96 protein-coding genes, 1 tRNA gene and 1 pseudogene (2 of these 98 running past the window's edge) are annotated in these 115,343 nt (G+C 51.5%); 53 read left to right on the top strand and 45 right to left on the bottom strand.

Features of this window, described 5'->3' with window-relative positions:
- The 3 genes from dnaG to ONV78_RS05405 form a co-directional block, all read left to right on the top strand.
- A protein-coding gene (dnaG, locus tag ONV78_RS05415; RefSeq protein WP_279501714.1) for a DNA primase crosses the window boundary here: on the top strand, positions 1 to 1,523 show its 3' portion. 283 nt of this gene lie to the left of the window's left edge; 1,523 of the gene's 1,806 nt are visible here — the last part of the coding sequence; its start codon lies off the left edge, out of view; its stop codon occupies positions 1,521 to 1,523.
- Positions 1,524 to 1,646: 123 nt separating this feature from the next.
- Positions 1,647 to 3,566: an RNA polymerase sigma factor RpoD gene (gene rpoD, locus ONV78_RS05410; protein WP_279501712.1), complete on the top strand. Its 1,920-nt coding sequence runs from the start codon at positions 1,647 to 1,649 to the stop codon at positions 3,564 to 3,566.
- Between the two features lie 110 nt (positions 3,567 to 3,676).
- Positions 3,677 to 3,753 (top strand) — tRNA-Ile (locus ONV78_RS05405).
- Between the two features lie 619 nt (positions 3,754 to 4,372).
- Here the strand turns inward: ONV78_RS05405 and ONV78_RS05400 are convergent.
- Together ONV78_RS05400 and ONV78_RS05395 are read right to left on the bottom strand one after the other, a co-directional pair.
- The gene (locus tag ONV78_RS05400; protein ID WP_279501710.1) at positions 4,373 to 5,119 is read right to left on the bottom strand and encodes a hypothetical protein; all 747 of its coding nucleotides are present in this window, start codon (positions 5,117 to 5,119) and stop codon (positions 4,373 to 4,375) included.
- A 75-nt stretch (positions 5,120 to 5,194) separates the two neighbouring features.
- Entirely contained in the window at positions 5,195 to 5,851 is a 657-nt protein-coding gene (locus tag ONV78_RS05395) for a YkgJ family cysteine cluster protein (RefSeq protein WP_279501708.1), read from the bottom strand.
- A gap of 752 nt (positions 5,852 to 6,603) precedes the next feature.
- On the opposite strand from ONV78_RS05395, the gene ONV78_RS05390 reads away from it, so the two are divergent.
- From ONV78_RS05390 to ONV78_RS05380, 3 genes are read left to right on the top strand one after another with little or no spacing between them, the layout of a single operon-like run.
- Positions 6,604 to 8,025, top strand: coding sequence for an SMEK domain-containing protein (locus tag ONV78_RS05390; RefSeq protein WP_279501705.1), 1,422 nt, complete (start codon positions 6,604 to 6,606; stop codon positions 8,023 to 8,025).
- On the top strand, positions 8,015 to 9,463 hold the full coding sequence (locus ONV78_RS05385; RefSeq protein WP_279501703.1) for a hypothetical protein: 1,449 nt from the start codon (positions 8,015 to 8,017) through the stop codon (positions 9,461 to 9,463). The genes ONV78_RS05390 and ONV78_RS05385 overlap by 11 nt, the downstream gene beginning before the upstream one ends.
- Positions 9,464 to 9,523: 60 nt before the next feature.
- Entirely contained in the window at positions 9,524 to 10,132 is a 609-nt protein-coding gene (locus ONV78_RS05380) for a HEPN domain-containing protein (protein ID WP_279501701.1), read from the top strand.
- A 61-nt stretch (positions 10,133 to 10,193) separates the two neighbouring features.
- Here the strand turns inward: ONV78_RS05380 and ONV78_RS05375 are convergent, their stop codons facing one another.
- The 3 genes from ONV78_RS05375 to ONV78_RS05365 form a co-directional block, all read right to left on the bottom strand.
- On the bottom strand, positions 10,194 to 11,303 hold the full coding sequence (locus ONV78_RS05375) for a hypothetical protein (RefSeq protein ID WP_279501699.1): 1,110 nt from the start codon (positions 11,301 to 11,303) through the stop codon (positions 10,194 to 10,196).
- Positions 11,304 to 11,486: 183 nt separating this feature from the next.
- A complete protein-coding gene (locus tag ONV78_RS05370) occupies positions 11,487 to 11,684 on the bottom strand; it encodes a hypothetical protein (RefSeq protein WP_279501698.1) in 198 nt (65 codons plus the stop codon).
- Between the two features lie 34 nt (positions 11,685 to 11,718).
- On the bottom strand, positions 11,719 to 12,384 hold the full coding sequence (locus ONV78_RS05365; RefSeq protein ID WP_279501696.1) for a glutathione S-transferase: 666 nt from the start codon (positions 12,382 to 12,384) through the stop codon (positions 11,719 to 11,721).
- Between the two features lie 165 nt (positions 12,385 to 12,549).
- Here ONV78_RS05365 and ONV78_RS05360 point away from each other — a divergent pair, with 165 nt between their 5' ends.
- The gene (locus ONV78_RS05360) at positions 12,550 to 13,395 is read left to right on the top strand and encodes an AraC family transcriptional regulator (RefSeq protein WP_279501694.1); all 846 of its coding nucleotides are present in this window, start codon (positions 12,550 to 12,552) and stop codon (positions 13,393 to 13,395) included.
- 20 nt (positions 13,396 to 13,415) lie between these two features.
- On the opposite strand, the gene ONV78_RS05355 is transcribed toward ONV78_RS05360, so the two are convergent.
- Positions 13,416 to 14,852 carry a right-handed parallel beta-helix repeat-containing protein gene (locus tag ONV78_RS05355; protein WP_279501692.1) on the bottom strand — a complete coding sequence of 479 codons (1,437 nt, stop codon included), beginning with the start codon at positions 14,850 to 14,852 and terminating at the stop codon, positions 13,416 to 13,418.
- A 211-nt stretch (positions 14,853 to 15,063) separates the two neighbouring features.
- On the opposite strand from ONV78_RS05355, the gene ONV78_RS05350 reads away from it, so the two are divergent.
- The 3 genes from ONV78_RS05350 to ONV78_RS05340 all read left to right on the top strand — a co-directional run bounded on the left by ONV78_RS05350 (position 15,064) and on the right by ONV78_RS05340 (position 19,291).
- Positions 15,064 to 16,338, top strand: a complete 1,275-nt coding sequence (locus ONV78_RS05350) for a Xaa-Pro peptidase family protein (RefSeq protein ID WP_279501690.1) — start codon at positions 15,064 to 15,066, stop codon at positions 16,336 to 16,338.
- Between the two features lie 188 nt (positions 16,339 to 16,526).
- Entirely contained in the window at positions 16,527 to 17,954 is a 1,428-nt protein-coding gene (locus ONV78_RS05345; protein WP_279501688.1) for an aldehyde dehydrogenase family protein, read from the top strand.
- Between the two features lie 35 nt (positions 17,955 to 17,989).
- Positions 17,990 to 19,291 carry an amidohydrolase gene (locus ONV78_RS05340; protein WP_279501686.1) on the top strand — a complete coding sequence of 434 codons (1,302 nt, stop codon included), beginning with the start codon at positions 17,990 to 17,992 and terminating at the stop codon, positions 19,289 to 19,291.
- Between the two features lie 26 nt (positions 19,292 to 19,317).
- On the opposite strand, the gene betT is transcribed toward ONV78_RS05340, so the two are convergent.
- On the bottom strand, positions 19,318 to 21,291 hold the full coding sequence (betT, locus tag ONV78_RS05335) for a choline BCCT transporter BetT (protein WP_279501684.1): 1,974 nt from the start codon (positions 21,289 to 21,291) through the stop codon (positions 19,318 to 19,320).
- Between the two features lie 207 nt (positions 21,292 to 21,498).
- Complete coding sequence (locus ONV78_RS05330) at positions 21,499 to 22,398, bottom strand: LysR family transcriptional regulator (protein ID WP_279501682.1); 900 nt, start codon at positions 22,396 to 22,398, stop codon at positions 21,499 to 21,501.
- A 133-nt stretch (positions 22,399 to 22,531) separates the two neighbouring features.
- Between ONV78_RS05330 and ONV78_RS05325 the strand changes: the two genes are divergently transcribed.
- The 6 genes from ONV78_RS05325 (at position 22,532) to ONV78_RS05300 (ending at position 29,616) form a co-directional block, all read left to right on the top strand.
- Positions 22,532 to 23,320, top strand: a complete 789-nt coding sequence (locus tag ONV78_RS05325; protein WP_279501680.1) for an SDR family oxidoreductase — start codon at positions 22,532 to 22,534, stop codon at positions 23,318 to 23,320.
- 99 nt (positions 23,321 to 23,419) lie between these two features.
- Positions 23,420 to 23,677 (top strand): hypothetical protein, encoded by a 258-nt coding sequence (locus ONV78_RS05320; protein ID WP_279501678.1) that lies wholly within the window; start codon positions 23,420 to 23,422, stop codon positions 23,675 to 23,677.
- Complete coding sequence (locus ONV78_RS05315; RefSeq protein ID WP_279501675.1) at positions 23,670 to 24,239, top strand: DUF924 family protein; 570 nt, start codon at positions 23,670 to 23,672, stop codon at positions 24,237 to 24,239. The genes ONV78_RS05320 and ONV78_RS05315 overlap by 8 nt, the downstream gene beginning before the upstream one ends.
- A 118-nt stretch (positions 24,240 to 24,357) precedes the next feature.
- Entirely contained in the window at positions 24,358 to 24,828 is a 471-nt protein-coding gene (locus tag ONV78_RS05310; protein ID WP_216737496.1) for a hypothetical protein, read from the top strand.
- Between the two features lie 327 nt (positions 24,829 to 25,155).
- Positions 25,156 to 27,828, top strand: coding sequence for a response regulator (locus ONV78_RS05305; RefSeq protein WP_279501673.1), 2,673 nt, complete (start codon positions 25,156 to 25,158; stop codon positions 27,826 to 27,828).
- Positions 27,829 to 27,990: 162 nt separating this feature from the next.
- Entirely contained in the window at positions 27,991 to 29,616 is a 1,626-nt protein-coding gene (locus ONV78_RS05300) for a methyl-accepting chemotaxis protein (RefSeq protein ID WP_279501654.1), read from the top strand.
- Between the two features lie 640 nt (positions 29,617 to 30,256).
- On the opposite strand, the gene ONV78_RS05295 is transcribed toward ONV78_RS05300, so the two are convergent.
- Positions 30,257 to 31,150 (bottom strand): M23 family metallopeptidase, encoded by an 894-nt coding sequence (locus ONV78_RS05295; RefSeq protein ID WP_279501653.1) that lies wholly within the window; start codon positions 31,148 to 31,150, stop codon positions 30,257 to 30,259.
- A 203-nt stretch (positions 31,151 to 31,353) separates the two neighbouring features.
- On the opposite strand from ONV78_RS05295, the gene ONV78_RS05290 reads away from it, so the two are divergent.
- On the top strand, positions 31,354 to 32,145 hold the full coding sequence (locus ONV78_RS05290; protein ID WP_164887397.1) for an RMD1 family protein: 792 nt from the start codon (positions 31,354 to 31,356) through the stop codon (positions 32,143 to 32,145).
- Between the two features lie 34 nt (positions 32,146 to 32,179).
- On the opposite strand, the gene egtD is transcribed toward ONV78_RS05290, so the two are convergent.
- Both egtD and egtB read right to left on the bottom strand, forming a co-directional pair.
- On the bottom strand, positions 32,180 to 33,160 hold the full coding sequence (gene egtD, locus ONV78_RS05285) for an L-histidine N(alpha)-methyltransferase (RefSeq protein WP_279501652.1): 981 nt from the start codon (positions 33,158 to 33,160) through the stop codon (positions 32,180 to 32,182).
- Positions 33,153 to 34,448, bottom strand: coding sequence for an ergothioneine biosynthesis protein EgtB (gene egtB / locus ONV78_RS05280; RefSeq protein WP_279501651.1), 1,296 nt, complete (start codon positions 34,446 to 34,448; stop codon positions 33,153 to 33,155). Before egtB ends, egtD begins: the two co-directional genes overlap by 8 nt.
- Before the next feature lie 420 nt (positions 34,449 to 34,868).
- On the opposite strand from egtB, the gene ONV78_RS05275 reads away from it, so the two are divergent.
- Together ONV78_RS05275 and ONV78_RS05270 are read left to right on the top strand one after the other, a co-directional pair.
- The gene (locus ONV78_RS05275; RefSeq protein WP_216737502.1) at positions 34,869 to 35,063 is read left to right on the top strand and encodes a DUF6316 family protein; all 195 of its coding nucleotides are present in this window, start codon (positions 34,869 to 34,871) and stop codon (positions 35,061 to 35,063) included.
- A 181-nt stretch (positions 35,064 to 35,244) separates the two neighbouring features.
- Complete coding sequence (locus ONV78_RS05270) at positions 35,245 to 35,700, top strand: DUF2489 domain-containing protein (RefSeq protein WP_279501649.1); 456 nt, start codon at positions 35,245 to 35,247, stop codon at positions 35,698 to 35,700.
- 74 nt (positions 35,701 to 35,774) lie between these two features.
- Here the strand turns inward: ONV78_RS05270 and ONV78_RS05265 are convergent, their stop codons facing one another.
- The 4 genes from ONV78_RS05265 to ONV78_RS05250 form a co-directional block, all read right to left on the bottom strand.
- Positions 35,775 to 36,026 (bottom strand): hypothetical protein, encoded by a 252-nt coding sequence (locus ONV78_RS05265; protein ID WP_011400010.1) that lies wholly within the window; start codon positions 36,024 to 36,026, stop codon positions 35,775 to 35,777.
- 229 nt (positions 36,027 to 36,255) lie between these two features.
- On the bottom strand, positions 36,256 to 37,662 hold the full coding sequence (locus ONV78_RS05260; protein ID WP_279501646.1) for an HDOD domain-containing protein: 1,407 nt from the start codon (positions 37,660 to 37,662) through the stop codon (positions 36,256 to 36,258).
- A 160-nt stretch (positions 37,663 to 37,822) separates the two neighbouring features.
- Entirely contained in the window at positions 37,823 to 39,889 is a 2,067-nt protein-coding gene (gene recG / locus ONV78_RS05255; protein ID WP_279501644.1) for an ATP-dependent DNA helicase RecG, read from the bottom strand.
- A 27-nt stretch (positions 39,890 to 39,916) separates the two neighbouring features.
- Positions 39,917 to 40,855, bottom strand: coding sequence for a hydrogen peroxide-inducible genes activator (locus ONV78_RS05250; RefSeq protein ID WP_216737506.1), 939 nt, complete (start codon positions 40,853 to 40,855; stop codon positions 39,917 to 39,919).
- A gap of 314 nt (positions 40,856 to 41,169) precedes the next feature.
- Here ONV78_RS05250 and ONV78_RS05245 point away from each other — a divergent pair, with 314 nt between their 5' ends.
- Entirely contained in the window at positions 41,170 to 42,051 is an 882-nt protein-coding gene (locus ONV78_RS05245) for a sugar nucleotide-binding protein (protein WP_279501642.1), read from the top strand.
- 65 nt (positions 42,052 to 42,116) lie between these two features.
- Here ONV78_RS05245 and ONV78_RS05240 read toward each other — a convergent pair whose 3' ends face one another.
- The 4 genes and pseudogenes from ONV78_RS05240 to gmk all read right to left on the bottom strand — a co-directional run bounded on the left by ONV78_RS05240 (position 42,117) and on the right by gmk (position 45,865).
- Complete coding sequence (locus ONV78_RS05240) at positions 42,117 to 42,503, bottom strand: RidA family protein (protein WP_216737508.1); 387 nt, start codon at positions 42,501 to 42,503, stop codon at positions 42,117 to 42,119.
- Positions 42,504 to 42,687: 184 nt separating this feature from the next.
- Positions 42,688 to 44,817, bottom strand: a complete 2,130-nt coding sequence (locus ONV78_RS05235; protein ID WP_216737509.1) for a RelA/SpoT family protein — start codon at positions 44,815 to 44,817, stop codon at positions 42,688 to 42,690.
- A gap of 120 nt (positions 44,818 to 44,937) precedes the next feature.
- Positions 44,938 to 45,189, bottom strand: a pseudogene (gene rpoZ / locus ONV78_RS05230) (DNA-directed RNA polymerase subunit omega).
- Between the two features lie 49 nt (positions 45,190 to 45,238).
- A complete protein-coding gene (gmk, locus tag ONV78_RS05225) occupies positions 45,239 to 45,865 on the bottom strand; it encodes a guanylate kinase (RefSeq protein WP_216737510.1) in 627 nt (208 codons plus the stop codon).
- Positions 45,866 to 46,093: 228 nt separating this feature from the next.
- Here gmk and ONV78_RS05220 point away from each other — a divergent pair, with 228 nt between their 5' ends.
- The gene (locus ONV78_RS05220; protein WP_279501634.1) at positions 46,094 to 47,053 is read left to right on the top strand and encodes a LysR family transcriptional regulator; all 960 of its coding nucleotides are present in this window, start codon (positions 46,094 to 46,096) and stop codon (positions 47,051 to 47,053) included.
- 178 nt (positions 47,054 to 47,231) lie between these two features.
- On the opposite strand, the gene ONV78_RS05215 is transcribed toward ONV78_RS05220, so the two are convergent.
- The 5 genes from ONV78_RS05215 to eat all read right to left on the bottom strand — a co-directional run bounded on the left by ONV78_RS05215 (position 47,232) and on the right by eat (position 53,591).
- The gene (locus ONV78_RS05215) at positions 47,232 to 47,948 is read right to left on the bottom strand and encodes a GMP synthase (RefSeq protein ID WP_279501633.1); all 717 of its coding nucleotides are present in this window, start codon (positions 47,946 to 47,948) and stop codon (positions 47,232 to 47,234) included.
- 16 nt (positions 47,949 to 47,964) lie between these two features.
- Positions 47,965 to 49,128, bottom strand: coding sequence for an iron-containing alcohol dehydrogenase (locus ONV78_RS05210; RefSeq protein WP_279501631.1), 1,164 nt, complete (start codon positions 49,126 to 49,128; stop codon positions 47,965 to 47,967).
- 59 nt (positions 49,129 to 49,187) lie between these two features.
- Positions 49,188 to 50,576: an aldehyde dehydrogenase family protein gene (locus ONV78_RS05205; RefSeq protein WP_279501629.1), complete on the bottom strand. Its 1,389-nt coding sequence runs from the start codon at positions 50,574 to 50,576 to the stop codon at positions 49,188 to 49,190.
- 64 nt (positions 50,577 to 50,640) lie between these two features.
- Complete coding sequence (locus tag ONV78_RS05200) at positions 50,641 to 52,020, bottom strand: glutamine synthetase (RefSeq protein WP_127973798.1); 1,380 nt, start codon at positions 52,018 to 52,020, stop codon at positions 50,641 to 50,643.
- A 92-nt stretch (positions 52,021 to 52,112) separates the two neighbouring features.
- Positions 52,113 to 53,591: an ethanolamine permease gene (gene eat / locus ONV78_RS05195; protein WP_253938396.1), complete on the bottom strand. Its 1,479-nt coding sequence runs from the start codon at positions 53,589 to 53,591 to the stop codon at positions 52,113 to 52,115.
- A 266-nt stretch (positions 53,592 to 53,857) separates the two neighbouring features.
- Between eat and ONV78_RS05190 the strand changes: the two genes are divergently transcribed.
- On the top strand, positions 53,858 to 54,331 hold the full coding sequence (locus tag ONV78_RS05190) for a hypothetical protein (protein WP_216737516.1): 474 nt from the start codon (positions 53,858 to 53,860) through the stop codon (positions 54,329 to 54,331).
- 12 nt (positions 54,332 to 54,343) lie between these two features.
- Here the strand turns inward: ONV78_RS05190 and zapE are convergent, their stop codons facing one another.
- The 3 genes from zapE to ONV78_RS05175 form a co-directional block, all read right to left on the bottom strand.
- Positions 54,344 to 55,531: a cell division protein ZapE gene (zapE, locus tag ONV78_RS05185; protein WP_279501624.1), complete on the bottom strand. Its 1,188-nt coding sequence runs from the start codon at positions 55,529 to 55,531 to the stop codon at positions 54,344 to 54,346.
- A 165-nt stretch (positions 55,532 to 55,696) separates the two neighbouring features.
- Entirely contained in the window at positions 55,697 to 56,563 is an 867-nt protein-coding gene (locus ONV78_RS05180) for a YicC/YloC family endoribonuclease (protein ID WP_279501622.1), read from the bottom strand.
- A gap of 260 nt (positions 56,564 to 56,823) precedes the next feature.
- On the bottom strand, positions 56,824 to 57,204 hold the full coding sequence (locus ONV78_RS05175; protein ID WP_216737520.1) for a hypothetical protein: 381 nt from the start codon (positions 57,202 to 57,204) through the stop codon (positions 56,824 to 56,826).
- Positions 57,205 to 57,485: 281 nt separating this feature from the next.
- Between ONV78_RS05175 and rph the strand changes: the two genes are divergently transcribed.
- Entirely contained in the window at positions 57,486 to 58,202 is a 717-nt protein-coding gene (gene rph, locus ONV78_RS05170; protein ID WP_279501620.1) for a ribonuclease PH, read from the top strand.
- An 88-nt stretch (positions 58,203 to 58,290) separates the two neighbouring features.
- Here rph and ONV78_RS05165 read toward each other — a convergent pair whose 3' ends face one another.
- Entirely contained in the window at positions 58,291 to 59,064 is a 774-nt protein-coding gene (locus tag ONV78_RS05165) for an exodeoxyribonuclease III (RefSeq protein WP_216737522.1), read from the bottom strand.
- Positions 59,065 to 59,145: 81 nt separating this feature from the next.
- Here ONV78_RS05165 and pyrE point away from each other — a divergent pair, with 81 nt between their 5' ends.
- Positions 59,146 to 59,793 carry an orotate phosphoribosyltransferase gene (pyrE, locus tag ONV78_RS05160; RefSeq protein ID WP_011400040.1) on the top strand — a complete coding sequence of 216 codons (648 nt, stop codon included), beginning with the start codon at positions 59,146 to 59,148 and terminating at the stop codon, positions 59,791 to 59,793.
- Here pyrE and ONV78_RS05155 read toward each other — a convergent pair.
- Positions 59,790 to 60,569, bottom strand: a complete 780-nt coding sequence (locus ONV78_RS05155) for a sulfite exporter TauE/SafE family protein (protein ID WP_253938397.1) — start codon at positions 60,567 to 60,569, stop codon at positions 59,790 to 59,792. The genes pyrE and ONV78_RS05155 overlap by 4 nt on opposite strands.
- Before the next feature lie 143 nt (positions 60,570 to 60,712).
- Here ONV78_RS05155 and ONV78_RS05150 point away from each other — a divergent pair, with 143 nt between their 5' ends.
- Complete coding sequence (locus ONV78_RS05150; protein WP_279501616.1) at positions 60,713 to 61,297, top strand: ABC transporter ATPase; 585 nt, start codon at positions 60,713 to 60,715, stop codon at positions 61,295 to 61,297.
- 67 nt (positions 61,298 to 61,364) lie between these two features.
- Here ONV78_RS05150 and ONV78_RS05145 read toward each other — a convergent pair whose 3' ends face one another.
- On the bottom strand, positions 61,365 to 61,739 hold the full coding sequence (locus ONV78_RS05145) for a hypothetical protein (protein ID WP_216737525.1): 375 nt from the start codon (positions 61,737 to 61,739) through the stop codon (positions 61,365 to 61,367).
- Positions 61,740 to 62,105: 366 nt separating this feature from the next.
- Between ONV78_RS05145 and ONV78_RS05140 the strand changes: the two genes are divergently transcribed.
- From ONV78_RS05140 to ONV78_RS05130, 3 genes are all read left to right on the top strand, one after another.
- Positions 62,106 to 63,392 (top strand): MgtC/SapB family protein, encoded by a 1,287-nt coding sequence (locus ONV78_RS05140; protein ID WP_279501614.1) that lies wholly within the window; start codon positions 62,106 to 62,108, stop codon positions 63,390 to 63,392.
- Positions 63,393 to 63,423: 31 nt separating this feature from the next.
- Positions 63,424 to 64,764 (top strand): tRNA 5-hydroxyuridine modification protein YegQ, encoded by a 1,341-nt coding sequence (yegQ, locus tag ONV78_RS05135; protein WP_279501612.1) that lies wholly within the window; start codon positions 63,424 to 63,426, stop codon positions 64,762 to 64,764.
- Between the two features lie 231 nt (positions 64,765 to 64,995).
- Positions 64,996 to 65,481, top strand: a complete 486-nt coding sequence (locus ONV78_RS05130) for a fibronectin type III domain-containing protein (RefSeq protein ID WP_127973824.1) — start codon at positions 64,996 to 64,998, stop codon at positions 65,479 to 65,481.
- Between the two features lie 42 nt (positions 65,482 to 65,523).
- Here the strand turns inward: ONV78_RS05130 and ONV78_RS05125 are convergent, their stop codons facing one another.
- Positions 65,524 to 66,489 (bottom strand): homoserine kinase, encoded by a 966-nt coding sequence (locus ONV78_RS05125; RefSeq protein ID WP_279501610.1) that lies wholly within the window; start codon positions 66,487 to 66,489, stop codon positions 65,524 to 65,526.
- Between the two features lie 84 nt (positions 66,490 to 66,573).
- Positions 66,574 to 66,852, bottom strand: coding sequence for a DUF2782 domain-containing protein (locus ONV78_RS05120; protein ID WP_216737530.1), 279 nt, complete (start codon positions 66,850 to 66,852; stop codon positions 66,574 to 66,576).
- A gap of 186 nt (positions 66,853 to 67,038) precedes the next feature.
- Here ONV78_RS05120 and polA point away from each other — a divergent pair, with 186 nt between their 5' ends.
- The gene (gene polA, locus ONV78_RS05115) at positions 67,039 to 69,774 is read left to right on the top strand and encodes a DNA polymerase I (RefSeq protein WP_279501607.1); all 2,736 of its coding nucleotides are present in this window, start codon (positions 67,039 to 67,041) and stop codon (positions 69,772 to 69,774) included.
- A gap of 80 nt (positions 69,775 to 69,854) precedes the next feature.
- On the opposite strand, the gene ONV78_RS05110 is transcribed toward polA, so the two are convergent.
- Complete coding sequence (locus tag ONV78_RS05110) at positions 69,855 to 70,982, bottom strand: PilT/PilU family type 4a pilus ATPase (RefSeq protein WP_216737532.1); 1,128 nt, start codon at positions 70,980 to 70,982, stop codon at positions 69,855 to 69,857.
- A gap of 62 nt (positions 70,983 to 71,044) precedes the next feature.
- Entirely contained in the window at positions 71,045 to 72,079 is a 1,035-nt protein-coding gene (locus ONV78_RS05105) for a type IV pilus twitching motility protein PilT (RefSeq protein ID WP_279501604.1), read from the bottom strand.
- Positions 72,080 to 72,236: 157 nt separating this feature from the next.
- Between ONV78_RS05105 and ONV78_RS05100 the strand changes: the two genes are divergently transcribed.
- From ONV78_RS05100 to ONV78_RS05050, 11 genes are all read left to right on the top strand, one after another.
- Positions 72,237 to 72,923 (top strand): YggS family pyridoxal phosphate-dependent enzyme, encoded by a 687-nt coding sequence (locus tag ONV78_RS05100; RefSeq protein WP_279501603.1) that lies wholly within the window; start codon positions 72,237 to 72,239, stop codon positions 72,921 to 72,923.
- Positions 72,924 to 73,025: 102 nt separating this feature from the next.
- Positions 73,026 to 73,856: a pyrroline-5-carboxylate reductase gene (gene proC, locus ONV78_RS05095; protein WP_216737534.1), complete on the top strand. Its 831-nt coding sequence runs from the start codon at positions 73,026 to 73,028 to the stop codon at positions 73,854 to 73,856.
- A gap of 74 nt (positions 73,857 to 73,930) precedes the next feature.
- Positions 73,931 to 74,470 carry a YggT family protein gene (locus ONV78_RS05090; protein ID WP_279501600.1) on the top strand — a complete coding sequence of 180 codons (540 nt, stop codon included), beginning with the start codon at positions 73,931 to 73,933 and terminating at the stop codon, positions 74,468 to 74,470.
- Positions 74,463 to 74,771, top strand: coding sequence for a DUF167 family protein (locus ONV78_RS05085; RefSeq protein ID WP_279501598.1), 309 nt, complete (start codon positions 74,463 to 74,465; stop codon positions 74,769 to 74,771). Before ONV78_RS05090 ends, ONV78_RS05085 begins: the two co-directional genes overlap by 8 nt.
- A 185-nt stretch (positions 74,772 to 74,956) precedes the next feature.
- Positions 74,957 to 76,915, top strand: a complete 1,959-nt coding sequence (locus ONV78_RS05080) for a dynamin family protein (protein ID WP_216737537.1) — start codon at positions 74,957 to 74,959, stop codon at positions 76,913 to 76,915.
- Positions 76,916 to 77,087: 172 nt separating this feature from the next.
- Complete coding sequence (locus ONV78_RS05075; protein WP_216737538.1) at positions 77,088 to 78,245, top strand: homoserine O-acetyltransferase; 1,158 nt, start codon at positions 77,088 to 77,090, stop codon at positions 78,243 to 78,245.
- Positions 78,235 to 78,828: a methionine biosynthesis protein MetW gene (gene metW, locus ONV78_RS05070; RefSeq protein ID WP_216737539.1), complete on the top strand. Its 594-nt coding sequence runs from the start codon at positions 78,235 to 78,237 to the stop codon at positions 78,826 to 78,828. Before ONV78_RS05075 ends, metW begins: the two co-directional genes overlap by 11 nt.
- A 7-nt stretch (positions 78,829 to 78,835) precedes the next feature.
- Positions 78,836 to 79,303, top strand: coding sequence for a DUF4426 domain-containing protein (locus ONV78_RS05065; protein WP_279501595.1), 468 nt, complete (start codon positions 78,836 to 78,838; stop codon positions 79,301 to 79,303).
- A gap of 44 nt (positions 79,304 to 79,347) precedes the next feature.
- Complete coding sequence (locus ONV78_RS05060; RefSeq protein WP_216737541.1) at positions 79,348 to 79,947, top strand: XTP/dITP diphosphatase; 600 nt, start codon at positions 79,348 to 79,350, stop codon at positions 79,945 to 79,947.
- The gene (gene hemW / locus ONV78_RS05055; protein WP_279501594.1) at positions 79,940 to 81,106 is read left to right on the top strand and encodes a radical SAM family heme chaperone HemW; all 1,167 of its coding nucleotides are present in this window, start codon (positions 79,940 to 79,942) and stop codon (positions 81,104 to 81,106) included. The genes ONV78_RS05060 and hemW overlap by 8 nt, the downstream gene beginning before the upstream one ends.
- 59 nt (positions 81,107 to 81,165) lie before the next feature.
- Positions 81,166 to 81,693, top strand: coding sequence for a hypothetical protein (locus ONV78_RS05050; RefSeq protein WP_216737543.1), 528 nt, complete (start codon positions 81,166 to 81,168; stop codon positions 81,691 to 81,693).
- Positions 81,694 to 81,727: 34 nt separating this feature from the next.
- On the opposite strand, the gene trmB is transcribed toward ONV78_RS05050, so the two are convergent.
- The gene (trmB, locus tag ONV78_RS05045; RefSeq protein ID WP_279501592.1) at positions 81,728 to 82,414 is read right to left on the bottom strand and encodes a tRNA (guanosine(46)-N7)-methyltransferase TrmB; all 687 of its coding nucleotides are present in this window, start codon (positions 82,412 to 82,414) and stop codon (positions 81,728 to 81,730) included.
- Positions 82,415 to 82,946: 532 nt separating this feature from the next.
- Between trmB and ONV78_RS05040 the strand changes: the two genes are divergently transcribed.
- Positions 82,947 to 83,798 carry a hypothetical protein gene (locus ONV78_RS05040; RefSeq protein WP_279501591.1) on the top strand — a complete coding sequence of 284 codons (852 nt, stop codon included), beginning with the start codon at positions 82,947 to 82,949 and terminating at the stop codon, positions 83,796 to 83,798.
- A gap of 309 nt (positions 83,799 to 84,107) precedes the next feature.
- Here the strand turns inward: ONV78_RS05040 and ONV78_RS05035 are convergent, their stop codons facing one another.
- The gene (locus ONV78_RS05035) at positions 84,108 to 84,608 is read right to left on the bottom strand and encodes an ATP-binding protein (protein WP_279501589.1); all 501 of its coding nucleotides are present in this window, start codon (positions 84,606 to 84,608) and stop codon (positions 84,108 to 84,110) included.
- An 816-nt stretch (positions 84,609 to 85,424) separates the two neighbouring features.
- Here ONV78_RS05035 and ONV78_RS05030 point away from each other — a divergent pair.
- A complete protein-coding gene (locus ONV78_RS05030) occupies positions 85,425 to 85,730 on the top strand; it encodes a hypothetical protein (protein WP_279501587.1) in 306 nt (101 codons plus the stop codon).
- Positions 85,731 to 85,797: 67 nt separating this feature from the next.
- Positions 85,798 to 87,267 (top strand): dGTP triphosphohydrolase, encoded by a 1,470-nt coding sequence (dgt, locus tag ONV78_RS05025; RefSeq protein WP_279501585.1) that lies wholly within the window; start codon positions 85,798 to 85,800, stop codon positions 87,265 to 87,267.
- 29 nt (positions 87,268 to 87,296) lie between these two features.
- Here dgt and ONV78_RS05020 read toward each other — a convergent pair whose 3' ends face one another.
- The 3 genes from ONV78_RS05020 to ONV78_RS05010 all read right to left on the bottom strand — a co-directional run bounded on the left by ONV78_RS05020 (position 87,297) and on the right by ONV78_RS05010 (position 90,733).
- Positions 87,297 to 88,145 carry a hypothetical protein gene (locus ONV78_RS05020; RefSeq protein ID WP_279501583.1) on the bottom strand — a complete coding sequence of 283 codons (849 nt, stop codon included), beginning with the start codon at positions 88,143 to 88,145 and terminating at the stop codon, positions 87,297 to 87,299.
- Between the two features lie 67 nt (positions 88,146 to 88,212).
- Positions 88,213 to 89,457: a HEAT repeat domain-containing protein gene (locus tag ONV78_RS05015; RefSeq protein WP_279501582.1), complete on the bottom strand. Its 1,245-nt coding sequence runs from the start codon at positions 89,455 to 89,457 to the stop codon at positions 88,213 to 88,215.
- 13 nt (positions 89,458 to 89,470) lie between these two features.
- The gene (locus ONV78_RS05010) at positions 89,471 to 90,733 is read right to left on the bottom strand and encodes a hypothetical protein (protein ID WP_279501580.1); all 1,263 of its coding nucleotides are present in this window, start codon (positions 90,731 to 90,733) and stop codon (positions 89,471 to 89,473) included.
- A gap of 106 nt (positions 90,734 to 90,839) precedes the next feature.
- On the opposite strand from ONV78_RS05010, the gene ONV78_RS05005 reads away from it, so the two are divergent.
- The 3 genes from ONV78_RS05005 (at position 90,840) to ONV78_RS04995 (ending at position 92,700) form a co-directional block, all read left to right on the top strand.
- Positions 90,840 to 91,013, top strand: coding sequence for a hypothetical protein (locus ONV78_RS05005; protein ID WP_279501577.1), 174 nt, complete (start codon positions 90,840 to 90,842; stop codon positions 91,011 to 91,013).
- 432 nt (positions 91,014 to 91,445) lie between these two features.
- The gene (locus tag ONV78_RS05000) at positions 91,446 to 91,733 is read left to right on the top strand and encodes a hypothetical protein (protein ID WP_279501576.1); all 288 of its coding nucleotides are present in this window, start codon (positions 91,446 to 91,448) and stop codon (positions 91,731 to 91,733) included.
- 193 nt (positions 91,734 to 91,926) lie between these two features.
- Complete coding sequence (locus tag ONV78_RS04995) at positions 91,927 to 92,700, top strand: transporter substrate-binding domain-containing protein (protein ID WP_279501575.1); 774 nt, start codon at positions 91,927 to 91,929, stop codon at positions 92,698 to 92,700.
- Here ONV78_RS04995 and ONV78_RS04990 read toward each other — a convergent pair.
- The 3 genes from ONV78_RS04990 to ONV78_RS04980 form a co-directional block, all read right to left on the bottom strand.
- Complete coding sequence (locus ONV78_RS04990; RefSeq protein ID WP_279501573.1) at positions 92,697 to 93,233, bottom strand: hypothetical protein; 537 nt, start codon at positions 93,231 to 93,233, stop codon at positions 92,697 to 92,699. The two genes, ONV78_RS04995 and ONV78_RS04990, sit on opposite strands and share 4 nt — an antisense overlap.
- A gap of 62 nt (positions 93,234 to 93,295) precedes the next feature.
- A complete protein-coding gene (locus ONV78_RS04985) occupies positions 93,296 to 93,565 on the bottom strand; it encodes a hypothetical protein (RefSeq protein ID WP_279501571.1) in 270 nt (89 codons plus the stop codon).
- A gap of 293 nt (positions 93,566 to 93,858) precedes the next feature.
- Positions 93,859 to 94,686 (bottom strand): hypothetical protein, encoded by an 828-nt coding sequence (locus ONV78_RS04980; protein WP_279501570.1) that lies wholly within the window; start codon positions 94,684 to 94,686, stop codon positions 93,859 to 93,861.
- Between the two features lie 283 nt (positions 94,687 to 94,969).
- Between ONV78_RS04980 and radC the strand changes: the two genes are divergently transcribed.
- From radC to ONV78_RS04955, 5 genes are all read left to right on the top strand, one after another.
- On the top strand, positions 94,970 to 95,482 hold the full coding sequence (gene radC, locus ONV78_RS04975; protein WP_279501568.1) for a DNA repair protein RadC: 513 nt from the start codon (positions 94,970 to 94,972) through the stop codon (positions 95,480 to 95,482).
- A 289-nt stretch (positions 95,483 to 95,771) separates the two neighbouring features.
- Positions 95,772 to 96,833 (top strand): YEATS-associated helix-containing protein, encoded by a 1,062-nt coding sequence (locus ONV78_RS04970; RefSeq protein ID WP_279501567.1) that lies wholly within the window; start codon positions 95,772 to 95,774, stop codon positions 96,831 to 96,833.
- Positions 96,834 to 97,727: 894 nt separating this feature from the next.
- Positions 97,728 to 103,391 carry a DUF6531 domain-containing protein gene (locus tag ONV78_RS04965; RefSeq protein ID WP_279501565.1) on the top strand — a complete coding sequence of 1,888 codons (5,664 nt, stop codon included), beginning with the start codon at positions 97,728 to 97,730 and terminating at the stop codon, positions 103,389 to 103,391.
- Between the two features lies 1 nt (position 103,392).
- A complete protein-coding gene (locus tag ONV78_RS04960; RefSeq protein WP_279501563.1) occupies positions 103,393 to 103,782 on the top strand; it encodes a hypothetical protein in 390 nt (129 codons plus the stop codon).
- Positions 103,783 to 103,877: 95 nt separating this feature from the next.
- Positions 103,878 to 105,599 carry an RHS repeat protein gene (locus ONV78_RS04955; protein ID WP_279501562.1) on the top strand — a complete coding sequence of 574 codons (1,722 nt, stop codon included), beginning with the start codon at positions 103,878 to 103,880 and terminating at the stop codon, positions 105,597 to 105,599.
- Between the two features lie 551 nt (positions 105,600 to 106,150).
- On the opposite strand, the gene ONV78_RS04950 is transcribed toward ONV78_RS04955, so the two are convergent.
- Positions 106,151 to 107,104 carry a hypothetical protein gene (locus ONV78_RS04950; RefSeq protein WP_279501561.1) on the bottom strand — a complete coding sequence of 318 codons (954 nt, stop codon included), beginning with the start codon at positions 107,102 to 107,104 and terminating at the stop codon, positions 106,151 to 106,153.
- A gap of 381 nt (positions 107,105 to 107,485) precedes the next feature.
- Here ONV78_RS04950 and ONV78_RS04945 point away from each other — a divergent pair, with 381 nt between their 5' ends.
- Entirely contained in the window at positions 107,486 to 108,967 is a 1,482-nt protein-coding gene (locus ONV78_RS04945) for a hypothetical protein (RefSeq protein WP_279501559.1), read from the top strand.
- 68 nt (positions 108,968 to 109,035) lie between these two features.
- Here the strand turns inward: ONV78_RS04945 and ONV78_RS04940 are convergent, their stop codons facing one another.
- Positions 109,036 to 112,053 carry a type IV secretion system DNA-binding domain-containing protein gene (locus tag ONV78_RS04940; protein ID WP_279501558.1) on the bottom strand — a complete coding sequence of 1,006 codons (3,018 nt, stop codon included), beginning with the start codon at positions 112,051 to 112,053 and terminating at the stop codon, positions 109,036 to 109,038.
- 819 nt (positions 112,054 to 112,872) lie between these two features.
- Positions 112,873 to 114,087: a type IV secretory system conjugative DNA transfer family protein gene (locus tag ONV78_RS04935; protein WP_279501556.1), complete on the bottom strand. Its 1,215-nt coding sequence runs from the start codon at positions 114,085 to 114,087 to the stop codon at positions 112,873 to 112,875.
- 905 nt (positions 114,088 to 114,992) lie between these two features.
- On the opposite strand from ONV78_RS04935, the gene ONV78_RS04930 reads away from it, so the two are divergent.
- Positions 114,993 to 115,343, top strand: partial view of a hypothetical protein gene (locus ONV78_RS04930; protein WP_279501555.1) — the beginning only. The gene runs 768 nt beyond the window's last position; 351 of the gene's 1,119 nt are visible here — the first part of the coding sequence; its start codon is at positions 114,993 to 114,995; the stop codon falls past the right edge of the window.

Below are 115,343 nucleotides of genomic sequence, written 5' to 3'. Positions count from 1 at the left end.
GCGGCGTGGAAGTGCCTCGCGATAGAACGGCGGAGCAGAAAGTAAGTCAAAACAAATCACTGTATGACGCATCCTCTCATGCGGATGCGGCGTTTCGTCAGGCGCTGGGGAGCCATCCACAACGCGGAATCGCTCAGGAGTACCTGAAACGCCGAGGCATTTCTTCCGAAATGGCTGATTTATACGGCATAGGCTTCGCGCCAGCGCAGCGCCAATTTCTTAGCGGCTCCAGCGACCGCAGCCTGATCAAGGCGCTCAGCACGCTCCGCTTGGTGATAGAAAAGGAACAGAATCGTTTCGATATGTTCCAAAACCGCCTCATCTTCCCTATTCGGGATACCCGGGGCAGAACTATCGCCTTCGGCGGCCGCACCCTTGGCAATGACCGCAGTAAATACATCAACAGCCCAGAATCTCCCATATTCCATAAAAGCAATGTGCTGTATGGGTTGTGGGAAGCTCGCAAACAGTCACGCAAGCTTGAACAGCTGGTTGTGGTCGAAGGCTATCTTGACGTTATTTCGCTGGCCCAATTTGGCGTGGTTAATGCTGTCGCCGCAATGGGAACCGCCACCAATGAAGACAATTTAAGTCACCTGCTAAACACCAGTCAGGATATTGTCTTCTGCTTCGATGGCGACAAAGCTGGTTTGGCGGCTGCCGATAAGGCGCTTAATAACTTGCTCCCCATGTTTCAGGATGGCTACAAGGTCAGCTTCTTGATTCTCCCGGAAGGTGAGGACCCTGACACATTTGTCAGAAACGAAGGCGCGGATGCATTCCGTGAGCGCGTTGCCAGCGCCACGCCCCTTTCAGAATATTTTTTCCAGGCCATGAGTCGGGGCCTGGACCTGTCCATTGCGGAAAACAAAGGCATACTATCCACTCAGGCCCGCACAGCGCTAAAAGTCATTAATGCGCCGGTTCTAAAGGATGCTCTATACCAGCGCCTGAATGAACTGACGCGCTCTTCCCGCTGGGGAGACCGCCAAGGCAAAAATGGCGGGGGGGAGTGGAAAAAAAGCGACTGGAAAGGCAAAAAAGGATTTTCGTTTCAGAACCGGGACGAGCCTCGTGAAGAGCCAATCCCTGTACCCAATCGCATTGCCGCCCGCGCCTGCCTTGGTTTGTACGTCAATCCATCCTGGGCGAAGGAAATCTCAAACACGCTGAATTATGAGATTACTCAGGACGACGAAAGGGCTCTAACTTACTTTCTGGAGTGGCTGCTTAAGGAAAATATCGAGACAGCGGAAGATCTGCTTTACCGGTTGGCGGTTGATCCACACCAACAAAGACGCTTCAAAAACCTGTTCAATTCCTTGGAGCATATTTTCGGTGCGGAGGAAATTGAGGCGGGAGCGCAAGAAAGTTTATTAGTGCTCAAAAGAAAATATTTCGACAGGTCTTTTGACAAAATTCACCAGGATCTTTCAAGAGACCCTAAAAACAAGGAGTTACACGAAAAATTCAGAACAATGTCGAGCGAAAAAATGGCGATGATCGCCACACCAAAATCTTAATCTTGTGTGGACTTGAAAATTTTTAAGTCGTCTCCACATAGGGTTTCTAGCGCGCAAACAGTATACAGGCTATAATAGCTGTTTGTTTTTCTCCCATTAAGCCACCGAATTCGTAGGGTGACTATGTCAGGCAATTCCCGAAAATCTCGATTGAAAGAACTCATCGCCCGCGGCAAAGAACAAGGTTACCTAACATACGCAGAAGTTAACGACCATCTGCCAGAGGATATAGCAGATCCGGATCAGGTGGAAGACATTATACGCATGATTAACGACATGGGTATCATGGTCTGCGAAGAAGCTCCAGATGCGGATACCTTGTTGATCACCGATGGTGATTCCACTGATGAGTCTGTAGCAGCGGAAGCTGCGGCGGCGCTTGCCTCTGTCGAAAACGATGTAGGTCGCACTACTGACCCAGTGCGTATGTACATGCGTGAGATGGGTACGGTTGAGCTGCTGACTCGTGAGGGTGAGATCCAGATCGCCAAGCGCATCGAAGAAGGTTTGCGCGATGTTATGGCCACGCTGGTTTACTATCCTGGCACGGTTTCCAACATTCTTGCCGCTTTTGACGCCACACAAGGCGAAGATGGCGGTCGCGTCTCCGACGTCATCACAGGGTTCCTTGACCCCGTTGAAGATGGTGTCATTCCTGAAGCTAACGAAGAAGTAGAGTCCGACGACATCGACGAAGATGAGGATGAGGACGAAGAAGCAGAAGAAAGCTCAGGCAAGGACGACGCTAAAGCCAAAAAAGACCTCGACGAGGACGAAGACGAAGAAAGCGAGGGCGACGACAACAGCGATAGCGACGACGACAATGACAGTGGCCCCGACCCTGAAATTGCGCGCGGCCGTTTTGCTGAATTGCGCGAAGCCTTTAACACTCTGAACGCCGCCATCGACAAACATGGCCGCGCCAGCCGTGAAGCACAGGAGTGCTTTGACGAGGTCAGTCGTATTTTTGCTCCCTTCAAGCTGGCGCAAAAGCAGTTCGACGAAATTATCAATACGATCCGCATCACTAACGACAGTGTCCGTAAGTACGAGCGCGAGATCCTGAATATCTGTACCCGCGACTGCAAAATGCCGCGCAAGAACTTCATCAAGATGTTCCCCGGCAATGAGACCAACCTTGAATGGGTCAAGGGTCTGGCTGCAAGAAGCGAGGAATGGGCTAAAACAGCGCAAACCAAGGAAGAGGAAATCACTCGCCTGCAACGTCGCATTGTCAGCATTCAGAATGACGTTGATCTGCCTGTTGCGGACATCAAGGAAATCCACCGTCGTATCTCCATTGGCGAAGCGAAAGCACGTCGCGCCAAGAAGGAAATGGTGGAAGCCAACTTGCGTCTGGTTATCTCCATCGCCAAAAAGTACACCAACCGTGGACTGCAGTTCCTGGACCTGATTCAGGAAGGCAACATTGGTTTGATGAAAGCGGTAGACAAGTTTGAATACCGCCGCGGATACAAGTTCTCCACTTATGCGACTTGGTGGATTCGTCAGGCGATCACGCGTTCTATCGCTGACCAGGCCCGCACTATCCGTATTCCGGTGCACATGATTGAGACCATCAATAAGCTGAACCGCATTTCCCGTCACATGTTGCAGGAAATGGGCCGTGAAGCCACGCCGGAAGAACTGGCGAAGAAGATGGACATGCCGGAAGACAAAGTACGTAAGGTCCTGAAAATCGCCAAAGAGCCCATCTCCATGGAGACGCCAATCGGTGACGACGAAGATTCGCATTTGGGCGATTTCATCGAAGATTCTCATGCAGAGTCTCCGATTGATTCAGCAACCACTGAAGGCCTGAAAGAATCCACTCGCCGCGTACTGGCTGGTTTGACCGCAAGAGAAGCCAAAGTACTGCGCATGCGTTTCGGTATTGAGATGAATACGGACCACACTCTGGAAGAAGTCGGCAAGCAGTTCGACGTCACCCGTGAGCGTATCCGTCAGATCGAAGCCAAAGCCCTCCGCAAGCTGAGACATCCCAGCCGCTCAGACCATCTGCGTAGCTTCATCGACGATTAATCGAAAGCTAGCAAAATACTGGCGCCAACTATATCTGAAAGGTATAATTGGCGCCCTCTCTTCCCCGGACCTCTTAATTCGGGACTTCTGAGAAATCAGAAACACTATAAGGGCCTATAGCTCAGTTGGTTAGAGCAGCGGACTCATAATCCGTTGGTCCCAGGTTCAAGTCCTGGTGGGCCCACCAATTTTTCTTTTAAAAACAGTGTCTTATAATTCAATCTATTTTCGATAGCGGCGTAATTTCGTGCTGTTTACGCCTAAGTGTCAACAAAGTGTCAACGCGAAAAAAGTTTGAGTTCTCACTGACGACCAAAAGGGGCGGTGAAACTGATGATTTTCTTAAAGGCCTGTTTCCAAGCAGGCTTTATTAAGCGCCCCCTACGACCTATCCAGAGCCTCCCTTCCCTACTATTACTATTTCCGTAAGCATCTTCAGTATCTACCTACTTGTTCCCAGCGCTAACACAGGTTCCCATGAAATCCCTGGCAGGACAGCGCAGTCGTAGCAAACTGAAAATGCGATGACTTTTCACTATCCCGGCAAATAGTAGTCTCTCAACAACACGTAAAAATAGAGGTTAGCGCAAATGCGTCAATAACATTATTGAAAACAACGGGCTATAGTTATGGAGTCGCCCTATGCGGGGACGTATTGAAACTACTTTGTGAAGTTCTTGTATCTGGAGTTGTGGAGTCGCCCTCATTCGGGGGTTGTGTTACTACTACTTACTTAAAACCACCTTTGTGCACTTAATGCTCAGAGCAGCAGCGCAAAATTTCAGCAGGTCTTTCCTTGTTTAGATTCAATGCTTGATGACAATGACTGAAACTGCATCAGTCACCTCAAGATCACTTTTAAACTCAGCCTCATCCCTGATACTGCCAAGATCGTAGACGAGAAAAATTACTGACTTATATTCCTTTGAATAAGACATTATGTCTGCGTTTATTTCATCAACAATCGCCTTGCTTTTGGTTGCCGTCTTCGAGAGCTTAATCTCTAGTGCGAGGCCGAGTTTTTGGAATATAAAGTCTGGAATAACCTCTTTTATTGAAACCTTGACCCTGCCAACTTCTCGGTCGTAATCGACGCCCTTTTGCATCCCTTTGCCGATTAGTAATTGCTCAATAGCATCTTGAACTTCTACCTCCTTATCAGGCTGCCTAAACATGGCCCTCCTGAGGTTTGCCTGGAGAAAGTCTCTGATTTGAAGAGCCTTATCTTCCCTAATACCAATCTTGTTCTCCAAAAGGGCTTTCAATATAGAAAGATTTGAATGAACTGAATCAAAAAAACCTTTTTGCTGTATCGCGATTGTATCAACCATTGAAGGAATCTTGTCTAAATCGTACGTATCTAGCAAAGCCGTACCCGACGTAAAAGAGGCGACCTCTTTCACAAGGTTATTGTATTTCCCCATATATGTTTTGTAGCTGGAGTGCTTCCAAACGTCCGATTCTGAGGTCGATTTCACACTCTGATCCATAGAATCAAGTAGAGCATTGGTGAAAGACAAATATTCCTTCAGCTTATCTTTATTCTCATCCAATCCTTCGATACCTCTAAAAATATAACGCTAATGTTTATCAGCCCACACAGGACAGTAAAAAACCACAACTACTTGTTATAGTTCAATTTTCTCAGGCAAAAGGTCGAACACCTGTTCGCCCTTCCCCCATCGTTCTTCAAGCGAAGGATCATTTAGTGCCAATAGGACCGCGTTTGATAGCTCAGCGGGGTGCATAACCACCTTCTTCTTTTTATATAACTCTATGAACGCCCGTACCAAATCATTCTCAGCATCTACCAACTCGCGATCTTCCAGTGCTGAGTTGTTTTCTCTACAAGCTGAGACCTTTACTGAAAAATATTTGCGGCATTTATGTGGCCTTTCGGAGTAAATCTCACAAGTCCCACTTTCTGAGAGGAATGGGCAAGGTCTACTGTATTCTTTAAACGTTTTCCCTTCGGCATACTGGGCTCCGGCTTCGATGCGTTTTTGAAGGTCATCTCTTGCCTCGGGCTCAATACCTTTGATGTATCTCGCAATTCGGAATGCTTCTGGTGGGAGAATTTCTACTCTCAAGCTGCAGCAATATGCACAGCCTTTTGCACACTCAAAAGAGGGTAGTGATCGATTCTTAAGTCTGGCTGAAGCTAACTCATCAGTAGCAGAGTGGAACTTCTTGATATTATAAATCAGGGCCAGAGAGGTGGCTGTACCTCTAAGTTTTTCACTTGCTGATTTTTTATACTTTCCAATTATCTTTTTGCTATCCATGCCTGGTGCACCTACCTCTATATTTTGACTCTAGCGCCTTGCAAAGGGGCTGGCTGAAGCTAGCGGGTAACTTCTTAGGGATTTGGCCCAGCATCCCTAAGCTGAAGCCAGAAATGGAACTCAGCTTGCCACGCCATAATGTGCCTTCATCAGACGGAGTCGTAGAACTATCGTTGAAGACTTTCGCGTCTTTCAAATGAACATATTGCGTGGATTGACGTTTTTCTATTCCAACATTTTGAAGATAGCTCCTCCAGCCCACTGATTCCATAGCACAAATCCCGGAAAGTCAAACTACTTCATTTACAAAAAAACGCGCCATTTAGTACAACAAAGCTTGCGACTTCCCAGGCATGTGAGAAATAGCATGTATTTATATACAGTTAAAAGTGAAAGGAACCACCTGCCCTCACCACCATCACTTAAACTAGGTGATCTAGTACAGCTTAGTTCGGAATCATTCAATAATTGAAATTTTTGACATTTCCAAAGCCTTTGCCCCTTAGGGCTTAAGGTCTAACTCCAGTTTCACAGACTCGGCATTTGCTCAAACCGAGCAGGCGTGGGGAGGAGTGAGTTTTTGGTCGCACAAGAATGTGTTGCATACATGAAGCTATTGAGAACCATCGCCGTTAAAGGCTCTGATTATTATGCTCAATATTTGAGCTATCCTTATCACAGGACAAGCTGCGACAAGTAAGTTGCCTATCGAAGTTTTGGGGCGTGCTTCACCGTTTAGGGACAGTGTAACCATGAAACAAATAGCGGTTGAGAATGAACTCAGGCAGGTAGTCAGCCGGATGGTGACGGAGGTTGAACTGGCTAGGAGTCAGGGGCGTCTCGATGTTAACTTCATTTCAGAGGATGCATGGATACCGATACTGAAAGAGTTATACCACTGCCCAAATCTCGTAAATCTAAATAAAAAAACCGAAAACTATCCTGGAATTGATCTTGGTGATGAAAGGGATAGAGTAGCATTCCAAATCACGTCAAGCACTGGCATAGATAAAATAAAACATACGCTTGAGCAGTTTAAAAACAGGAATTACAGAAACTCTTTTGATGAGGTTTATGTATTCATAATTACAAAAAAGCAAAATAGTTACTCCCAAGATGCTATTGACAAAGTTGCTGGCGGCTGCGTTGCTTTTGATGTAAATAAACATATTATTGATACAGGGGATATACTCAAAAAAATTACAGGGTTAACTCTTGCCTCTCAACAAAGGATGCTTCAAGAACTGCAGCACATACTGGGTGATATTCAGACCCACTTAAAAATAGAAACATCGTCGGACAATACACCTCATCTTTTTATTTCAAATATGGCTGGCATAGAGTTTCCAGAGAACATATATGTTGCCGAGTTAAGCTTGAATAGAGAGTCAATAATCTCTGAGGCGAAAGCCAATTATGGGTATAAAAAGAAAAGGCCACCGGGCAAGTGGTTGGTGGTAAAACTTGCCTTACAGATGAGTGGGGGTGGACTTAATGGATGGTGTATCCATGAGAATAAAATTTTTAGTTTTTATAACATTGAAGAAATAAGCTCATTTTGCTCAATTATTGATATTGGAACACTTGAAGTCTTACAAATTGAAGATTTAACTAAAAATGAATTTCAAGAATACACCAACATATTTAAGAGTTTACTAAGGGAAACAATTAGAGACCAATTATTGATTCGCAATATTGGCTGGAGCAACGAAGTTCGCCAGTATTACTTTCTACCTGAAAACAAAAATCAAGATATTAGAAAAGTTTCTTGGGTAGGTAAGAAGAGTACAGAAAGAACTGTATATGAAAAAAATTATCAAAGAAAAGATCCATCAAAAATTGCACATCACAAACACTTATCATTTGAGCTGAGCTTTATTCATGTAAGTGGGACTTGGTATGTATTAATTACTCCAAACTGGCTCTATACAGCAAACTTATACAAGAAAAGTAGGTTTCATGATAAGTTACTATCCAAACAAAAACGTCTAGAATATAATCAGTCTGTGCGCAATTTAGTAAGATTTATAGCCTATTTCCTTATAAACAATATCGAGGATAGTTCTCTGATTAAGTTTTCTGAATTACAGGAATTTGAATGTAATTTAGATGAACCTTATGATGCCGTAGAAGCATCTGGCAGTGATACTGAAGGAGATGTTGATGCAGATTAAGATTCTTAAGGAGCCAGAACTAGAGTTTGCGAATGGAACTAATATATGTCCGAAATCAGGAATAGTTAATCTTGGCGTATATGATAAGAATGAAGAGTTAAGACAAAGCGAGTTGAGAGTAGGTATCGTAGGAAGGGGGGAGGGAGTTGACCTACTAGACTTATGGCTTGAAAAGTGTCAACAAGGTATTGATGGCAAAGAGTCTAACTACCCAAACTTATTCCGCGGGTTTACTGGCTTTTCAAATCATCATGGATTTTACGCAAAGTTTATCTACGGCACTTCCTCTACTCGAACCATTCAGAAGTCAGAACTAAATAAAACTATCAATATCGAGTCAAGAGAGAAAAGGGTTAATGCTTGTGTAGATTTATATTATGAACAAGTAAGATTTCTTTCTGAACACAGGTCCGTTGATGTAATTGTTTGCATAATACCAAATGATATTTTTGATGCACTAACGAAAGAAGTTTCTGTGGGCTGTGAGCCAGCTACTGTTGACGCAGAATCCGAAGCTGATGAGGACAACCCTTCAAACCTACTAGAGCATAATTTTAGGCGACTTCTGAAAGCACGAACAATGCATTTTGGAATACCTCTACAGTTGGTACTAGAAAAGTCATTGACTATTGGGAAAGCGAACAAAGGGCAACAGGATGATGCCACGAGAGCATGGAATTTTTGCGCTGCAATTTACTATAAATGCAATAAAACCATTCCGTGGAGACTGGTTGAAGATATACATAAACCGAAAACTTGTTATGTTGGCATAGGATTTTATAAGAGCCGAGATAGAGAAACTGTATCGACAAGCCTTGCTCAAGTTTTTGATGAGTTTGGGCACGGGGTAATATTAAGAGGGGCTCCAGTTCAAATAGATAAGAATGATAGAAGACCTTTCATGAGTGAAAGTCAGGCATATGAGATAATGATTAATGCCCTTAATGAATATGATCATGCAATTATGCAAATGCCAGCAAGAATTGTTATACATAAATCAAGTAATTTTAGAGAAAGCGAAGTAAAAGGTTTTACAAGAGCGATTACTGATAAAAGAATAAGGCGCAAGGATTTTGTTACAATAATGAATTCTAAGGTGAGACTTTATAGTTATGAACAATATCCACCTATGAGAGGAGTCTTGCTTACTCTATCTGAAAAAGTGGCCATTCTTTATACAAAAGGTTTTGTTAGATATTATAAAACTTATCCGGGAATGTATGTGCCCGTTCCACTAGAAATTCGAGCATATGAGAATGACTCCTCACTTGAGGAGCTATGTAAGGAGATCCTTGGACTAACCAAAATGAATTGGAACAACACCCAGTTTGATGGTCGATATCCGATAACAATTGAGTGCTCAAGAAAGGTTGGAGATATAATGAAATATATAGGTTCAAATGAGAAACCGCAAATAAGCTATAGATTTTACATGTAACCTATTTCGAAGAAAAACAACTCTTATTTTCTTCTCATATTTTCACGGCCAAGCAATAGCATGAAAGAAATTATTGATAAGCGCCTTAATGATAATATTGATAGAGTACGCAACATGATTGCTATCTATCAAACTCATCTTCAGGGGAACGGGCGTGGTCGCCGAGGGCATAGGCAGACTGACTTGCTACGAGCAGCCACCGTGTTTCTGCACGCATCTTTGGAGGACTTCTTACGTAGTTTATCATCTTGGAAGTTTCCCGATGCGAATAAAGAAGTAATTAATAGGATTCCATTAATAGGCTCGAATGGCAGATCTCCTTCAAAGTTTTTACTTGGCGAGTTAGTGCCTCACAAAGGAAAAAAAGTAGAAGATTTAATATGTGAATCAATTGAAAATTATCTTGAATACTCAAATTACAACAATAAAGGAGATATTGTTTTTATATTGACTTCATTGGGGCTGGTTTTTGACGAAATGGATTTTGAATTTGATGCGTTGACTAAATTGATGGCCCGCAGACACCTTATTGTGCATAGAGCTGACTTTGATCAAACCGGTGGGAGAGGTAACCACCGTGTTAAAAGTATAAGTGTGCAACAGGTGGAAACCTGGGTTCTAGCTGTTGAGAAGTTTGGGCATGATGTTTTAGATATGTTTGACAATTAAAGAATCAAAAAAATTATATTAATTGTTTCTTATAAGTGATGAAGTAAAAATTCATACAGAACTAATTTTCATAATTTATGATGCCTTTAAGCCTTACAATACTTCTCTTTAACATTTCTGCAGTGCGTGCCTGGCTACCATGTATCTCACAGCTAGACGGTATTCCGCTTCCTCCTCCGGCATGGGTATGGCTCGCAGTCGTAGCCGCCAACTCTTGAACCACCCCAATCAGATCCGCCATCACCTGCAACACATCCACGCCACCGCCGCCCATGGCGATGGCCGGCGCTTGGATGGTCACGGCGGCGTTGGCTTTTAGTTCGATGATTTGCGCCTGAATCTTCCTGGTCGCGCTGGCGATATCCGTATGGCTTCCCTGAACGTTTATAGTTTTGTTGGCGCTGGTCTGCGTGTCGCTGCCGCTGATCGTTGCGGAGCGCGAGCCGCCGACGGTGGCGCTGTCGTCGCCTTGGATCGACGCTTGGCGATCACGGGCGACCGCTTGGTTAAAGTCGGCGGCGGTGGTCAGGTTCAGGTTATCCGCCGCCGATAGGTTGGCGTGCCCGCCGCTCAGCAGCTTTAACGCGCCCAGGGCTTCCACGGTCTTCACGCCGCCGATATGCTCCGCGCTATGTTCGCTGACTTCGGTCTGGCTGTCCTGGTAACGCTCCTGGTTGTCCAAGGCATCCACGCGCCGACGGGCGCTTTTGTCGGTGATGTCTCCGTGCGTCTCGCGTAGCCAGTCGCCTTTGGCGCTGACACGCTGGCGCACCGCTTCGGATTGCTGCCACACCAGGTCACCGGGTTGGATGCCTGGCGCGCCTAAACCCTGCCCCAATACTGTGCGGATAAAGGGCTGATCCGGGAGGCCGTAGGCGAACGCCACCTCTACGATGGTCCCGGGTTCTGGGAAACCGTATTGCCCGCGCTCGATGCCGCCATAGGACGCCGGCAATGGCACGCAGCGATAAAGCGGTAACTCCGGGTCTTCCTCGCCCTGCGGCGTCAGTACGCGCACGTCTACGGCGTAGCGGGGGCGGAAGCGGTCGCAGAGTTCCGGCTTTTGCAGTGGGTCGCTGATCGCCACTACCTTGGCCAGGCACGGCAAATGCAAATTGCCGCTCAGCTCTGGAAACATCCGCAATACTATTTTTTTAATCTCTTCGTCCACGGCGCAGCGCTCCAGGTTAGATTCATATGATTGTCGGCCAGGCTTACCTGGGTGACGTAATGGGTTTGGTTCAGCCAAACGCTCGGGCGGAGTTTCGGCGTCGCCGGTAGGCGGGCGCGGTTGGCCACGCCGAAGCCGTTTAATAAGTGCGTCGGGATCTCCACGGGCTGGGTCGCCCAGTAGCTATGCGCCCAGCTTCCTACATAGACCACGCCGTCGCCCTGCTATGCGCGGAATGGCGTACACCTCGGCCAAGGCGTCCATACAGTGATAACCGCCGCCCCAGGAGTAAAACGCCGGCGCTTTGGTGGTCGCGTAGGGTTCCGGTGGCGTGACGAAGGTCAGCCCGGTGTCCTGGCCCGCCATCAAGGCGGTGCTCAATGCGATTTATCTCAGCCCCATCACCCGCTACTACTTAAAATGCTATTACTGACGGCTTGGCTCCTAGTACTGGAGTTAAATCCGGCTCTGCTTTTTGCATAGCTCGCCGGTATGCTGGCCGTGCGCCAATGCGTTGCAGGTAGGCCAGGATGTTCGGGCATTGTGAAAGGTTGTAGGGTTTAAACAGTCTCATCGTGGTGAGTGAGAAGATAACCATGATATCTGCGGCGGTCAGTGTGTCTCCGGCAAGATAGTCTGATTCGCCCAGTTTCTTTTCCATCATGGACAGCATCAGTTGGAGGCGTTCTTTCGCCATCGTCAGAGGGGCGTTGTTGTCCGAGGCGTCGACGCGCTCCAGTGAAAGCATTCTTAGTAGCAACGCCTGAAATGTCCCATTGGCGAAGTGGAGCCAATACAGGTAGTCGGTGTAACCGGGTGCTCCTGGCCTGATCGTCATGCGGCCACGACCGTATACCGCAACCAAATATTCTATGTTGGCGCCAGACTCGCCGAGCACAAGGTCGCCGTCAGTAATGACCGGCGCGGCGCCTAGAGGGTGCAGTTTTTTATATTCCGGCGGAGCCATTTTGTTGTCCGTCCGGCGCTTATAGCATTTGAGGTCGTAGTCGATTCCAAGTTCTTCGCAAAGCCAGACGATTCTCTCCGACTGAGAGCGCCCCAAGTGATGAACGGTCAGCATTATGATTCCTTCGTTTCCCTTTCTGTCTGTTGAGATAAACCTAATCCAATGATACATAAGAGTATTTGCGCGACCTGCGCCGAGACGTTCATAAGCTGTGCTGATGCGATCAATGCGTCTTAACGCTTGGGCGCAGATTTATAAAGACTCACCCTGAAACGACGAATGAATTCAGAGACTTCAATCAAACGGACAGTTATCTCCAGAGAAGGCGCTGGAATCACGGCGTCTATCCTGACGCGCAATGATTTGTTCATAGGCAAGTTCGTCACCGATTACCCAACGCTGATCTTGGTTAGACGCGGGAAAAAGACTTTGCTCATGGGTGAGCGACGCGTCGTTCTGCTTCCCGGCGACGCTGTCGCCATCGGGGCGGGCGCGGCCTGCGATGTCGAAAATGAAACCGATGACGGTCAGTTTGAGGCTGACTGGATAGTTTGCCCTCGGGCGCTCATTCGCAAAGTGGAACCCGATTTTCCAGGACGCAGAGGCGTACAAGGCATCGTTTCCATGCAAGGGCTGGGAACAGAGTTCACCCTCGCCTTCGAGCGGGGCCTTCGAGCCATCAGGGAGCCGAAGGCAATCCCGCAGCTGGTCGCAGAACATCGTGTCTGCGAACTTTTACACTGGCTGGCGAACACGGGATATGTCTTCAGGTCTGATGAGCGAGCGGACCTTCAACGGAAAGTGCGTCTGCTTATCGGCGCGGAGCCGAACAGGAAGTGGACCTCGCAAGACATTGCCGGATCGCTGGCGATGAGCGAAGCGACGTTTCGACGCAAACTCGCCAAAGAGGGGCAAACATTCAGTGAGATTCTTGTGGATGTCCGGATGTCATTAGCCTTGTCATTGCTGCAGTCAACGGACGCAGCTATCGCCAGTGTCGCCTATCAGGTTGGATACGAGTCGGCTTCGCGTTTCTCGGTGAGATTCAAGCAGCGCTTCGGCTTTTCACCCACAGCTATCCGGGGTGCGGCGGGACAACGGCCAGACAGGGAAGTCATTAAGTAACTCCCCTGTCTCAAGCCTGATCACCAATCGGGTCCAATCTGGTCAGTATTTTTGATGTAAGCGCCGATATTTCCGTCTGGATGCAAAGCAGGAGACTCTGGTTTGAGTCGATAGTCATGGCCGCCTAAATTCTGGAATTTCGGGTCACTGGTGGTTGCGCTGTTGATATCCGGCGTTCCATTGGGAACGTTCAGAGAAAACTTATCAAAGGTCGCCCCCGCCACTTGCCATTCCGCCAGCGAAGCATAGTTGACCGTTTCCGAGCTATAGCGTCCCAACGTGGCGGTGAAGTCCTCCGAATACAGGTTGTAATCGACGGTTTTCAGACCCGGGGGAAACTTCTGGTCGTTGGTGAAAACATCTTCCTGATAGGTCGTAGTGATGTTGGCTCCGCCGAACAGAATGTTGTGGTGAAACTCAAACTCAGTGAAGCCGCGAACATTCAGATTGGCGCCGATAACCGTATTGTTAGACACCTTCAGCCCTTTATTCTGGGTGTTGGAGCCAAACGTCCAGTCGTAAATGAAGGTCTCGACGCCATACACCACATTCTGCCTGATTTCCGTATTCACGTGGGCCCCGGGGGCGGGAACGCTGGTATTAGTGTTGAAATAAAACGCCTTGGAAACGTCATGAATCAAATTGTTTCTGAATACGCCGCCTTTACGTCCTTCGTAGTCCGGAGCTTTATGAAACACACCTGAGTGGGCGTCGTAAAACTCATTGTTATTGATGGTGGTTTCATACATGCGGTAACTCAGCACGCCGGCGGCGTTGCCGTTGTCCACGCCATCGACGCGTATATGGTGAATGCGGTTATTGGCGATGACGCCATAGCCGACCGTATCCATCCGCACGCCAGCCACATTCGTTCCTGCGCCGCCGTTGATGTGATGAATATAATTATTCGCAATGGAGAGATAGAGATTATCCCGGCCGCTGCCGCTCATCACCCAGACGCCTGCGCCACGACACTCACGCATCTCAAAGCCTTTGATGACCACATGCTGACGGCCATACAGGGTAAAACAGGGCGCTTCATAATCCATGTCCACGACAGGCTTCGCGTCGTCTTTTGGGTAACCGGCGAACACGATAGGTTTCCCTTCTTCGCCATCGTTTAGCACTCTCACGCCCCAAAGTTTATCGCTGCCGGCTATCGGCCCCGGTTCTTTGTACTCACCAGAGCGGACATAAACCACCTCTCCCGCAACCGCTGTGGAAGCCGCTTTTTGCAGCGTTTTCCAGGGGCCTGTTCCGCCCTCCGATGTTAGGTGGCCATCGTTAGCGTCATCGCCATCTGGACTGACATACAGCGCTCCAGCAATGATCTCCACCTCGTTGTCGCCAGTATCGCTCCCACCGTTCGAGGCGTCGCCAGTCGCGTCGCTTCCTCCACCGCAGCCGCTCAATGTGAGGCATGCCAGGGCCGTTATGCATAGCGTTTTATTCTTCATCAGACTTTCCCATTCGTACTCCATTAGAGGGCCAGTCTACTGAATCCCCTACCCCCTTCGAATAGTAGATAGGATCTAGGCTGATCGTCCGGTAAGTCTCGGTCCTTAAATTGAATTCTCACCCATTGGCTTCTACAGTGGGGATAAGAGGTATGCCGGAGGAAAGGTTAAGCAGGCGCGAACCTGAGACATAGATTTGGGAGGAGGAGCTATGATGGATAACGTCAGTGGTCGCTATTTTAAGGACGCCGAGTACCAGCGTCGCCGAACGCAGGTGAGAGCCGGGATGTCGACGCGGGGGCTGGACGCCTGTCTGATCGCCAGCCCTGAAAATATTTACTACCTCACCGGCCTGGACCATCAAGGTTACTTCGCCAGCCAACTACTGATTTTACCTTCCAGCGGTCAGCCAATTCTCATCACTCGCGCGATGGAAAAAGCCACCGTGCGGGATCAGGCGCCGGATGTCGTGCACATCGGTTACAGCGACGGCAGCGAGCCGCCGCCTGGCGAGGACGATGTCGCCATCTCTGAAGACACCTGGTCGATGACCATGGGCGCGCCGACCCGTGACGCTACCCGCAAACGTCCAAGCCTCACGCCTACCGCCGCTGCGCGTGAAACAGTAAAAGCCTTGCATGACGCCGGGTTGGGCAAAGGCGTTATCGGCATCGACATGAACAGCACCTTTCTCCCCTACTCCGTCGCCGAAGGGATCATGAATGGCGTTCCAGACGCGGAGTGGCGCCAATTGGACAACCTGGTGGACGACGTTCGCATCGTTCAATCCCCTGCGGAATTAGAACTCACGCGGGAAGCCGCCGCCATCTCCGACTCCATGATGCTCTCCGCCATCGCCGCCGCCGGCCCTGGAGTAAACGCCCGGGAAATCATGGCCGCTATTTACGACGCTATGTTCCGACGTGGCGGCACCTACCCCGGTTTCGTGCCTTTGGTGCGATCCACCCGCACCCTCGCTCACGAACACGGCACCTGGGAGGACATGGCGCTGGAGCGGGGCGACCTGTTGTTTCTGGAAATGGCGGGCTGCGTGCGCCGTTATCATGCGCCTATTGGCCGTTTTGTCTTTGTTGGCGAAGCGCCCTCGGAAGCGCAACGGGTCAATACGATTTGCAGGGAAGCCATGTTAGCCGCCGCCGACGCCATCAAGCCCGGCGTAAGAGCAGGCGATGTATACGAGACCTGGCAGGCGGTGCTGGACCGCAATAATCTGGCTCACTATTCCCGTCACCATTGCGGCTACTCAATCGGTATCGGCTATCCGCCCAGCTGGTCCGGCAGTGGCGTCCCCGTGGGACTGCGCCGCAATTCTGATTTGCAGTTACGCGAAGGCATGACGTTTCACTTGATGAGCTGGCTGCTCAATTCCGGCATTGGCGACGCCTTTTTATCCGATACAGTGGAAGTCACCGCCAATGGCTGCGAGTTTTTAACCACCGTGAACCGGGAAGTGCTTTATCGTTAGCCTGGTAACACAAGGCCCCATAGCGTTCGCCAACATAGACGCCACGCCCGGCGTCTCATAAAAGATCTTTTTCAGCCACTTCCAAACCAGTCAGGAGCTTAGCGCACTCTCATTTTAAAAATCACCCACACAGCTATCCACCGCGTCATCGAAGACCGCGGTCGACCCACACAGCAGGAGGCCTCACTATGAGTCAAATCGACGTCTACAATCCTTTCACCCGCGAGCTGGAATTCTCCCAGCCCTCTCAGACATTCGAGTCCGTCAACTTGCGAATCAATGACGCCCAGGGCGCCTCCTATTACTGGCGCAGATTGAAGCCCGAAGAGCGCGCCGAGCATGTCATGAAAGCATTGGATTATTTCCGCCATCATCGCCCGGATATCGCGCAGGGCGTCACCCGGGAGGTAGGCAAACCTCTGAAAGCGGCTGGAGAAGAGCTGGATTTCATGCTTGAACGCGCCGAATATCTGTGCCGCTTCGCCAAAGACGGCGCCCTGCGCCCAAGTCGTCACCCCGAGTATGACGATCCCAGTTTCGAGGGCCGCATCGAATGCCGCGCCAAGGGCGTCGTCTATATCATTACCCCTTGGAACTATCCCCTGTTCTGCGCCATCAATGGCACGATCTGCGCGTTGTTGAGCGGCAGCGCCGTCGTGCTCAAGCACACCACGACACCCTCCGTCGGCGCGCATTTCGAAAACGCCTTCGGGGTTATGGCCGACATCGAAAATCTGCTCATCAATGTCACCGTGGACTTTGATGTCTCCGCGCGCATCATTGAAGAAGCCGACATCAATCATGTGGTGTTCACCGGTTCAGTGAGAGGCGGCCGCGCCATTCAGCAAAGTGTGGCCAAGCGCACGCTCAACGACGTAGCGGACCCGTTTATCGCCAGTTCCCTGGAGTTGGGCGGCAGCGACGCCGCCTATATCGCTGAAGACGCGGACCTTGATGACGCCGCGTTCTGGGCGGTGAGGATCGGGCGACTGCACAATTCAGGACAATCCTGCTGCGCCGTAAAACGCATTTATGCCCACGCCAGCATCTACGACGCCTTTATGGATAAGGCGCAGGCTATCATGGAAGAACAGAAAAACGGCGACCCCATGGAAGAGGCAACCACCCTGGGCCCTCTGCATGGCGGCGATCCAGCGGTGAACAATTTGCTGGCGATGACACAGGAGGCGCAGCGGGACGGCGCCCGCCTGCTGTGCGGCGGAACTACGGAGCGCATCGGCGTGGTCGACTTCCTCAGACCCACCTTGCTGGCCGACGTAAAACCCGGCATGCGCGTCTTGCAGGAAGAAACCTTTGGCCCGGTTTTACCGGTGATGTCTGTCAGCAATGATGATGAAGCCATTGAACAAGCGCTGAATAGCGCCTATGGTCTGACCTCTTCTATCTTCACGGCGTCCCGACAGCGCGCCGAGCAGTATATTGCCGCCATGGAATCCGGCACGGTTTTCGTCAATCGCTGTAATTTCGTGGACGCGCGACTTGGCTGGATTGGTCAGCGCAGTTCCGGCAACGGCTCTCTGGCGCTGGCGCCGGAAGGATTGCAGGCGTTTAGCGCGCGCAAATCCGTTAATCTGGACCCGAGTAAGTTGCGCTGACGCCACCGACTTTATCTATCGCTAATGAGGACCCTATGAGCGGCTTTCCCGATTTTCCCGATGCAGCGCAGCAGTCAACGTTAAGCGCAATAAGACAGAGTTTTCATCGCGAACCCGAGCTGTCCTGGACCGAGTTTCGCACCAGCGCCCGGCTGTGCGCAGAACTGTCTGAACTTGGCTTCGACGTGCTTTACGGCAAAGCGCTCTATGGCGAACGCAAGCCGCCCAACCCACCCGAAGCGGAGGTCACTCGGCAGGCTTACGCCCGTGCGGAGGCCGCTCTGGGCAGGAACGATCCGCACCTCGCCGCCATGGCGGGCAATCTTACCGGGCTTTGCGCGACACTGGACAGTGGACGCCCTGGTCCGGTGTGGGGATTCCGTTTTGATATCGACGCCCTGCCCATTCAGGAAAGCCGCGATCCCTCCCATCCTCCCGCCGAGAAGGGATTCGCTTCGGACAACCCCGGCGTCATGCACGCCTGTGGCCACGACGGACACCTCACCATCGGACTGGGACTCGCACAGCGCCTTGCCGCCACGCGAGAACAATGGTGCGGACGCGTGCATCTGTTTTTCCAGCCCGCGGAGGAAGTCGGAGGAGGCGGAGTCGTCTTTGCGGACCTGCCGCAGTTGCATGAAGTCGAACGCTTCATGACCCTGCACCTGGGTATCGTCGACGCCTACCAGATCATCTGCGACGCCACCTGGATTTGCGCCAAAATCTATGACGTCCGGTTTCAAGGACGCGCCAGCCACGCTGGCAACGCGCCGCAGGATGGACGCAACGCCTTGTTGGCCGCTTGTCAGGCGGTGCAAGGGTTGTACGCCCTGCCTCGACATAGCGGGGGTTTATCACGCATCAACGTCGGGCGCTTTCATTCCGCCAACGCCCACAATGTCATCGCTGACGATGTGTGTTTCCGATATGAGGTGCGCGGCGCCAACAACGATGTGGCTGATTACATGGCGCAGCAAGCGGAGCAAGTCTTGGCCGGCGCGGCGATGATGAATGGCGTGGAATATGAGAAAACCACCTTCGCCGAATTCTCGGGCTGGCCTAACAGTCCGGAACTGGCGGCGAAAGCGGAGACAATCGCCCGCGATTTGGGACTGCCGGAGGAATTGCTGCAGCGGCCTTATCTGGTTCCCGCCAGCGAAGACGCCGGCTATATGGTGCGGCAAGTGCGGGATCAGGGGGGACTGGCCACCCACCTGATATTGGGATGTCCAGTCGGAGACGGCCACCACAGCTGCGCGTTCGATTTTGACGAGCGCTTATTGCCCTGGGGCGTGGAGATGTTTTATCGCATGGTGGCCGACGGCGAAGTGAAGTAACCTCGCCGTCGGCGCAGAGGCGGCGATTAGCGCAGCAAATGCAGGAAGTGCATGTGCTTGTGGTACTGGTCGATGATGTCGTTGATCACCGCGACTTTGCTCCAGCCCATCACATCATAGTCCTGCCCGCCTTCGCGCAAATGCACTTCGGCGCGGTAGTAGCGCTCCTCTTCAGGGGCGTCCTCAATGGATTCCTCCGGGTGGATGAAGTTCGGCTTCACATGAGAACGACTGCGCACCTCGTAAACGAAGTCCACTTCATTGCCCAGCATCACCGTCAGTCGCACTCGATGGCGCTCCCGGTCCTCTTCCACCTGCGCATCCAGCTCATGTTCCCGCAACTCTTTACAAACCGACTCACAGGCGGGTTTGGCGATAGTTCCCAGGAAACGGCTGACGTTATCTTTGTCCGGGTAATCGACAATGTTGGATAAGCGATCGCGCCAGTTTTCGTCATGCACCATGGGCGCAGCCGGCTGCACATTGAGCTGCAGACTGTCCCGCTTAAAGGCGTCGATGCGCAGGGCTTTAATCAAGCCATAAGTGGCGATCAGCAATACGACGGCGAACGGCAGCGCGCTGGCGATAGTCATGGTCTGTAGCGCCCCAAGACCGCCTGCGGCCAGCAAGACGGCGGCGACAATGCCTTCGCCGCCAGCCCAGTAAACCCGCTGCCACATGGGGGTGTCGTCACGGCCGTTGGAACAGAGCATGTCCACCACCATGGAGCCGGAGTCAGAAGAGGTCACGAAAAACACGATCACCATCACCGTCGCCAGCAGCGACAACACGCCGGAGAACGGGAATTGCTCCAGGAAGGCGAACAAAGCGATAGTGACGTCGCTGGAAACGGTGTCTCCCAACGAAGTCAGGCCATCATTCAGAATCATGTTAATAGCGGTGTTGCCGAAAAAGGTCATCCACATCAGGGTAAAGCCAGTAGGCACGAACAACACGCCCATAGCGAATTCGCGAATCGTCCGCCCTCGCGACACCCGCGCAATGAACAGCCCCACGAAAGGCGCCCAGGACATCCACCAGCCCCAGTACAGAATAGTCCAACCGCCAATCCAGTCGGTTTTCTCATAGGCGAACAGATTAAAGGTGTTACGCACGATATCCGAGGCGTACGCCCCCAGGTTCTGTACGAACGCCTGCAACAGAAACACCGTTGGGCCCGCCAGCAACACAAAAACCAGCAGAAGCACCGCCAGCGCCATGTTCAACTCGGACAGACGGCGAATGCCTTTATCGAGGCCTGTGGTGACAGAAAGTATCGCCAGGAACGTCACAAAAACGATCAAGATAACCTGCGTCGTTAAACCGACAGGTATGTCAAAGAGGTGATTCAAGCCGGAGTTCACCTGCAGTACGCCATAGCCTAAAGAGGTGGCGACGCCGAACAGGGTGCCGATGACGGCGAAAATATCCACCGCATGACCGATAGGGCCGTAAATCTTCTCGCCGATTAACGGATACAGCGCGGAACGCAGCGTCAGCGGCAAACCGTGTCGATAACTGAAAAACGCCAGGATCAGCGCCACGATGGCGTAGATCGCCCAGGCGTGCAGGCCCCAGTGGAAAAAGGTGATTTTCATGGCTTCACGCGCCGCCTGCACCGTACCGCCATCGCCAACCGGCGGCGACAGAAAGTGCATCACCGGCTCCGCCACGCCAAAGAACATCAGGCCGATGCCCATACCGGCGGAGAACAACATGGCGAACCAGGTGATGTAGGAATAATCCGGCGTGGAATGATCCGGGCCCAGTTTGATCTCGCCATAACGAGACAACCCGAGAAAGCAGACAGTGATCAAAATGATCGCCACTGTCAGCACGTAAAACCAACTGGCGTTGGCGACAATAGCCGCCTGCAGCTCAGTGAACAACTCGCTGGCTTTCTCAGGAAAGAGCGCCGCAAAGGCCACCAGCAATACAATCAGTCCAGAGGAGGTAAAAAAGACAGGGGGATTTAAACGCGCTTTCGGGCTCCCATTCATAATGTGTCCTTAAGTCGTCGTGCATTTGATTCGATAAGGTCGCAGGATGCGCATCCGGCGTGCCTTAGAGTTACCTAGCAATCGCAGTGCGTCAGAGTATTCCCAACGACTCCCGCGATCATGTAGACAGGTTGATCAACAACCAATTACGCGTGCCTAAACAGGCGCTTTAGCCTGCCTAGTATACCTCATCGGGCGCGTCGATGCTCAGACGCAGACCACCTTGACCAGTTCGCCCACCCAATCGATGAAGACGCGCACCCGGCGAGACAGTTGCCGCCGATGGGGATACATCGCATAAATCTGCATGGCTTCCGCTCTGGCGTCCGGCAGCACTTCCACCAGTTCCCCGGAGGCCAGCAGATGCCTCACGTCATACGCCGGCGCCTGTAACAGCCCCATCCCCGCCAGGGCGCAGGCCACATAAGTCTCCGCGTTGTTCACCGTCACCCAGCTGCGCATGTCCACATAATGCAGCTCCCCATCCTGCACATATTCCCAGGGCTCAGCGCGTCCGGTATTGGGTGACGCGAATCTGACCGCCCGGTGCGCGCTCAACTCATCCGGGGTCTGCGGCGCGCCGTAACGCGCTATATAGGCATGGCTGGCGCAGTTTACGAATTCCATTTTCCCAAACGGTTTGGCCACCAGACTGGCGGAGCCGGGATCGCCCACTCGCACCACGCAGTCGACGCCTTCCTGAATCAGATCGATAGTGCGATCCGTCGCTCCCAGCTCCAGCTCAATATCCGGATAGCGCTCAAAAAAGTCCGGCAACGCCGGCGCAATCACCCGGGAACCGAAGCGACTGGGAACATCCACTTTCAGTTTCCCGCTCACCTTCGCCCCAGGCTCGCGGAACATACTTTCAATCTCTTCGATCTCCGTCAGTAAATGACGGCAGCGCTCCAACAGAGCGGCCCCATCATGCGTCAGGCTGACTCGACGAGTAGTGCGATGCAGCAGGCGCGCGCCCAAGCTGGCCTCCAGCTTCTGCACTACGGAAGATACGGTGGAGCGAGGCAACTCGCACAAGTCCGCCGCCCGGGTAAAGCTGCCGGTTTCCGCCACCCGGGCGAACACCTGCAATGCGTCGATCCTATCCATATCCGCCTCTCTATTATTCGCAATTCATGGATAGATTATGCAACGGCGCGGCCATTATGCGAAACAGCCGCACAGATAGAATGCAATCAGGTCAGGCGTTCGTCTGATCCATTCATCTACAGAGGAGCATGACATGAGTACGCAATCCCTTACCTCGCACACTCTCAAAGATAAAATTGTCCTCGTTGGCGGCGGCGCCAAAAACCTGGGCGGCCTGTTGTCTCGCCACTTTGCCGAGGCTGGAGCCAGCGCAGTCGTAATTCATTACAACAGCGACGCCACCCGCCAGGCGGCGGAAGAAACGCTTGCGGCGGTTAAAGCCGCTGGCGCTCAGGCGCTGATGATTCAGGGAGATCTGACCCAGGTATCTGAAGTCACCCGCCTGTTCGACGCCGCCGTCGACGCCTTTGGCCGCGTTGATGTGGCGGTGAACACCACTGGCATGGTCATCAAGAAGCCGCTACCGGAAATCAGCGAGTCTGACTATGACAAGATCTTCGCCATCAATTCCAAAGCCGCATTTTTCTTCATGCAGGAAGCCGGCAAAAAGCTCAGTGACGGCGGCAAGTTGTGCACGATCGTCACATCTCTGCTGGGAGCATTCACAGGCTATTACTCTATTTACGCCGGCAGTAAGGCACCCGTGGAGCACTTCACCCGGGCAGCGGCCAAAGAGCTGGGCGAACGCGGCATTTCCGTCACAGCGGTAGCGCCGGGTCCCATGGAAACACCGTTCTTCTATGGCCAGGAAACGCAAGAGTCCGCTCACTATCATCAGACGGCGGCCGCCTTGAGTCCCTTTACCCGCACCGGCCTGACCGATCCTCAGGATATCGTCACTCTGGTCCGTTATCTCGTGACGGAAGGTTGGTGGATTACCGGACAAACCATTCTGGCTAATGGCGGCTACACCACTAAGTAGCCCAGCTTTTTGCAGATCCCGGCGGCGGCGCGATTTCGCAGCCGGGACTGAAGCCGTCCTGATTACGTTTTTTTATCAACGAATAGCGGAGCCATAACCATGCACACACTCCTTATGATCTTCGGCGGATTCACCCTGCTGGCGATCTGTCTGATGCTTGGGCGCTATTTCGGCGCGCTGGCGTTGGCGGCGCTGATCTTCATTCCTGTCTGGGCAGTCGCGGCCGGCGTCAATATGTGGATTGGCGTTTCCCGCGCCGGCTATTCCGTTATGGAAGAAGCCCCTATATTCCTGCTCATCTTCGCCATCCCTTCTGCTGTCGCCCTGTTTTGTTGGTGGAGATTTTCCCGTGACTAGTCTTAATGCGCCGCCAACACATTCCGCGCAGGCAATCGCTGACGTTATCACGTTTTGGTCAGACGCCGGTCCGCAACACTGGTTCGCGAAAGACCCCGCTTTTGACGACGTCTTTCGCAACCGATTTCTTGCGTTGCATATGCACGCCGCCAAAAGAGAACTGGACCATTGGGCGCAATCGCCGGATGGCGCGCTGGCGTTGTTGATCCTGTTGGACCAGTTCCCACGTAACGCCTTTCGCGGCAGCGCGCACATGTACGCCACCGACGCGCTGGCGCTGATGTTCGCGAAGACGGCGCTGGCGCAGGGCTTCGACAAACGGGTCGATCCGGCGTTGCGATTGTTCCTCTATCTTCCTTTCGCGCACTCCGAACAAGAGGAAGATCAGCATCTGTCAGTGCGTCTGAATGCGCGATTAGGGGCAGACTACAGCGCGCACGCCCGCGGTCACCGCAGCATCATCCAGCGCTTCGGCCGCTTTCCTCATCGCAACGCCATGCTGGGGCGCGTCACCACCCAAACGGAGCAATCTTTTCTGGACGCCGGCGGATTCGCTGGCTGACAGCCTCCACGCAAGTTGCAAACCGTTACCGACCGCTAAGAAAGAACAACTGAAATTGACGGAAGCATTAATTAGCATCACGGGTTATCACTACAACACTGCAGAGGGTCGGTACACAATGCGTCTTTCCCCCGCCAAGCTGTTGCTCATCATTCAGTGCTCAACCGTTTTTCTATCCGCTTCGATCATGATCGAAGGCAGCCGCGTCGTGCACAGCGACCTGGTGAAAGGCGGACTGATGATCGCCATCTGCCCCCTGCTGCTGATGTTCCTGGGCCATCGTCTGGGACGCGAGTGGGTGTTTGAATCATTGCGCGCACTGGACGACGAACTCAGCCCGCAAGAGTGTGAGCGTAACGCCGCGGCTTCATTGTTGCGCCTGAGCACCATCTGCGTCAGTCGCACCCTGCTCAAGCTGGTGGGTATCCTGCTGGCGGTGATCGTCACTCCCGCCCTGTTGTTACCGGAAATCCTGCAAACGCCGGACCTGTGGCAACAAGCCCTTACTGGCGCAATCGCAGTCATTCTGCTGCTGACCGCCGCCCAAGTTACTCACAACAGCCTGGCTTCGCGCCTCTCCATGAAGTAGGCGTGTCGCCGTTGCGTAACCGCTGCCGCGATTTGCAACGAAGGCGCCGCGAAGAGTCCGTACTTTCCGCAGTGCCAGATGGACAATATCCATAGGCCCTCCGGTCGACTAGACTAACCAGCACAGTCGTGTATGGAAATGCTGTAGCGAATAAAGCGTCAGGCTTATCCGCCCGTTGGGGCGTTAGTGGCTTGCTGCTGATCGCCAGCGCCGATGGGGGCCGAGCGCAGGACAGCCTTTGCTATACTTAGGGCTGTCAGCATTTCGGCGTCGCCACTGCTGCGCCTGAACCGGCGTGGCGAAAAACAACAACCGCGCGTGTGAGTAGTGAAAAGGAAAGCCGAGTTACCGTCCGCACAGAAATCGACCCAGGTGCGCAATGGTTATGTGTTGCGCGTTATCGCCTGCATGATCGTTTTGTGCCTGCACATCGCGATATTCAAATTTTCCGGCCACTCGCTCATGTGGGGGCTGATCGTCCTGCACACGCTGATTTACCCTCACCTGGCGTATTTCTTCTCCGAATCCAAGCAGCATGAGCTGGATAACATACTGGTCGACTCCTTCGCCTATGGCGCCTGTGTTGCGCTGTGGGGATTCAATCCCCTGATCACGCTGGCTTTTATCTGCGGCGCCTGGATGACCAATCTGGCCGCCGACGGCGCGATATTCTTCTTTAAAGGCATTGTCGCCAATATCACCGGCGCTCTGCTGACAGGCTTGATCACTGACTTTTATTTCCGTCCCAGCCTGGAGCTGACGCCGACCCTGATCGCCTCCGGCGGCCTGTTCGGCTACACCATGAGCCTGGGCATGCTGCTGCATCGCATCAACCTCAAACTGAATCAAACCAAGCTGCGCCTGCTGGAGCAGAAAGAGTCGCTGATCGACATCAGCTCACTGGCTCATGCGGTCAACACCCACCTCGAACTGGACCTGATCATGGGCCGGGTCATGCAGTCCCTGCGTCGTATCCAGCCGTTCGAACAGGTTTACATCACACTGTTCGAAGACAATCTGGAGCGCCTGGTGCTGGTGAAAAGCTATGGTGACGCGCTGACGGCGCAAGAGGTCAAGCAGTCGGAGGGGTTCACGTTTTTCCTCCCCGAAGATGAGAACAGCATCTTTGTCCGCCCTCTGGTGAAAGACGAGCCGCTGTTCATTCCCCGGGTGCCTCCCCCTGACGCCACAACCTCAAAAGTGGACAAACGTCTCTACGATTTTCGCGCGCCTATTTCCATCGCCTACTTTCCCCTGCATGTAGATAACAAAGTCATTGGCGGCTTTGGCTTCGTCAATTACGTCCAACCTCTGGATCTGGACGCCGCCGCCATCGAGTCCATCGCTGAGTATCTGGTGCAGGTCGGCACTGCGGTGCGTAACGCCCAGCTTTTCGAACAGGCCCGGCAGGCCAAAGAGCAGGCGCTCAACGCCCAACGCGCCGCGGAAGTATCGGAAGCCGCCAAAAGTCGTTTTCTCGCCAACATGAGCCACGAGATACGCACGCCCATGACGGCGATTCTCGGCTACTCGGAATCGCTGCGGGAGAGCAACTTAAGTCGCGAGGAGCGTAACCAGTTTATCGACATTATCGTGCGCAGCGGTCGTCACTTGCTCACCATCATCAACGATATTCTCGACCTGTCGAAAATCGAGGCGGAAAAGATCGAAATCGAGCACATGCAGATTTCATTGCCGAACCTGATTGAAGATCTGCGCTCCCACATCGGCATGCGCGCGCACGAAAAAGGTCTGACCCTGGACATCACGCCGAAATTGCCGCTGCCTGCGCATTTTGAGTCGGACCCCACACGTCTCAAACAAATCCTGTTCAATCTGGGCGCCAACGCCACCAAGTTCACTCACAAGGGAAGCATTCACTTTGGCGTCAGTTATGAGAAGGACGCCAACCTGCTGCGCTTCACCGTCACTGACACAGGTATCGGGCTGGGACCGGGCGAGCTGAAAAAGATCTTCGAACCCTTCGTGCAGGCGGACAGCTCCACCACTCGCCAGTACGGCGGCACCGGACTGGGACTCTACATTTCCAGGCAACTAGCTCACATGCTCGGCGGCGAATTGACGGTGGATAGCTCCCAAGGCGAAGGCAGTCGCTTCAGCGTCACCATCAACGCCGGCGACCTGAGCCAGACGCCATGGATAAACAGCCTGGAAGAATTCGAGAAAGCACGTCAGCGGCTGGAGCTGAACGGCGCCGCCTGGAGCGCTCCCCGTTTGCGCGGCAAAGTGCTGCTGGCGGAAGACAACCTCGACAACCAGACGCTGTTTCATCGCTTCCTGGTGGAAGCCGGCCTCAGCGTGACTTTGGCGAGCAACGGCAAACAAGCAGTGGAAGCGGCGTCCGCGTCTCGCTTCGACCTGATTCTTTTGGATATCCAGATGCCGGAAATGGGCGGAGATGAAGCCATCCAGCATTTACGGGAATTCAGCCAGACACCGCCAGTGATTGCATTGACCGCCAATGTCATGCGCCATCAGTTGGATGAGTACCGGCAGTTGGGCTTTATCGACTTCATCGCCAAACCGGTCGACCGCCTGCATTTCTATCAAAAGCTGCGGCTTTACCTGCCAACAGTGCCGGAAGACCTCACCGGACGCATCCTTGTGGCGGAAGACAACGACGTCAACCGCTTGCTGTTCAAACGTCAGATTGAGCGCATCGGCCCCGCCCTGACCGTGGTGACCGTCGAGAATGGTCAGGAAGCGCTGGAGGCGGCGCTGGCGGAAAGTTTCGATCTGATCCTGATGGACATCCAAATGCCGGTCATGGATGGTCTGGAGGCGCTACGCGCCTTGCGCTCTCAGGGATACACACAACCGGTTTACATCATTTCCGGCAACACCGAGCCCGCCGATATCGCCACTTATATGGAGTCCGGCGCGCAAGGTTATCTCGGCAAACCTCTGGACCGGAATCAGCTCGATCAGCTCCTGCAGGAGTTGCTCGGACATTGCACAGTCACCGCACCCCAAGCCTGAGATCAGCTCAAAAAACACTCGCTCTCCCACCAACGTTCAGCGTTCTGTCATAAAACTGCAACAAACGTGCAGCATCCCGCCATAAATAGCAAAAATCCTCTTATATGCTATTACTTTATAGATACATACCACTCTTCGTTCCGATCCGTTCCGGAGTCAATCATGCAATGGTTATCCAGAAGTTTGTTTAATCAACTGTTAGCTGTCGTCGTGTTAAGCGGACTGCTGACGCTGGCCGCAGGCATTTTCAGCGCCGTCTCCAACGAGCGCCGCATCAGCGAGCTGGAAATGTCCCTGGCCAGAAATGGAGATCTTCTGCAGGAAGCGAATGAGTCCGTCGCGTTGTTTAAAATTCAAGTGCAGGAATGGAAAAACGTACTGCTGCGCGGAGGTAAACCGGATAACCTGAAAAAGTACTGGGATCGCTTCGTAGAGACGGAAGCCAAGGTACAGGAAAAGGTCACCGCCATCCGCCCGCTGCTGCCGGAAGAGTCCATGAAGTCGACGCTGGATCAGTTTATCAATCGCCATAAGATTATGGGGCAGGCCTATCGCGAGGGTTTGGCGGAGTTCAAACAGGCGAACTTCGATCCGCAGGCTGGCGACAATGCAGTCTCCGGCATCGACAGAGAGCCCACCAAACTATTGCAGGATCTGGCGGACAGTCTCAAGGCGCACGTCACCGAGTCTTACACCCGCGCCCACCACGAATTCAGCAGCAGCTTTACTTTCTGGAGCATCGTTCTCGCCGCCGTCACCCTGGCGTCGGCCATCATCGTGCTATCGCTGATCAATGTGCGTATCGTGCGCCCTACCCGCAATATCATTGATAAGATCAGCAAGCTCAGCCACGGGGAGATGGGACATGACTTCTCCTCCAACCGCGGGGATGAACTGGGCCGACTGTCGAATTCCGCCGCCGAACTACAGAAGTTTCTCGACGATTTCGCCGCCGCCATGGACAAAACGGCGGAAGATCTCGGCGAAAACATCACGATCATTACCCGCGCCGCTGACGATATCGTTAACTGTTCGCAGGATTCCAACGGCCGCACTATTCATGTCGCCACCGCCATGCAGGAGATGACCGCCGCCTCTCAGCAGGTCGCCCAGAACGCCAGCAACGCTGCGGAAGTGGCCCATGAAACCGATATTGCCGCCAAAGACGGCATGGAGGCGATGAAGCGCGCCAACGACGCCATCAAACGCCTGTCACAGCAAGTGTCGAGCAGCTCGGACACCGTGAAGAAGCTGGCTGAAGACACCAAAAATGTGGGCACCGTGTTAAATGTGATTCGCGGCATCGCCGAACAAACCAACCTGCTCGCATTGAACGCCGCCATTGAAGCGGCCCGGGCGGGCGAACAGGGGCGCGGCTTCGCGGTAGTGGCGGATGAAGTACGCTCTCTGGCGCAGAAAACCCAGAACTCCACCGCGGAAATCGAGTCCATCATCGACAGCGTGCAAAACGGCGCCAAAAACACGGTGTCTGTGATGGAGGCCAGTAATCGCATCACTGACGAATGCAGCGGCTATTTCGCCAGCGCGTCAGAAAAGCTCTCTTCCATCAGCGAAGCCATCGCCAAAGTGAACGCCTTGAATACAGAAGTGGCTACCGCGTCCGACGAGCAATTGTCGGTATCTGAGGATATCGCCAAGAATCTGGAGGAAGTGTCGGAATTGACTGACGAATCCGCACGTAATGCAACATCCGCCAAAGATAAGATTGGTCGCCTGACCCATCTCGCCGATCGCGCGTCAGAGCTTTCTTCTCGTCTGCGCCGCTAGTCCTATCTCTCTTGAATTGAATGCATAAACCAGGGAAGGTTTGTGGCGTACTTTCTTCAGGGCAAAAAAAACCCTCTTAACATAACGCTAAGAGGGGTATTCACCGCCAATGAATTTAACCGTGTTTCTTGGATTTCATGCCTCGGTAGAGGATGATCGCCAAGAGCGCTATACCATAGAGAGCCAACGTCGCAGGCTCGGGAACAGTTACTATCGGAGGCATACTTCATTCTCCCAACTGTCGTATAACACTATTGCCCCTTATACTGCACGCTCGAGGCCAATAAACAAAAATTTATTAAATATCAAAAACTTATTTAGAAAAAAAAGAAAGGTGAACTACGTCACATGAGAATTTCGAGAAAAAAAGTCGCAGATGAGCCATTAACTGTAAAAATTGCTGACTAGAGGTAGCCGATTGGTCAGCTTTAAATCACTTTTCCACTTGAATTTGTCTTCTCCCCCTCCTCTGCGCCAGACAACAGCGTAAGCCTAACGGCCTAGCCCCATAGACAAAGCCAGCTTGTTGACAGCCTTTTGTCCTATGCCCGAAATACGCGTAAAAAAAATGGACGCTTGGCGTCCACTCTTAGGTTGTATCTATGTCGGGACGTCATTTATCTCGACAGGGCTTAGGCCTCTACCAGCCAACCATGCGAGTCCTCTCCCTAATGGGATAGTCATTTCCCGCAGAGTCCTGCATGTGAAAGCGTAGCGACTGCAGATCCAGTCCGACATTTCTCCGCACGACAAAATGCAAATGCGGCCCAGTGGAAAAGCCAGTGCTGCCGGAACGCGCCAGCGCCTGACCGCGCTCCACCCGGTCACCGGGACGCACCTGTAAACTCCCCTGTAAAATATGCGCATACATGCCTGTAGTGCCGTCGTCATGCAGAATCATGACGAAGTTGGCTTTATCCAGGAAATAGGCGAATGCCGCGCTGCCAATGCTGTAATTCTCCTCCACCGCCATCACCACCCCGCCCCGGGCGGCGTGAATATAGCTGCCGACCGGCATGGCGATATCCACGGCATAGGTGTTGGGTTCTTCAGTATGCGAAAACTGACCGTTAAAGCCCTGGGAAATGACGTAGGATTCGCCCCCTGCGAACGGCGGCGAGTATACCGCGTTGTAATCAGGTTTGGCCTCGGGATCGCCAGGGATGTAGTAATACTGGTAGTCCACCTGGCCCTGAATCTTGAAATAGCGGGTGGCCTCAGCCTCCACCAGGATACTGTCCCGCTTATACTCACCCTTGTCCCGCACCTGCAACAAAAACTGCACAGGACCTCGCCACGGATTCGTAGCTGTCAGAATCGTGACGTTATCCTCTACTTTGGAAGTAATAACAGGCTTGTCCTGAGAGTCGCGGGAAGAGGTCAGTTTCACTTGTTCATGCTTGCCCTGCTGCGGCGCCTTATCGGTGAAATGCCAGCGACCGCTGGCGTCCTGATACTTATAGACGGTCTGCGCCGCACTGGAAAAAGCGCACAGACAGGCTGCCGCCAGGGAAAAGTAACGAAGGAATTTCAAAGGCGCGGGACTCCGGGTAGATAACTGCTTCTGAACGCATGACAGCCTGAGCTGAACATCCTTAGGAAATATACCAATCCTGGGCTTTTCCGTCCTCTACCTTGTTCACTTTCGTGCTAAGCTCATTGAAGACGGCGCCGCTTCGCGCCCGTTATTCAGCGGGAGTTCGGGAACCGTCATTTTTTGTTAAATCAGGACCTTCGATGTTTCAGGATATCAGTTCATTGCTTATCCGGGCGCTTTATATCGGCGACCAGATAGATGTTCGACAGTTGGAAAAAGTAAAAGCCTGCGCACGTAATCCACTTACGTTGATGGTGGAGCAGGAAGCCGCCTACGTGACCATCTTCCGCTACGGCGTAGTAGTGATGTTCAACGTCAAACCTCAGGACGAGGCGGCGCTGATGCGGGAAATTATGCTGCATACCAAACGCCCGCTGGATAAACCCGTGGTGGAAGAGTCGGAACTCTCCATCACCACCACGCCGTCCGACACCGTCGCCGACAACATCATCAGCGTGTTTGCGCCCACTGTGGAGAAGCTACAGATCATCGCCGACGCGATGGCGAAATCCGTGATCCTGGAATTCTATGAGCTGGAGGAGAGCCGCAACCTGGAGCGCATCAGTCCCCTTGCGGAATTCCTGCACTCTCAGGGGCGCACCGGCGCCAAGACGCAGGAGCTACTTAAGCAAATCGGTAAGGTGCTGCTGAATCAGCAGATCATGGTGGGCCGCGTCGAAGTGGGCGAAAAGCCGGATCTGCTGTGGGACTTTCCAGAGCTGGAGCGCTTCTACCTGCGTCTGTCCGATGAGTTTGAAATACGGGAGCGGGACAAGGCGCTTGAGCGCAAGATGGAAATCATTTCCCGCACCTCGCAAACCGTACTCGACATCATTACCGCCAAACGCAGTCTGCGGGTGGAGTGGTATATCGTCATCCTGATCGTGTTTGAGATACTGCTGACGCTCTACGAGCTGTTCTTCACTCACTGATTCAATCGAACGCGGGGCCTCTTGGCCCCGTTTTTCAATCCGTCATTCTGACGCCGCCTTCATACTGCAGCAGGTGCATGCTGTACATGTCATCCTCCGCCAGCCATACCCGACGCGACTGCCAACCCGCCGACGCCGCCAGATCCTGGAACCGCTCCACGGTGTACTTGTGAGAGTTTTCCGTATGGATGGTTTCGTCTTTCGACAGATGGAAGTACTTGCCGCCCACTGCGATAAATTGGTCGCACAGGCTGCGTAAATGCATCTCTATGCGACTCTTCGTTTCATTGAAGCGGGCTTCATGGGCGAACTGCTCCAGCGTCAGCTCCGCACCCAGCTCCTGCTGCATGCGGCGCAACAGGTTGAGATTGAACTCTCTCGTCACGCCACTGGCGTCATCGTAGGCGCGCAGCAGAATGCGGCGGTCTTTCAAGGTGTCCACGCCAACCAGCAGATACCCGCCTTCCCCCAGCGTACGCCCGACCCGGTAGAGAAAACGTCGCGCGTCCTTCGCCTCCAGATTGCCGATCGTGGAGCCGGGGAAGAAGCCCATGCGAGGCCCAGCAGTGTCCGGCAGCGGTTGCGCTTCCATGAAGTCGCCCACGACCGGCGTCACCGTTAAAGCAGGATAACGCTGGCTCAGGTTTTTAACGCTCTCCAACAGAAAGGTTTCTGAAACATCAATGGCGACGAATCCATCGACCTGGGGATGCGCATCCAGTAGTCGCTGCACCTTTTCGCAGTTTCCACAACCAAACTCCACGATCTGTCCGATATGCGGGAGTCTCTGCGCCATTTCCCGGGCCACGTAATCGATCATGCCCATTTCCGTGCGAGTCAGATAATACTCGTCCACGTCACATATCTGCTCGAACAGCTCCGAACCGCGCTGGTCGTAAAAGTATTTACACGGCAGCGTTTTCGGCCAGCCGGACAGGCCCTGCACCACGTCCGCTAAAAACGCCTCATCAATAACTTCGTGTTCACATAGATCCTTAATGACTGGTTCAATCATCTCGCGCCAACCTCACTCCTGTCGCCTGCCAACGTTGATGGGGATAAAAGAAATTGCGATAGCTGGCCCGCAACAACCGCCGCGGAGAGGTAAAAGCGCCCCCGCGCAACACAAACTGACCACACATGAACTTGCCGTTATATTCTCCCAGGGCTCCCTCCAACGGTTTGAAGCCTGGGTAAGAGGAATAGGCGCTCTGCGTCCATTCCCATACGTTGCCGAACATATCCGCCAGCGCCTGCCCCTGCTGAGGCCGGCTGACAGAGGGGGTCCAGCGCCCCTGTTCCATAAAGCGACCAGGCGCCACGCCGCCCGAGTCCCCGTCTTTGGCTATGCCCGCTAGGTAGCTGCGAGCGGCGATTTCCCATTCGGCTTCACTGGGTAAACGCGCCTGAGCCCAGCGGGCGTAGGCGTCCGCCTCGAAATAGTTCACATGGCACACGGGCTCGTCCGGATTGAGAGGCGTCAGACCGTGAGGAGTGAATCGCAGCCAGCCGCCATCACGTTTGATCCAGTACAAGGGAGCGCGCCAGTCTTCCTGCAACCGCGCCGCCCAACCGTCGGAAAGCCAAAGTTGTGGGTCGTCATAGCCGCTGGCGTCCATAAACGCCAGCCATTCGCCATTGGTCACAGGCCGGGAAGCGAGACGAAAGGGCTCCTGAAACACCTTGTGACGGGGACCTTCGCAGTCGTAGCTGAAGCCTTTGCTGAGCGCGCCGATTTCAAATAAACCGCCGTCGCTGTCGAACCATTCCAGAGGGGCGGCGGACTTGGATTCTGTATCAGGAGGAAGCGGCGGCTTCCAAGCGGGATAGGCGGGGTTGAAGCTGAGAGCATGCAGCATATCGGTGATCATGAGTTCCTGATGCTGCATTTCGTGATGCAACCCCAGTTCCACTCGCTGCAGTAATTGCGGGTCCGGGTCAGGCTTACTCAACAGAGCGAGGATATGGCGATCGACATGCTCGCGGTACGCCAGCGCCTCTTCCAAAGAAGGCCGGCTCAGCATGCCTCGTCGCGCCCGGGGATGCCTCTCCCCCAACGCTTCATAATAAGAATTGAAGTAATAGCGGAAGCCATCGTTCATGCGCTCATAACCGCTCATGAACGGGGCGAGAATCAGTTCTTCGAAAAACCAGCTTGTGTGGGCGAGATGCCACTTGATAGGGCTGGCGTCGTTCATGGACTGCAGCAGCATGTCCTCAACGCTTAATCCCTGGATCAGCTCATGGGAGGCGCCTCTGACGGCCGAAAAAAATTCGGCCAGAGTCTCCTTCGTCACCGCCATAGGTTCTATTCCTTGTTCTTGATGGGGTTTGACGTAGGCTGCCCGAACGGCGGATCAGAAGACGGCCGGCGCCGCCCGGTTCACAGCGGAAGTTCGGGTACTGCGAGCTCTCACATCACCATAGCAGACAAATTTCACAAATGCCTGATCAATTAATGCTCTCCCGTACGGCGGCTGAATTACCCGCCAAAGCCCATGGGGCCGGGCTTACAGACTCTGACGCCTTTAAATTTCAATGCGTCCAGAAGGAAGCAAAGCGTTCCCTCTACTGACCCTGATCACGCGTTTATACTCGCGAAATCTGACTGACAGGCTTTTTTATAGCCAATCAGTCTAATAATAGATCAAAAAACAACCTAAGCTTAAAATAGGTTCTTATGGCCATCCCCTCGTAGTCCAAGCAGTAAGAGGTAGCAGGCTATGAAAGTACGCGCAGGCGAATCTGATCGCTCCTGGTTCCGTAGTGAGCGATTCATCCATACTTCCGACGGGTGGTATTTCATGACCCGGGAAAACACCCAGGAAGGCCCATACCAATCCATCACCGAAGCTGAAAACGAACTGGCCATGTATATCCGCATGACGATTCAGGCAGACCAGTTCTCCAACGCCTGAGCCAGCTTCCTGGCGACTTTCCCCTCAATCCTGCCGCGCCAGTGTGACAGAATCATGTCCCCGGCCCGGGCATTGCGGCGCGGGTATCATTTTGCCGCCGGATCGCCAATAATCTGCACCATGATCATGTCGGCGCGAGGCCGGCGTCCGCGCGAATTGAATACCTACCGGAAATGCCCCAATGCCTGCTTACTTACAATGGATTCTTATTTTGGTCGGTTTGGCCGTCTGTCTGTTTCTGGGATTTTTTATCCGTCGCCAACTCCGCACTTTGCAAGAACACCGACGACTGGAGGCGGAGCAGCAAAACCGCACAGAAGCGAATCGCGCCCACGCCATTGAGAGCATCACGGTGCTGGCCCGCTGTATCCTGTCTGATCAGGTAGAATTGTCTGAAGGAAGCATTCGCATCAAAGTGTTGCTCGACGCCGTCGACCCCAGCCTGCATGAGCGCGAGCCCTACGCCATCTTCAGTAAGATCTACAAAGAAACTGAGCACATGCCTACACATGGCGCCCGCAAGGAAGTGGACAAGCGCTTTCTATTCAAGCTGGACAAGCAGCGCTGGGACCTGGAAGAAAAATATCGGGAGCAGATTATTGATGCCTCCAAGGCGATTCTGGAGCATTCATTCTAAGGACTGGCGTCCGTCAATAAAGGCCCCGCAGAACGGGGCAAAAGGACTAAAGTCTCTGGGGTTTACACAAAAAATCAATTCCAGAGCTTCGGAGGAACCACTCCTCGGGACACAAGTTCTTTGATCAATTCCGGCTCCAGTTCATGTGCGAACTTCCGGAAATATTTCTGGATGATGATGTCAGACGATTGCGATGACTTGGTTATAAGCTCCATGCGCGAACTTTCTTCGGAAAGCCGGTAACGTTCGCCGAATCGACGGCGGAACTGATACTCCAACTGCTGCAAGTGATAAATGCTGGCTTGATTGAAAATAAGCGCGCCCATGACAGCCCTCCTGTCGGTAAAGTTTGTTAAGCGCCTTCGGTGATGATTATGTCCGTCTGCAGGCCTTATATGGCAGGCGTTGCGAGTGGATCGGTTGGTTGATGGTTCTTAAAGAGCTTACAACTTAACTATAGACACAGTTTTGAAATAATGTGAAACCTGTCACATTATTTTTTAATTCCCGCTTACATAAAGTAACCACGAAGAGGAGCTTAATCCTTGGAACGGATCAGCTGCGTGTGGCGTCCGCCAGGTTGTCCGCCAGACTCTTCATATCTTCGGACATACTGAGCAATTCCTGCAGCACATCCTCGGCGCGCTCGCGGGTCAGGCCGAGATCGTCCCATATGGACTGAGGCGCAGGTTGCGCCGGACCTTCGCCGATGCCGTGTTTACGCAACAGCTGGGTGGCGACGAACAGCAAGGCGCTGTAAACCGCATAATCGCCGTTGAAGTAGGGGTTTTTCTGATAACGCAGCGCCACGCAGACTTCTTCCGGCATGTTCCACATTTCCATCAACTTGCCGCCCATCTGCTCCCGGGTGATGCCTAACAGAAACTGTTCGCAGTTCTCGGAGTCGACGTGTCGATTGGCTTCGTTGTAACGGCCAATCAGCGAGAAGTGCGGTGGAAACACATGGGCCAACACCAGATAGCCGAAGTTGTGCAACAGTCCAACCAGATACGCCAGTCCAAATTCGGGACGACGCTCTTTCGGTATCGCCGTGGTGAGCGCGCCGCACAGCGTGGCGGTCCATACCGCCTGCTCCCAGTAGGGAGTAAAACCGTCGCCGCGTTCCTCAGGCACTTCCAACGTCCTTCCCAACGCCAACCCCATAGACAGGTTCATAACCAGATCAAACCCCAGCACCCGCACGATGGCGTCATGCACTGAGCGGATCTTGCCTGGAGCGGCGTAAAACGAAGAGCTGGCCCAACTGACCACCTGAGCCGACAGGCTGGGGTCGGTTTCCACAATATCCGCCAGTTCGGAAATGCCCGCTTCCGGATCGACGCGCAGTTTGATGATGCGTTGGGCGGTTTCCGGCAACGGTGGCATTTCCAGCGTATCTTCCAGGCGGCGCTGAATACGCAGACTGGTGAAGCTGGAAATCGCCTTGTTGATCTGATCCATGTCTTTCGCCGGCTGATTGTGGTTAACGGCGATTTCAGGCAGGCGCACGCTGATCTGCATGCTCTTGACCGTCCCCATGGCGGCCTCAAACAGGCGTCGGCTCATGCACAGATATTTGTCTTCTTCCGAGGAGGGCAGGAAAATCTCATCCAGTGCGCTCAAGCGGGCGTCAATCACCGCTTCGCAGCCGGTCAGATCCGGCAGCGCCGGCACTTCATACCATTGCAGGCGCTTGCGCAGTTCATCCAGTTCCGCCAAAGGCAAAGCCCGCAAGTTGCGGCCAACGCCCTCATTAAGCCGGTCCAGATCAAGGATAGTGCTTTCAGGTATCACCGCCTGCAGAACGCCGGCCTCGTCGTGCAGCATAATCGCCCGCACTCTCGCTTCCGTCGGCGCGTCTTTGCCCGTTACCTCCCGCACCTTGGCGGCGTCTTCCGCCAAGTCACTCCTTTGAGTGCTGTAGTCCTCTAATAAACGCGCAACGGCTGCTGGAACGGCCATATCTCTTATCGCCTCGTATGGGAGAAATAAAATAAACCGGCTTCTAATATCAGGGGGATTTTTCATCATTACTTTAATTGTAGCTTAGCAGGTTTCGGGGGTTCTGCTGGCTTAGAGTATCTTTTGTAATGATTGGTAAGGGATTGCTAAGCGCGCCCGCTCAGACCTTGCCGTATAACGCGCGGTGGCCGATCCAGCGGCGGATGAGGGCTTCCGTCACGTCCGCCTGATCGATGACGCTCAGGGCCATTTCTTTCACTACCGGCAACCACTGTCGGTCCCGCTGCAGATCGGCGATGCGGAATTGAATCAAACCGGTTTGCCGGGTGCCGAGCACTTCTCCCGGGCCACGGATCTCCAGATCCTTCTCTGCAATGACAAAGCCGTCGTTGCTGTCCCGCATGACCTGCATGCGCGCCTTGCCGGCCAGAGACAACGGCGGGTGATACATCAGCACACAATAACTTTCGTGACTGCCGCGCCCGACCCGGCCGCGTAGCTGATGCAGTTGCGCCAGCCCCAGGCGCTCAGGGTTTTCGATAATCATCAGGCTCGCGTTGGGCACGTCCACGCCGACTTCGATAACCGTGGTAGCCACCAACAAGTGCAGACGATTGTTTTTGAAGTCTTCCATGACGGCGGTTTTCTCCGCCGCTTTCATCCGCCCATGCACCAGGCCTACGCGCAAATCCGGCAGGGCTTCCGCCAAGTTCGCCGCCGTCGCTTCCGCAGCCTGACACTGCAGCACTTCGGACTCTTCAATCAGGGTGCATACCCAATAAGCCTGACGCCCTTCCAGACACACTTTGCGCACGCGCTCCACCACATCATCCCGCTTGATATCGGGTATGACCGCTGTCACCACGGGCGTGCGTCCCGGCGGTAATTCGTCGATCACCGAGGTGTCCAGATCCGCGTAGGCGCTCATCGCCAGAGTGCGGGGAATCGGCGTCGCCGTCATGATCAGCTGATGAGGAGCCTGCCCGGAACGGGCGCCTTTCTCCCGCAGCGATAGCCGCTGATGCACGCCAAAGCGGTGTTGTTCGTCGATAATAGCGAGGCCAAGTCGGGCGAACTCAACTTGGTCCTGAAACAACGCATGGGTGCCGATAGCCAATTGCGCTGCGCCGGATGAAATCGCATCCAGCACCTTTTGCCGCTCACTGGCCTTAAGCTTGCCGTTAAGCCACACCACGCTGACGCCCAGAGGCTCCAGCCACTGACTCAGTGTCTTGAAATGCTGTTCTGACAATATTTCCGTCGGCGCCATCAACGCCGCCTGATGACCGGCTTCAATGGCGAACAACGCTGACGCCGCCGCCACGACGGTCTTGCCAGAGCCGACGTCTCCCTGCACCAGACGCAACATGGGAACCATGGCGCGCACATCCTGCTCCACTTCTCCGATAACGCGTTTCTGCGCGCCAGTCAGAGCAAACGGCAGTTGTTCGATAAAACGCTGCTGCAAGGGGCCAGCCTGCAAAGCCGGGGCCGGTTGCGACTGTACTTCCTGCCGCAATTGCAAGAGGCTGAGATGGTGCGCCAGCAGCTCTTCCGCCACCAGTCTCTGTTGGTTGGGATGACGACTTTCCGCCAGCGCCGTCACATTGGCGCCCACTGGCGGATGATGCAGGTAATCCAGCGCCGTATTCAGCTCCGGCATCTGATAATGACTGCGTAATTCCTGGGGCAGCCAGTCTTTGATGGGGTAACGACGCATCAGCGTCAGCGCCTGTTGGCACAGATCGCGCAAACGTTTTTGCAGCAGACCTTCTGTCGTCGGGTAAATGGGCGTGAGACGCTGCTCCATTTCCGCCGGCTTTAACTCGTCCACCTGCGTGGTTTCAGGATGATACATTTCCAGTCCGCTACGGCCGAGGCGCGCCTCGCCGTAACACAGAAACTTGCGACCGGGGCTGAAGCGATTCTTCTGCTGCGCAGTGAAGTAGTAAAAACGCAGGCCGATCTCACCGCTATCGTCGCGCACCCGCACCAGCAGACTGCGTTTGCGTCCCAGCTCGACCCGGGAGTCCACCACCGTCGCTTCGACTTGCGCTGGCATGCCCACTCGCACCTGTGCAACCGGCGTCACACGGGTGCGATCCTCATAACGGAGGGGTAAGTGAAACAGCAGGTCCTGCACCGTGTGCAGGCCCAGCTTCGCCAGTTTTTCCGCCAGGGCCGGTCCGACGCCTTTCAGTTCGGTCAACGGCTGTTCAATAGACACGCTAAGGCGATCCTTTTCCGTCTTGCTTTAACTGGCGCGCTTCTCAACCACCCTGCACTGTCCCGCCGCCAGCGCCACCATATCGATCGCTTTCGGGCGCGGGAAGGTGACGCGCCAGGCCAGGCCTACTGTGCGATAGGGCGCTGGAGATTTGAATGGCCGCGTCGTCAGCAAACCGCTGGCGTAGCGGTCTTCCCGCACGGCGGATAGAGGGAGAACAGTGATGCCAAGGCCGGAAGCGACCATGTGGCGAATGGTTTCCAGCGAGCTGCCTTCCGTGATGATATGCGCCGGCCGGTCGCTGCGGGGCGGTTCTTTACCCATACGGTTGAACAGTTCCGGGCAGGCGTCCAGCACCTGATCGCGGAAGCAGTGTCCCGGTCCCAGCAACAGCAGGTCGTGTGCGGGCAGCATTTCGCTGTCGATTTCGTCGTATTGAGACAGCGGATGATCTTCCGGCATCAACACAACAAAAGGTTCGTCATACAGCGGCAGGGTCACGACTTCCGGCTCATTGAACGGCAGCGCCACGATAATGGCGTCCAGCTCGGAGTGACGCAGCTTCTCCCGCAATACGGCGGTGTAGTTCTCTTCTATATATAGCGGCATTTGCGGCGCCGCCCGGTGCAACTCAGGCATCAGGTGGGGAAACAGGTAGGGCCCGATCGTATAAATCGCGCCAACGCGCAGCGGTTGCGACAACTGGTCTTTACCCGCCTGGGCGATATCCTTGATAACGCTGACCTGATCCAGCACGCGCAACGCCTGATCTACGACACGCTTACCTGTGTCAGTGACAGTGATATGGCTCTTGCTGCGCTCGAACAGGGTGACCCCCAGTTCATCCTCCAGCTTTTTCACCGCCACGCTCAAGGTGGGCTGACTGACGAAACAGCGCTCAGCGGCGCGGCCGAAATGCTTCTCTTCAGCCAGAGTGACAATGTAACGCAATTCAGTCAGAGTCATGTGTTTCTCACTATGTTGTTTTCCATCCGTTAAGCGCCAGTCATCTTTCCGGACGACTACTTATCGGCTCAAATCTTTTTATGGACCGTCTCTGAGACCAGGAGTTCCTGCTTTCCCCTGGAAAAACATTTCAGAACGCCAGGGAATACTCTACCCTGCATCACTGGTTTTCAAGGGTTCCGAATGCGCCAATTTATACGCCCGGCGCGCCGGTTAAGAAACCGCTTCGCAGACTTGGCTTAATAGTCTGACCATATTGAACTTTTCGACTTAATAGCCAAGAGCTAGCATAAGCCTGATTGGAGATAGACGCAATGCATCAACCACGCCTGCTGCTACTCGGTTTTGGAGCGCTGAATCGCCAGGTGGCGGCGCGTCTGCAAGACCGTTTTGACATCCTCGCAGTATCGCGCACGCCACAACAACCGGAAGGCGTCACTCACTGTGCGCTGGATCTGGAGCAGGATGCTTTGGACGCCCTGCCCGTCGATATCGACGTCGCCATTTATTGTCTCACGCCCTCCGCCTTTACGCCGGAAGGCTATGAAGCCGTTTACGTGAAAAGCCTGCAACGCGTTCTGAACCGCCTGCGCAGTGGTTCAATAAAGCGATTGTTGTTTGTTTCCTCCACCAGCGTGTATGGCCAGGAAAACGACGAATGGGTCGATGAAGACAGCGCCACGGAGCCTGCCAGTTTCTCCGGCGCCACACTGCTGCAGGCGGAAGCCTTGTTGGCGGACGCCGATATCGCGACGACCGTGGTGCGCTTTTCCGGTATCTATGGCGCTGGCCGCACGCGCCTGTTACAGCAGGCGCTGGATGGGCAGATCGCCCTCTCAGGCCCGAGCGGCTACACCAATCGCATCCATGAACAGGACGCAGTAGGCGTGTTATGTCATTTAGCGGAACTCGCTATGGCCAAGCCGCTGCAACCCTGCTATCTGGCCAGCGACTGCGAGCCGGTGCGAATGCACGACGTGGCGCAGTGGATTCGGGAACAAGCTTGCTCCCGCGTGGAGTGCGCGCAGGAAGCCGCGCCAGCCCAGCAAAAACGCCGCGCAGGCAGTAAACGCTGCGCCAACCAACGGCTACTGGCCAGTGGTTTTCGCTTCAGCTATCCCACATTTCGAGAAGGTTATGGGGAAATGATTGAGGCTTATATCGCCCAGAACAGTCAGGCGAATACAAAAGAGTGAAGATCAGAAGCTAGCGGGGAAAGCTTCCCGGTCCGGAGCAGGACCGGGGAGAAGAAATCAGCGGATCAGGAAGTCACCATGATGCCGTCCATTTCCACCAGAGAGCCTTTCGGCAACTGGGAAATGCCAATCGCGGCGCGAGCGGGATAAGGCTCTTTGAAGTAAGTCGCCATGATTTCGTTGACGGTAGCGAAGTTGCTCAGGTCGGTCAGATAGATATTCAGCTTGACGATATCGCCCAGATCGCCGCCGGCGGCGCGGCATACAGCGCGCAGGTTATCGAATACTTGCTTGGTCTGTTCAGCGAAATCGCCGCTCACCAGTTCCATCGTTTCGGGATTCAACGGAATCTGGCCGGACAGGTATACGGTTTGACCGGCTTTAACCGCCTGGGAGTAAGTGCCGATCGCCTTGGGCGCATTTTCAGTCTGGATAACGGATTTATTAGTCATATCTGTTGCCTCATTATTCTCGTTCCGCCGCGGACAACGCCGCCTTGGATATAGTTACCGCCGATACTGTGTTGAAAGAACGGCATCATACCGGATTTCTCCGGTTTGCGAATACTGTCAGACAGTACTCAGGAAACGGATCAGTTAACAGGATGGATAAGGTTGGCGCGGCGTTCCCGGCCGCTTAGTGTTTCACCCTGGAAATGGAAGTCACCGCCAACAGATGACGCAGGCGGCGCATGACCCGCGCCAAGTGGATACGGCCCTGAACTTTAATGATCAGGCTCACCACGCTGAGACGGGCGTTTTGCTCTTCCACATTGATTTTCTCGATATTGCCGTCGGCCATGGTGACCGCGCTGGCGATTTCGGCGATGACGCCCCGCTGGCGCTCCACTTCGACCCGCAAGGCCACGGAGAACTCATCAGTGATGTTCTTGGCCCAGGTCAGATGGATGCAGTGCTCGGGGTCGTGGAGGAATTTCTTGATCTTGTCGCAGGTTTCAGAGTGAATCATCAATCCTGCGCCGCGATTGATGACGCCGACGATAGGATCGCCGGGAATCGGCTTACAGCAGTGCGCCAGATTCAACACCTGTCCATCAGCGCCTTCCACCATCAAGGACGGCTTGTTATCGTCCTCGCGGTATTCCATGTCATGGCTTTCCGTCGGCTCGCCGTCAGACACCAGTTGGCGGGCCACGATATACGCCATGCGGCTGCCCAGTCCGATTTCCTCAAGCAGGCGGTCGAAACTGCTGGCCTGATTGTGCTTGAGCACTTTTTCTTTGTGCTGCTCGCTGATGTCGTCGAGTCGTTTGCCGAACGCCTGCAGGTTTTTCTTCAGCAGGCGACGCCCCAGTTCGCGGGATTCGCTCTGACGCTGCTGCTTCAGATAGTGCCGGATGTTGCTCTTCGCCTTGCCGGTGACGACAAAGTTGAGCCATGCCGGGTTCGGCTTGGCGCCGGGCGCGGTAATAATTTCCACGGTTTGCCCGCTCTTCAGCGGCATACTGAGTGACGCCAAGTGCTTGTTAATGCGGCAGGCTACCGTGGAGTTGCCGATATCCGTGTGTATCGCATAGGCGAAGTCCACCGGAGTCGCCCCGCCGGGCAGCTCCATGATGCGGCCCTTGGGCGTAAAGATGTAGATTTCGTCCGGGAACAGGTCGATTTTGACGTGCTCGATGAATTCCAGGGAGTCGTCCGCCCGCTCGCGCAGCTCCATCAAATCCTTCACCCACTTCTGCGCCCGCATCTGCTGGTTATCCGCCAGGTCGGAAGTGGCGCTCTTGTAAACCCAATGCGCCGCAATGCCGCTGTTGGCGACTTTGTCCATTTCTTCGGTGCGGATCTGGATTTCGATATTGACGTGGGAGCCGAACAGCGTGGTGTGAATGGATTGATAACCGTTGGCCTTGGGCAGGGCGATATAGTCTTTGAAGCGGCCCGGCACTGGTTTGTACATGCCGTGGACCACCCCGAGCGTTCGGTAACAGCTGTCCACGGAGTCGGTAATAATTCGGAAGGCGTATACGTCCATGATGTCATGGAATGAACGTCGCTTGGCCTTCATCTTCTGGTAAATGCTGTGCAGGTGTTTCTCCCTGCCCTGAATGCGCACGGACAGACCGCGCTCCTTCAGTTTGCTTTCCAGCTTGTGCTTGATCTCTTCGATGATCTCGTAATGCGTGCCGCGCAGTTTGCGCACCGCTTCCTGGATATACTTGGCGCGCATCGGGAACATGGCCTGAAACCCGAGGTCTTCAAGCTCCACGCACATGGTGTGGATGCCAAGACGATTGGCGATCGGCGCGTAGATATCCAGCGTCTCCGTCGCAATGCGTCGACGTTTCTCCGGCTTCAGCGGTCCCAGCGTACGCATGTTGTGCAGACGGTCCGCCAGTTTCACCAGGATAACGCGAATGTCCTTGGCCATGGCCAAAGTCATCTTTTGAAAGTTTTCCGCCTGGGCTTCCGCTTTGGATTTAAATTCAATCTGGGTCAGCTTACTGACGCCATCCACCAATTCGGCGATGCTCTCTCCAAACTGGCCGCTGAGCGCGTCTTTGGGAATCCCGGTGTCTTCAATGACGTCATGCAGCATGGCCGCCGCCAGACATTGATGATCCAATTGCAAATCGGCCAGGAGATTGGCCACCGCCAGCGGATGGGTGATGTAAGGCTCCCCGCTTTGCCGGTACTGCCCTTCATGCGCCTGCTCCGCGTAGTAAAACGCTCGCCGCACCACATTGATATGGTGGTTATCCAAATAGGTTTTTAAACGTTCAGCAAGCGCATCAATCGTCGGCACAAGGGACCTTCACAACATAAGCGGTACACAAAATAAAAATGGCGGAGATGAAAAAAACCAGACAATCAGCCCAGATTTTTTACAGCTGTATAAATCAATATAAAGATAAAGAGGGGAATTTCAAGAGAGGGTGAAGTCAGGCCCCTTTGCGGGGCCCGGACGTTAGTCTTCGTCTTGCTCAAGCATCTCAGATGTGATGAGGCCTGCAGCGATTTCGCGCAGTGCGACGACAGTGGGCTTATCATTTTCCCACTCGACCTTAGGGTCTTTGCCATACTGGCTGATCTGACGAGCGCGCTTCGAAGCCAGCATGACTAGCTCAAAACGGTTATCTACATGATCCAGACAGTCTTCAACGGTTACTCGCGCCATAACACACCCTTTACCAGTGCCAGTTCAGAAAATGACCGCGTAGTTTAGGCTAACTCGACTGGGATGACAACATCCCGCGGAGTTCGGCTTCGAAGCGCACTTGCTGTACGGATAAACGCAGTCGCTCAGCCCGGAAAACGGACTTCAAATCCGCCAGTGCGTGATCGAAGTCATCGTTGAATACAAGATAGTCGTATTCCGGATAATGGGAAATTTCATTCGCCGCTTCCTGCAAACGACGCTGAATTACTTCAGCGCTGTCCTGGCCGCGAGACTCCAGGCGCTGTTGCAAGGCTTCCAGAGACGGAGGCAGGATGAAGATGGATTTGGCTTCCGGACGCAGCTTGCGCACCTGTTGCGCGCCCTGCCAGTCAATTTCCAGGATAACGTCAACGCCTTTCGCCAGGGTCGATTCCACCCAGACCTGAGACGTGCCGTAGAAATTGCCGAACACTTCTGCGTGCTCCAGGAAATCTCCCGCCTGCGCCTGCGCCAGAAACTCTTCGCGGGAGATGAAAAAGTAATTCACCCCATCCTGTTCACCCGGACGCACCTGACGGGTCGTGTGGGAGATGGAGACTTGCGCCAGTTTATCTTCTTTGAGTAAAGCCGACACCAAACTGGTCTTACCCGCCCCGGAGGGCGCTGAAATAATATATAACTGACCTCTGGCCATGAGATATCCTTCGTTATTCTGGGTGCTGGCGAAAAATGATTAAGTAATCCGGTCAGTTAACAAATCAAGTTAACCTACGAATTCCAGTTAACCAACACGCTCTAGTTAATCAACAATAGTACCAGAGTTGTGATGGGTTGTAGCGGACCTTTGCATTCAGAGGCCGCTCCGTGCAATCCTGCAACAGGCGATAAACGCCCATGTATACAACTCTGATTCGTAGAAGTTATGGCAACACGTTTCGGTTTCGACCTCCGCGCTCTGAGTATTTTCGCCCACGTCGCCAAGACCGGGAATATGAGCCACTCCGCTGAGCAGCTGGGAATGACGCAAAGCTCGATCTCGCAGGCTTTGTCCAAGCTGGAGGAGTCGCTGCAGACCCGGCTGTTCGATCGCACGGTCCGTCCCATGGAGCTGACCAGCGCCGGGCGCTTCCTGTACGACCGCAGCACCGCCCTGTTGCAGGAAGCGGAGCAGACCAGTCAGGCCATTCTGCAATCGGATTTCGCGCAATTGCGCCTCATAAAGATCGCGTTAACCGATTCCATCGTCACCTCGGTGGGACGGTCGCTGCTGGATGCGGTGAAAAAACGCGCCCATGACTGGTCGATCAGCACAGGGCTATCGCATCTGCACGGCCATTCCCTGCTGTCGCGCAACACCGATATTATTATTTCTGATGACGCCTTAGAGGATTACGCTGATCTGTCCCGTTACCGCATCCTGCGAGAACCCTTCATTCTGGCCCTTCCCAACGACTACAAAGGCCCCGCCGATGACCTCAACAAACTGGCGGCGGAGTTGGACTTTGTCCGTTACGGCGCTCATTCCCTCATAGCTCGGGGCATCGAACGGCACTTACGCGCGGTGCGGGTGGAAGCTCCAGACAGGCTGCAGTTGGATAACTCCTACGCCATTGTCTCCGCCGTGTCGGCGGGCATGGGCTGGACGATCACCACGCCTCTGTGTTTATTCCAAAGCGGCATCAAGCAGCATCACGTACAAATCCGCCGTTTGCCGGGAGAACAGCTGTTCCGCTCGATTACTCTGACTGCCCGCAAGGGAGAGCTGGGGGACTTGCCCCGGGAAGTCGCCCAGGACTGTATCGCTATATTGAAGCAGGATTTCCTGTCGTTGATGGCGACGGAACACCCCTGGATGATGGAGTATCTGACTTTAGGGGATTAAAAAAACGGCCGCGTCTGGCGTCGCCCCATGGGACGCTAGCGCAGCCAAAGAGGGTTGAGGGGGAACGCGCAGAGCCCGACTCTGCGTGTGTCCGATACAATATGTCCGATACAATCCGCCCGATATAAACAGTGCGCCTGGTATAAACAGTGCGCCCGATATAAAGGGCAGAGAGGGCTTAACGGGTCAGCCGTCCTCCTGCGAAAAAGTTGATGATCCACTGCATCATCAAACGATCATCCACCGGCGCCGATAGAGACGTCTTGCCTTCGCGAATGCGCGGCGCTGGAATGCGATCCGTGCGTTTTTCCATCAAGGCGCTGGAGTACGCCTTGCTGAATTCAGGATGCCCCTGCACCGTCATCAGATCAGAGCCGTACTGCAACAGGTAGAAGGGACAGAAGGTACTGCTCGCCAGCACCTCCGCGCCTTCCGGCAACTGCGTGATCTGATCCTGATGGCTGACCACCAGGTCCAGGGAAGGCTGATAAGGCTCCATCCAGTTTTTGCGCACGCCAATCTGATTGAAGGACATACCCACGCCCCAGCCGCGATTGGACTTCTCCACCTGGCCTCCCAGCGCTTTGGCCAATAATTGATGGCCAAAGCAGATGCCCACAAACTTTTTCCCCGCCGTAGCGACCGCCAGCACAAAACTCTCCAGCTTTTCGATCCACTGCGCGCCGTCATTCACGCCATGGCGACTGCCGGTGGTGATGTAGCCGTCGCAGGCGTCGACGGAGTCCGGCAGTTCGCCGTCCATCGCCCGATAGGTGACGAAAGTCCATTGCGGCGCCAGCTCTCCCAACGCCGCTTCAAACATCGCCGGATAATTCCCAAATTCCGGCTGTAATTCCTCCATAACGTCGTCACACTGCAAAATGCCAATTCTCATCCGCCTCTCCCTGCCTTCAAAGACGTCCATGTACTGCGTTTCTGAAGAGTTCGGCGTACTGGCCGGCATCGAACGCAACCGGGTTGCCGCCGGCGGAGGGATCTTCCACCGCCATGGCGCCGACTCGCTCCGCGTCGCTGTCGTTAATGCCGATCGCAGATAAAGCATGTGGAATACCCAGGCTTTCACGCAGCGCCAGCACCCAGTTCAGGAAGCCGTCGAACCCTGGCTCCGACAGGTCCAGATAACGCACCAGACGAGTAATGCGCTCTTCAATCGCCTCGCGGTTCGCCTTCAGCACGTAAGGCATGAGAATCGCGTTGAGCAGACCATGATGCGCGTTGTACAAAGCGCCCAGCGGATGCGCCAGGGCGTGCATGCCGCCAAGGCCTTTCTGGAACGCCGTTGCGCCCATGCTGGAGGCGACCAGCATCTGCGTGCGCGCTTCGATATCGGCGCCGTCTGCGACAGCGCGGGGCAGATAGTCTTTCACCAGACGGATGCCTTCCACCGCAATACCTTCCGCCAGGGGGTGATAAAAAGGCGAACACAACGCTTCCAGATTATGGGAAAGCGCGTCCATCCCCGTCGCAGCGGTGATCGGCGGCGGCAGGCCGACAGTCAGCTCTGGGTCCAGAATCACCAGCGCCGGCAGCATACGCGGATGGAAGATAATCTTTTTGACGTGCTTGGCGGCGTCCGTGATCACCGAGGCCCGCCCGACTTCCGAACCTGTGCCCGCCGTCGTGGGCACGGCGACCACTGGGGCCATGCCAGCTTCATTGACCCGCGTCCAGTTGTCGCCGACATCTTCAAAATCCCATAACGGACGATCCTGTCCAACCATCAGCGCCACCGCTTTGGCGGCGTCCAGCGCAGAACCGCCGCCAAAGGCGATGACGCCATCATGGCCGCCAGCGCGATAGGCAGCGACACCCGCTTCCACATTTTCCCCCGTGGGATTGCCTTGAATGTCCGCAAATAGCCCGCATTGCAGCCCGGCGTCACGGCAGAGAGCGACGGTGTCCTGCACCATCGGCAAGGATTTCAGACCTGGGTCGGTTATCAGCAGAGGCGACCGCATGCCGAGATTACGACAGAGTTCCGGCAGTTCCCGGATACGTCCGGCGCCGGTGCGGATGGCGGTCGGATAATTCCAATTGGCTTGTAGTGCGCTCATGTACAGTCTCTTTAATACGCTCGTTAAAGTTTTTGTTTCGCCATTGTCTATGACTGGCGTTACAGCATCTTGATATGGAAAGACTTGGGCCGGGTCAGGGATTCATAGCCCAGCTTGGACAAGGTGCAGCCGCGCCCGGAGTTCTTCACGCCGGTCCAGGCCAACGCAGGGTCCAGATAATCGCAGCGGTTGATAAAGAAAGTGCCGGTCTCGACCTGCTCGCCCAGCGCCACGCCTGCATCCAGATCCCGCGTAAAAATAGATGCGGTAAGGCCGAATTCGCTGTCGTTCATCAACGCCACGGCTTCCTCATCGGACACCACTTTCTGGATGCCGACAACCGGACCGAAAGATTCTTCGGTCATCACCCGCATGTTGTGATCAACATTGGTCAGCACCTGTGGAGCCAGATAAGGCGTTCCCTCTTTATCCATCTCAAAGTCCGCGGGATTGATATGGGCGACGGCCCCCTGCTCCACGGCTTCGCGCACTTGTCCCCGAACGAATTCCGCCGCAGAAGCTCGCACCAGCGGCCCCAAGGTAGTGTTGGGATCATCGGAGCGCCCCAAACGATAACTTCTGACCAGGGCGACGGCCTTCTCCACAAAGGCGTCGTAAACGGATTCATGCACATAGATGCGCTCAATGCCGCAGCAGGACTGGCCCGAGTTAAAGAACGCCCCATCAATGGTGGTTTCCACCGCGTGGTCAATATCCGCGTCCGCGCGCACATAGGCGGGGTCTTTCCCTCCCAATTCCAGACCTACGCCGATAAAACGGCCTGCGGCGGCGCGCTCGACCATGGCTCCGCCTGGGACGGAACCGGTAAACGCGACGTAGTGAATGTCCGGCGAGCCGATCAGTGCTTCCGTATCCGCATGATTCAAATGCAGGTATTGGAATACGCCGTCAGGCAAGCCTGCTTCACGGAAAGCTTCGCCAATGCGCTCCGCGCACAAAGGCGTTTGCGCGGAATGCTTGAGCAGCACGGCGTTGCCGGCCAGGATCGCCGGAACAATAGCGTTAACCGCCGTCAAATAAGGGTAGTTCCAGGGCGCAATGACAAAGGCCACACCCACGGGCTCACGTTTGATATAACGGCGAAAGCCTGGTTTCTCATCCAGCTCTATCGGCGCCAGCGCTTCTTCCGCGACATCGATCATAAAACGGGCGCGCTCTTCAAATCCGCCCACCTCTCCCGCCGCGTAGCGAATGGGCCGCCCCATTTGCCAACACAACTCTGTCGCGATCTCGTCGCGCTTGGCGACAAAGGCGTCCACCATCTTGCGACAGATGTCCCGCCGCTGAGCTAACGTGGAGCCCTTCCACTCACGTTGGGCTTGCGCCGCTTTAGCCGTAGCGGCGGCGATGGCCGCTTGATCAGCGTAGGGACGCTCAACATAGAGAGATCCGTCCACAGGGGACCAAGTCTTCTGCATAGTGCTCATCTTCGATTCTCTTACCTTTACTTAAAGGATAGTCATGGGACTGAAGGTCATTCTGATCGTCGCGCTAGATAATCTCGAAATAACGCTCCAGCTCCCAATCCGTAATATGGCGACGGAATTCGCGGCCTTCCCAATCACGAGTGGCGGCGTAATGTTCAACAAACTCATTCCCGAATAACTCACGCGCCGCTTCCGAGCGACGCAAGGCCGCCGCGGCGTCCACCAACGTGGACGGCAACGCCAGCTGCCTGGGATGCTCCTGATCGTAGGCGTTACCGGACACCATTTCTTCCGGCTCCAGTTCGTGTTCAATACCGTAAAGACCCGAGCCAAGAGACGCAGCCAGAGCGATATAGGGATTGGCGTCGGCGGAGCCCAGTCGATATTCGACCCGCTGCGACTTGTCCGATCCGGGAATGACCCGCAGCGCGGTGGTGCGGTTTTCGCAGCCCCAGGTCGCATCGGTCGGAGCCCAGAAGCCCGGCACCAAGCGGGAATAGGCGTTCACGGTTTGCGCCATCATCGCCAGCATTTCCGGCATCAGCTTTTGCTGACCGGCGATAAAGTGACGCTGCATCTTGCTCATGTTCATGGGCTGACCGGCTTCATAGAAGGCCGACTTGCCGCTTTCTTTATGGCGCAACGACATATGGATGTGCCCGGATTGTCCGGGATAGTCGTTGGACCACTTGGCCATGAACGTGGCCATCATGTTCTTGCGCTGCGCCCATACTTTGGTGAAGGTCTTGAATAAAGCCGCCTTATCCGCCGCTGCGCAGGCCGAATCCACCGTCAATGCCGCTTCCAGTACGCCAGGTCCGGTTTCGGTGTGCAGTCCTTCCAAAGGGAAGTCCATTTTCTCGCACAGATCCAACAGCTCGTGATAAAGCTCCGCGTGTACGGAGTTACGCAGCATGGAATAGCCAAAGAAGCCCGGCGTGATCGGCTCCAGGTTACGATATCCCTTGGCGCGGGCGGAATGCGGCGTTTCGTTGAACATGAAGAACTCATATTCAAAGGCGGCGTAGGCGTCCAGCCCCATGTCTTCCGCACGACGCAGTACCCGCGACAACACATTGCGCGGACAGATACGCGCAGCGGGCCCATCAAAATCACACAAAAACAACAACATGCCCGGCTCAAAGGGGATATCGCGACAGCTCTCGGGCAGAATTTTCACCGGAGCGTCCGGGTAGCCTGTATGCCAGCCGGTATATTTAACGCCGACATTTTCATAAAGCTGGTCTTGTGAGTCCCAACCCAACACCACGTCACAGAAGGCGAAGCCGCTTTCCAGTGAGGAAAAGAACTTCTCCTTACTCATGTACTTGCCGCGCATAACGCCATCGTTATCAAACAACCCGACCTTCACATGGGTCAGATTGCGCTCTTCCACAATCCGTTTGGCGTCGGCGATAGTTTTTACGTCTCTTGTCTTTATCATTTCTAATCCGCCTTGTTGTGATTCTTGTTCAGTCCTGTTGCAGATAATGATCCTGGAGCCGGCGTGCCGGCCCCGCAATCCCTTTAAGCCAATTAACTCAATTCAGCCTCGGCCTTGGCGATGGCCTCAAACTCTTCCTCAGGGGCTTTCGCCACCAGGTGATGTCGACTATAGAAGGCGAAATACGCCACCATCACCGCATAGAACACGGCTGACCACATCGCCGCCTCCTGGCTGACCAGGAACGTGCTGATGAACGCGGCGACGGACAAGAGCAGCGCGATCCCAGTCGTCAATATGCCCCCTGGCGTGCGGTAGGGACGATGCATATTGGGCTCTTTGACTCGCAGAATGATGTGCGACAGCATCATCATGGCGTAGGAGATCGTAGCGCCAAACACCGCCATGGTGATCATCAAGTCTCCCTCTCCGGTCAATGACAGCAGAAACCCAATCACGCCCGGCACGACCAGCGCCATTGTCGGCACTTTGCGATTGCCGGTTAAGGACAGCCAGCGCGGCAGGTAACCTGCGCGGGACAAGGCGAACACCTGACGGGAGTACGCGAAGATAATGGAGAAGAAGCTGGCGATCAGGCCCGCCAGGCCCACCAGATTCACAAAGGTGGCCATCGCTGAGCTTTCGCCATATGCATGCTGCAAAGCGCCCACTAGCGGCGCGCTGTGGTCTTTCATCAACTCAGCGCTGGAGCCGCCCGGAGCCAGGAACAACACCAGTCCGCCAAAAATCAACAGAATCACCATGGCGGTGATAATGCCCTTAGGCATGTCCTGAGCAGGGTTCTTGGTTTCTTCCGCGGCTAAAGGCACCCCTTCCACCGCCAGGAACAGCCACATGGCGAAAGGAATCGCCGCCCATATCCCAAAGTAGCCCTGCGGCAGGAAGGCGCTGGCGCCCACGGCGGATTCGTTAACGGCGATATCCGTCAGGTTGGCCAGCTCAAATTCAGGCAGCATCCCCAGGATAAACACCAGCAACGCCGCCGCGGCAATGGCGGTGATGACCAGCATGATCTTCAACGCTTCGCCGGCGCCCCACAGGTGAATGCCGACAAAAATGATATAGAAAGCGGCGTAGACCAATGGACCGTTCAGACCGAACATCTCCCCCACATAGCCGCCAATGAAGATAGCGATGGCCGCAGGCGCGATAGCGTATTCGAGCAGAATGGCGGTGCCGGTCAGAAAGCCCCCAAGCGGGCCCATTGCACGACGGGCGAAGCCGTAGCCGCCGCCGGCGGTGGGAATAGCGGAAGAGAGTTCCGCCAGGCCGAACACCATGAAGGTGTACATCGCGGCCATCAGAATCGTGGCGATAAACATGCCGCCGAAACCGCCCTGCTCCAGGCCAAAGTTCCAGCCGGCGAAATCACCGGAGATAACATAAGAGACGCCAAGACTGGCCAGCAGAATCCATCCCGCCGCTCCCTTTTTTAATTGACGTTTTTCCAGATAATCATTGGATACATTCTCATAATCCACCGTTCCGACATGAGCAACTGAAGGCGCAATGCTGTTGTCAGACGCTGTGGCAGCGGACGTTTCGGCCATGGGTTTATCCCCCTGTTTATTGTTGTTTACTAGGACGACGCCCTATCTCCGCAGAGATGAGCGCGCAGGCTTCAAACACCAACCGATTCTAGGAGGCCCCAAAAAACCCAGCAAATACAATCACTTTCGCCGAAAAGCTAGTATTAGGGAAACTTATAGTGCGCTGAAATGACGCGCCAGGCGCGTTATCCGCATGCCCTGAAAGGGGAATTGAAATAAACTGCCGGGAGAAGATTTACAGCAAAACGGGGCCAAAAGGAGGCATTGTGCTGGAAAAGATAAACGCCTGGATCGACGACACCAACCGTAAGAACTACGATCGCCGCCACGCCTGCACGGAGTTCGCCCAGGCATTCGCCGGCTTTTACTCATCGGAGTTCCTGGCCAGCGCCTATTTCGTGGTGACTGACGATATTCCCAGACCTGACTTTCCAGAACTGCGCCAAATGGGATTCGGCGAATTTATCGATATGCCCGTCAACGGCACGACCTATAAAGACACTTACTACATAAGGTCTTCAGCAGTTTCCGAGTTGCGAGTGCACTTTCATGAGCTGGTTCACGTAGTGCAGTGGCGTGAGCTGGGCGCGTTGAACTTTATCCAGCGTTATATGAAGGAAATTCTGACCTGCGGTTATGCAAACGCCCCTTTGGAGATCATGGCCTATGATCTGGATAAGCGCTACGGCGCGAAAGTCGACGCCTTTGATATTCCTGAATATGTCATCAGGAACCTGTAGCCCGACATCAAGTCAGGCCAGCTCCGACGGCTCGCGCAGATGCTGATACGCCAACGACCCCATTTCCACCAGTCGGCTGCGCGCCCGCTCAAATTCGAAAGTCAGCGCGCCGCGAGTATAGAGTTCCGCCAAAGGCGCTAAGGCGGTCATATAAAGTCGCACTTTGCGCTCGTACAACTCGTCCACCAGCGCAATAAATCGCCGCGCCGCGTCATCACTTCGCGACAACACCACGGCCCTTTCCCCGGTTGCGCCGGAACCGACGCTGCCGTCTTCCGTTCCCCGCGCCTTGATCCTCTCATACGCCTCGCCGCTTAACGGCGGAATGTTAAGCAGAATAATCAGATCGAAGCGTTCAGCAAGATCAACGTAATCCAGATGACTGCGCGGTCCTTCACAAAGAGCCGCAAAATCGAAAGCAATCCTCCGCCCGGCGCGAGCCACGTAAGCGATATCGCGGGACAGCACCTTCAGCGTACGCGGCTTGTCTCTTTCCGCCACTAACTCAAAACGCTGTAGCAAGTCGCCCTCGACATCAGACAACTCAGACTGGTTACGCTCGACAAAATAAATAGCTTCCGGCTGCAATGCGCGTTCACGGTGATCCAGTCCGCCATCCATATGCAAGGTTTGCGTATGCGCCTGGATCGCAGCGATAGCAGGCAGAAAGCGAGAACGCTGCAAACCATCCCAATACAGTCTTTCCGGCGGCGTATTACTGGTCGCCACCAGCGTCACATTGAACTCAAACAGCGACTGCAACAGCCCGCCCAGCAGCATGGCGTCGCCAATATCCGAGACGAAAAACTCATCAAAACAAAGTACGGAATAGCGACGGCTGAAGTCTCTGGCGATGCGTCGCAACGGCTGAGGGGTTCCACTCAACGCCTGCAACTGCCTATGCACCGACGCCATAAAATGATGAAAATGCTGACGCAATACCTGTTCTGGATTGAGGCTGGCGACGAAAAGATCCATCAAAAACGTCTTACCCCGCCCTACTTTGCCCCACAGATACAACCCCGATACATACTCCGACCGCCCCACCAACCACCTGGGGCGACCGCCAGCGCCAGCCAACCGCTCATACAAATCCTGCAACGCATTCAAAGCCGTCACCTGCGACGAATCAGCTTGTATCTCACCTGCGTTGAGCAAAGAATCGTAGCGTTGTTTGGGGCTTATGGGAGTTGTGTACATCTGGCCTGTGAACGGTAGGATGGGCTCGTGAAATGTCACGATAGCCGTAAAATGCGTAATGCTAATAACACATCAAATAAAAAAGGGAGCAAGACGACAAAGCGTTACTCCCTGTTTTATATGCCTTCTATTTCCCTATGGAATGATTAGTAAGAACGACGACGCTTACTCGACGTTCTGCACCTGCTCTCGCATCTGCTCGATCAGCACCTTCAGCTCTACAGCGAACTGAGTGGTTTCGGTGACCAGGGATTTTGAGGAGAGGGTGTTGGCTTCGCGGTTGAGTTCCTGCATCAGGAAGTCCAGGCGGCGGCCCATCGGTTCTTTTTTGCCGAGGACTTCACGCACTTCATGGACATGGGCGTCAAGGCGATCAAGCTCTTCCGCTACATCCGCTTTCTGGGAAACAATCACCAGTTCCTGCTCCAGACGGGCGCTATCCACTGCCAGTTCCAACTCTTCGAAGCGGGCCTTCAGGGCCTCGTTTTGGCGCTCCAGGATGATGGGCATTTTCTGACGCACGCGGCCAACAATGTCCGTGATGGCGGTTAAGCGGTCTTCCAACATGGGACGAATGCGATCGCCTTCTCGTTCACGGGTCTTCACCAGGCTTTCCAGCGTCTGTTCGAACAGACTCACGGCTTCTTCTCTCACCGGCTCCAGATCCGTCTCCTCAGAGACCAGCACGCCAGGCCAATTGAGAAAGTCGAAGGCATTGATATGCGCCGGATTATCCAGGATGCGGTTGATCTGATTGACCGCCTGATTCAGCTCATTGGCGAGACCAAGGTTCACCTGATAAGAAGGGGTGGCCTGAGATTCCTGTTGGAATTTAAGCTGACACTCCAGTTTGCCTCTCTGCACATACTGACGCATCGCCTCCCGCAGAGCGGGCTCAATTTCCCGTAAGACTTCAGGGATTCGAAACATGGGCTCCAGATAACGGTGGTTTACTGAGCGCACCTCCCAGGTGAGCACGCCCCATTCTCCTCTGGATTCCTGCCGTGCATAAGCAGTCATACTACGAATCATAAAGTCTCCAATCGCGATTCCTGAATGTTGAAAAAGACGGCGCGCCGACTTTCCGTGATGAGCAATACAGCCGGCGGCAGGTATATTATTTTCGGCGGTTCAGGTTGCTGCAGCTATAGGTGAACGGCATGACGCCTTACGCCGTCGCGGAGCCTGAGCCGGCCTCATTGAATAATAGTCGTTTAAATTAGATGCAGATAGTCAGAGATGGCGATCCTGCCGGACCGCAATGAATATGCGGCGTTTTAGCGCAAACCAGATTACCAGTTATCTACCTGCCCCCTGTCGAATACCTTACCGCTAGCCACCGACGAATGCCAAATAAATATATTTTCCCGATAAACGTGAGTGCGCTTGCTGATCGCTTCCGCCAGCGCTTCGAACATTTGGTGGACTTTACCCGTATCGATCATGTCCGCCGTCAGCAGCTGAACCTGAACCGGATGGCTGTGGGTTTCCTGTAGACCGGCCACCCTGCCTTGATGAGCGTAGTGTCCTGGCGAAAGATATTCCCAGGTAATGTACACATTATCGACGTTGATATTTACGCTTTCCGCAAACTCCTTACTAATTCCCTCCAGCACCCTCGGCAAATCAGTGTCATGAGCTAACGGTAGCGACTTAATTTTAACTACCGGCATATAACCTCCTGAAAGGTTAACTCAATGAATTTTTCGGAATGGAAAATCGCCATGAAATAGATGAAAAACTCGGCGCCTCCTCAATCACAATAGCACAAGATCCGGCCCCCATTCATGCGCTTATTGGCTCTGGCGCAACTATTTTTCAACGCGCCTCAGGGCTCGATTCCCAGCCAAAACAGGCGTTGTTTAATGGCTTGCTAACCATGTCGTTCACTTATTCATATAGGCCTATCGTGCTACAATCCGCCCCCACATGAATCAATGAGAGCCAATGCATTATGAGACCCAGCGGAAGACAGCCCGACCAGACTCGCGACATCAAGATCACCAAGAACTACACGAAACATGCGGAAGGCTCCGTGCTGGTCGAGTTCGGCGACACCAAAGTCATCTGCACCGCCACGGTAGAAAACGGCGTTCCCCGTTTCCTGCGCGGTGAAGACCAAGGCTGGGTGACCGCAGAGTACGGCATGCTGCCCCGCGCCACCGGCACTCGTAACCAACGGGAAGCCGCCAGAGGCAAACAGGGCGGTCGCACCCTGGAAATCCAACGTTTGATAGGTCGCTCCCTGCGCGCAGCAGTGGACCTGAAGAAAATGCCGGAGATTTCCATCACTATCGACTGCGACGTCATACAAGCTGACGGCGGCACCCGCACTGCTTCCATTACTGGCGGATTCGTCGCGATGGCGGACGCCATCAACAGCCTGATCGCCAAAGGCCAGCTGAAAAACAACCCGATTCTGCACAAAGTCGCCGCTATTTCCGTAGGCGTTTACGAAGGCGTCCCTGTTGTGGATCTTGATTATGATGAAGATTCCAAGGCGGAAACGGACATGAATGTCGTCATGACGGATCAGGATGGATTTATTGAAGTGCAGGGAACTGCTGAAGCAGCGCCATTTTCAAGCGCGGAGCTGACGGCAATGCTGGATCTGGCTGGCAAGGGCATTCGCCAGTTGTTTGTAGCCCAGGAAGAAGTGCTACAAAGCTAAATAGAGAAAAGGGCGGACGGCGCCGCAACGCCGACTGCATGACCGCGTCCCGCCAGATAGGCGGGGCGAGGCTCCGACAAAGCCCGCCCTAGAAGTCTACGTCGTAATCGACGATCAATGGCGCGTGATCAGAGAACCGGGTTTCGGTATCGATCCAGGCGCGTTTGATAGAGCTGCGCAGCCCTTGCGTGGCGATCTGATAGTCTACTCGCCAGCCTGAATGCTTACGCCAGCCTTCCGCTGATTCCGGCCACCACGTGTATTGGTTCTTTTCCCGGTTGATCTTGCGAAATGCGTCTACGTACTGCATTTCATCAAACACCTGATCAAACCAGGCCCGTTCCTGCGGCAGAAAGCCGGACACTTCCAAGCGGTGATAGCGGGGATTGGCGTCCGTCACCAGGTGAGCAGTCTGGAGATTACCGCAGAATATAAACTGCCGGCGCTTACGCAACGTTTTCTGCAGATGATTGCCGAAAGCTTCCAGATACTCTTCTTTAGCCTGTTGTTTTTCGTCGTCCATCAATGCGCAGGGAACCATCAAAGAAGCAATGCTGACAGCGTCAAAGTCGGCCTGAATAAAAGCGCCGTTCATATCCGCCGGAGCATAGGAAAAGCCCATCATGATGGCTTTGGGAATCTGTCGGGTATAAATGCCGACCCCACCGTCTTCAAGCTTTTCCGCATCCAGAAAATAGGGCTCATAGCCTTCAGGACGATATTTGTCTTCGTCCAACTCATAAACCCGCATCCTGTGGTCCTGCACGCAAACGACGTCAGCGTCCTGGCGCGCCATCCACTCGAAGAATCCCTCTCCGACTGCGCGCTTCAGTCCGTTTACGCTGATTGTTACTACCCTCATAGATGTTACCTATAAAAATTTGCGTGTATGATACCTAATTCATATTTACTGCAAAAGAATCCAAGGGCTAAAGAAACTCTTATGCACGACTATCAAAAAGCGTTTATTGAGTTCGCCATTCAGCGTGAAGTGCTGAAATTCGGCCAATTTACACTTAAATCCGGCCGCAGCAGCCCGTACTTTTTTAACGCCGGATTATTCAATACATCCACAACGTTAGCGCAAATCGGGCACTTTTATGCGGCGGCCTTAACTTCCAGCCCGTTGCAATACGACATGCTGTTCGGGCCGGCTTACAAGGGCATTCCCCTGGTTTCCGCTCTCGCCGTTACGTTGGCCAACGAAAAAAGCATGGACGTTCCCTACGCCTTTAACCGCAAAGAAGCCAAAGCCCATGGCGAAGGCGGCGTCATCGTTGGCGCTCCGCTGAAAGGCAAGGTGCTTATCGTGGACGATGTAATTACTGCAGGCACAGCCATCCGTGAAGTCATTTCGATCATCAAGGCGAATGGCGCGGAACCCGCTGGCGTGCTCATCGCTCTTGACAGGCAAGAGCGCGGACAGCATCAGTTGTCGGCGATTCAAGAGATAGAGCAAAACTACCAGATTCCCGTCACAGCTATTATCCAGCTAGATCAAATTCTCGAGTTTCTTAAGTCTGACCCGCACTTTTCCGACAACTATAAGCAGGTTGCCGAGTATCGTGCCGTTTACGGCGTGCAAAGTTAATTCGTAACTTCCACTAAACGTAAATCAGGCAGCCACCCGGCTGCCTTGAACATCAGACTGAACCCGACCAGTATCGTCAGCACTTCAAAAGCGCGCTTCACCATCGCACTGCCTTTGGCGATGGACCAGTGCGCGCCCAGATATCCTCCGGCCAGAGCGCCCAATATCAGAGGGATAAGCCAGTCCCAGCGCACTTCCGCCTGTAGCGCCAGAGAAAGAGCGCCCGCTCCATTCCAGAAAACGCCAACCAAAACCAACGTATACGCCACCGCCCCTTGATAGCTTAGCCCGAACCACACAATCAGCCACAATGTGACGAACAAACCTGTCCCAGACGTAATGGAGCCATTCAATGCGCCGATCCCGAACAGTCCAATCGCTCCTACCGCATATCCCAATGTAGAGCGGTTCTTGCTGTGCGCCTGCATGCCCAACTGCGGCGAACGCATTGAATAAAGGCCCAACCCTGTCGTCAAAAGTCCCAACGCCATTTGCGCCGCATTATCATCAACCCCCAGAATAACCTGAGCGCCCAGTAAAACCCCTGGGAGGCCCGCCGCCAAAATGAATAACGCAAAACGCCAATCCAGCCCTTTCTCCCGCAGATGCCGGAATGACGCCCCCACTCCCAAAGCGACGCTTGCTACTTTATGAGTAGCCAAAGCCACAGAGAAACTCAAGCCTAAAAACAACAACGCAGGAAGCTGCAGCAAACCAGAGCCGCCACCAGCCAAAGCGGATAGTCCGTTGGCAATTAATGAAATTATGAATAACATTATAAAAGTCATGCTAATTCCGATATGACCTTTAAACCCACTAATCAGGGGTTACCCAAGCGAAGTAACCATAATATAACTACATGATGCCATTAAAAAAAATCAGGGGAGCAAAGATTGCCGCAGGCGTACTGCTCTGCCTGATGTCGCTAACATTCGTACAGGCCGAAACCCTATTTTATCGATACAAGGACCAAAACGGCACATTAGTGTTAGGGAACTCCGTACCACCGGAGGCGGCTAAAAAGGGTTACCAGATTGTTGATGCATTCGGTCGCGTGATTAAGGACATCCCCGCCGCATTGACCCCGGAACAGATTATCGAACGTGATCGTAAGCTGGCGGAGAAAGCGCAAAAGGAAGAGGAAGCCCGCAAACAACGCGAAGCGGATGAACTCCTCCTGCGGCTTTTCAGCCACCCGGATGACGCCGCCCGCGCCCGCGATCGCAAACTGCAAGAGCTGGACGGGTTAATCAGCCTCAAGCGTAATAATATTGAGGTGCTGGAAAAGAAGGTGGCGAGCCAGGAATCTCGAGCGGCGGACGCGGAAAGAGCAGGACGCGCAGTACCACAGGATTTACTGGATGAAATTCAGCGAGACACCAGCCAAGTACAACGGCTACAGAGTGAGATCGCCGCGCATGAAAAGGATCGTGAAGAAACCACCGCTGACTACGCTCAGAAAATTGAGCGCCTGAAATTCCTGCTTGAAAAAATCAACAACTGATCCGCTTTTCCGCCCCACCTAACCAAAAGAGCGCCAATCGGCGCCCTTTTGTCAAGAGTGCGAACTCTTAGGCTGCAGCTTCTTCCTCAGTAGTCTTAGAGGCCGGCTTTTCTGCAGTTTTTGTCGTTTTCTTAGCCGCGGCTTTGGATTTTTTGGCCTCGTCGTCGCTATCTTTTTCTGCGCCTTCGATCTTGGCCACCAGGTCCGCAGCAAAGTCGTTTACACGCTGATTCCATGCGCGGAACGAAGAGTAAACGTTATCCAGCATGTGGTCGTGCATTTCGCGCACGGACTTAACGGACAAATTCTTAGCTTCCTGCTCTATTTTCTCCGCGTATTCGAAAGGTTTCGCAGCAAGAGTGCGATGCTGCTCTTCTACTGTTTTGATTCCTTTTTCTACAGCGTCCTGAATTTGCTCCTGATATGACTTGAGCTTGCCCATCTTTGGTCTCCTACCGGTTTACTTTGAGATAAGGAACCCAGTTCCTTGCCTTGATTGCGCCCTCAAGATACGTGCAAAAATTAGAATAATCATACTAATCCAGGCCCCTTAAACAGGGGCTGAAAGGCAATTTGATCTACCTCAGAAAACGCTGGAAAAAATCCATTTACACTAGGATTGTCGCCGTTTCAGCACGGACGCGATCCCGTTAGCTATACTTTTTAAGACATTGCCGTTTATCAAAATCACAGCGCGCCCTTGATGAATATGACCGTTCGATTCCACCCTATTAATGGCGATAGCTCTAACCCGTTTCACGCTTTTTTGAAGCGGCGTTGAGCGGCTTTTCTCCACCCTTCCGCCAGTATGAACAGTCTGATTGATGCGCAATATCCGCTTCCCCATCTAGCCATGGCGCTGCTGCTTGGTCTGACCATCGGCATACAGCGCGGCTGGGTCAACCGCAACGAAGAGGCCGGCCATCGGGTAGCGGGGGTCAGAACGTTTGCTTTGATTGCGCTGCTGGGCGGTCTGACTACCTGGTTGGGCGAACAAATGGGCGAGTGGGTGCTGGCGGCGGGCATCATCGCCCTGGCGCTGATTCTTATCGCCGCTTATGTCACCAGCCAGAGACAACGTCTGGACATGAGCATCACCAGCCTGATCGCCTCAATGCTGACTTTTTTCTATGGTGCTTTGTGCGTCATGGGAGAGTTCTCCGTTGCGGCCACCATGACAGTCGTGACCGCCATATTGCTCGACCTCAAGCCGGAGCTGCACGGGTTTCTGAAAAAAATACGTGATGAAGAGCTGGACGCCGGGCTCAAGTTATTGGTGATGACCGTCTTCATGCTGCCAGTACTGCCCAACGAAGGGTTCGGTCCATGGGGCGCTATTAACCCCTATGAGGTTTGGTGGATGATTGTCTTAATCAGCGCCATTTCCTTTGTTGGCTATTTTGCAGTCAAGATAGGCGGCCCATCCAAAGGGATACTAATAACCAGCCTGTTCGCAGGTTTGAGTTCTTCTACCGCGCTGACACTGCATTTGTCGCGGGTCGCCAAAGACAATCAGGAGCATGCGCCACTTCTGGCGTCAGGCGTGTTGATCGCCTGCGGCACTATGTTCCCAAGGCTATTGCTGGTTATCTATATCGTCTACCCTCCGTTGGCTTACGCACTTGCCCCACCCTTTGCTCTCATGGCCCTCTGCGTATACGCCTCCGCGTTTTATTTCTGGCGCAGCCACTCGGGAATAAAAATCGAACAACCCGATCTCAAGCAGAATCCGCTGGAAATCTCCTCCGCTCTGTTCTTTGGCTTCCTGCTGCTGCTCATCATGTTGCTCTCCAATGCACTGCACGAATGGCTGGGAGCCAGCGGCGTCTACGCTCTCAGCGCCATATCCGGATTGAGTGATGTAGACGCGATCAGTTTATCTCTGGCCCGTCTCGCCAAAGAGCCAGAGAAAGTGGCTCTACTAGTCGCCGCCTGGGGCATTTTTATCGCCGCCTGCAGCAATAGCCTGGTTAAGGCGGGTCTCGCATGGACCATCGGCAACCGTCCATTGGGAGTTAAAGTCGCAACCGCACTCGCCGCTTCCGGCGTTGCGGGACTGGCGACTTTGCTCCTGAACCCTATCCAAATCTATTAATCACCGATCAACCGACAACGAAGTAGAAGCTATGAAAAAACCTGAACTCCTGGCGCCAGCCGGCTCACTCAAACACATGCGTTTTGCATTCGCCTATGGCGCCGATGCGGTTTATGCAGGACAGCCTCGCTACAGCCTGAGAGTGCGGGAGAATGATTTCAATCTCGCCACGCTGGCCGAAGGAATTGAAATAGCGCGGTCACAAGGCAAAAAGTTTTATGTCGCCGCCAACATCGCCCCTCACAACAGCAAAGTGAAAACCTTTCTGGACGATATGGCACCTGTGATTGAGATGCGGCCAGACGCACTGATCATGTCCGATCCTGGATTGATCATGATGGTTCGCGACAAATGGCCGGACATGCCCATTCATCTCTCCGTGCAGGCGAACGCAGTTAACTATGCCGCTGTTGAGTTCTGGCGCCGACAAGGACTGGAGCGGGTGATACTGTCGCGGGAGCTGTCTTTGGAGGAAGTCGCAGAGATCAAGGAAAAGTCGCCACAGATGGAGCTGGAAGTCTTCGTTCATGGCGCGCTGTGCATCGCTTACTCTGGGCGCTGCCTATTGTCCGGCTACATCAATAAGCGCGATCCCAATCAGGGTACTTGTACAAATGCCTGCCGCTGGAAATACAACGCCATTCCAGCCACCCAGGATGACGCAGGCAATATCACAGCGCAGACCTGGGAGCCAACGCAGCCTCAGTCTTGCAGCTCGACGCTGGGAGATGGCGGGGTCACCTCAGAAATGTTTCTGTTGCAGGAAGATGGTCGACCAGATCAGCTGATGCCCGCCTTTGAAGACGAGCATGGCACTTACATCATGAACTCCAAAGACCTTCGCGCTGTGCAGCATGTGGAGCGATTGTGTCGCATCGGCGTGCATTCTTTAAAAATCGAGGGACGCACCAAGTCTCATTACTACGTCGCCAGGACGACGCAAGCGTACCGCCAGGCCATTGATGACGCCGTGGCTGGCGTCCCGTTTAACATGTCGCTGATGGACGATCTGGAGAAGCTTGCGCATCGGGGCTATACCGAAGGCTTTTACCGACGCCATGTACATGACGAGTATCAGAATTACGCAAATGGAACCTCGCTGTCCGGCAAGCAACAATTCGTCGGCGAAGTGTTGGAATACTCTCCTGAGAATGGTCATGCCTTGATTGACGTAAAAAACAAAATATCTATTGGAGATACCGTCGAAATTATGACACCAAGCGGAAATATGAGTTTTATTGTCAAAAAAATGGAAAATAAAAACGGACAAAATATTGACGTCGCCCCCGGCTCTGGGCATCGCATTCGCCTGCCGTTACCGGAGAACGCACCGAGTCGCCTAGACTTCAGCTTACTCATGCGAAACCTCTAGCCGCTTACCTTTAACGTGATAGACCTTTAAGCCTAGCCACATGGAAGTATGGCTATCAAATCCAAGTCGAATTATATTTTTGTGGGTAGTTAGTCACGAATTGATCATAAAAAGATAGCGTCGCGTCCGAATGTCGACTTTACTGAGCAATCAGTTCCTTTCTAAAAACTAGAAAGTCAGATGTTTTGACAATTATTAAGCCGTTTATCCGAAAGACTTCTTAAAATCGCCATGAAGATAGAATTGCTTGGCAGCGAAACCTTGCTTCGCGCCCGGAAGCTTATTGCATTTTTGTTTTTGGGAACCGTTGTTGCGACGGGTTCCGGTTGCAACCTGTCCGACTCGATAAGCGGAGACTCCCCCAAAAGCGCCGCACATAGCGGAGACGCCACACAGGGAGACGACTCATCGTCTTCCAACCCCAGCGCAGGAGTGCAAGGGCCGATTACGCCTAAAACCCTTTCCTGGAACACACCCTGGACCCGAGAAGACGGTTCATCCCTCGCCCTTAGCGAAATTGCCGCGTATGAAGTGGCCTATCGCAACCTTTCCGAAGGCGACGATGGACGTGTAGTGATAGACGACGTTGGCGTCACCTCATTGAAGTTGTCAGGGTTTGCTTCAGGCAAATACGGTTTTAAGGTAAGAGTGATTGATTATGATGGCGTAGCGAGCGACTACTCTCAGGAAGTCACCGCCACTCTGAATAACGGATAGCTTTTACCCACTCCCAGCAACGCTAAGAGTTTCGATAGCCGCCTACAGGGCGGCTATTTTATGCGCGGATAGTAATTTAGCCTTCATCTCATCTGGATTTTTCAGCGTATTACCTCTTTCAGCCTCATGCTGATAGCCTTTGCCGTATTGGCTGATCAGGCGAGAAATCCAGAATCGCAACGCACCGACCCGCAACGCATCGCTCCACAGGCTTTTCTCAAGATCAGTCAGAGGACGCTTGTTGTCGTATGCGTCAACAAAAGCGCGCAGCTTCTCCTGATCGTAATTTCCCTCGGCATCACAGCACCAATCATTGCAAGCGACGGCGAGATCAAACAGCCAGCAATCGTGGCAGGCATGATAAAAATCGATAACGCCGCTCACTTTGTCCCCATCGAACATCACATTGTCGACAAACAGATCGCCGTGAATCCAGCCGTTTGGACATTGCGCCCAAATATCGGCCTGTTTCTGGAAGTGTTCAATTTCCGCATTCAACAGCGCCAGTTCATCCTGCTTGATGTGAGGAGCCAGATCATCCCGATGAGACTGCATCCACCCCACTGTACGCACCACTTCACGACGACCGGGCGCGGACCGGGAGGCCAAATGCATTGCGCCAAGCAAATCGCCAGCGATGGCGCACTGATCAAGAGTAGGAGTATCCAGGTGGCCGCCAGCAATTCTGGGCACCAGTACACACGGCTTGCCTTCTATATAGGCCAAGGATGAACCATCCAGCATGGGATGGGGCGCCGGCGCGGGAAAGCCCTGCTGCGCCAGTCCTTGCATCAGATCAATGAAAACCGGGAGCTCTTCGGCGGTCACCATCTCAAAGATTGTCAGCACCCAGCGTGTTTCTTCGCCGCCGCTTGTTACGCTGACAAAATAGTTGGTGTTTTCTATCCCCGCCGCAATGCCTTGAAATTCCGTCACTTCAGGCGCATCGAAATAAGATTCCAGCAACGTCTGCAATTGCTCTGGAGACACTCTCGTAAAAACCGCCATTAACCCGCCTTATTCACTACTTCTAAAACTTAATTTCAAACGCATCCTGCGCTTTGACCACCAAATAAATCGCCTATCGAAAACTTACCATTCCAAGAGCTTCCAGCTCGGAACCAGTATCCGCGGCTTTTCCGATTGCACCCATTCACCCGTATCGGAAGGCACCAGATAATATTCCGGTCCGACTTTGGGGACGACCTTGATCTGCACCAGTTCGCCGTTCACCCGATACTCGTAATGGGTTTCCTTTTCGCCATAACGAATCTGCACTTCTGGCTCCGCCGCAGAATCTTCCGCCAGCGTTGGCGCCGCCAAAGGAAGAATAATTAACGCGAGCAAAGCTTTACGTATCCAAAAACTCATTGGTAACCTACACGCTGTTTTTTGGTAACCTACACATTTGTTTAATCAGGCAGCGCCTGGGGCTAATTCGCCGGGTAGTCCCGGCAGCTCCGTCAGCCCTCTTCCGGGCCCATTTTCGGGGATTAGCCGATCCTGCGGGATACGCTTATTCCGAGCCCATACAACCATTTAAAACCAGTACCATCTATGAGTAAAGAAAACCGTTCAGCGCCTGTCGTCCTGGTAGACGGCTCCTCGTATCTGTTTCGCGCCTACCACGTTCCCAACCTGAAAGAGCTCAGAAACTCTAAAGGACAGCCTACCGGCGCCATCAGAGGCGTCATCTCCATGCTTCGGAAGTTGCAAAAAGATTATCCGGAGAGCCAGGTGGTCGCCGTTTTCGACGCCAAGGGCAAGAACTTTCGCCACGAGATGTACCCCGATTACAAGGCCAACCGGCCTCCCATGCCGGAAGACCTCGCCTGCCAGATTGCGCCTCTGTACGACATTGTCCGTGCTATGGGGCTGCCATTACTAATTATAGAAGGCGTAGAGGCCGACGATGTTATAGGCACGCTGGCCCATGAAGCAACTACAAAAGGGCTGGATGCGGTAATTTCAACGGGCGATAAAGATATGGCCCAGTTAGTAAGCCCTCACGTCACCCTCGTCAACACCATGACAGAGACCACCATGGACAGAGAAGGCGTCGTCGAGAAGTTTGGCGTACCGCCGGAACTGATCGTGGATTACTTGGCGCTCATTGGCGATACCGTGGACAACATCCCCGGAGTGAACAAATGCGGTCCCAAAACTGCAGTCAAATGGCTTGGTGAGTTCGGCTCCCTGATGCAAGTGATGGAGCGGGCGGATGAGGTCAAAGGGAAAATCGGCGAAAGCCTGCGCAGCAGTCTGGAGCAGTTGCCGCTGTCAAAAGAGCTCGCCACTATCAAGACCGATGTTGAGCTGCCTTTCACCTTGGAAGAGGTTTGCCCCAATCCCGTCGATACGGAAGCGCTGCGCACCTGGTTTACTGAGTTGGAGTTCAGAACCTGGATCAAAGATCTGGACGCGTCGCCCTCTAAACAGGCGACGACACCCGAAGCCAGCGCCTCCCCCGCGCAAAGCGTTGAGCAGGACTACCAGGTTGTGACAGAGCAGGATCAGTTTGACCACTGGATCAAAGTGCTGACTGACGCCAAAACATTCAGCTTCGACACCGAGACCACCAGCCTCAATTATATGGAGGCGGAGATCGTCGGCGTGTCCTTCGCAGTCGAGCCCGGCAAAGCGGCTTACGTGCCTGTAGCCCATGACTATATGGGAGCGCCGGAACAGCTGGAGCGCGATAACGTTCTGGCCGCGCTCAAGCCTCTTCTGGAAGACCCTGCATATCGCAAGATTGGTCAAAACCTGAAATACGACGCCCATGTATTGGCCAATCATGGCGTTCAGCTCAACGGCATCGCCGAAGACACCATGCTGGAGTCCTACGTACTGAACTCCACCGCCAACCGTCACGATATGGATACCCTGGCCTCCAAACACCTGGGGCGGGAAACCATCCACTTTGAAGATATCGCCGGAAAAGGGGCGAAACAGCTGACCTTCAACCAGATCAGCCTGGAGCAAGCCGGCCCTTACGCCGCTGAAGATGCGGATATCACCCTGCAGTTGCATCACGCTCTGAACCCGAAACTAAAGAAAGAAGGACGTTTAGAGCAGGTTTATCGCGAAATCGAACTCCCGCTGATTCCTGTATTGATGCGAATGGAGCATCGCGGCGCCTTGGTGGACAGCCAGCGTTTGCGCACTCACAGTCAGGAATTGGCTGAGCGCATGCTGGAGCTGGAAGAAGAAGCTTATGAAAAAGCTGGCCAGAAGTTTAATCTCGGATCGCCCAAGCAGTTGCAGGAGATTTTCTACGAGAAGCTCGGCTTCGACATTATCAAGAAAACGCCAAAGGGACAGCCATCCACCGCCGAGCCAGTGTTACAGGAACTGGCGGAGAAGTATGAGCTGCCTCGCGTCATTCTGGAGTATCGCGGCCTTTCCAAGCTGAAGTCGACCTACACGGATAAGCTGCCGGAAATGATCAACCCGCGCACCGGCCGCGTGCATACCTCCTACCAGCAGGCGGTCGCCGCCACCGGGCGTTTGTCGTCAAGCGATCCCAACCTGCAAAACATCCCCGTGCGTAATGAGCAGGGCCGTCGCATCCGGCAAGCCTTTATCGCTCCCAAAGGCTGCAAGCTGATCTCCGCCGACTACTCCCAGATCGAACTGCGCATCATGGCTCACCTGTCCGGAGACGAAGGCTTGTTAAAGGCCTTCTCCGAGGGCCTGGACGTGCATCAGGCGACAGCGGCGGAGGTCTTCAACGTTGCATTCGATGAAGTCAGCTCCGAGCAGCGCCGCAAAGCCAAGGCCATCAACTTCGGTCTGATCTACGGCATGTCCGCCTTCGGCCTGGCCCGCCAGATTCACGTTGAGCGCGGCGAAGCGCAGAGCTATATCGACAAATACTTCGAGCGTTACCCCGGCGTGTTGAACTACATGAACCGCATTCGCGCGGAAGCTCAGGATACCGGCTACGTGGAGACCTTGTTCGGACGTCGTCTGTATTTACCCGACATTCGCTCCAGCAATCGCAATCTGCAACAGGCGGCGGAGCGCACCGCCATCAACGCCCCCATGCAGGGTACGGCGGCTGACATCATCAAACGCGCCATGCTGGCGGTAGACGCCTGGCTGGAAGGCAAAGATGCGCCGCCGGCGAAGATGATCATGCAGGTGCACGATGAGTTGATCCTGGAAGTAGAGGAAAGCGCTGTCGAGGCAGTTAAAGAGAAGCTGACGCAGATTATGTCTTCCGCCGCGGAATTGAATGTACCGCTATTAGTGGAAGCCGGCGCTGGCAATAACTGGGATGAGGCGCACTAGCGCTTCCTGAAACGCAAAACGGCGGGGCCTTTGAGGACCCCGCCGTTTTTTTATCCGCTTTCAGAAGCGATTTTCAGCGATCAATAATCCTGGTCGTCGCTCAATGACAGACTGCTGGCTGCGCCTTGCAGCTTGGAAATATTGCTGTCTGCACCCAGTTTGATCATCAGACGCAGGTCGTTCGCGGAGTCCGCATGAGACAACGCGTCTTCGTAGGTAATCTCTCCCGCAGCGTAAGCGCGGTATAGCGCCTGGTCGAAAGTCTGCATGCCTAGTTCCGACGACTTGGTCATCAGCTCTTTCAACTTGTGCACTTCCCCTTTACGAATCAAGTCTGCGGCCAGCGGCGAGTTGATGAGAATCTCAACAATCGCCCGACGCCCCTTACCGTCCGGGGTCGGCACCAATTGCTGCGCCACGATAGCCTTTAAGTTCAAGGATAAATCCATCCACACCTGGTTATGCTGCTCAGGCGGGAAGAAGTTGATGATCCGGTCCAGCGCCTGGTTGGCGTTGTTGGCGTGCAATGTCGCCAAACACAAGTGACCGGTTTCCGCGAAGGTCACCGCATATTCCATGGTATCGGCGGATCGCACCTCCCCGATCATGATAACGTCGGGAGCCTGCCGCAGCGTGTTCTTCAGAGCCACTTCGAACGACTCCGTATCCAGTCCCACTTCCCGCTGCGTAATAATGCAGCCGTGGTGCTGATGGATATATTCGATGGGGTCCTCGATGGAGATGATGTGACCTTTGCTGTTGCGGTTCCGGTGGCCGATCATCGCAGCCAGCGACGTGGACTTACCTGTGCCGGTAGCGCCGACGAAGATAATCAGGCCCCGCTTGGTCATCGACAGAGACTTGATAACCTCCGGCAGATGCAGGTCGTCCAGCTTGGGAATATTGGTCTCAATTCGACGCAACACCATCCCGCACAGGTTGCGCTGATAAAAGGCGCTGACCCGGAAACGGCCGATACCGCGGGCGCTGATTGCAAAGTTGCACTCATGCGCGACTTCAAAATCAGCACGCTGCTTTTCCGACATTATGGAAAACACGGTTTCCCGCGTCTGCTCGGGAGACAGCGGCGATTTGGTGATTGGCACCATACGACCGTGGACTTTAATGCTGGGCGGCACCCCAGCTGTGATAAAGAGGTCCGAAGCCCCCTTTTCCACCATGATTTTTAACAGCTTGTCGAAATCCATCACAACACCCCAATGGTAATAACGCTACAGCGACCGGCATACGCCGGGATAAGGTCGCGGCGTCAGAAACTCTCTGGCATTTTGGCTTTTTCGCGCGCGGCTTCGCGGCTGATCAGCCCTTTAGAAATCAAATTGTGCAGACACTGGTCAAGGGTCTGCATACCCAACGCGGCGCCGGTCTGGATAGACGAGTACATCTGGGCGACTTTGTCTTCGCGTATCAGGTTACGAATCGCTGGCGTGCCGATCATGATTTCATGGGCCGCCACACGACCGCCGCCGACCTTCTTCAGAAGCGTCTGCGAGACGACCGCCTGTAACGATTCGGAGAGCATTGATCTTACCATGGCTTTTTCTTCCGCAGGAAACACGTCGACCACCCGGTCAATGGTTTTCGCGGCGGACGTGGTGTGCAGGGTGCCGAATACCAAGTGTCCGGTTTCCGCAGCAGTCAGCGCCAGACGGATGGTTTCCAAATCCCGCATCTCACCAACCAGGATAATGTCCGGGTCTTCCCGCAGGGCTGAACGCAGCGCTTCACTGAACCCTAACGTATCACGGTGCACTTCGCGCTGGTTCACCAGACACTTCTTACTTTCGTGTACGAACTCGATAGGGTCTTCGATAGTGAGGATATGGTCGTAACGGGTATCGTTGATAAAGTCGATCATCGCCGCCAGCGTCGTACTCTTACCGGAACCGGTTGGTCCTGTGACCAGACAGAGCCCGCGAGGCTTGAGGGCGATATCCTTGAACACCTGCCCCATTCCCAAGTCTTCCATTGTCAGCACTTTGGAGGGGATAGTCCGGAATACGGCGCCGGCGCCGCGGTTCTGGTTGAAGGCGTTAACCCGGAAACGGGCGACTCCGGGAACTTCGAAGGAAAAGTCCGTCTCCAGAAACTCTTCGAAATCCTTACGCTGTTTATCGTTCATAATATCGTAAATCAGCGCGTGTACTTCTTTATGCTCCATCGCGGGCAGGTTAATTCGCCTGACATCCCCGTCGACGCGTATCATGGGAGGCAACCCGGCAGATAGGTGTAAGTCGGAAGCGCCCTGCTTAGCAGAGAACGCAAGCAACTCGGTAATGTCCATTAGGAATCCCCGTTTTGAACCTTATAATGACATGCAGCCTTCCGGCGGCCCTCAAACAGCGCCACCTCCCCACGACGACGGAAGGAACTGAATTTTGTCGGCGGGTTGGTTACAATCTGCGCGTTTCGACGCAGCCTAAGCTATTGATAGAAATAATATGTTCAGCATAGCAGACAACATCAAAACAGTAAGCCAAAGAATACAAAATGCAACAAAATCCGCGGCCCGGCCGGCGGATTCCGTGACGTTGCTCGCAGTCAGTAAAACCAAGCCGGCCGAGGCCATTCGGGCCGCGTATGACGCGGGACTGAGAGATTTTGGCGAAAATTACCTGCAGGAAGCCCAGGATAAAATCGCCCAGTTAAGCGACCTCTCCATCACTTGGCATTTCATCGGCCCATTGCAGTCCAATAAAACCCGCCCGGTGGCGGAATTATTCCAATGGGTGCATACCGTGGACCGGGAGAAAATCGCCCGCCGTCTGTCAGAGCAGCGACCGGAGGGAGCCTCACCGCTAAATGTCTGCATTCAGGTCAATATTAATAATGAAAGCAGCAAGTCTGGCGTGTCGCCAGATGAAGTCGCGCCTCTGGCGGACATTATCAGCGCTCTGCCCGGCCTGCGCCTGAGAGGGCTGATGTGTATTCCCGACCCGACTCAGGGTGAAGCAGCGCTGGCCGCCACCTTCAAGGAGTTGAATCGCCATTTCGCTGCGCTGCAAAGCCGCTTCGATAGCGTAGACACCTTATCCATGGGCATGTCTGATGACATGGAGGCCGCCATTGCCGCCGGCTCCACCATTGTTCGCATCGGCTCCGCCATCTTTGGCGCCAGAATCTACTAAAATGCAGCAAAATCAGCGGATTTTATCCGCCTGCACTTTAAATCCGCCGTCACAAACATTATTAAGACAGTTGGCGATAGTCGTATCCGCAAAGAGAACACTATGAAAGAACATCCACAGCTTACCTTCATCGGCGCCGGCAATATGGCCCGAGCGATACTTGGAGGCCTGATAGCCAATGGCTACCCGGCGAACAGACTGGCCGCGACCGCGCCTGCCGAGCATGAGTTAAAAGAAGCCGCAGACGCGTTCGGCATCCCGACCAGCACAGACAACCAGCAATTCATGGCGGACTGCGACGCGCTGATCCTGTGCGTAAAGCCACAGGTCATGCAGGTGGTCTGCGAGGGATTGGCGAAGGCCGTACAACAGCGTCGCCCTCTGATCGTTAGCATCGCCGCAGGCGTTTCCTGCGAGCAAATTGAAGCCTGGCTGGGAGGCGACCTGCCAGTGGTGCGCTGCATGCCAAATACACCCGCTCAGGTGCACCTGGGCGCCAGCGGGCTATACGCTAATCCACATGTCAGCGACGCACAGCGGGAAATTGCAGACAACCTGTTCAGCGCCGTCGGCATCGTCGCCTGGACGTCGAAGCAAGAGGACATACACACCGTCACAGCTTTATCCGGTAGCGGTCCCGCTTACTGCTTCATGTTCATGGAAGCGATGGAAGAGGCTGCCGCCTCGCTAGGTCTGGACCCGGCCAGCGCCCGAACCCTGGCGATTCAAACCATGCGCGGAGCCGCCGAGCTGGCGACGCGTAGCGATGAAGGCCCGGCGCAACTGAAAAAGCGCGTCATGTCTCCCGGCGGCACGACGGAACAAGCGATCAAAAGCTTTGAGGAGCAGGATATGAAAGCAATGGTGAAAACCGCTATCCGCAAAGCTTGGGAGAGATCCTATGAATTAAGTGGAGAGCGCGCGCCGGAATAATCTTCTTGACGGTCGTGAGTGAATTGTTTTTTCTTGCAGGCGGCTAGAGCAACTTCCAGACGGATATAAAGCCTATGTTACAAATTTTGTTAGAAGTCACATATTACATCGGGATGTTCTACATAAGCGTGGTGCTGATGCGGTTTATCCTCCAGGTTTCCCGGGCGGATTTCTACAACCCGATCAGCCAGTTCGTGGTTAAGGCCACCAACCCGTTGCTGTTGCCGCTCAGAAAAGTCATTCCCGGCTGGAAAGGCCTGGATTTCGCATCACTGGTGCTGGCGCTACTGCTTTCAATCATCCTGATTATCGTCGTCAACTTGATTCCCTTGTCTCTCATCGTCGCCAAGCTGGGACTCATTGTGACGAACGCCGTACTGATGATGATTAAATGCGTCATTAACATCTATCAGTTCGCCATCTTTATTATGGTGATTATCAGCTGGGTGTCTCCAGGCAGCTATCACCCAGGCGCGCAGCTCGTCCATCAGATTACCGAACCATTGATGCGCCCTGTACGCAAAATCATGCCGCCCATTGGCGGACTGGACCTGTCGCCTATGGTGGTGTTGTTACTGCTGTTCGTGATCAGCCGGGCGCTGTCCATTGCCTGATCCAGCCACACCCCGCTGCGTCAGCCTGCAGGATGAGCAAACGCTCATCCTGCAGTGTCATTTACAGCCGGGGGCCAAAAAAGATGAGATCGTCGGCCTTCATGGCGACGCACTGAAAATCAAAATTAGCGCCCCGCCTATTGAGGGTCGCGCCAATCAGCAGCTTGTCCGTTTTCTCGCCAAACTCTGCGGCGTCAAGCAACAAGATGTGCAAATCCTCGCCGGTGAAAGCAGCCGTCAAAAGCGTATTCGCGTGCAAAACTTGACGGACGTCCCAAAGCTACTAAAACCCTATATATGATAACAAACCGTTACATGACGGTTTGATGTCCTTTTAGCAATATAAACGCTTGATTTTCCAAAGCTACCCGATACAAAATCAAACCTGAACAAATTTTCATCATTCGCAGTCGCCAACACGGACACAGCAGCGCCAACGGAATCCCATATAATGGCAACCTTAGGGTCAGAGCGAGAAACAACAATATGAGCAGTGGACTAAGTTATCACGTCGAAGCCTACCACCAGTGGAAGAACACCCTGATCCGGGAGATCGCCCATTATCAAAGCTGGCTGCGCACCAATCAGCTGAACTCCGACGATCTGGAGCTGAAACTGCAGCGCTGCGCTCAGTTACTGCATGAGGACAACCTCACCATCGCTTTCGTCGGCGAGTTTTCCCGTGGTAAGACCGAACTGATCAACGCTCTGTTTTTCGCCGAGTTCGGCCAGCGCATGCTGCCTTCTCAGGCCGGGCGCACCACCATGTGCCCTACCGAGCTGTTCTATGATCGCGATGGCGGCTCTTACCTTAAGCTGCTTCCCATAGAGACCCGTAGCGAAGAGAAATCCCTGGCGGATTACAAACGCAGCCAGGAGCACTGGGTCTATTATCCTCTGGACATGACCACGCCGGAATCCATGCGCGAGTCGCTGGACCAAGTGGCGCGCACCCGTACAGTCAGTTTTGAAGAAGCCCGCCGTCTGGGCTTCGAGCTTGGCTCATTAGAGCGCGATCCCAGCCATCCAGGCATGGCGATCATTCCAGCTTGGCGTCATGCGCTGATCAGTTTGGAAAACCCCATGCTTCAGCAAGGGCTGCGCATACTGGACACCCCTGGACTCAACGCCTTGGGCTCTGAGCCAGAACTGACAGTCAGCATGATTCCCAACGCTCATGCCGTCATATTTATGCTCGGTGCGGACACTGGCGTTACCGCCAGCGACATGGAGATCTGGACCAACCATATTTTCACCGAACACTCCGATCACCGCGCCGGTCGTTTTGCGGTGCTCAACAAGATCGACGTCCTCTGGGACGATATTCAAGGCGAAGAACACACCAACAAGGCCATCGCCAAGGTGCAGTCTAAAACCGCCGATCAACTGGGCCTTAAGCCGGAAGAAGTACTGTTGCTCTCCGCCAAACAGGCGCTGGTCGGACGCATCAAGGGTGATGAGCAGAAGTTGCGCAGCAGCCGCCTCGACGACTTGGAGGCCTTGCTTACCGATCGCATTCTGGGCCAGAAAGAACGGCTGATCACCCACAACGTGGTGAACGACGTGCTGGGTATGCTGCAAACCAGTCAGGCCATTTTGCAATCCCGTTACTCCACCTATCAGGAGAAGCTGGAAGAATACGAAAGCAAAGGCGTCAGCGCGGACTTCCTGCGCGAACTGACTGATAAAACTCAGGACGACTACAACTTTTATTACAAAAAGCTGTTTACGCTGCGCTCCAGCCGCCGTCTGATGAAGTCGCAGGCGATGATTCTGAATAACCTGGTGAATCTGGAGCATTTCGAATCCCACGCCAAAAAGACGCGCGATGAGCTGATTAATAGCTGGACGACGATTGGCATGGGCCGCGCCATGGCCGGTTTCTTCCATGCGATCGAAAACGACATCAGCAACCTCAACCATGAAGCCAGGCTGGCTCAGAAAATGGTGGGCTCTATCTATCAGCGCTACGCCAATGATGCGCGCTCAAGTCATCTGCGCCCCGCGCCGTTTACCATTACCAAGCAAATCCGGGAAATTGAAGGGTTGAAGATGCGCGCGGATAAATTCCGCCGCAATCCGCGCACACTGGTTTCCGAGCAGACGGTGGTGGTGAAACGCTTCTTTACGGTTATCGTCAGCGAAGCTCGACGCCTGTATGACGAAATTCATAAGGAATCAGACCGCTGGCCTCAAGAGGCGCTATTGCCGATATTGCAGCACACCATTGAGCAAAAGCAGTTGCTGGAGCACCAGATTCGTCGTCTGAAAGACTTGGCGAAAACCGCCAAAGACACCCGTAGTCAGGTGAAACGCATTGTGAGCATGATGGAGGAGATCAATCAGGAGATTCAGGAAGCGGAACAGATACAGCGCAAGCTGCGTCGCCCTGCTCCACAAATGCTCTCCCAGAAGGTGGTCAGCCTTCCTGGCATGCAACGCTGATAGCCCTGTCATCCGCCGCGTGAGTCCGGCTCGCGCGGCGCATCTCACTCCGCCTGCAGTCTCCCGTTTTCTTATTCTCCATCGCCATCCTGGGTTGGTTATTGCTATCCGTTGGATTGATTAATAGACTGCGCCACTTAGCATGTGTTTTTGAAAGGAATAGTACGCACTAATGCCAGAGGTCATCCCACCTGACTCTGTCGGGATCGTCACGCCGCAAGTCGCTCAATTCGATATTCCTCTCACCCTGGAATGCGGCAAGCAGTTGAACAGTTTTCAACTGATGTACGAAACCTACGGGGAGTTGAACGCAGACCGCTCCAATGCGGTGCTGATCTGTCACGCCCTCAGCGGCCATCATCACGCCGCGGGTTATCATTCCATGGAAGACAGCAAGCCCGGCTGGTGGGATTCCTGTATAGGTCCCGGCAAACCGATAGATACGAATAAATTCTTTGTCGTCAGTCTGAACAACCTGGGCGGCTGCGCCGGCTCCACTGGCCCGGCGTCAATTAATCCTGAAACCGGCAACGCCTATGGCCCCGACTTCCCGGTCGTCACTGTACAGGACTGGGTGCGTAGCCAGGCCATGCTGGCGGATCGCCTCAATATTCCACACTGGGCGGCGGTGATCGGCGGCAGTTTGGGCGGCATGCAAGCGCTGCAATGGTCCATCGAATACCCCGAGCGCGTTCATAACGCCGCGGTAATCGCCTCCACGCCACGTTTGTCCGCACAGAACATCGCATTCAATGAAGTGGCCAGAAAGGCCATTACATCTGATCCTAATTTCCATGAAGGCCGTTATGGCGAGCACACCACCTATCCAGATAAAGGCTTGATGCTGGCGCGGATGGTTGGGCACATCACCTATCTTTCCAACGCCTCCATGGGGGAGAAGTTCGGCCGCGACCTGCGCGCCCAAACGCTGAAGTTCGGCTTGCTGGACGTACAGTTTGAAGTAGAAAGCTATCTGCACTACCAGGGCGAACGCTTTTCCAAGAATTTCGACGCCAACACTTATCTGCTCATGACCCGCGCCCTGGACTATTTCGATCCGGCGCGAGCGCACGAGGGCGACCTCAGTAAGGCGCTGGAGCCAGCCAAATGCAAATATCTGGTGGTGTCCTTCACCACCGACTGGCGCTTCCCTCCTGACCGTTCAGAAGAATTGGTCAACGCGATGGTGGAAGCCAAGAAGTCCGTCAGCTACGCAGAGGTGGACTCCCCTCATGGCCATGACGCATTTTTGATACCGACCCAGCGCTATATGGATGTTTTCCATGGCTTCATGGGTCGCGTGGCGAAGGAGATTCCCCATGCGCGCTGATCTATCCATTATCAAAGACTGGGTTCAGCCCGGCACGGAAGTGCTCGACCTTGGTTGTGGCGACGGGACGCTTTTGGACTATCTGCAAACCCATAAGCAGGTGCGCGGCTATGGTCTGGAAATCAGCAGTGAGAATATCACTGAGTGTCTGCGCAAAGGCGTCAACGTCATTGAACAGGATCTGGACAGTAAAGGCCTGAGCAACTTCAAGGACAAAAGCTTCGACATGGTGGTGATGACTCAGGCGCTACAGGCGGTTAGACAGCCGGACATATTGCTGGACGAAATGCTGCGCCTGGCCAAGGAATGCATCATCACCTTCCCTAATTTCGGTTACTGGCGACTGCGTTACTATCTGGCCCGCAAAGGCCAGATGCCGGTATCCAAAACCTTACCCTATACTTGGTACAACACGCCCAACATCCACTTGTGCACATTCAAGGATTTTGAGGAGCTGTGCTACCAAAAGAACATCCATATTCTGCACAGGACCGTAGTGGACGACGAGCATCGGACCAACTGGCTGAATCAACTTTGGCCAAACTTATTGGGACAGATCGCTATCTACCACGTTACACGGTGAGGCTCATATGAAAACATTCGCAAAACTCTTTCGCTCTATTTACGCCTGCGCTTTCATTTTAATTGTCCTGGCGCTGGCCAGTCGCTCGGCTCTGGCTGAGCAAAAAGAAGTTTTCGGCGATTATGAAATTCACTACATCGCCCTTCCCACTACCATTTTGGACCCTGACGTAGCGACTCGTTATGAGCTGCCTCGCAGTAAGTCCACCGGCTTTGTGAATATCTCCGTGCTGAAAAAGCAGGAAGATGGGTCCCTGCGCGCTGTCTCCGCGTTTATCCGCGGCAAAGTGAACAACCCCGTGCAGCAAAGCAGGGATCTGGAGTTCCGCCGAATCAATGAAGGCGAAGCGCTCTATCAAATCGCTGAATTCTGGTACAGCCAGGGAGAAGTATTGACCTTCCAATTGGAAATTCAGGCCGATCCCAATCAGGGCCCCTTCTCTCTGCGCTTTAATCAAGAGCTGTTCCCGGAGTAATGCCCGGGAACCGTTATCCGACGCACTTAGACTTATCTTAAATCATGCAAAAGATCGTACTAGCCAGCAATAACGCCGGCAAAATCAAGGAGCTGAACCGATTGCTCGGCTCCCTCGACATCACTGTCGTCTCCCAGAAAGAACTGAACATCCCCTCTATTGAGGAAACCGGACAGACTTTCATCGAAAACGCCATTCTAAAAGCCCGTCACGCAGCGGCCGTCTCCGGCCTGCCGGCTCTGGCGGACGACTCCGGCCTGGAAGTGGACGCCTTACAGGGCGCGCCAGGCATCTATTCCGCACGCTTCGCGGGCGAAAGCGCCTCGGATCAGGACAACAACGCCAAGCTGCTGCAGTTGCTGGCGAATACGCCTACTGGCGCCAGAACCGCGCGCTTTCACTGCGTACTGGCCTTTATGCGTCACGAAGCCGACCCAGTTCCGATTATTTGTCACGGCGCCTGGGAAGGTTCTATTGCGGAGCAGGCGAGCGGCGGCGGCGGATTCGGCTATGACCCGCTGTTCTGGTTGTCTGATCGGCAGTGCACCTCTGCGGAATTAACGCCTGAGCAGAAAAACGCCCTCAGTCATCGCGGTCAGGCGATGGCGCAACTGGTTGCGGAGTTGACCCGCCTATATGGCTGATATTTTGACGCCGGGGCTGCATACGCCGCCCCTGGCGCTTTACGTCCACATCCCCTGGTGCGTGCGTAAATGCCCATATTGCGACTTTAATTCTCACACCGCCCGATCGGAGCTGCCAGAACGAGAGTATCTGCAGGCGCTGCTACGGGATCTGGATACTGAGATGTTCAGGCTGGAGCAGACCGGTGGACAAAGAGCCCTTGGCTCCATTTTCTTTGGCGGCGGCACTCCAAGCCTGCTCTCCCCCGACATTATCGCGTCGATTATTGATGGCGCGCGCCAGCGACTGGGCTTCCAGGACGACATTGAGATCACGCTGGAAGCCAATCCAGGAACCGTTGACGAGGCCAAGTTCAAAGACCTGTTTCAAGGCGGCGTTAATCGTTTGTCTCTGGGCGTACAGAGCTTCCAGCCTGAACTACTGACGACGCTTGGCCGCATACATAATGGCGAGGACGCTATCCGAGCCGTGGGCAAAGCCCGCCAGGCGGGATTCGATAATTTTAATCTGGACCTGATGCACGGACTGCCCGGACAATCTCTGCAGCATGCGATGGAAGATCTGGACACCGCGATCAGCCTGAGCCCCACGCATCTGTCCTGGTATCAACTGACCATCGAACCGAATACCGAGTTTTACCGCCATCCGCCCCAACTGCCGGAAGACGATACCCTCTGGGAAATTCATGAGAACGGCTGCGAACGTTTAGCTCAAGCCGGTTACAACCAGTATGAGATCTCCGCCTTCGCCCAAAAGGGAAAAGAATCCAGACACAATCTCAATTACTGGCGCTTTGGAGACTACCTGGCCATTGGCGCAGGCGCTCACGGCAAGCTGACAGGAGCTTCCGGGGATGTTATCCGCTATTGGAAAACCCGCTTGCCGCAGCACTATCTCAGCCGCATCGACAACTATACGGCGGGGGAAGAAATAACTCTGGCCCATGAGGCTGGCGTGGACTTTCTGATGAATGCGCTAAGATTACGGGAAGGCGTGGAGGAAGAGCTGTTGCTGCGCCGCACTGGCGTTGGCGTCTCTCTATTGGAGCCGCAACTGAGTGAAGCCCGCCAAAAAGGCTGGCTGCAGTCTAACCGGCTGCAGTGCACAGAGTTAGGCTATCGTCACTTAAACGCTGTTTTAACTCATTTTATGGACTAGCCCAGCCCGACAGCTTTGTTTTACACTGGACACTTCCCGGATAATACAGGTTTCTACCTATGGACGACCCTCACCCGTCGCAGAAAAACCGCATTGCCTTCAGTCTCGCCGCCACCGTCCTTTTTGGCGGACTGATTTTCTGGATACACCCTCACCTGCAAAACGACGTAGCGCCTTGGGGCTTCGTCAGTTTCGAACTGGCCAAAAACCCATTCAGAGCAGAACTCATCCTCAACTCATGGGGTCGTGAGGGACAGTTCTGGGCGACTTGGAGCCTGATTCTGGATTTTCCGTTTTTGGTCGCCTACACCGTGCTGCTTTGCGCATTATCGCGAGGCGCGGACAGCGACCTGAAGCATTTGTTTACGGTGGGATTTCTGATTGCGGGGATGTGCGATGCTGTTGAGAACTTCGCCCTGGGCTTTGTTCTGGGTGGTTGGCTGTATCCCCAGCTGACTGCCGCGGCCTATTATTTCGCCAGCCTGAAGTTTCTATTGCTGATCACGGGGGTTGGTTTTCTGCTGACTCGCCTGATGCACTTCCTGCGTATCAGAATCAACCGGGAAGCGACGGCGAAATCCAACTGAAACCAGGGGCGTTCGTCACGCCCCTTACGCAATGTCAGTCAACACGACGGAACATGAGATCCCAAACGCCGTGTCCCAGGCGCTCGCCACGTTTCTCAAATTTGGTGACGGGACGGGTGTCAGGGCGCGGTGAAAACTGCCCCACTCCCGATATATTCTCCATTCCCGGCGCTTCGCTCATGATCTCCATCATGTGCTCGGCATAAGGCTCCCAATCCGTCGCCATATGGAATACGCCTCCGCTCTTCAGCTTGGCGCGAATTCGCTGCACGAACTCCAACTGCACAATCCTGCGCTTGTTGTGGCGTTTCTTGTGCCAGGGGTCAGGGAAAAACAGCTGTACGCGATCAAGCGAGGCGTCTGGCAGGCATTTATCAATCACCTCGTTGGCGTCATCCCAGAAAATACGGATATTCTCCAGGGACTGCTCTTCCATATGTCGCAATAAGGCGCCGACGCCCGGCTTGTGTACTTCTACGCCAATGAAATCGGCATCAGGCTCGTTGGCGGCCATTTCCGCCAGAGACTGTCCCATGCCGAAACCGATCTCCAGTACTACTGTCGAGCGGCGGCCGAATGCGCTTTCCAAGTCCAGCAGGCCGTTTTCCACAGCCAGACCTTTTTCCGGCCACAAGCGATCAAACGCTTTTTGCTGGGAGGCCGTCATACGCCCACCTCGAATAACAAAACTGCGAATGGGGCGTAAATGTTGATTATCCATAGCTACTCTAAATCGTTACTCTAACTGCTTCAGGAAAGTCTGGTCACACCAATGAGGGAAACGCTATCGCCTTCATCGGAAAACAGGGGCTGGAATGATAGGCTCCGTATAAAAAACACGCAACGACTTATCGCCTCATTTTTCATGTGCATCCGCCTCACTTAAAAATAAAAAGTCCTGTAATCACGCACCGAAACCTCCCCTATTCTTGCGCCATCAGGGTACCTCAGCCTCATCCCCCCAATAGCACGCACCAAAATGAAGCAAAATATGGGGGCACGCTATCTCCACAAAATGAGGAACGCACAACTTTGGTCAGGCGCCTCGATGAGGCCAAAACAAAAGCATTGGCCGGAGCCACCCGAAACCATGGGCTTTAAGCTAAGCTTTAAAGATAGATGATCTAACGCCCCGTGAACGGCGACCAGATCAATAGACTCCTTGGCCTTTATATTGCTTGGGCTGGAGATAGTAACCCCGGCTATTGCAGTACCGGAAACATCAACCATAGAGCTAATAATTAAAATGGAAGATGAACATATCTATTTCTAAAGTCCGCCAAGCCTATGAACGGCACCAAGCCCGGCAGCGTTGCCTGGAGCTATGCCAGCAATTGCTGGAGCTGATTACTCATATTCAGCAGCATCGCGGCGCCACGCTTGCGATACTCGGAGGCGACGATTTTTTCGAGATCCGCCTGGCCGCCATCAAACCCTATGTGCTCAAAGACTTACAGGAAGTGCAGCGGCTGCGCGGAGACCTAATCTCCGATGACAGCTGGCAGAGTCTATGCGCGGAATGGTTCACGGTGAATTATCATTGGCGTCAGGATAGCGCCTTCCATAACTTCGAGTTGCATACTCACCTGATTCAGCAATTATTGAAGCTATACAAGGACTTTCTGAACGGCCCTCTGTTTGAGCACCTGGACCTGTCCCATCAACCCGTCGCGCGTCTGTCTTTGAATGAGTTGCCTGAGCTGATGGAAACCGCCGCCCAGATTCGTGGTATCGGCACTCACTGCCTGGCTTCGGGAGCGAAGGAGAAGGCCTTCGTCGACCGGCTTGGTTTTCTATCGCGCTATTTCACGCAATCCAGCCATCACATCAGCGGCCAGTATGACGTGGACGAGTTGCTGCAGGCGGGGCAGCCCTGGTACAAGCTCGGGGAAATCTGGCTGGGCATTGAACATCGCATTACTGAAGAGCTGACGCCAGAACGCACAGGAGAAGGACTACTTGCAGATCAGTTCTTCAGTGACAGCAGTCAGCTCGTGTTTCAAACCAAACAATACGTCAAAGCAGGCTTGAAACGCCTGAAAAGCGCCACCGACAGGGAGTTGGAGACATGGATAAACAGCAGTTCCTATCATACCGGCACCTGACCCGCTTCAACCCCACAGAATCCGCCGCGAGACGCCTTTTTACGCTCTCAATTCACAAGCGTTTACATTCCAGGCGCCGTTCCTTTATAGATAGATTAGAGCATTTTTTGTACAATTTAATTGACTGGGCCATGCCTATGCACCCAGTCAAGCAAATTCGATCTGAAGCGATCGAAATTGTCTTCCTAAACCCCATTTAGGAGCCCCCTTGGGCTCCTCTTTTTATTAGGCGCGCTTATTCTTCAGCGATTCAAGCACTTGCGCCCATTTCTACATGCAAAAGCATTAATATCCCAGAAGCTCCGACACCTAATTTGTCTGTGACATCTCATGCTGAGGCTCCCTGCGCCGATCCAAAGCGCGAAAGCTGAGCGACTCCAATAGATGCGCCGCCTGGATGTTGGGCGAGCTGGACAAATCAGCGATGGTTCTCGCCACTCGCAGAACCCGGTGATAGGCCCTGGCGGACAAGCCAAGCCTTTGCAGGGCCCGCTCCAGCAACTGCCGCTCTTTTTCTCCCAGTTGACAGTGCTGCTCCAGGGACTCGCCCTGCAGATATTGGTTAGCGCAACCTGCGCGGGCCAATTGCGCCTGTCTGGCGGCGTTCACCCGCGAAGCAATCTGAGCGCTGCTTTCCGACCTTGCGGCGCGCTGCAACTCGTTGATAGCGACAGCGGGCACCTCGACATGCAAGTCAAAGCGATCTAACAAAGGACCTGAAATCTTTTGTCGATAACGACTTACCTGCACCTCAGTGCACTTGCAGGACACTTCAGGGTGGCCGGAATAGCCACAAGGGCATGGTTTCATTGCCTTTTTGCCAGTTCGATTAACTGCCAAAAAATCAAAGGGTTACCTCTATCCAGAAGAGCTACGGACTCTCGGAGACCACATTAGAGCGCGGAGGCTTGATTTGCACCTTTCGCAGGCAGAAGTAGCACAGCGTATTGGCGCATGCACCGAAACAGTGCTTAACTGGGAGCATAATAAGCATCATCCTCCCGCGCGCTACTACCCAAAAATTATGGAGTTCCTTACCTACTGCCCATGTGTATCAATGGGCTCATTTGGAGAAAAGCTATCTGTGTATGCCATACATCAGGGATACACCCTTAAAGCGCTAGCAGCGGCAATTCAGGCTGATGAGAGCACAGTGCTTGGCTGGACAGGGAATGAGCATTCTCCAAGCAGGAAATATATGGATAGATTGAGAATAGCTTTGGGCAATGGTCTAACACCATGACTCATAGAAATGACTAGAGGGCCAACTTACGGCCCTTATTCATAGTTTTACTTAATCAGATAATCTATATTTCGACATTATATATCAGTTGGTTACACTATTATTCTAGAATAATAGTTATCACAACAAGATAGCGTAACCTATTAAATTATATAGGGTTAATGAAATTATAAGACTACCTATGTCTGATTGAAGGTCTTTAAACTTCCTAAATTGATACGGACATCTCTATAAGGTGTTGATTTTTTTTACACTTTTAAATATTAGTATTTATACTTCTTGTGCTACTATGATACGAGAAGCTCTACTCTTTCGTATAGGTGATTGAGGTGAGGCTCAATCAGCTACGCCTCACCTCAATCACCTACCGATGGGAGTACAGTATGAGTAAAAAGCAGTTAGTTATTAACGAGATACTGCGTGAGATTGCAACACTTTCTGAGGACGAACAACAGGAAGTTATTGAAGAGCTAATTCACATAAGGCAACTGGGAGAGGCAACAATGGCAAAAACTAAGCACAAAAAAGACCATAAGAAATCCGCCCAAGGACACATTGTATCTAAGAGTGGTAACAATGAGTTACCTAACCCCTATGACTTTACCAGCTCTCCGTATGATTATGCGAGTTCAGCTAAAAGGAGAGCTAGGGCGGTGTATTCGGCGTTTAAGATAGCTGAAGGCAGCTAAGGCTCGTAGGCACCTAAGTCACTCAAAATACTATGGAGGAGCCAACTAATACTTGGCTCTTTTTTTTATGGAAAGTCCTTCGTTTCACCCTGAAAATAAGCTGTATGAAATTAGTAGAGACTGCAAACGGCAAGACGGGAATCCACTGAGAGAGGCGGAGCTTGAAGAAAATCGAGAGTTAGGGCGCACTCCTTTTCAGAAAGATTACGCTCGCTTATTACACTCTGCATCCTTTCGGAGACTACAAGGAAAGACGCAGCTATATCCCGGACACGAAGATGATTTTTTTCGTACTAGACTAACTCACTCTTTAGAAGTTGCACAAATAGCTGCTGGCATAGCTCAGTTCTTAAATATTAAGAAGATCCCAAGTGAGTTTGGAAAGCACACTCAAATTGACTTAGATCTCGTACAATTTGCAGCACTTGCTCATGATCTTGGCCACCCTCCTTTTGGACACAATGGAGAAAGAGCCCTTGACGAACTGATGCGTTCCTATGGTGGGTTTGAGGGTAATGCACAAACATTACGCATACTTTCAGTTGTCGAAAAAAAGCTTATTAGTTTAAATGATGGAACTGAGGTCGCGTCACATGGCCGCAACTTAACTTATAGGTCACTAGCGTCTGTATTAAAGTACGATAAAGAAATCAGCTCAAAGAGAAATAAAACGGCAGAAATTTCAAAAGGTTACTATTCCTCTGAGAGAGAACTTGTCAAACAGATAAAGGGACATGTAGCACCAAGACATGGAGAAAATAAGTTTAAAACTATTGAGTGCTATATTATGGATGTTGCTGACGACATAGCCTACTCTACTTATGACCTTGAAGATTCACTATACGCCGGATTCATAACTCCAACGTATTTATTTGAAGCTATAACCCCAGAAGGGGGCGAATCTACAAGTTTAAGAGATCAAATATTTTCAGAAATAAATGGAGAGTTGGAGAAAGAAGAGTACGAAAAGCTGGATAGCCCCGAAAAGCTCTCCATTGTAATTGCCGAACTATTCAAATTCATGGATTTTAAAGTTGAACCGGAGAATGGAGGATCTCAAAGAGCTCGGACAGCTCTAACTTTGGTAGAGGCTCAAAGATTTAACTCACAATATACATCAAAACCACTCGAAAAAGAAAAGCTCACAGCAAAGAGAGTAGGAAATCTAATTAGGTCAGTTGAATTAGTCCCAAACAAAGAGTTCCCCCAGCTTTCCAGAGTGAGACTTAATAGAGAAAAACTAATTAGTGTTGAGTTATTAAAGAGACTAAACTTTATGCTAACTATTAAATCATCGAGACTCACGGTAACTGAGTACAAAGGAAAGGAGTATGTAAAGCAAATTTTTAATTCAATAATTGAAAGCGACGGCAACCTACTTCCAGAGCACTGGAAGCTAGAATACAATTTGGCCAAGAATAGCTCACAAAAAAACAGAGTTGTTTGCGATTACGTTGCAGGCATGACTGATAGACATGCAGCAGAGTTCCATGGAAGGCTATTTTCCGAGGGAGCATCTGTATTTAAACCGCTTTAACTGCATAGACTAATAAATGTACGCCAGCTCTAACTGGATTCTATACACTTCCGCTTCTGTTCAAGAGCAGAACTGTCGCTCTTGCGATCCACATTGCCTACTGAAATCACTTTCTCTTTTTTGAGCATTATAATAGTTTCAAAGGCTATTTCTATAACTCGACTCCTATATGCTTCATAAAGCCAAGTTGAAACAAATATAGATAAGAATAGAAAAGTCAAAACCACGATAAAACCAACAGATAAATCTTCATGAACACGAGCATAAAAAAGTAGCGCCGATGCAAGTGAAACTATAACAAATTTACCAACCCCTGTTTCTCTTTTGTAAATATCAAGATCGAGCTTTACCTCCTCCTTTATCACATCAATCATTTTCTCATCATATTTCTCCCAGCCAATCTCCTTAATATACTCTAAAGACAATCCAGCCTGAGCACAGAGCTGCGCCGACTTTGCAGAAAAAGGTCTAAAATTATATAGAAACCAGCTTACGGAAAACACTATAATAAATATAATCCCCAAAACAATAAAAAAATCCCTTCCCTGAAAATACTTCCCAAGGAAAATAACAGATAACATGAACGCAGCAAAAGAAAATGCACTTCCAATATAACCAATCTCATTAAACTTTGAGACAATTGGAGAGCACATTCCCTTCCATATTGTTGTTATAGGAACAGAAATAGATCCTATATGAATCCTAGCCTTACATTTCTCCCAAGCACCTTTATCAAAAGAAAGTTCCGCCATAGCATATAAGCTAGGTTTATCAAAAAAGATATTAACAACTCGACGCTGATGAATCATCAGCAGAGGAGAACCGATAGTTATCCAGCCAATAATTCCCAATCCTATAACAATATAGATGTAATCCATCAGTCCTACTCTGTCTCAAACGCCGAAAAATATCTCCAAGAGATGCCATCTAAAAGCACTTTAAAGCTTACAGAGTTCTTCCATGCCGGACCCACCCTCCAGCGCCAGCATTGTTTTGAGTAGCGAGCTCATTTTTCCAGAGCTCAACTTGTGTCAATTGATCTGCGTAGTAACGCTTTTCGTCGTATGGTACGTGCAGTCCTGAAAACACTATTAAGTGCTCGTGTGTTATTACACGAGACTCACGATCAGCGTTCATCATTTTGCTGGCCAGAGAGTTGAGATCAAACGCCACTCCACGCTGGTAACGAGTTGCAGCATCAAACTTGGCAATATTTTCCGACAACCACTGATCCCAGAAAGAGGCCAGTTCATCCTCATCAGCATACTGATCAACATTCCACTCGCCTGTTATCTCAGAGATTGCCGTACTTGCTGCGGCTCGCACCTCTTCACTTTCGTCCGATAAGAAAGACTTCAGGGCATCAATTGCGCGAATATCTCCGGTAAAACCCAAGCCTTTGAGTATTCCAACGACATCATCCTCATCATCACTTTGCTCTTTCGCTTCGTTAAACAAGAATGGCACTACATCCTCAGGATTCCCGTAACGGCCAATGAGGTAAGCTAACGTTCCGTCTTCCAGTCTTTCTGACAGCGCGAATTTATAGAAATCCAGACCACTATCATCACCCATCAGTAACAAGCTTTTTGCGCATTCAATACGGAAATAGCTACTCACATCCTCATCATCCATAAGCGTTTTAAGAGCACTGGTGTAGCTGGAGTCACCAACGTAACCGAGCATGGAAATAGTGTATGTTGAAGGATTAGAGATAAGAGCGTCGATCTGGTAATACGAAGCTAGCTCATTGAGCATATTCTTAGCGACAACGCTTGAAAGCGCGTCATGAATCCAAGGTTTCTGCAACGCGAGGGCTTTATGGCCAAAGCGCTTTATTTTGTCTACGTCACATACTCGCAAAGCTGACTCAACATTCCAGTGTGCGTTACCGTCCTTCTCCCCCATCTTTTGCAAGAGCATGGACTCCATGTCAGAGTCGCCAGAATACAATATGACATGGCATGCAACTTCGCCTCGCGCTCCTTTGCTGTTGATTGCCGCCTGTAGCACGGCAGCATTGTCACCCACGCCAGTAGCCAGACGCCTCGCTATTTCCTCATAGGAAGCTTCTAGCTGCATAAGGGCTGACGCCTTGCTCGCGTCTGCCATATACATACTCTTTGCTAACTTTTCCCGATCAGCCCACAACTTGACCGCATTCTCGAATTCATTTTCCCAGGCGTTCATATATTCTCCTACGTTATATCGGACAAGCTTCCGGGCAGCACATTTCAACCACTAGGCGTTTAGGCGGCTTTTTATTCATCAAGCGCTCAGCAATTTTACCAATGTTGTTCTCGCTTATTTTATTAACTGTCGGCTCTTCTGACCCACCTAACATTTCCACCCGCTGTTCTGGTGTCGCAGAGTCAGCAAGCTTTGAATCCCACCATCGGTGAACACCAGCTGTTTGATGCCCTGGTCGAATCGGAAATAGATTATTTTCATTCTCCCCACCCGCCCAAGTCGGGCGCAGATGGTGGTAGCTAATTTTATAAGCTGGGGGCATTGATTTGAGCGGCTTCTTATTTAGCTCATTGAGATTCTTCACTATCTGGTCACCAGACAGCCCCTTGGCGGTAAAGTCTTTGCCAAAATGGGGTTGCAGCATCTCATCAAGGATTCGAATTTCACTCACACTGAGCTTGTTCCTATCAACATATCTTCGGAAAGCTTTCTTTAGTTCTGCAGTCGAAGAGGTTTCATCAGATCGGGCAGAGCCCCCATTATCGACTGTCGGGCGGACTTCCCAACGTTCAGTCGATTCAGACATTTTAAAATACGGCGCCTCTTCAAATGGATATCCGCCGCAATCCATTTCTAACACCATATCCTCGGGACTGGTCGGAACGACTGACGCAGCCACAGGGGTAACCGTATCTGAAGTCTCGGCTTTGGCATCCTCTTTCTCTCCACCAGAAGTGGTATTAGATGTGCCCCCAGTTGAGGTAACTTTTCCAGGCTTTATTTGGCTCGCTCGATAACTCTCGTCATCTCGTCTCTCACTCGACCAACCAAGATTCCCATTAAACGAGGAGACATCACTCACCTCTCCGGTAATTGCAGGAGGTGGCGGCGGTGGAGGATCAGCACGAACCATCAACCGATTTGCGAGAGAGGGTTCAGAATTGGTTGGTGTAAGGCCACCCTCGCTTTCAGCAATCAGAGGACAAAACGGCTTTCGTTTGTCCTTAAATACAAGCAGCACATCTCCACGCTCAACGTCTCGCACGAAATCATCACGCCACTTTCGGAAATGCCGCGAACCTCTGCCCGGAAAAGAACCAAACATGGAGCGGAAATGAGAACCAGCGAGGCTGTTAACGACCTGACCTACCGTTGCATCAGAACTCAAACAGCGATCTGCATAATTAGCAGCAAAGAATGGAGACTCAACGAACGGAAGGTCAGCAGTGGTAATGTCAGACCAATGCTTAAATTCGTACCAGCGATTAGAGTACATCTAGAAACACATCCCTTGTATGGCGCTAAACCTGCCAGACCGCAAGCAGCGCGCTGAATAACCAAAAACACGTTACATTCATTCACAATGCAAGTGGATTGTACATATGCAGGCCCTGCTGGTGAATCAGCAATCCGGCATAGCAAAAATGGGATATACGATGGGCATGCGATACCGCATGTACAAGAAGGTGTTTTTACTCAGTGGCGTCGTCGGCCATCTTCCCTTTCGACACTTCGTATCCTTTCGCGAGCAAAAAGCCTTTGCAGAATCCATGTAGATAGAGCTCATCCTGCTCAAGCGACGTAGGCATGTCACTTTCCATACCTCGTATAACTGCATGAATATCAAGGGATAGCTCGCGACAGATAGCCATAAGTTCAAATAAATTTAATTGGCGATCACCAGATTCATACTTCGTCACAAATACCCGATGTTTCCCAAGACGCGCAGACAACTCCTCCTGATTAATAGCCTGTTTTTTTCGGGCTTCTCTCAGCAGACGGATAAGGAGTTCGTGTTTTTGGCGGATGGTTAGCGTCATCGACGCAGAATAGAGGAGGAATATATATCTACCAAATCAGTATATTTTTATTATTTTCTTCCATTTAATAACAAGTCAACTACACTTGATTTTGCAAGGTGTGAGAAGGCTCTCGAATGCTCGGGAACCTTTTCCGTGTATCTGTGTGTTGTTTTCAGGAGGAAGATTATGAAGAAGTCCGTTGCAGCGCTGAGCATATGTGCAGCACTGAGCCTCGTTGTGTCACCAGTCATGGCCGACAATACCCAAAACCCATGCAAAGATCCGGTGTATGTATCCCTTAAAAATAAAAGCTTGGAGCAGATGACCGACCGGGAGTATGAAACGTACAAACAGGCAGACCAAGCCTGTGCGTCCTACACCACAAATGTAGCCGCCATGCAGGAATCGACCAGTTTCAAAAATAATTGGTGGTTGGTAGCGCTGGCTGCGCTTCCGCTACTGTTTCTCCTCTAACGAAAGGACTCTCCAATGGGCAAGGATGCCCATACTCATAACAACTCTTCCAACATTGCCCATGCGTAGCACAATCATCCACAGATTCGTCTAAACTGGATATATCGTTGCTTCCTCTTAAAGCAATCGCTTTACGACTACACGGCGGTTATACATGAGTGCGTTAGCTATACCGCGACACAATGTAATACTGATGTTATACATCGTACTTGTTATCCCTCCGCTATTACTTCCCTCATGCCCAGCCACCGCCCAAGAAACCATCACCATCGCAACCGGCGAGTATATTCCCTGGACTTCACAGGAAGCCCCACAGGGTGGCTTTGTTAACCATGTCATACAAGAAGCGTTTAAACGGCAGGACATTGATGTTCGATTTGAGTATTTCCTTTGGGCACGCAGCTACGAGTTGGCTCGGCAGGGGATGTTCCAGGCAGCGTCGTACTGGGTTTGTAGTGAAGATCGACAAAAAGACTTCATTTGCAGTGATCCACTTGTAGAGGAAAAAACCGTGTTCTTTCACAGCAAGTCCAAGGTGATTACGCAATGGGATACCCTTGAAGACTTACGGGGCTACCGAATTGGTGCCACCATCGGATATACCTACACAAAAGAATTCTGGGCAGCCGCAAACTCGGGAATGTTGAACGTCGGCGCAGTGCCGGAAGACGAGCAAAACTTTAATATGCTTCTGATGGATAGACTTGATCTGTGCTTGATGGGGCAAGTTGCCGGGCTAACATTACTGCGCAAGAAATTTCCAAAATATGCTGCCGATTTAATTACCTATCATCCCAAGCCACTCGTCACCGCGACACTCCACTTACTATTCCCCAAAGCGAATAGCGATTCCAAGCGATTAGTACGCCAGTTCAATATGGGCTTGAAACAGGTTTGGGATGAAGGCCTATACCGCGCATACACAGATGACCTCATGGCGGGAAAATACGATCCACCAACGCCCTAACGCGTTGCTTGCTTTCTCATCCCTGCCCCCAGTTTGGCATTTTCGAGCGTTAACTCTCGCCCTGCACCACCAAAGGTACACATGACGGAGTGCTCTTCCAAAATGGACTGGAGTGTATCCTTACCCTGTTCCTCATCAGGAACTAGCACCCATACCACAGCAGTGGAATATCCAGGGCACGTAGTATCCTTAGCGAAGAAAAATTCAAATCCGGCCAAAGCCTCAAGTAGTGCCGCACATCCACCAAGCGTTGCACCAGCTTTAGAAAGACCCAGTTCGCACGACAGGGCCATTGCTAGCTGGGCTTCATTAATTGTACGGTCACAACCACCCACCGACTCAACTTCATACATTCCCTCGGGGAAATACTCAGGGGCAACGTTAAGCGCGACGGTGAGTTCTGCTGAGTTAGCAATGCAAAACTCTACATTACTTTGGGTTCCGGTATACGATACTGACCTAAATGACATTCCCGAAATCATCGAAAGCCAGTTCACGAACGCAGCCCTTGTTGTACAAATATGTTTAGCCACCGCGAACGCCTCTACATGTATATAAATAATAAATATAATGAACAACCATTCACAGAATGAATTTAAAAAATCAACAAATCAAGCTTACGCAGTTCAATGTCAGCCCGCAGATAGAAATAGTAACAGTGTGCACTCCCTATTTGAGCTTGTAGTGTATACAAGACTTTTTGACACACGTGAATCTGACTCAGTACTTCTGGCGTACCTTGAGCGGCACATTCCATTGTTTTCAATCGTATGAGCTTCTTAGCAACACATTTGGCAGCATCATCTTTTACAGCCTTGCTGCCACTAAAACATTTCCACTCGGTATCAACTAATGGCGGGCCCATAGTGTTCTCCCGGATTCTGGAACTTCCTTGGGAGACTTTCTCATGGCATATAATTCAACAGATGAAGCCGCTCTCAAGCCATTTCTTAAAATACAAGGCTATGACAACTCTCCATATCCTGTCACAGGCTATAACGCACATCTTCCTATAAACATAGCCACTGATCTGAAGCACATACGCTTTGACTTGTACCGTTTTTTCATATGCATATATACATAAATCAATACTGATTCATATAAAATATATTTTCTACAATATACTGAGCGATTCGTAGCCTACACAGGCAGCTCACTCTACCGACTAAAGCTTGTGACAGAGAACTCTGTCAGGTTCTCCTTCACGTTATTGATATAATCTCCAATAAGACGACTAGAGGCATGTTGGCTTTCAAACGTTTTTAGCAATCGCTCCAATAAGGTAACGATATGCTGCTCAATATCGCTATCAAGGTCGAGCTTTAAAATAGCGCTTTCTATCGTCCATCTTAAATCCGAAAGGTTCTGCATAGCGCCCACACTGCGGTTCACCTCAATTCGCATAATGTCATCTAACATTTCCTGAGTCCGTTTTATCGACTCTCGGCGATGCACCTCTTTTGACCTTCTCTCCTGCTGAGCTCGGATGATCGCTTCCAACATGAAATTTGCAGCGCCACATAGTTTAGTCAGGTTATCTAAATGCTGATCCCCCTGCTCCTCCGCCAACAACACCCATAGACTGAAGTATGGGTAGTTAACAATCATTCCCTGCTCATAGGTAATCATTCTGTCTGGCTGCTGGGTTAAATGCGTAAGCGCTCGGGCCTGATCCAAAGTGATATAGCCTTCACTGCTGTAGATATAATGCTGTTCCGGCAAATTTAGGATGAAGAGATACGGCAATGTGTAGCTAGCTAACGCACTCTCCATGGCTAACGCCATATCGAATGGATCTTGAGATTCAGCGCATTGCTGGAAAAACTCAATAATGCCACCAAGATAGCTGCTTGATCGCAGTAGATTCATACCCATCTGATTCAGGTACGTAATTGACTGCTCCAGCTCTGCTATACGATTGTCTCTGACGGTTAATTCTCTGGCGGGAACGACATCTCCCTCACGGTTATCATGCGTGGGTTTCATGGCAAGCCTCCCTCCTTGTATCGCACTAACAGTATAACTTTATTTGTTCAGTTCGATGACGTTCCTCCATAAATTGATGAGCATTTCTCCAATAAGATGCCCTCACTTTGCCGTACTCCATATGTGCCGCCACGGCACCTTTCACTGTCTTTGATTCATTTCGTTCTCGCGTATGTTGTATGCGTGCGTCACAGAGACGCGCGAGGTGAAGCCGCCAGTATGGGGCTTCACCCTTGCTGGCTGTTCTTCATGTTCTTTTGCATACCACATAGAGAAAACCTATATGAACGAAGATGTACAACAGCACTACTCAATCCACGAAGACGGCTCATACCAATTCGATCAGGCAATACATCCAGACAAAATCATTTCCATTGCAAAACATATCCTTAATGGAAGGTTTTTCCGTGGCAAAGCATTTTGCGACCCTGACGCGACCAAGTACTTTCTCGTGCTCCAGCTTGCAGAACATGAACAAGAAGTATTTGCCTGCATGTTCCTTGATAACCAGAACCGCCTCATTAGCTTTGAAAAATTGTTCTACGGGACCATTGATCAAGCGTCCGTATACCCACGAGAAATAGTGAAGCGTGCGCTTATGTTGAATGCAGCAGCAGTGATTCTCGCCCATAACCACCCGAGCGGTATGTCTGAGCCCAGCCTGGCCGATATAGCAATGACTAAGACCGTGAAGAGTTCATTGGCGCTCATCGACGTGCGCGTGCTTGATCATGTTGTGGTTGGAAGCGACGGAAGTTCCGTGAGCTTTATAGAGAGAGGCTATATCGCAGGGTAGCTCTTCGCCCCACCAATACCATGGTGGGGTTTTACATATATCCAGTTACTTCTCACACGCCAAAGGGTTCCCGCGCACATCTCTGAGTATTAAGGCGACTTAAAGGAGGAAATTAATGATTTTTAGGCTTTACTTTCTTATTAAGACAGGAAAGAAATCTATGTGAGATAAGCAATGAACAATTGTGTAGCTACCAATAACAATTTATCAAAAATACACCCACTTTTTTATATCGCAAAATAAATTACATCAAGATGATTATAGCAAAAAGATATATGGAGGTATTGCCATGTTGAAATTTCAAATTTCCTACACCGGAAAAAGAAGGACTCTTGTGATATTTGTTACTACTTTAGCTATACTCATAGTGTTATCGATCCCTATAGTAAACATGCTATATTTTAGCGACGTAGATTTTACCCCAACCATTAACAAAGACATTCCATTAAAGATATATATATTAATATGCATTGCAATATCATCCGGCCTATTAGGAGGATTGACCAATTATTGTCTACAACGAAAAAGTGGAGACCAAAAAGACAACGACGTTGAAATATCTGATCTAATAAGCTGTTTGATAACGGGCGTAAGCGCATCTCTCATTATTCCACTTTTTTTACATATCATTGGTAGTAACATTATCAAAGACGCCATTAACACAAACCCATTAAACTATTTGGTATATATGGGATTCTGCTTAATTGCTGCAATATCGTCAAGGAGATTTCTTAGTTCCGTCACACAAAGAATTATAAAAACAGTCGAAGAAGCTGAGAAAGCAGCCGAGAATGCAGAAAAAATTGCGTTAGATAATCAAAAAAAATATATGGAACTTAAGCAGAAAGATGAGGAATTTCAAAAATACATAAAAGCTGAAAACTATAGCAACACTGCGAAGTTTCATTTTCACAATGCAAGAGACAAAACCGTTCAGACCACTTCAATAGAAAATGAGATAGCTAGAGCAAAAAGCTGCCTCGACAAATCGATAGGTATACTAAATAATGCTCGCGCATGGTCTATCAAAGGAAATGTATTATCTCTTGAATCCAAAATTTACCCAGAGCGAAAGGAGCTTCTACTACGCGAAGCGATACAAGCATGTGAGAACGCGTTAAAGTCGCCGTATTTAGATAATGAGAGAGAGGCGCACTGTTTAGTGAACATAATTTGCTATAAGATTTTACTGAATAAGGATGAGCCTCTTGAGAATCTAAAGCCATACATTGAAAAGGCTTGTAACACTTTCTCCAAGGTTTTATCCATAGTTGAGAAGGATAACGACATAAAATCATATAGTTATTACGATAACTTAATAGCATTTTCAAAAAGTCTCCTCAAACCATAGAAACTCAATCTTGACAGTGTAATTAGGTGTAGTAAGCTAAAAGAGCACGGAAGTGCCCCAAAAGTTTTGTAAGTAAGGAGTGTTATCTATGAAATCACGTTTTAGAGACGAAATTGAAGTAGACTAATTGAGTCTAGCCCCTTAAGTAACTGATCTTGAGGGGCTTTCGTTCCCTCTTCTCCATACCATCCCTGTAATAACTACCAAACCTCTAGGGGTAATCACACTTCATATACATTGCTGGGATTTTATAAAAGTGGCAGGAAATTGCTAAAAATCCGACTATAGGGAAATATTCTGTAGTAGCCCCCAGAAAACATGGCATAGTGAGGAAGGTAGCCGATTTAAGATATTGAGTGCCACTTTTCACCTCTCATGGCCGAAAAGTATGGTCACTTACTCATCCATAGTGCGATTTCCCTGACCAAACCTCTGAGGAAAAATCCGCTCTCTTAGCCCATTAGCAGGATGCCCCAAGAGCTCAACCACCAGAAAGCAGGATCATCACTTTCTGATAGTACTGTTTTGGCCAGATTGTGGTTGCAAGTAACGGAAGTAAGTTCCGTGAGCTTTATAGAGAGAGGCTATATGGCAGGGTAGCTCTTCGCCCCCACCGACATTAGTGGTGGCTTTTTAATACCTGCAACAACTCAATACCAATTGAGAAATGTAAAACACTGTCAAACAGCCAACATCAGTTCGTTTTTTGATCTTTACTTCTAACCTAACAGCTAAAGGGTAGGAAGCTCTTGGTTATGGAGCCTGTGTTTCCGAGCAGCCTCTATCCTCTGACTACGCTTATAAATCTGTGACACCAGTTTGGTGTGCCATTGAAGCTCGGGATTTGAAGTACGGTACCAGTATTTAGGCGTCATAGCAGTTTGGAGAATTATCATGAGATGGATTTCCAAAGGGAAATGTTGTCGGTTCTCATTTATCGCGTCCATTCTCGCTACCCTGCTTTTAACCTCTCCAATCGTTAGAGCGGTTACTGCCGGCGACACCATTCTCGCCATTACCGACAACTTAAACGTTCGACAATGCACCAAGATAACAGATGGAAGTTGTCCCCCCACTGCACAGATATCCAATCGTTCCATTGGAACCATCAACTCTGGCCCATATTCCGGTAGCGACAATAGCTACACATGGTGGCTTATCACTTGGGAAAGCGGAGTGGTGGGATATTCCGTTCAGGATTTCATAGCGGTTCTTTTGGATATAAATGGAGTTGAAAGCAGCTACACCGCTGAAGCCTCGCCATATAAGCCAGATATTACGCTCTCTGGCAGTGCGTTCCAAAGTGTCACCAAAATTACTTGGGAGTGTACATTCCCAAGTGGAGGTACATGCACAGGAAGCCCCTACATCTGGACCCCATCTAATTGGACTGGCAAGTTTTCCGTACTGAACGACAACTCCGCCCAAGTATCCCCCACTTTACTCACGGGTACAGAAACGGAACCGTATGACACATACGACTGGAGCGTGACATTTGAAACAGGTGAGCAAACGAAAACGAAGTTTTTCTCGGTGGATTATGTCAGTACGCCCTCCCTTCCTGGACCTTTCACACTCTCTCATGAAGAGCCCTATTGCGACACAAGAGACCCGGCAGGACCAGCGGTACAGCTATACTGGACAGCATCAAGCGCCACTACGTCCTACACGATATATCGTAATGGTATCCAAATTGGCAATGCACTGAGCAGTGCGGAGTTCTCGTTCACGAACGAGACCGGACTCGTGGCAGGCACAAGCTATACCTACAGTATCGAAGCATCTAACACTGCCGGGATAACCAGTTCAAACACAGTTACGATCACTGTCCCTGGCGATATATGCACGCTTAAAACAGCCGTCATTAACCAAGTATCGCCCAACCCTGTTCCTGCATCCTCACTCAATCAAACTATCACCGTAATGGGAAGCAACTTCCGCAGTGGAGTAAAGCTGCTTTTTTATGATACTGACAATAACGTGTATGAAAGCAACGCAGAAAAGCTTGAACAAACCTCAGAGAGATCAATCACATACCAGTTCAACAATGTAAACGATGTCGGTACATGGGGCGTTCAAGCAGTCAACACAGACGGAGCGAGTTCTAACCGCTATTCATTCACGGTAGCTCCTTGTGAACCTTCGTCATCTGTCAGAGAACTTCCAGAAGGCATACAACAAAGTGGCTGCGTGAGCCAAGGAGAATCTCAATTCTACCGTTTCGATACAAATGCAGATATTTCCTACACCGTAACGCTGACGAAGATTTCTGGTGACACTGAACTCTATATGGCGGAGTCCGAAAGCTGTATCCAGAGAGCCCCGGCCGCAGACCTGTGTTACACAGGATATCGTTTTGATGAAACCTCATCCTCTGTATCAATCCGTAACTCCAAAGGTATTCCAGGGACGTTTTATATCGCCGTCTATGGCCAGACTGATGCGAACTATATCGTTAGGATGTATCGATCTCTGCCAGATGCATTCATAGAAGTCAGCAACAACGCTCCCGCTACCGATGAACCTGTTACATTCACTGGCATGGCGGGAGTTCCTTCTCTTGCATGCCCAATAGAGTCATATGACTGGGATTTTGGAGATGGGACGTTAGGTTCAGGTACAGAAGTACAGCACCTTTATAAAACCACCAATAACGGTACTCCGTTTATTGCCCGACTCACCGTTACCGATTTTTGTGGCGGCAAAGGAACCGCGCAGGTAGGAATTTCACCCAATGCAAAAGCTAAAAACTGTGACGGGACGCAATCATGCTCCGACGACCCAGTCAATCTAGCGACTGGGAACTACACCTATGAGCATACTGACCTCACCTTACCCGGTATTGGGATTCCTTTTGCATTTAACCGCTACTACAACTCTAAAGATGCGAACTTCAGAAATGGCCCCCTCGGTTATGGGTGGACCCATTCCTACAGCGCACAACTCATACACGAGGCAGGGTTTTCGGTAGTTGTTTTGGGTGACGGCAATCGAGAGACCTTTAGTAATAGCGGCGGCTCATACACCCCAGATCCAGGCATCCATAACAAACTAACCGACAACAGTGACGGCACATTCACCCTCACAACTAAGCAGCAACTCAGATACAACTTTGACACCCAAGGAAGACTAGCCAGTCTCGTTGATAAAAACGGCAATGCCCTTTCTTTGCAGTACGACTTATCAGGCAACTTAGACGCAATTACAGACACAGCCGGACGGCAGATCACTTTCCAGTATGAAGATAATCGGATTATCCAAATTACAGACCCCATCAGCAGAACCATAACCTTCGGCTACAGCACCGACGGCGACCTACTATCTGCAACCAACCCAAATGGCGGAACAACTGAGTATACCTACGATCTCGCCCACCAAATCACTAAGGTACTAGATCCCAGAGGAAACACCATCGTCGAGAACGCATATGACACTATGCGCCGAGTGGTTTCCTTACAAAAAGATGGTCTCGGCGGCCAAACTAAATTTGAATACAACTTCGAGACTGGAGTTACCGAAGTTATCGATGCGCTTGGTCAGGTCGAGGTGCACACACACGATAGCAGGAAGAGAATAATCTCAATCAAGGACAGTCTAGAGCACACGCAGTACTTTACGTATGACGATAACAACAACCGAACTCAAGTCATAGACAAGAACGGCAACACAACCAAGTACACCTATGACGAACGTGGCAACGTCACCTCGAAAACAGATCCTCTTGGGAACACCACGACCATTACCTATAACGCCCAAAACGATCCAATAACCCGAGTAGACGCCCAGGGCAACCAAACTCTCTTCTCTTACGATGAAAAAGGTAACGTATCCCAGACGACAGATGCACTGGGCAACACCATTACGGTCACCTATAGCGATAAGGGATTGCCGCTCACCATTACCGATGCGCGCGGTAACGTCACCACCAACACATACGACAGTGAAGGCAATCTGATTCAAGTAGAGGGTGCGCTGGGAAATACGACACAGTACTCTTATGACGCCGCAGGCCGTCAGCTCTTAGTGACCGATTCTCTAGCCCGCACAACAACCTACATCTACGACGCAAATGACAACTTACTCTCAGTGTCCGACCCACTAGGGCATTCTGTCACGCACACCTACGACGCCAATGGTAATCGTCTCTCCACAACAGACAAAAATGGCAACATCACTCAATTTTCGTATAACGAAAAAGATCTGCTCATCACCACCACTGACGCCTTGGGTGGAGTACTCACAAATACCCCAGACGCGCTCGACCGTGTTGTCCTAAAACAAGATAAAAATGGCAATCTCACTCGACTCATTTACGATCCGGTAGACAGGCTGATCGGTACGTTTGATGCTCTTGGCAACGAGCTAAATTACTTCCACGATGCGAATGGCAACCTAACTGCAATCGCAGATGCGAGCGGCGACCAAACCCACTTCACATACGACAAACTCAACCGCCGCACCAAAGTCATTGCCCCTCTGGAAGGCTCTACCACAACGACATACGATGCGCTTGGACGTGTAATCTCCACCACCAATGCAAAGGGGCAAACGACCACGTTTGAGTATGACGCGTTAGGGCACCTTACAAAGGTCACAGACGCCAACGGCGGCATCATGTCGTACACATACGATGAGAACGGCAACCGTCTGTCCATGACCGACACCAACGGCAACAAGACGCTGTATAGCTATGACGCCTTAAATCGGATCAGCGCCACATTAGAGCCTTTGGGCAACGCTACGAAATACCAATACGATGCCGTAGGAAATCTCTCTCAACTAACCAAACCAGACGGAATCGTCATTACCTACACCTACGACGACCTTGATCGTATCTCCACCATTACTTACCCAGATGCGAGCACTGTCCAGTTCACCTACGACGTAAACGGGAATCGCATTACACAAACGGATAGCCTTGGCACACAGAGCTACACCTACGACGCCCTATACCGTATCACAAGCCATAACGACCCTTTTGGGAATGTAGTCGGGTACAGCTACGACGCCAACGGCAACCGCACTTCCCTCACCTATCCCGGCAATAAAGTTGTCACCTATGACTACGATGTCCTCAATCGCATGTCCACTGTCACAGACTGGCTGGGTAACACCACACAATACACCTACGACAACGAGAGCAAGCTGATACAAACAGCGCTCCCCAACGGCACTAACGCCTCTTATGTGTATGATAAAGCGAACCGACTCATTAGCCTCACCAATGCGAAATCCAATGGCGCAATAATCTCCAGCCATCTCTATACCCTAGATATACTTGGGAACCACACTCATGAAGAACGCGAAGAGCCTTTTCCTCCTATATTCTCCCCAGGAACGACAACATATACCTATGATGCCGAGAATCGCCTCACTAATGTGAATGGTGTATCCAACACCTTCAACAACAATGGCAGTATGACCGCCAAAGGCACTGATACATATGCATATGATTTTGCAGATCGACTGATGGAATTATCTATAGCAGGAACAAAAATTAGTTATAAGTATGATGGTGTTGGCAATCGATATATTCGCACCCAAAATAGCATCACTACTCGCTTTACACTGGATACAAATACCAGTCTCACCAACATTCTTGCAGAGACTGATTCAAGTAACTCTATTAATGCATACAACGTGTATGGCCTTGGACTCATAGCCCGCATCGAAGCAGACGACACCGCTCACTACTATCACTATGATTCCACAGGCAACACCGTCGCACTTACCAATGAATCAGGGACTGTGACCGACCAATACGCCTATAATCCATTTGGTGGCCCTGCAGGGAGTATTGGAAACACCGACACCCCCTTCACGTATTTAGGCTTCCATGGTATAACCAATGAAGTTGATGGCCTGTTTTATGTGCGAGCAAGATACTATGATAGCGACCAACAACGATTCCTTTCCAAAGACACCAAGCCTGGTACCCCCCGAAATACACAAAGTATGCATAGATATATCTATGCGGTGAACAATCCAATTATTCTGATTGATATTTCTGGTTTTTCTCCAAAAGAAGGGAAACACGATCTAGGCCATCAAGGAAATGGTGACTGTGGAAATAATTCTCTAATGGAAGGTTCTTTGGGGATGTTGAGGAATCTGTTTGATGGTCTTTGTAGGGTAAAAGAAGGGAACTATGCAATTGAGGTTGCAGATGCTGCAACTGAAGATGGACGTCTTGGACTTTACGAGGCCAATAAAATTTGGCGAGTTAATACTGATCCAAATTTTACAGTAGAAGTAGATGCAACCAAACTTACTGTGAAGCAAGTTAAAGATTTCGAGGAAGATGGTCGGGCTCTGGCAATAATCGTAGGCCCATTTGATTGGGTGGTACATGGATCAGTTACTTTATACAGAAACTCTAATGGAGAAGTTGAAATATTAGATGGACCGTATGACTTTAATATGCACGAGCCCTTTCGAGAAAGTATTAGTCGAAATTTTTTAACTACTCTAGGGCGCGGGGTAGCTTCATATTTTGGTGCGATAGAAGGTGAGGAATATATTATTCACTATTCTGGAACCCCAGAAATAATTAAATAACATGGAAAAATCGATACATTTATTTAAGGTTGTTATATTTGCAATAATTTGTTGTTCAGCACTGATGGCAGTACTCATGCTCGGTCCGGGAGTTAGTGACTATTCAACGACTTTGATAGGTGACTATGAGTATGTTGATGCTGGAGGATATGAAAAGATGATTTTTGATGATTCAAATATCGTTGTAGATGCTAGAGTTGACGACTACTTCGTGGATGGCACTAAAATATACGTTGCTCGTCGCCCACGTATGGTTCATGAAGCTACGAATAGGGGGCGATCTGCTGCGAGAAGCTCGCTATCATCAGACTGTGAATATATTGTAATTGATACTTTTGATCATAGCGTCAATTACTCTGGAAAAAGTGATTCATTAAGCTGTATCTACTAATTTATTTCGTGAAATAATTACAAGGATATATTTTTGTCACTTGTAATTTATAGAGGCTTTAATCCCATAAGAGTGTGTAAAAAATAGGGGGATATATGAATCAGAATGGAGTCTATTGTAGATATGGGTTAAGAGTATGGATTCATATAATTATACTCTACATGCTAACTCTTTCTAATGTAGTCTTTTCAGCACCAGTATCATATACGTACGACCCCCTCAACCGCCTCATCCAAGCCTCATACAACAACGGCGAACAGACCATACGTTACACATACGACTCTGCCGGAAACATCCTCACCAAAGTAATCACCGTCACGACAACTCCAGATCAAACGGCAGATTCCGATAATGACGGCATACCAGACTTTTGGGAGCAAACCCATTTCGGAAACCTAACCACCGCCAACGGTACAACTGACACAGACAACGATACCCTCACAGACAAGGATGAATACACGCACCAAACCGATCCAAACAATGGCGACACGGACGGCGATGGTGATACTGATAGCGATGAAGTTCTATACGGCACGAATCCAACATCGATTGCAGATACCCTAGACAGCCACCGCCCCTATACTCCCAGTATTCAAGCTATATCAAGCACCGTACCACTAAGCGGTCAATTCTTTGACTCTGATAGCTTTAGCGACCCAGACCAGGAAGACTCTATACGGGCGTCAGAGTGGCAAATCAGCGCACATCAAAGCTTCGCTGAGACTGACCTAGTGTTTAAGAAAGTACGAGAGAAGGAACAGAACGAATCTGAACCGGATTTTCGCCCATTACGCGTACCAGACGGGATATTTGATACCGGCACCAACTACTGGATTCGTACGCGCCACGGCGACAACAAGGGACTATGGTCGGCATGGTCGCCCTATGTATCCTTCAATACTGCCACTGTTGACCCTAATGATACTGATAAGAGTGGTGTACACGATCAATATCAGGTTAACGGTTATGCGGACACAAATGCTAACGGCATTGATGATAGCTCTGAACATATCAGCGTAGTTCATGACGCTCATGAAGGAGAAGCTATTGGCCTCCAGGCCACCAACGGGCTACTCAATACCGTAGCCTCAGTGCCTGATTCAGAAATACCGTCAGAGGCTATGCCCTCTGACGGTTTTCGGTATGGCTTGTTTAGCTTTAGGGTAACCGGCCTGCCAATGGATACTAATAACCCTGCAACAACTCAGATTACTGTCTTCTTCCCTTCTGAACTTCCAGCAGAAACGATGTGGTACAAGCTTGATCCTTCCGCAAGCCGTCTAACAGATTACACAGATAGCGTATCATTCTCTGGAAAGCAGGTGGTGATAACTCTCACTGACGGCGGAGCTGGCGACTTAGATGGCGTAGTGAACGGAGTCATTGTTGATCCTGGTGGACCATCCTTCAGCACTACAAACAACGAGACAGAAGACGAGAATACAGACAACACCTCCACAAACAACACTGAAAGCGACAGTGGAGGAAACGGAGGTGGTGGAGGCTTTTGCTTTATCGCTACCGCTGCATACGGTAGCTACCTTGATCCTAATGTAGTGGTTCTTCGTGAGTTCCGAGACGAATACCTACTCCCCTATGAGCTTGGTAAAGATTTCGTAGCTTTCTACTACCGAAACTCCCCACCTATCGCAGATTACATCCGGCAACACGAGTCTCTAAGAACCCTCACCAGATGGGCTCTCACCCCACTGGTGTATGCCATCAAATATCCCCTCACAGCAGTAGTCCTGTGCTTATTAGTCTTATTGACGTGGCGATACCGGAAACACCTACATTTATTTATTCCAACAAAATAAACAGGCTGCCAGACATTGTAGTCGCTTCTTGAGACCTGAAGCACTCTCGCCGTGCAAGTGATTCAGCCGCGCCTTATGGCACTAATTGTAAACTTGTGACTCGTGGAGACCTAATTGCTTTGCAGCGGCGCTCACGCCGATACGTTGAGCTAACGCTAGGTTTTCCGTCTTGTACTCGTCGGAATAACATTGGCGAGACTTGGAATTTGATATTTCCTGTTTGGTCATAGTTCACCTCTGTAGCGTAGTTTACTCGCTTAACAGGGTATCTATCATTGGTGAGTAGAATCTGATCTCTGAGGTTAATACACAGACGCATCCAGTTAACGTGAGCTTAGCGGATGGATGTGGCGGCCAGTCATTCTCACTAGTCATTTCCAGAGATTCAATTCATCCATACGTTCCAGAAAAATTTCCCAACGAGTCTTACTATTTATACTCTGATATTCGATTTCGGAGAAAGCCATTCATTCCATGGAAAGTATTCTTGCTGAGTTAGGCTGGCCGCACTATGACAGACTTTAGGGGGCATTTAGTGCTTACTTCGAAACTCAACTATTACCACGGCGTCCAATTCTCTCACAACCGTCAGCAACTTGAATAAGTCCTGTATGAATGGAGCCAGCTACCCCGATATAAGCGGGTATTGCAGTAAATCCAATAGTGGTAACTGATGAAACGAGACCTGCTGATATTCCTGCCGCTGCGTTTGCAATTGTGAGTCCAGTTCCAGCAAGAATACGTAAAGAAGGACCGACCCAACGAGACAGAATATCACCTCCACAAGGTTCTTCAGGTTCGGATTTAGAGTTTGAGTCGAACTCCTGGCCTGCCTTCCTTATTAATTCGAATCTGATTTTCTCCACAGCATCAAGCAAATTGATATGTTTCTCCCTTGTCCAGGAATTATCAAAACTTGTTATCAACTCCCTCCTACTTTCAAACTCGAGGTCATAAGCAGGAATTATCAGCTCTGCACGAAGTTCTACAAGCTTCGGCCCAATCTCTTCCAGAATCTTAGTAAGTCCAGCATACTCGTATATATTATAGGTTTCTCTATGCAAATCAGCAACTTGGTCAACATGAGCAATGAGGAATCCAAATAATTCATTATATTGCTCTAAGTATAAACGATTCTCAAAGTAGTCTTTCTCCCGATAAATTATCTCCTTTAGTTGAGCTAGCCGATAATTAATATCATGCAATCGATCAAATCTAACCTTCGATATGGCTTCTCTCATATTTTCTGAAATATCATTGTTCAGCACCCGTAACTGGTCTTTAACCTGCTTAGCGTCTTCCACCAGTAGACTTTCATGCATATTGTCATAGTCGTAACTTATTGCGTGCGCATCTTCCACTAGTCGTATGTCTGATAAGCTTTCGTCCATCGCAATGAGAACCCCTAGTGAACTCTCTCCAAGGAGCCACCCCACTATGGGAGCGGGGGTGTCATTGCGCGATATCGTTACACGGCAGCCTCTTACTGTTAAATCGCTACACATATTCTGTCTCCCTTAAATAAACCGCACTTACGATGTACCTTACAGCCATGTCAGCGGATAAAGATTAGCTTATAATCGAAGATGAAAATTCTGAATTTTTAAAAATTGTAATAATAAAAAAATATAATTTATAATAAAAAAATATAAACCCCGCATCTACAGATTTTATTTATAAAACTATATTAGGATCATTATATTAAGCTTATGAGGGAACCTCTGAAAAACGCTGGCAAGGCCGCCAGTGCAAGGAAAAAGTCGGTGAAAAAGCACAGCTTATCGTGAATAAATGCGCATTTTGAGCCGACTTTTGACACAGCAATGGCAACGCAGGTAGTTTTTCAGAGGTTCCTTAGCTTTGATTTCACTGACAGGAGGTCAGGTATGGCCAACATTGAGAGCCCCTATTTTCCAATAATTTATGTGCGCGGCTATGCAATGACAGAAAGTGCGATTTCTGAGACTGTTTCAACTCCTTATATGGGATTTAACATAGGATCTACAAAAATAAGACAGTCGTGGGACGGGGCAGTAAAACGCCATGTTTTTGAGTCGCCATTAATTAGGCTTATGAAAGAATATAGTTACATAGATTCATACTCTAATGGAGAAGAAATTTCGGACCACATACCTTCGAAAAGCGTTGTTATATATCGTTATTATGATCCAGCTGACAGAGATCTAGGCAATGGTCGATGTCTATCTATTTTTGATGCTGCCGTTGGACTTAGAAGTTTGATATACAATATACGAAAGATGGTTTGCGGTGGAGAAAAAGAATTAGAAGAAAAATTCAAGGTATACTTGGTTGCCCACTCAATGGGAGGTCTTGTATGTCGATGCCTTATCCAAAACGACGGGATCAATGACGGAACAATTCGAAAACTTATAAGCAAAGTTTTCACTTATGCCACCCCACACAATGGAATAGACATGGCAAGAATTAATGTTCCGTCTTTTTTAAAGCTATGGGACATGAACAACTTTAATCGCAACAATATAAAAGAATATTTAAGCTTACCAGACAACGAAAAAGCCAATTCTTTAGGCGACAAAGAGTTTAACGTTGACGATTTTTTCTGTTTAGTTGGAACAAACAATAAAGATTATAAGGTGGCGAATGGTCTATCAAGCCTGTTTGCAGGCGAGATGAGTGATGGATTAGTCAGGATTGAAAATGCAACGGTCGAGAAGTCTCCTAGAGCTTTTGTGCATAAAAGTCATAGTGGTGCGTATGGGATTGTTAACTCTGAAGAGGGATATCAAAATTTAGTGCGATTTTTCTTTGGTGACTACCGAGCAGATGGAGAGTTAGCGGTCGAAGCCCTTCCACTTCCCCCATCTATACACGCAGAGAAGAATCAAGGAAAGACGATTAAAGCTTCTTATTATTTTGAGGCCGCAGTCGCTACTAGAGGCTCTTTTGATTGCTTTCTTACCGAACGTCGTCGCTCTAATAATAGTGCAATAATCCGACAATACAGTGAGCTTTTTGGAAATGAAAATAATCGCAACCCTAAATTATTCTCCATATTTTTGGATAGTAAAAAAATAACTACTGGCGACTCACTAAAGTTCGGCGTTGAGCTTTCTATTAGTACCACTGGCTATACCGTGAACGGAGTTTTAAATACTACTAGACATATAGAAGGCGAGTATCTATATAGAGACACAATTTCAATCGAGATAAAGAATAAGGATAATTCTACGTCTTTACAATATGTTTTCACTGGAGCGGAATCTAGTGAGAGCCCTGGATCAATAGCAGTAGTTAATAATCTTGGAAAATACCAAATACCATTAAAGACAGAAAGAGGATTTAAAGCTGAACTTATATTAAGTCTACATCCTCGTCAGGCTGCATAGATAATCATATTTTTAACACTGTAGAGTTATATAATGTCCAATGGCGTTACCTCATAGAGGTAACGCATTCACTTCGGAGACTCACCCCTCCGCACAGACCTCGCAATAATCTCCGCGATAACCGACCGCCCACCGTCAGGAGGAGGGTTCCCTCGCTTCACCTTCACCCTATACCCCTTCACAGAACTGGTGGTCGGCTCAGTCGGAGGAAATAGAGACTCCACACACTCCTGGATCTGCTCCGGCTTAATCACCAACACCGAAAGCTTCCCCGCACCTTCCTTCTTGAAATATTGCTCCATGCGGAGACGCATATTGGCCTTCTGCACAATCGACAGAATCTGTGTGTATGTACCAGCTGCGCGGCACTTCTCAATGTTGTGCAGCTCATGCTTCATGTCGGTAGTAACCGATATCTCACACGCCACCTTCACCTTTCCGCGATACAACGCAACATCCACAACCCCACCCGGGCACGGCTCTTCAATGACCGCCCTGCACCCACGCTCTTCAGCAAGCCGCTTTATGAGATTCTGGAGGTATATGTGTTGTGTGGTTGCACGCTTTGTCTCTTTCTCTTCAGCGTCTTCCTGGATAGCAAGAGGAGGTGTGGGAGTCTTTGGAGTAGCCCGCTCTGGTGCTTTGATGTGTTCTACTGGCTTTTGCTTCTCTTGATCCTCGGGGGGCTCTTGTCTATAGGGTACGACGGCCTTTTGCGGTGCCTCTTTCCTCGCATAGCGTTCTTGGAAGAGTTGCTCTATCTGCGATACAGCAATTCCATACTTCTCGCGGGAACGGGACACTAACTCCTCTCGCTGCTGGAATGCGTCGGGAACTTCGATGTATTCTGTTGTAATCGCAACCTCGTTCCCCATGTTTCCTCTTCGCACCAACGCCTCACCACGCCCCAGTGAAACAATGTTCTGATGATCAAACGCAGAGAATCCCTGCGCGAGTGAGCGCGCATCATTACCACCAACCCGAAACACAATACGGCTATGCGCATTGCCGAGCACAGCATCCGAAACTTCAGGAGCACGACTTAGTTGCGAAAGGTATTGATGGGAAAGCGTGAGCCCTAACTTATACTTCCGACCTTCCCCAAAGATGGAAGCCAGTGAGGGCGTCACGAAGTGCTGGCATTCATCGATATAGAGAAAAAACGCTTTGCGATCCTGCTTCGGTATCGACTGCCTGGCTATCGCATACTGCTGACATTTGGTAACGAGAAGGCTTCCGAGTAGTTGGGCGTTTGTTGCTCCCATGAGCCCAAGCGGAAGACGCGCAAGCAGGATCTTTCCTTCTTGCATAATGTTTCCCAGATGAATCCCGCCTTTCGGCTGCCCAAGCACATATCGCAACATGCGAGCTCGAAGAAACGAATCAAGACGAGTCACCAACGGCCCGATGGAACGTGCCCCTATGCGCGGAAAGTCATGCTCCCAAAATGCTTGTATGGCTTGATCTGTGATAGGTGCGAGGCATTTTGCCCGATATGAGACGTCAGAGAGGAAATGCCGAAGATCGAGAAGCGAATACGACTCATCGCTCTCCACCAGCGCAAGCACGGCCTCTGCAAGCACTGTTGTCATCACATCGCCCCAGGACGTAGAAAGGCGCGCAATCGTAGATACGAGATCAGAGACTAGTAGATTTTTTTCGTGGGAGCTTTCTGCCTGCAGGATGTTTAATCCAATAGAAAACCGCTCGTCAGAAGGATCAAACACAATCACATCATCAAATCGACTCTCTGGCATACACTGCAAGATATCGTCTGTTAGATCACCATGAGGATCTATGAGCATGCACCCGTTACCACAACGCGCATCCTGCAAGATCATAGAGAGCAACAACGATGACTTCCCTGTGCCAGATGCACCGACCACGTGCGTATGCGCAAACCGATCTATGTGCGGAATGGTAGCGGGTATGCGCTCCCCGTCATGCTGATAGGAGCCAATGACAAGTCCGTTTTCATCCTCTTCTGGAAAGCTCGCAATCTCCCTCACCAACGGTCCTCGTACGGACTCGTCAGGTATATGCACCAGCCCCACCAGCTCCTCAAGGGAGAGAATCATGCCCGTATGATGGCTTGCCCGCGAACACAACAGCGTCTCGTCGTCATACGTTGGGTGGTACGTGACGTCCAAGGGAAATAGTTCGTTTCCATGCACAGAGCCATACTGATCAAATACTCCATCAAACCCGGCTAAGAGTTCAGGAATGCGTATTTCATCTGCCTGTGCGCCCACTCTGAGAGATACGGCAAAGAGTGGCGAAGCCGTCTTCATTTTGGCTAACTGAAGGAACTCTGGCGCATCCGCAAAAAAGCAGCTTCCGTCTTCCTCATCCGTGAGTGCATCCATGATTGTCCGCGCCCATGGATTTTTCACTGGCTCGATGAGCACCTGCATGCAGAGACACTCCCCTTCTCTTGCACGAGAGAGTGCGGACACTAACGCGATGTATGGGTCGATAGCGAAGTTGCGGACATGAACAAGGGGGATAAAGAATTCACGGAACAACCCAAAGTCTATCCGTGCTTGCGTATTGGTGCCGTCCCACGCAGCTAGGAGCAAATCATCTCCCGCGTGTACTGATCCTTCTGGAAGAAATGCGCGTAACGTGCTTCCGATATACTCCGCATCAATCTGGTGACATGTCAGCGCACACTCTACAACACCATGAGAACCGACTAATTCAAAGGAGATTGTCTCCATTGCACCGGTGAGCGTCCGCAGCATAGCGCACATGCGCTCGTGATTAGTTTTGTATTCTGGAGGGATACACAGCTGAAACGATACAGGCTCATACGGAAGCGCTCTTGGAAATGGCTGCTGCTCTTCATAGCTTCTCTGGGGAAGTATCTGTCGATCTGGCCTCCGCTGAAATAACCGCTGCCAGAATGACAAATGGACTCCATCGTCATACGGCGCAACAAGCGGAGCTTCATGCTCGGGTAGCAAGAAAAAAGGGCGGTATGGCGGTTCGAGCTGTACTGCCTCGTCGGCAGAGAGCCATCCCCTTCCCCGCATTTCCCAAGCATAGAAGCTCTTAGTCAGCGCCTCCTCTATGAGTTGCGACACAGCACACTACCGACCACGCCCCAATAGATCCCGTATAGTCGGTTTATAGTCCTCCCGTGCGAGGGCACTCATTCCCCTAGCTTCCAATATTCCGTCCAGAACTTGCGACACGCAGCCAGCTGTGAGTGACTGGAACATATTCGCAGTATCCAAGCGGTAGTATGTGATCGGCTTTATGAGGTGTCTGATAACGAAGCCAATAACCGGGAGGCGCGATAACCACGCGAAAAAGCCGGAGTCGATATACCCAAGCCACCACGAAATAAAGAACCCATTACCAAACGGCGCCGCACAGACGTGGAAGACATGCTCCCCCCGACGGACTTGAAGGTACTCACGCTTTGAAGAGCCAATACCACCTTCCGAGAAGCGGACCCGTTCAGTCCGCACTCGCGGCGCATCGTGCTCTTTAAGCTTGTGCTCGACGGCATCGTAGAATTCATTCGTGGACTGCTGTAGTCCTTCGACTCGGAAATGCCAGTTAGAAATGATATCGGTAGGAATGGCACGCATACTTTAATCTCCCTTTGCAGGTAAACGCATACTGCATAACACGCGCGTATTGCGCTGTCTTATGCGCTCTTCTTGCAGCGTTAAAAAGCGTAGTGTGACCTAACGCATATCTCAATGAAGTCGGTATGACAAAATTACTTTTTAATGTATATGCGTGGGTAACGGTCAGAAATAAAAACCACCGAATTATCAATATTTATTCATGTATATTTCTATTAACAGTGTTCTAACAATATCGTCTGGAGATAGCGCTTTATATGGGAACACCATCCGTAACCATTTCCAGACAAAACAACCAGTGCATGCCTAATGAAGCTTACGCTTTTTCACAAAGTTCGTACGCGGCGATAACGTATTCGCACTAAATGGTTTGCTTGCTGAGCCATCAATCATGAGTGAGAGTGCAATCGAGTGATACGGCAAACTCATCAGATCGTCCGCAGAAAAGACTCGATTAAAGTGCTTCGCCATAATCGGCGCATCCAGCGGCCCCAGGCGAAACGAAATGAGTGTTCCCATGTTGGACAGTACCGCTTGGCTGATCTTTGGTTCGAGCTGATGGAGATGCTGATGTGCGAACACCAACCCAACCTTATACTTCCGAAGTTCAGACACCATCGACACAACCGCCTCTGTGGTGAAGTGCTGGAACTCATCGACATAGAGATAGAACGGGCGACGGGCATGCTCTGGGATGTTTGCACGAGAGAAGGCAGCACTCTGAATGATATTTATGAGAAATGCGCCTAGGAGCCGTGTACTGTCCGCTCCGAGCTTTCCTTTAGCAAGGTTGACGACGAGCACCTTCCCCTCATCCATCGCTTTGCGAATAGAAAGCTGGACTGGTGGGTTTGTCAGCATGCGGTATAGACGAGGGTCAGCCAGAAACGCCCCCACTTTATTCTCAATAGGCCCGCATGCTTCGCGCTGCTGAGACGGCGTATACCGTGCCCACTCCTGTGTCCAAAATCGTAATACTGCCTCATTCTTCACATGAGCTAGAACGAGGTTTCGAAACTCTTCGTCGCCCGGCAGTCTGGAGATATCGGGAAATGAAGCCTTTCCATATTCCAGGAGCGCAAACAGAGTATTACGGAGCAAATGCTCCATACGGACACCCCAGGCCCCCTTCCCCCAGAGTTGTTGCAAAACGTCCATTATGCTGGATGCGACCATAGGAATGTACGCTGTACCCACACCACGCAGCGGGTTATATCCATACGGCTGGTTTGGATCAGCTGCATCCAAATAGATAAAGTTATCCTGAAGAGATTTCGGTATGCGCCGAGCGATACACTCCGCAATATCACCGTGAGGATCAATAAAAGCACAGCCACGCCCGGCATGGATGTCCTGCATGATTAGGTTTTCGAGAAGGGTAGATTTACCGGCACCAGTCTTCCCTATGACATACATATGGAAGAGCCTGTCTGGCTGCTTTATGCCAAATCGAGAATACGGAGGCCGCCAGTTCGTTTTCCCGAAATATGAGATATCAAAATTGTCTGCCATCCCGGACATAAAAGCCGTAAATCATTAAATTCAAAAGAATACTGAATGTGCCTTCATGCACATGCTGACACCCTATATTTCCGGAAAAATGAAAAAGAAGTAATAGCTTTAGTCGTCGCATAACTTTTCCTACTTATGCGACTGATCTGCACACTCAAAAATTGTTGATTTTTTAGCCACGCAGGACTATCTTTCAGGGTACACGGCAGTGGATGCTGTTTAATCCCCTGTTCGCTTCTATCTTGATAGGAAGAAAGTTAAGTGAACAACAGGCCTGTACTCACATACAAGATCATAAGAATTCTAGCTGATAACGTAGGCCACTCTTCCTTTAGTTTCGACTCAATATTCACCGCCTGCGCTTCTCACTTCAAAATAATAAATTTACTTTCTATGTCATCACCCCGCCAAACTTATACGAATAGTAATCACATAACAATTTAAAAGGAAAATAATAAAAAATAAAAGGGACGATAGTATATGAAAATTCGAAAAATAAAACTCGTTAATAAATATGCCCCCTCCTCTCCCTTTTCGTTTAAATTATTCGTATCCTCAATAATAAACACCGCCAACCATAGAAAAAAACCTTACATCTCAACCATCTCATTATTTCTAATAAGTATCACATCCATCTCCGGATGTTCCTATAGACCTGTCTTATTATTTGATAATGGAGCATATATAGGAGCCTTTAAACATAGCAGTACTAAAGACACACACTGTCAATACCAATCAATTGAAGGAGGTGGTGCTTCGATAACAACTAACAGTATTGGGCTAGGTTATTTTGAAAAAACAATGATGTCTATGGATGTAAATATCACTAGTCATTGCAAGACCACATTGGCAGAGGTGCTAGTTATTTCAGAAGATAACATCATAAATTAATACAATTAACAAGGGCAGTTAAAATGACTAACTTACGCAAGATAGAGTACCTTGTCTTAATTTCACTATTGCTAGCTGGGTGCTCAACCAAACCTCATTTAATATTTTTTACGAACACAACGATCGGAGTCGAGGTCGGCTCAGAGCCACAAACCGGTAATCCAGCTAAATTCGTAGTTGGGTATAAGAGACAAGAAGGAGTAATAGATCCTTTAATTCCCGATTATGACTTTCATATTAAGCCTACCAACTCACTTCCTCCCACAAAATCGAATGATACGAATCTTCAAAGGTCAAACTATCAGTACGTGAGAGTCGCTAATGACGGTAAAGCCAATAATATAGCGACTGAAGAGTCTAATACATTTGTGCCC

The organism is Hahella sp. CR1 (assembly GCF_029813005.1).
Classification (GTDB): domain Bacteria; phylum Pseudomonadota; class Gammaproteobacteria; order Pseudomonadales; family Oleiphilaceae; genus Hahella.
The sequence above is the reverse complement of the archived record's forward strand: the minus strand, read 5'-3'. Positions and strand labels throughout refer to the sequence as shown.

Excerpts from the sequence above, each read along its gene's own strand:
- ONV78_RS05100 (WP_279501603.1), top strand. The coding sequence starts at position 72,237 with ATGTTCAGCATAGCAGACAACATCAAAACAGTAAGCCAAAGAATACAA.
- ONV78_RS05145 (WP_216737525.1), bottom strand. The coding sequence starts at position 61,739 with ATGGGCAAGCTCAAGTCATATCAGGAGCAAATTCAGGACGCTGTAGAA.
- rph (WP_279501620.1), top strand. The coding sequence starts at position 57,486 with ATGAGACCCAGCGGAAGACAGCCCGACCAGACTCGCGACATCAAGATC.
- ONV78_RS05105 (WP_279501604.1), bottom strand. The coding sequence starts at position 72,079 with ATGGACATTACCGAGTTGCTTGCGTTCTCTGCTAAGCAGGGCGCTTCC.
- ONV78_RS05205 (WP_279501629.1), bottom strand. The coding sequence starts at position 50,576 with ATGAGCACTATGCAGAAGACTTGGTCCCCTGTGGACGGATCTCTCTAT.
- ONV78_RS04950 (WP_279501561.1), bottom strand. The coding sequence starts at position 107,104 with ATGTGTAGCGATTTAACAGTAAGAGGCTGCCGTGTAACGATATCGCGC.
- ONV78_RS05385 (WP_279501703.1), top strand. The coding sequence starts at position 8,015 with ATGCAGATTAAGATTCTTAAGGAGCCAGAACTAGAGTTTGCGAATGGA.
- ONV78_RS05175 (WP_216737520.1), bottom strand. The coding sequence starts at position 57,204 with ATGCCGGTAGTTAAAATTAAGTCGCTACCGTTAGCTCATGACACTGAT.
- ONV78_RS05260 (WP_279501646.1), bottom strand. The coding sequence starts at position 37,662 with ATGGCCGTTCCAGCAGCCGTTGCGCGTTTATTAGAGGACTACAGCACT.
- ONV78_RS05340 (WP_279501686.1), top strand. The coding sequence starts at position 17,990 with ATGAGCGGCTTTCCCGATTTTCCCGATGCAGCGCAGCAGTCAACGTTA.
- ONV78_RS05050 (WP_216737543.1), top strand. The coding sequence starts at position 81,166 with ATGGACGACCCTCACCCGTCGCAGAAAAACCGCATTGCCTTCAGTCTC.
- ONV78_RS05075 (WP_216737538.1), top strand. The coding sequence starts at position 77,088 with ATGCCAGAGGTCATCCCACCTGACTCTGTCGGGATCGTCACGCCGCAA.
- ONV78_RS05365 (WP_279501696.1), bottom strand. The coding sequence starts at position 12,384 with ATGCTGACCGTTCATCACTTGGGGCGCTCTCAGTCGGAGAGAATCGTC.
- ONV78_RS05080 (WP_216737537.1), top strand. The coding sequence starts at position 74,957 with ATGAGCAGTGGACTAAGTTATCACGTCGAAGCCTACCACCAGTGGAAG.
- ONV78_RS05325 (WP_279501680.1), top strand. The coding sequence starts at position 22,532 with ATGAGTACGCAATCCCTTACCTCGCACACTCTCAAAGATAAAATTGTC.
- ONV78_RS05215 (WP_279501633.1), bottom strand. The coding sequence starts at position 47,948 with ATGAGAATTGGCATTTTGCAGTGTGACGACGTTATGGAGGAATTACAG.
- trmB (WP_279501592.1), bottom strand. The coding sequence starts at position 82,414 with ATGGATAATCAACATTTACGCCCCATTCGCAGTTTTGTTATTCGAGGT.
- pyrE (WP_011400040.1), top strand. The coding sequence starts at position 59,146 with ATGCACGACTATCAAAAAGCGTTTATTGAGTTCGCCATTCAGCGTGAA.
- rpoD (WP_279501712.1), top strand. The coding sequence starts at position 1,647 with ATGTCAGGCAATTCCCGAAAATCTCGATTGAAAGAACTCATCGCCCGC.
- dgt (WP_279501585.1), top strand. The coding sequence starts at position 85,798 with ATGGAAAGTCCTTCGTTTCACCCTGAAAATAAGCTGTATGAAATTAGT.
- gmk (WP_216737510.1), bottom strand. The coding sequence starts at position 45,865 with ATGGCCAGAGGTCAGTTATATATTATTTCAGCGCCCTCCGGGGCGGGT.
- radC (WP_279501568.1), top strand. The coding sequence starts at position 94,970 with ATGAACGAAGATGTACAACAGCACTACTCAATCCACGAAGACGGCTCA.
- ONV78_RS05240 (WP_216737508.1), bottom strand. The coding sequence starts at position 42,503 with ATGACTAATAAATCCGTTATCCAGACTGAAAATGCGCCCAAGGCGATC.
- egtB (WP_279501651.1), bottom strand. The coding sequence starts at position 34,448 with ATGGCGGTGACGAAGGAGACTCTGGCCGAATTTTTTTCGGCCGTCAGA.
- ONV78_RS05000 (WP_279501576.1), top strand. The coding sequence starts at position 91,446 with ATGAAGAAGTCCGTTGCAGCGCTGAGCATATGTGCAGCACTGAGCCTC.
- yegQ (WP_279501612.1), top strand. The coding sequence starts at position 63,424 with ATGAAAAAACCTGAACTCCTGGCGCCAGCCGGCTCACTCAAACACATG.
- ONV78_RS04955 (WP_279501562.1), top strand. The coding sequence starts at position 103,878 with ATGAATCAGAATGGAGTCTATTGTAGATATGGGTTAAGAGTATGGATT.
- ONV78_RS05395 (WP_279501708.1), bottom strand. The coding sequence starts at position 5,851 with ATGGATAGCAAAAAGATAATTGGAAAGTATAAAAAATCAGCAAGTGAA.
- ONV78_RS05380 (WP_279501701.1), top strand. The coding sequence starts at position 9,524 with ATGAAAGAAATTATTGATAAGCGCCTTAATGATAATATTGATAGAGTA.
- ONV78_RS05250 (WP_216737506.1), bottom strand. The coding sequence starts at position 40,855 with ATGACTCTGACTGAATTGCGTTACATTGTCACTCTGGCTGAAGAGAAG.
- ONV78_RS05210 (WP_279501631.1), bottom strand. The coding sequence starts at position 49,128 with ATGAGCGCACTACAAGCCAATTGGAATTATCCGACCGCCATCCGCACC.
- ONV78_RS05220 (WP_279501634.1), top strand. The coding sequence starts at position 46,094 with ATGGCAACACGTTTCGGTTTCGACCTCCGCGCTCTGAGTATTTTCGCC.
- ONV78_RS05330 (WP_279501682.1), bottom strand. The coding sequence starts at position 22,398 with ATGGATAGGATCGACGCATTGCAGGTGTTCGCCCGGGTGGCGGAAACC.
- ONV78_RS05390 (WP_279501705.1), top strand. The coding sequence starts at position 6,604 with ATGAAACAAATAGCGGTTGAGAATGAACTCAGGCAGGTAGTCAGCCGG.
- ONV78_RS05275 (WP_216737502.1), top strand. The coding sequence starts at position 34,869 with ATGAAAGTACGCGCAGGCGAATCTGATCGCTCCTGGTTCCGTAGTGAG.
- ONV78_RS05300 (WP_279501654.1), top strand. The coding sequence starts at position 27,991 with ATGCAATGGTTATCCAGAAGTTTGTTTAATCAACTGTTAGCTGTCGTC.
- ONV78_RS05310 (WP_216737496.1), top strand. The coding sequence starts at position 24,358 with ATGCGTCTTTCCCCCGCCAAGCTGTTGCTCATCATTCAGTGCTCAACC.
- ONV78_RS05090 (WP_279501600.1), top strand. The coding sequence starts at position 73,931 with ATGTTACAAATTTTGTTAGAAGTCACATATTACATCGGGATGTTCTAC.
- ONV78_RS05140 (WP_279501614.1), top strand. The coding sequence starts at position 62,106 with ATGAACAGTCTGATTGATGCGCAATATCCGCTTCCCCATCTAGCCATG.
- ONV78_RS05065 (WP_279501595.1), top strand. The coding sequence starts at position 78,836 with ATGAAAACATTCGCAAAACTCTTTCGCTCTATTTACGCCTGCGCTTTC.
- ONV78_RS05270 (WP_279501649.1), top strand. The coding sequence starts at position 35,245 with ATGCCTGCTTACTTACAATGGATTCTTATTTTGGTCGGTTTGGCCGTC.
- ONV78_RS05165 (WP_216737522.1), bottom strand. The coding sequence starts at position 59,064 with ATGAGGGTAGTAACAATCAGCGTAAACGGACTGAAGCGCGCAGTCGGA.
- ONV78_RS05150 (WP_279501616.1), top strand. The coding sequence starts at position 60,713 with ATGTCGCTAACATTCGTACAGGCCGAAACCCTATTTTATCGATACAAG.
- ONV78_RS05125 (WP_279501610.1), bottom strand. The coding sequence starts at position 66,489 with ATGGCGGTTTTTACGAGAGTGTCTCCAGAGCAATTGCAGACGTTGCTG.
- ONV78_RS05010 (WP_279501580.1), bottom strand. The coding sequence starts at position 90,733 with ATGTACTCTAATCGCTGGTACGAATTTAAGCATTGGTCTGACATTACC.
- ONV78_RS04980 (WP_279501570.1), bottom strand. The coding sequence starts at position 94,686 with ATGAAACCCACGCATGATAACCGTGAGGGAGATGTCGTTCCCGCCAGA.
- ONV78_RS05035 (WP_279501589.1), bottom strand. The coding sequence starts at position 84,608 with ATGAAACCATGCCCTTGTGGCTATTCCGGCCACCCTGAAGTGTCCTGC.
- ONV78_RS04960 (WP_279501563.1), top strand. The coding sequence starts at position 103,393 with ATGGAAAAATCGATACATTTATTTAAGGTTGTTATATTTGCAATAATT.
- ONV78_RS05360 (WP_279501694.1), top strand. The coding sequence starts at position 12,550 with ATGAATTCAGAGACTTCAATCAAACGGACAGTTATCTCCAGAGAAGGC.
- ONV78_RS05130 (WP_127973824.1), top strand. The coding sequence starts at position 64,996 with ATGAAGATAGAATTGCTTGGCAGCGAAACCTTGCTTCGCGCCCGGAAG.
- ONV78_RS04970 (WP_279501567.1), top strand. The coding sequence starts at position 95,772 with ATGTTGAAATTTCAAATTTCCTACACCGGAAAAAGAAGGACTCTTGTG.
- ONV78_RS05265 (WP_011400010.1), bottom strand. The coding sequence starts at position 36,026 with ATGGGCGCGCTTATTTTCAATCAAGCCAGCATTTATCACTTGCAGCAG.
- ONV78_RS05040 (WP_279501591.1), top strand. The coding sequence starts at position 82,947 with ATGAACATATCTATTTCTAAAGTCCGCCAAGCCTATGAACGGCACCAA.
- zapE (WP_279501624.1), bottom strand. The coding sequence starts at position 55,531 with ATGTACACAACTCCCATAAGCCCCAAACAACGCTACGATTCTTTGCTC.
- ONV78_RS04965 (WP_279501565.1), top strand. The coding sequence starts at position 97,728 with ATGAGATGGATTTCCAAAGGGAAATGTTGTCGGTTCTCATTTATCGCG.
- ONV78_RS04995 (WP_279501575.1), top strand. The coding sequence starts at position 91,927 with ATGTTATACATCGTACTTGTTATCCCTCCGCTATTACTTCCCTCATGC.
- ONV78_RS05180 (WP_279501622.1), bottom strand. The coding sequence starts at position 56,563 with ATGATTCGTAGTATGACTGCTTATGCACGGCAGGAATCCAGAGGAGAA.
- ONV78_RS05020 (WP_279501583.1), bottom strand. The coding sequence starts at position 88,145 with ATGGATTACATCTATATTGTTATAGGATTGGGAATTATTGGCTGGATA.
- ONV78_RS05060 (WP_216737541.1), top strand. The coding sequence starts at position 79,348 with ATGCAAAAGATCGTACTAGCCAGCAATAACGCCGGCAAAATCAAGGAG.
- proC (WP_216737534.1), top strand. The coding sequence starts at position 73,026 with ATGAAAGAACATCCACAGCTTACCTTCATCGGCGCCGGCAATATGGCC.
- ONV78_RS05030 (WP_279501587.1), top strand. The coding sequence starts at position 85,425 with ATGAGTAAAAAGCAGTTAGTTATTAACGAGATACTGCGTGAGATTGCA.
- ONV78_RS04985 (WP_279501571.1), bottom strand. The coding sequence starts at position 93,565 with ATGGGCCCGCCATTAGTTGATACCGAGTGGAAATGTTTTAGTGGCAGC.
- ONV78_RS05350 (WP_279501690.1), top strand. The coding sequence starts at position 15,064 with ATGATGGATAACGTCAGTGGTCGCTATTTTAAGGACGCCGAGTACCAG.
- ONV78_RS04935 (WP_279501556.1), bottom strand. The coding sequence starts at position 114,087 with ATGTCCGGGATGGCAGACAATTTTGATATCTCATATTTCGGGAAAACG.
- ONV78_RS05110 (WP_216737532.1), bottom strand. The coding sequence starts at position 70,982 with ATGGATTTCGACAAGCTGTTAAAAATCATGGTGGAAAAGGGGGCTTCG.
- ONV78_RS05355 (WP_279501692.1), bottom strand. The coding sequence starts at position 14,852 with ATGAAGAATAAAACGCTATGCATAACGGCCCTGGCATGCCTCACATTG.
- ONV78_RS04945 (WP_279501559.1), top strand. The coding sequence starts at position 107,486 with ATGGCCAACATTGAGAGCCCCTATTTTCCAATAATTTATGTGCGCGGC.
- ONV78_RS05120 (WP_216737530.1), bottom strand. The coding sequence starts at position 66,852 with ATGAGTTTTTGGATACGTAAAGCTTTGCTCGCGTTAATTATTCTTCCT.
- ONV78_RS05155 (WP_253938397.1), bottom strand. The coding sequence starts at position 60,569 with ATGTTATTCATAATTTCATTAATTGCCAACGGACTATCCGCTTTGGCT.
- egtD (WP_279501652.1), bottom strand. The coding sequence starts at position 33,160 with ATGATTGAACCAGTCATTAAGGATCTATGTGAACACGAAGTTATTGAT.
- ONV78_RS05320 (WP_279501678.1), top strand. The coding sequence starts at position 23,420 with ATGCACACACTCCTTATGATCTTCGGCGGATTCACCCTGCTGGCGATC.
- eat (WP_253938396.1), bottom strand. The coding sequence starts at position 53,591 with ATGGCCGAAACGTCCGCTGCCACAGCGTCTGACAACAGCATTGCGCCT.
- polA (WP_279501607.1), top strand. The coding sequence starts at position 67,039 with ATGAGTAAAGAAAACCGTTCAGCGCCTGTCGTCCTGGTAGACGGCTCC.
- hemW (WP_279501594.1), top strand. The coding sequence starts at position 79,940 with ATGGCTGATATTTTGACGCCGGGGCTGCATACGCCGCCCCTGGCGCTT.
- ONV78_RS05290 (WP_164887397.1), top strand. The coding sequence starts at position 31,354 with ATGTTTCAGGATATCAGTTCATTGCTTATCCGGGCGCTTTATATCGGC.
- ONV78_RS05200 (WP_127973798.1), bottom strand. The coding sequence starts at position 52,020 with ATGATAAAGACAAGAGACGTAAAAACTATCGCCGACGCCAAACGGATT.
- ONV78_RS05015 (WP_279501582.1), bottom strand. The coding sequence starts at position 89,457 with ATGAACGCCTGGGAAAATGAATTCGAGAATGCGGTCAAGTTGTGGGCT.
- ONV78_RS05345 (WP_279501688.1), top strand. The coding sequence starts at position 16,527 with ATGAGTCAAATCGACGTCTACAATCCTTTCACCCGCGAGCTGGAATTC.
- ONV78_RS05245 (WP_279501642.1), top strand. The coding sequence starts at position 41,170 with ATGCATCAACCACGCCTGCTGCTACTCGGTTTTGGAGCGCTGAATCGC.
- metW (WP_216737539.1), top strand. The coding sequence starts at position 78,235 with ATGCGCGCTGATCTATCCATTATCAAAGACTGGGTTCAGCCCGGCACG.
- ONV78_RS05005 (WP_279501577.1), top strand. The coding sequence starts at position 90,840 with ATGCAGGCCCTGCTGGTGAATCAGCAATCCGGCATAGCAAAAATGGGA.
- betT (WP_279501684.1), bottom strand. The coding sequence starts at position 21,291 with ATGAATGGGAGCCCGAAAGCGCGTTTAAATCCCCCTGTCTTTTTTACC.